This window comes from Pseudomonas sp. AN3A02 (genome assembly GCF_011765255.1).
Taxonomy (GTDB): Bacteria; Pseudomonadota; Gammaproteobacteria; order Pseudomonadales; family Pseudomonadaceae; genus Aquipseudomonas.
Map to the genome: position 1 here is coordinate 503,858 of NZ_JAARNI010000003.1, position 81,751 is coordinate 585,608.

Annotated in this window: 73 protein-coding genes and 1 tRNA gene (1 of these 74 only partly in view); 33 read left to right on the forward strand and 41 right to left on the reverse strand. The window is 60.4% G+C overall.

The window, feature by feature from the left end; genetic code table 11:
- The 3 genes from HBJ59_RS16840 to HBJ59_RS16850 all read left to right on the forward strand — a co-directional run.
- On the forward strand, positions 1–769 hold the 3' portion of the coding sequence (locus HBJ59_RS16840) for a diguanylate cyclase (RefSeq protein ID WP_167664163.1). 521 nt of this gene lie to the left of the window's left edge; 769 of the gene's 1,290 nt are visible here — the last part of the coding sequence; its start codon lies off the left edge, out of view; it ends in the stop codon at positions 767–769.
- A 90-nt stretch (positions 770–859) separates the two neighbouring features.
- Positions 860–2,644 carry an acyl-CoA dehydrogenase C-terminal domain-containing protein gene (locus HBJ59_RS16845; RefSeq protein ID WP_167664164.1) on the forward strand — a complete coding sequence of 595 codons (1,785 nt, stop codon included), beginning with the start codon at positions 860–862 and terminating at the stop codon, positions 2,642–2,644.
- Positions 2,645–2,766: 122 nt separating this feature from the next.
- Positions 2,767–4,545 (forward strand): acyl-CoA dehydrogenase C-terminal domain-containing protein, encoded by a 1,779-nt coding sequence (locus HBJ59_RS16850; RefSeq protein WP_167664165.1) that lies wholly within the window; start codon positions 2,767–2,769, stop codon positions 4,543–4,545.
- Positions 4,546–4,771: 226 nt separating this feature from the next.
- Here the strand turns inward: HBJ59_RS16850 and HBJ59_RS16855 are convergent, their stop codons facing one another.
- A complete protein-coding gene (locus tag HBJ59_RS16855; protein ID WP_063026719.1) occupies positions 4,772–5,662 on the reverse strand; it encodes a LysR family transcriptional regulator in 891 nt (296 codons plus the stop codon).
- 209 nt (positions 5,663–5,871) lie between these two features.
- Here HBJ59_RS16855 and HBJ59_RS16860 point away from each other — a divergent pair, with 209 nt between their 5' ends.
- The 4 genes from HBJ59_RS16860 (at position 5,872) to HBJ59_RS16875 (ending at position 8,312) form a co-directional block, all read left to right on the forward strand.
- Positions 5,872–7,152: an aspartate aminotransferase family protein gene (locus tag HBJ59_RS16860; protein ID WP_167664166.1), complete on the forward strand. Its 1,281-nt coding sequence runs from the start codon at positions 5,872–5,874 to the stop codon at positions 7,150–7,152.
- Positions 7,153–7,387: 235 nt separating this feature from the next.
- Entirely contained in the window at positions 7,388–7,753 is a 366-nt protein-coding gene (locus HBJ59_RS16865; protein ID WP_076017873.1) for a type II toxin-antitoxin system RelE/ParE family toxin, read from the forward strand.
- Positions 7,737–8,057 carry a DNA-binding transcriptional regulator gene (locus HBJ59_RS16870; RefSeq protein ID WP_076017874.1) on the forward strand — a complete coding sequence of 107 codons (321 nt, stop codon included), beginning with the start codon at positions 7,737–7,739 and terminating at the stop codon, positions 8,055–8,057. Before HBJ59_RS16865 ends, HBJ59_RS16870 begins: the two co-directional genes overlap by 17 nt.
- 96 nt (positions 8,058–8,153) lie before the next feature.
- Complete coding sequence (locus HBJ59_RS16875) at positions 8,154–8,312, forward strand: YqaE/Pmp3 family membrane protein (protein WP_003211049.1); 159 nt, start codon at positions 8,154–8,156, stop codon at positions 8,310–8,312.
- 6 nt (positions 8,313–8,318) lie between these two features.
- On the opposite strand, the gene pqqE is transcribed toward HBJ59_RS16875, so the two are convergent.
- From pqqE to HBJ59_RS16925, 10 genes are all read right to left on the reverse strand, one after another.
- The gene (gene pqqE / locus HBJ59_RS16880; protein WP_178124274.1) at positions 8,319–9,458 is read right to left on the reverse strand and encodes a pyrroloquinoline quinone biosynthesis protein PqqE; all 1,140 of its coding nucleotides are present in this window, start codon (positions 9,456–9,458) and stop codon (positions 8,319–8,321) included.
- A complete protein-coding gene (gene pqqD / locus HBJ59_RS16885) occupies positions 9,451–9,726 on the reverse strand; it encodes a pyrroloquinoline quinone biosynthesis peptide chaperone PqqD (protein ID WP_003211043.1) in 276 nt (91 codons plus the stop codon). Before pqqD ends, pqqE begins: the two co-directional genes overlap by 8 nt.
- On the reverse strand, positions 9,723–10,475 hold the full coding sequence (gene pqqC / locus HBJ59_RS16890) for a pyrroloquinoline-quinone synthase PqqC (RefSeq protein ID WP_003211042.1): 753 nt from the start codon (positions 10,473–10,475) through the stop codon (positions 9,723–9,725). Before pqqC ends, pqqD begins: the two co-directional genes overlap by 4 nt.
- 11 nt (positions 10,476–10,486) lie before the next feature.
- Positions 10,487–11,398, reverse strand: coding sequence for a pyrroloquinoline quinone biosynthesis protein PqqB (gene pqqB, locus HBJ59_RS16895; RefSeq protein ID WP_167664168.1), 912 nt, complete (start codon positions 11,396–11,398; stop codon positions 10,487–10,489).
- Between the two features lie 77 nt (positions 11,399–11,475).
- Positions 11,476–11,550, reverse strand: a complete 75-nt coding sequence (gene pqqA / locus HBJ59_RS16900) for a pyrroloquinoline quinone precursor peptide PqqA (protein WP_003194766.1) — start codon at positions 11,548–11,550, stop codon at positions 11,476–11,478.
- Positions 11,551–11,705: 155 nt separating this feature from the next.
- Positions 11,706–14,078 carry a pyrroloquinoline quinone biosynthesis protein PqqF gene (pqqF, locus tag HBJ59_RS16905; RefSeq protein WP_167664169.1) on the reverse strand — a complete coding sequence of 791 codons (2,373 nt, stop codon included), beginning with the start codon at positions 14,076–14,078 and terminating at the stop codon, positions 11,706–11,708.
- 50 nt (positions 14,079–14,128) lie between these two features.
- The gene (locus tag HBJ59_RS16910; protein WP_076017877.1) at positions 14,129–14,923 is read right to left on the reverse strand and encodes a carbon-nitrogen hydrolase family protein; all 795 of its coding nucleotides are present in this window, start codon (positions 14,921–14,923) and stop codon (positions 14,129–14,131) included.
- A 10-nt stretch (positions 14,924–14,933) separates the two neighbouring features.
- On the reverse strand, positions 14,934–16,616 hold the full coding sequence (locus HBJ59_RS16915; protein WP_167664204.1) for an NAD(P)/FAD-dependent oxidoreductase: 1,683 nt from the start codon (positions 16,614–16,616) through the stop codon (positions 14,934–14,936).
- A 167-nt stretch (positions 16,617–16,783) separates the two neighbouring features.
- Positions 16,784–17,266, reverse strand: a complete 483-nt coding sequence (locus tag HBJ59_RS16920) for an Lrp/AsnC family transcriptional regulator (protein ID WP_063026735.1) — start codon at positions 17,264–17,266, stop codon at positions 16,784–16,786.
- Positions 17,267–17,322: 56 nt separating this feature from the next.
- Positions 17,323–18,234 (reverse strand): sugar ABC transporter substrate-binding protein, encoded by a 912-nt coding sequence (locus HBJ59_RS16925; protein WP_076017878.1) that lies wholly within the window; start codon positions 18,232–18,234, stop codon positions 17,323–17,325.
- 193 nt (positions 18,235–18,427) lie between these two features.
- Between HBJ59_RS16925 and HBJ59_RS16930 the strand changes: the two genes are divergently transcribed.
- Positions 18,428–20,788: a glucose/quinate/shikimate family membrane-bound PQQ-dependent dehydrogenase gene (locus HBJ59_RS16930; RefSeq protein WP_167664170.1), complete on the forward strand. Its 2,361-nt coding sequence runs from the start codon at positions 18,428–18,430 to the stop codon at positions 20,786–20,788.
- Positions 20,789–20,830: 42 nt separating this feature from the next.
- Here HBJ59_RS16930 and HBJ59_RS16935 read toward each other — a convergent pair whose 3' ends face one another.
- The gene (locus HBJ59_RS16935; protein ID WP_167664171.1) at positions 20,831–21,697 is read right to left on the reverse strand and encodes a LysR family transcriptional regulator; all 867 of its coding nucleotides are present in this window, start codon (positions 21,695–21,697) and stop codon (positions 20,831–20,833) included.
- 113 nt (positions 21,698–21,810) lie between these two features.
- Here HBJ59_RS16935 and HBJ59_RS16940 point away from each other — a divergent pair, with 113 nt between their 5' ends.
- Entirely contained in the window at positions 21,811–22,236 is a 426-nt protein-coding gene (locus HBJ59_RS16940) for a VOC family protein (RefSeq protein WP_010167388.1), read from the forward strand.
- Positions 22,237–22,303: 67 nt separating this feature from the next.
- On the opposite strand, the gene HBJ59_RS16945 is transcribed toward HBJ59_RS16940, so the two are convergent.
- The 6 genes from HBJ59_RS16945 to rpsU all read right to left on the reverse strand — a co-directional run bounded on the left by HBJ59_RS16945 (position 22,304) and on the right by rpsU (position 31,458).
- A complete protein-coding gene (locus HBJ59_RS16945; protein ID WP_167664172.1) occupies positions 22,304–22,816 on the reverse strand; it encodes a cupin domain-containing protein in 513 nt (170 codons plus the stop codon).
- Positions 22,817–22,961: 145 nt separating this feature from the next.
- Positions 22,962–23,038 (reverse strand) — tRNA-Ile (locus HBJ59_RS16950).
- A gap of 15 nt (positions 23,039–23,053) precedes the next feature.
- Positions 23,054–26,797: a bifunctional diguanylate cyclase/phosphodiesterase gene (locus tag HBJ59_RS16955; protein ID WP_167664173.1), complete on the reverse strand. Its 3,744-nt coding sequence runs from the start codon at positions 26,795–26,797 to the stop codon at positions 23,054–23,056.
- A 120-nt stretch (positions 26,798–26,917) separates the two neighbouring features.
- The gene (rpoD, locus tag HBJ59_RS16960; protein WP_076017888.1) at positions 26,918–28,768 is read right to left on the reverse strand and encodes an RNA polymerase sigma factor RpoD; all 1,851 of its coding nucleotides are present in this window, start codon (positions 28,766–28,768) and stop codon (positions 26,918–26,920) included.
- 67 nt (positions 28,769–28,835) lie between these two features.
- Positions 28,836–30,797: a DNA primase gene (gene dnaG / locus HBJ59_RS16965; RefSeq protein ID WP_003211012.1), complete on the reverse strand. Its 1,962-nt coding sequence runs from the start codon at positions 30,795–30,797 to the stop codon at positions 28,836–28,838.
- A gap of 445 nt (positions 30,798–31,242) precedes the next feature.
- The gene (rpsU, locus tag HBJ59_RS16970) at positions 31,243–31,458 is read right to left on the reverse strand and encodes a 30S ribosomal protein S21 (protein ID WP_002551877.1); all 216 of its coding nucleotides are present in this window, start codon (positions 31,456–31,458) and stop codon (positions 31,243–31,245) included.
- A 203-nt stretch (positions 31,459–31,661) separates the two neighbouring features.
- Between rpsU and tsaD the strand changes: the two genes are divergently transcribed.
- Positions 31,662–32,687: a tRNA (adenosine(37)-N6)-threonylcarbamoyltransferase complex transferase subunit TsaD gene (gene tsaD, locus HBJ59_RS16975; RefSeq protein WP_167664174.1), complete on the forward strand. Its 1,026-nt coding sequence runs from the start codon at positions 31,662–31,664 to the stop codon at positions 32,685–32,687.
- A gap of 33 nt (positions 32,688–32,720) precedes the next feature.
- Here tsaD and plsY read toward each other — a convergent pair whose 3' ends face one another.
- Positions 32,721–33,290, reverse strand: a complete 570-nt coding sequence (plsY, locus tag HBJ59_RS16980; RefSeq protein ID WP_088423353.1) for a glycerol-3-phosphate 1-O-acyltransferase PlsY — start codon at positions 33,288–33,290, stop codon at positions 32,721–32,723.
- Between the two features lie 74 nt (positions 33,291–33,364).
- Here plsY and folB point away from each other — a divergent pair, with 74 nt between their 5' ends.
- Together folB and folK are read left to right on the forward strand one after the other, a co-directional pair.
- Positions 33,365–33,718, forward strand: coding sequence for a dihydroneopterin aldolase (gene folB, locus HBJ59_RS16985; RefSeq protein WP_003211007.1), 354 nt, complete (start codon positions 33,365–33,367; stop codon positions 33,716–33,718).
- Positions 33,709–34,227 (forward strand): 2-amino-4-hydroxy-6-hydroxymethyldihydropteridine diphosphokinase, encoded by a 519-nt coding sequence (folK, locus tag HBJ59_RS16990; protein ID WP_167664175.1) that lies wholly within the window; start codon positions 33,709–33,711, stop codon positions 34,225–34,227. The genes folB and folK overlap by 10 nt, the downstream gene beginning before the upstream one ends.
- Here the strand turns inward: folK and HBJ59_RS16995 are convergent.
- The 11 genes from HBJ59_RS16995 to HBJ59_RS17045 form a co-directional block, all read right to left on the reverse strand.
- Positions 34,197–35,432, reverse strand: coding sequence for a multifunctional CCA addition/repair protein (locus HBJ59_RS16995; protein ID WP_167664176.1), 1,236 nt, complete (start codon positions 35,430–35,432; stop codon positions 34,197–34,199). The genes folK and HBJ59_RS16995 overlap by 31 nt on opposite strands.
- 63 nt (positions 35,433–35,495) lie before the next feature.
- On the reverse strand, positions 35,496–37,058 hold the full coding sequence (locus HBJ59_RS17000) for a SpoVR family protein (protein WP_167664177.1): 1,563 nt from the start codon (positions 37,056–37,058) through the stop codon (positions 35,496–35,498).
- Complete coding sequence (locus HBJ59_RS17005) at positions 37,055–38,326, reverse strand: YeaH/YhbH family protein (protein WP_167664178.1); 1,272 nt, start codon at positions 38,324–38,326, stop codon at positions 37,055–37,057. Before HBJ59_RS17005 ends, HBJ59_RS17000 begins: the two co-directional genes overlap by 4 nt.
- Positions 38,327–38,452: 126 nt before the next feature.
- The gene (locus HBJ59_RS17010) at positions 38,453–40,375 is read right to left on the reverse strand and encodes a PrkA family serine protein kinase (RefSeq protein ID WP_167664179.1); all 1,923 of its coding nucleotides are present in this window, start codon (positions 40,373–40,375) and stop codon (positions 38,453–38,455) included.
- Between the two features lie 285 nt (positions 40,376–40,660).
- Positions 40,661–40,990 (reverse strand): thiosulfate sulfurtransferase GlpE, encoded by a 330-nt coding sequence (glpE, locus tag HBJ59_RS17015; RefSeq protein WP_003210998.1) that lies wholly within the window; start codon positions 40,988–40,990, stop codon positions 40,661–40,663.
- Positions 40,991–41,023: 33 nt separating this feature from the next.
- Positions 41,024–41,875, reverse strand: coding sequence for a symmetrical bis(5'-nucleosyl)-tetraphosphatase (locus tag HBJ59_RS17020; protein WP_076017894.1), 852 nt, complete (start codon positions 41,873–41,875; stop codon positions 41,024–41,026).
- The gene (apaG, locus tag HBJ59_RS17025; RefSeq protein ID WP_076017895.1) at positions 41,875–42,255 is read right to left on the reverse strand and encodes a Co2+/Mg2+ efflux protein ApaG; all 381 of its coding nucleotides are present in this window, start codon (positions 42,253–42,255) and stop codon (positions 41,875–41,877) included. The genes HBJ59_RS17020 and apaG overlap by 1 nt, the downstream gene beginning before the upstream one ends.
- A 107-nt stretch (positions 42,256–42,362) precedes the next feature.
- Positions 42,363–43,175 carry a 16S rRNA (adenine(1518)-N(6)/adenine(1519)-N(6))-dimethyltransferase RsmA gene (gene rsmA / locus HBJ59_RS17030; protein WP_076017896.1) on the reverse strand — a complete coding sequence of 271 codons (813 nt, stop codon included), beginning with the start codon at positions 43,173–43,175 and terminating at the stop codon, positions 42,363–42,365.
- On the reverse strand, positions 43,172–44,161 hold the full coding sequence (pdxA, locus tag HBJ59_RS17035) for a 4-hydroxythreonine-4-phosphate dehydrogenase PdxA (RefSeq protein WP_167664180.1): 990 nt from the start codon (positions 44,159–44,161) through the stop codon (positions 43,172–43,174). Before pdxA ends, rsmA begins: the two co-directional genes overlap by 4 nt.
- The gene (locus HBJ59_RS17040; RefSeq protein WP_372241483.1) at positions 44,158–45,495 is read right to left on the reverse strand and encodes a peptidylprolyl isomerase; all 1,338 of its coding nucleotides are present in this window, start codon (positions 45,493–45,495) and stop codon (positions 44,158–44,160) included. The genes pdxA and HBJ59_RS17040 overlap by 4 nt, the downstream gene beginning before the upstream one ends.
- Entirely contained in the window at positions 45,476–48,274 is a 2,799-nt protein-coding gene (locus HBJ59_RS17045; RefSeq protein ID WP_167664182.1) for an LPS-assembly protein LptD, read from the reverse strand. Before HBJ59_RS17045 ends, HBJ59_RS17040 begins: the two co-directional genes overlap by 20 nt.
- 130 nt (positions 48,275–48,404) lie before the next feature.
- On the opposite strand from HBJ59_RS17045, the gene HBJ59_RS17050 reads away from it, so the two are divergent.
- The 3 genes from HBJ59_RS17050 to HBJ59_RS17060 are packed head-to-tail and all read left to right on the forward strand — an operon-like array spanning position 48,405 to position 50,864.
- On the forward strand, positions 48,405–49,424 hold the full coding sequence (locus tag HBJ59_RS17050) for an aminoglycoside phosphotransferase family protein (RefSeq protein ID WP_167664183.1): 1,020 nt from the start codon (positions 48,405–48,407) through the stop codon (positions 49,422–49,424).
- Positions 49,421–50,095, forward strand: coding sequence for an N-acetylmuramate alpha-1-phosphate uridylyltransferase MurU (murU, locus tag HBJ59_RS17055; protein WP_167664184.1), 675 nt, complete (start codon positions 49,421–49,423; stop codon positions 50,093–50,095). The genes HBJ59_RS17050 and murU overlap by 4 nt, the downstream gene beginning before the upstream one ends.
- A gap of 1 nt (position 50,096) precedes the next feature.
- The gene (locus HBJ59_RS17060) at positions 50,097–50,864 is read left to right on the forward strand and encodes a TerB family tellurite resistance protein (RefSeq protein WP_167664185.1); all 768 of its coding nucleotides are present in this window, start codon (positions 50,097–50,099) and stop codon (positions 50,862–50,864) included.
- 179 nt (positions 50,865–51,043) lie between these two features.
- On the opposite strand, the gene HBJ59_RS17065 is transcribed toward HBJ59_RS17060, so the two are convergent.
- Positions 51,044–52,018, reverse strand: coding sequence for an alpha/beta hydrolase family protein (locus tag HBJ59_RS17065; protein ID WP_167664186.1), 975 nt, complete (start codon positions 52,016–52,018; stop codon positions 51,044–51,046).
- Positions 52,019–52,095: 77 nt separating this feature from the next.
- On the opposite strand from HBJ59_RS17065, the gene HBJ59_RS17070 reads away from it, so the two are divergent.
- The 10 genes from HBJ59_RS17070 to trpE all read left to right on the forward strand — a co-directional run bounded on the left by HBJ59_RS17070 (position 52,096) and on the right by trpE (position 64,219).
- A complete protein-coding gene (locus HBJ59_RS17070; protein WP_167664187.1) occupies positions 52,096–54,483 on the forward strand; it encodes a PAS domain S-box protein in 2,388 nt (795 codons plus the stop codon).
- Between the two features lie 25 nt (positions 54,484–54,508).
- Positions 54,509–55,138, forward strand: coding sequence for a response regulator transcription factor (locus tag HBJ59_RS17075; RefSeq protein WP_003210977.1), 630 nt, complete (start codon positions 54,509–54,511; stop codon positions 55,136–55,138).
- A 214-nt stretch (positions 55,139–55,352) separates the two neighbouring features.
- The gene (locus HBJ59_RS17080; RefSeq protein WP_167664188.1) at positions 55,353–56,465 is read left to right on the forward strand and encodes an ABC transporter ATP-binding protein; all 1,113 of its coding nucleotides are present in this window, start codon (positions 55,353–55,355) and stop codon (positions 56,463–56,465) included.
- Positions 56,466–56,508: 43 nt separating this feature from the next.
- Entirely contained in the window at positions 56,509–57,549 is a 1,041-nt protein-coding gene (locus HBJ59_RS17085; protein WP_076017905.1) for an ABC transporter substrate-binding protein, read from the forward strand.
- 212 nt (positions 57,550–57,761) lie between these two features.
- Positions 57,762–58,994 (forward strand): ABC transporter permease, encoded by a 1,233-nt coding sequence (locus HBJ59_RS17090; protein WP_010167250.1) that lies wholly within the window; start codon positions 57,762–57,764, stop codon positions 58,992–58,994.
- 13 nt (positions 58,995–59,007) lie between these two features.
- The gene (locus HBJ59_RS17095) at positions 59,008–59,832 is read left to right on the forward strand and encodes an ABC transporter permease (RefSeq protein ID WP_010167249.1); all 825 of its coding nucleotides are present in this window, start codon (positions 59,008–59,010) and stop codon (positions 59,830–59,832) included.
- 114 nt (positions 59,833–59,946) lie between these two features.
- Entirely contained in the window at positions 59,947–61,095 is a 1,149-nt protein-coding gene (locus tag HBJ59_RS17100) for an iron-containing alcohol dehydrogenase (protein WP_167664189.1), read from the forward strand.
- Positions 61,096–61,179: 84 nt separating this feature from the next.
- Positions 61,180–61,854 (forward strand): ribulose-phosphate 3-epimerase, encoded by a 675-nt coding sequence (gene rpe, locus HBJ59_RS17105; RefSeq protein ID WP_008434441.1) that lies wholly within the window; start codon positions 61,180–61,182, stop codon positions 61,852–61,854.
- Positions 61,851–62,669 carry a phosphoglycolate phosphatase gene (locus HBJ59_RS17110; protein ID WP_076017908.1) on the forward strand — a complete coding sequence of 273 codons (819 nt, stop codon included), beginning with the start codon at positions 61,851–61,853 and terminating at the stop codon, positions 62,667–62,669. The genes rpe and HBJ59_RS17110 overlap by 4 nt, the downstream gene beginning before the upstream one ends.
- 68 nt (positions 62,670–62,737) lie before the next feature.
- The gene (gene trpE / locus HBJ59_RS17115) at positions 62,738–64,219 is read left to right on the forward strand and encodes an anthranilate synthase component I (RefSeq protein ID WP_076017909.1); all 1,482 of its coding nucleotides are present in this window, start codon (positions 62,738–62,740) and stop codon (positions 64,217–64,219) included.
- 129 nt (positions 64,220–64,348) lie between these two features.
- Here the strand turns inward: trpE and estP are convergent, their stop codons facing one another.
- On the reverse strand, positions 64,349–66,271 hold the full coding sequence (gene estP, locus HBJ59_RS17120) for an esterase EstP (RefSeq protein WP_167664190.1): 1,923 nt from the start codon (positions 66,269–66,271) through the stop codon (positions 64,349–64,351).
- A gap of 412 nt (positions 66,272–66,683) precedes the next feature.
- Here estP and HBJ59_RS17125 point away from each other — a divergent pair, with 412 nt between their 5' ends.
- From HBJ59_RS17125 to HBJ59_RS17140, 4 genes are read left to right on the forward strand one after another with little or no spacing between them, the layout of a single operon-like run.
- The gene (locus HBJ59_RS17125) at positions 66,684–67,277 is read left to right on the forward strand and encodes an aminodeoxychorismate/anthranilate synthase component II (protein WP_076017911.1); all 594 of its coding nucleotides are present in this window, start codon (positions 66,684–66,686) and stop codon (positions 67,275–67,277) included.
- Between the two features lie 9 nt (positions 67,278–67,286).
- The gene (gene trpD / locus HBJ59_RS17130) at positions 67,287–68,336 is read left to right on the forward strand and encodes an anthranilate phosphoribosyltransferase (protein WP_076017912.1); all 1,050 of its coding nucleotides are present in this window, start codon (positions 67,287–67,289) and stop codon (positions 68,334–68,336) included.
- Positions 68,333–69,169: an indole-3-glycerol phosphate synthase TrpC gene (gene trpC, locus HBJ59_RS17135; RefSeq protein ID WP_167664191.1), complete on the forward strand. Its 837-nt coding sequence runs from the start codon at positions 68,333–68,335 to the stop codon at positions 69,167–69,169. Before trpD ends, trpC begins: the two co-directional genes overlap by 4 nt.
- 2 nt (positions 69,170–69,171) lie before the next feature.
- Positions 69,172–69,867 (forward strand): lipoate--protein ligase family protein, encoded by a 696-nt coding sequence (locus HBJ59_RS17140; protein ID WP_167664192.1) that lies wholly within the window; start codon positions 69,172–69,174, stop codon positions 69,865–69,867.
- Here the strand turns inward: HBJ59_RS17140 and crp are convergent.
- Positions 69,864–70,508, reverse strand: coding sequence for a cAMP-activated global transcriptional regulator CRP (crp, locus tag HBJ59_RS17145; RefSeq protein ID WP_017476332.1), 645 nt, complete (start codon positions 70,506–70,508; stop codon positions 69,864–69,866). The two genes, HBJ59_RS17140 and crp, sit on opposite strands and share 4 nt — an antisense overlap.
- 250 nt (positions 70,509–70,758) lie before the next feature.
- Between crp and HBJ59_RS17150 the strand changes: the two genes are divergently transcribed.
- Positions 70,759–71,181: an OsmC family protein gene (locus HBJ59_RS17150; RefSeq protein WP_003194686.1), complete on the forward strand. Its 423-nt coding sequence runs from the start codon at positions 70,759–70,761 to the stop codon at positions 71,179–71,181.
- 65 nt (positions 71,182–71,246) lie between these two features.
- Here the strand turns inward: HBJ59_RS17150 and coq7 are convergent, their stop codons facing one another.
- From coq7 to hemJ, 6 genes are all read right to left on the reverse strand, one after another.
- Positions 71,247–71,894 (reverse strand): 2-polyprenyl-3-methyl-6-methoxy-1,4-benzoquinone monooxygenase, encoded by a 648-nt coding sequence (gene coq7 / locus HBJ59_RS17155; protein ID WP_076017915.1) that lies wholly within the window; start codon positions 71,892–71,894, stop codon positions 71,247–71,249.
- 180 nt (positions 71,895–72,074) lie between these two features.
- A complete protein-coding gene (locus HBJ59_RS17160) occupies positions 72,075–72,413 on the reverse strand; it encodes a histidine triad nucleotide-binding protein (protein ID WP_003210943.1) in 339 nt (112 codons plus the stop codon).
- A gap of 46 nt (positions 72,414–72,459) precedes the next feature.
- Positions 72,460–73,248 carry an SDR family oxidoreductase gene (locus HBJ59_RS17165; protein ID WP_010167219.1) on the reverse strand — a complete coding sequence of 263 codons (789 nt, stop codon included), beginning with the start codon at positions 73,246–73,248 and terminating at the stop codon, positions 72,460–72,462.
- Positions 73,249–73,310: 62 nt separating this feature from the next.
- Entirely contained in the window at positions 73,311–74,276 is a 966-nt protein-coding gene (locus HBJ59_RS17170; protein ID WP_167664193.1) for a DUF805 domain-containing protein, read from the reverse strand.
- A 63-nt stretch (positions 74,277–74,339) separates the two neighbouring features.
- Positions 74,340–75,308, reverse strand: coding sequence for a nitronate monooxygenase family protein (locus HBJ59_RS17175; protein ID WP_076017917.1), 969 nt, complete (start codon positions 75,306–75,308; stop codon positions 74,340–74,342).
- A 24-nt stretch (positions 75,309–75,332) separates the two neighbouring features.
- Positions 75,333–75,761: a protoporphyrinogen oxidase HemJ gene (gene hemJ / locus HBJ59_RS17180; RefSeq protein ID WP_017476328.1), complete on the reverse strand. Its 429-nt coding sequence runs from the start codon at positions 75,759–75,761 to the stop codon at positions 75,333–75,335.
- A 136-nt stretch (positions 75,762–75,897) separates the two neighbouring features.
- Between hemJ and argC the strand changes: the two genes are divergently transcribed.
- Positions 75,898–76,932 carry an N-acetyl-gamma-glutamyl-phosphate reductase gene (gene argC / locus HBJ59_RS17185; RefSeq protein ID WP_167664194.1) on the forward strand — a complete coding sequence of 345 codons (1,035 nt, stop codon included), beginning with the start codon at positions 75,898–75,900 and terminating at the stop codon, positions 76,930–76,932.
- Positions 76,933–77,094: 162 nt separating this feature from the next.
- Complete coding sequence (erpA, locus tag HBJ59_RS17190) at positions 77,095–77,445, forward strand: iron-sulfur cluster insertion protein ErpA (protein ID WP_003176443.1); 351 nt, start codon at positions 77,095–77,097, stop codon at positions 77,443–77,445.
- Between the two features lie 66 nt (positions 77,446–77,511).
- Here the strand turns inward: erpA and HBJ59_RS17195 are convergent, their stop codons facing one another.
- Both HBJ59_RS17195 and HBJ59_RS17200 read right to left on the reverse strand, forming a co-directional pair.
- Positions 77,512–78,603 (reverse strand): anhydro-N-acetylmuramic acid kinase, encoded by a 1,092-nt coding sequence (locus tag HBJ59_RS17195; RefSeq protein WP_167664195.1) that lies wholly within the window; start codon positions 78,601–78,603, stop codon positions 77,512–77,514.
- A 3-nt stretch (positions 78,604–78,606) separates the two neighbouring features.
- Positions 78,607–80,019, reverse strand: coding sequence for a peptidoglycan DD-metalloendopeptidase family protein (locus HBJ59_RS17200; RefSeq protein ID WP_167664196.1), 1,413 nt, complete (start codon positions 80,017–80,019; stop codon positions 78,607–78,609).
- Positions 80,020–80,230: 211 nt separating this feature from the next.
- Between HBJ59_RS17200 and tyrS the strand changes: the two genes are divergently transcribed.
- On the forward strand, positions 80,231–81,430 hold the full coding sequence (tyrS, locus tag HBJ59_RS17205) for a tyrosine--tRNA ligase (RefSeq protein WP_063026809.1): 1,200 nt from the start codon (positions 80,231–80,233) through the stop codon (positions 81,428–81,430).
- The last annotated feature ends 321 nt before the right edge of the window (positions 81,431–81,751 follow it).

Below are 81,751 nucleotides of genomic sequence, written 5' to 3' on the forward strand. Positions count from 1 at the left end.
GATGTTCCTGATTGGCTTTGTGACCTTGGCCGCGCAGTACTGGTACCAGCCAAGACCGTTGCACGCCGCGCAACTGGTGGGTTTGCTAGGTTTGTTCTGGATGTTGCCGCAGACTTTCATCCTGCCGTTCACCCTGAACATCATGTGCAGCCAGGTGATGCTGATGATTGCCGCCGGCGTGGCCCACGAGGCTTATCAAATGGCCTTCCGTGACGAACTGACCGGCCTGCCGGGCCGCCGCGCACTCAACGAACGCATGCAGCGCCTGGGGCGCAACTATGTGCTGGCCATGGGCGACGTTGATCATTTCAAGCGCTTCAACGACACCCATGGCCACGATGTTGGCGACCAGGTACTGCGCCTGGTGGCCAGCAAGCTGTCCAAGGTCAACGGCGGCGGCCGGGCTTATCGGTATGGCGGTGAAGAGTTTGCCGTGGTGTTCGCCGGCAAGACCCTGGATGAATGCCTGCCGCACCTCGAGGAAATCCGCGAAATCATCGCCAACTACGACATCAAGCTGCGTAACCCCGATCGTCCCAACGATGATCAACAGGGCCGACAACGTCGTGCAGGCAGTGGTGCGTCAAGCGTGTCGGTGACCGTCAGCATCGGCGTCGCTGAGCGCCAGGCCGAGCAGCGCAGCCCTGAAGAAGTGCTCAAATCCGCCGACCAGGCGCTGTACAACGCCAAGGGCGCGGGGCGTAACTGCGTGGTCGCTTCGGGGCAGACCCGCCGCGGCGCGGTGCGCATGGACAGCGCTGCCGGTTGAGTGATGGTGGTGTATTCAGCGGCCCTACTGTGATTGTCCGGTGGGCCGTGCGGCAGTAGGTTGGAGGCATCTGCTGCCGGAGACATTGCCATGCCTGACTATAAAGCTCCCCTGCGCGACATGCGCTTTCTGATCGATCACGTTTTTGACTTCCACGGCCACTACGCGGCGCTGGGGGCAACTGACGCGAGCCCGGACATGGTCGGCGCGATCCTCGAAGAAGGCGCGAAGTTCTGCGAAAACGTTCTCTCGCCGTTGAACCGTTCCGGCGACGAAGAGGGCTGCCATTTCGACAACGGCGTGGTGACCACGCCAAAGGGCTTCAAGGAAGCCTTCGCCCAGTACGTGGAAGGCGGCTGGCACGGTTTGGCGGCAGACCCGGCCTACGGTGGGCAGGGCTTGCCAATGTCCCTGGGCCTGGTGCTCGCGGAGATGATCTCCTCCAGCAACACGTCCTGGGGCATGTACCCTGGCCTGACCCACGGTGCGATGTCGGCGATCCGTGCCCATGGCACTGAAGAACAGAAAAACACCTACCTGAGCAAACTCACCGCCGGCCAGTGGACGGGCACCATGTGCCTGACCGAAGCCCATTGCGGCACCGACCTTGGGCTGATCAAGACCCGCGCGGTGCCTCAGGCAGACGGCAGCTACGCGGTCACCGGCAGCAAGATTTTCATCTCGGCCGGCGAGCACGACATGAGTGAAAACATCATCCACCTGGTGCTGGCCAAGCTGCCGGATGCGCCGGCCGGGACCAAGGGCATTTCGCTGTTTATCGTGCCTAAGTTCCACGCTGATTCGGGTGAACGTAATGCGATGGCGTGCGGCTCGATCGAACACAAGATGGGCATTAAGGCTTCGGCCACCTGTGTGCTGAACTTCGATGGCGCCCGGGGCTTCCTGATCGGTGAGGCGAACAAGGGCCTGAACTGCATGTTCACCATGATGAACCATGCGCGGTTGGGCACCGGCATGCAGGGCCTTTGCCTGGGTGAAGCGAGCTTCCAGGGCGCGATCAAGTACGCCAACGACCGCTTGCAGATGCGTTCGCTGACCGGTGCCAAAGCTCCGGAAAAAGCCGCCGACCCGATCATCGTCCACCCGGATGTGCGGCGCATGTTGCTGACTATGAAAGCCTTCAACGAAGGCAACCGGGCGCTAACCTACTTCTGCGCGCAGTTACTCGATACCGCGCACTTGAGCGGCGACGAAGGTCAGCGTCAGGAAGCTGAAGACCTGTTGGCCCTCCTTACGCCGATCTGCAAAGCCTTCATGACCGAAACCGGGCTGGAGGTGACCAACCATGGCATGCAAGTGTTCGGCGGCCATGGCTACATTCGTGAGTGGGGCATGGAGCAGTTGGTGCGGGACTGCCGGATTGCGCCGATCTATGAAGGCACCAATGGCATCCAGGCACTGGATTTGCTCGGGCGCAAGGTGCTCGGCAGCCAGGGCAAGCTGCTGCGGGGCTTTACGAAGATCGTCCACAAGTTCTGCGCGGCAAACGCCGAGCATCCGCAACTCAAGGCCCATGTGGCGCAGCTCAACGAGTTGAATCAGCAATGGGGCGAGCTGACGGTCAAGGTCGGCATGGCCGCCATGAAGAACCCGGATGAAGTCGGCGCGGCGGCCCTGGATTACCTCATGTACAGCGGCTACATCATCCTCGCCTATCTGTGGCTGCGCATGGCGCTGGTGGCACAGGAGCAGGTGGACAGCGGCAGCGGTGATGCTGATTACGCTCGAGGCAAGCTGGCGACATGCGAGTTCTACTTCAAGCGCCTGCTACCGCGCACGGCAGCCCACCGGGCGGCAGTGGAGGCGGGCAGCGAGTGCCTGATGAGTCTGCCCGCGGAGCTGTTCGCGCTTTAGTGACCGTAAAATACTTGTTGGTCATGATCAGACCCTATGTGTCACAAAAGTTGTTCGGTTACACTCGGGGTCTGTAAAACTGACCCCACCCGAATAACGTTTTAGTTCTCACGAGGTTTGCCATGGCTGACTACAAAGCGCCGCTGCGCGATATGCGCTTCGTCCTCAACGAAGTTTTCGAGGTCGCCAAACTCTGGGCCCAACTGCCTGCGCTGGCGGAGACCGTCGACGCCGAGACCGTTGAGGCAATCCTCGAAGAAGCCGGCAAAGTCACCTCCAAGACCGTCGCCCCGCTCAGCCGTGGCGGCGACGAAGAAGGCTGCCGCTGGGAGAACGGCGCGGTCTTCACCCCGGCCGGTTTCAAAGACGCCTACAAAACCTACGCCGAAGGCGGTTGGGTAGGTGTCGGTGGTGACCCGGCCTACGGCGGCATGGGCATGCCCAAGGCGGTGTCGGCCCAGGTTGAAGAGATGATCAACTCCTCGGGCCTCGCCTTCGGCCTGTACCCGATGCTGACCTCCGGCGCCTGTGTGTCGATCAACACCCACGCCAGCGAAGAACTCAAGGCCACCTACCTGCCGAATATGTATTCGGGCGTGTGGGCCGGCTCCATGTGCCTGACCGAGCCTCATGCGGGCACCGACCTCGGGATTATTCGGACCAAGGCCGAGCCTCAGGCAGACGGTTCCTACAAGGTCAGCGGCACCAAGATCTTCATCACCGGTGGCGAGCACGACCTCACCGACAACATCATCCACCTGGTGCTGGCCAAGCTGCCGGACGCACCCGCCGGTCCCAAGGGCATCTCGCTGTTCCTGGTGCCCAAGTTCATGGTCAATGCCGACGGCAGCCTGGGCGCGCGCAACCCGGTGACCTGTGGCTCCATCGAACACAAGATGGGCATCCAGGCTTCTGCGACGTGTGTAATGAACTTCGACGAAGCCGTGGGCTACCTGGTGGGCGAGCCGAACCGTGGCCTGGCGGCGATGTTCACCATGATGAACTACGAGCGTTTGGGCGTCGGTATTCAAGGCCTGGCTTCCGGCGAGCGCTCTTATCAGAACGCTATCGAATATGCCCGCGACCGCCTGCAAAGCCGTTCGCCAACCGGTCCGAAAGCCAAGGACAAGGTTGCCGACCCGATCATCGTCCACCCGGACGTGCGGCGTATGCTACTGACCATGAAAGCTTCGAACGAAGGTGGCCGCGCATTCTCCACCTACGTGGCGATGCAACTCGACACCGCGAAGTTCAGCGAAGACGCCACCACCCGCAAACGTGCGGACGACCTGGTTGCCTTGCTGACCCCGGTTGCCAAGGCATTTCTGACTGACCTGGGCCTGGAAACCACCGTGCATGGCCAGCAGATTTTCGGCGGCCACGGCTACATTCGCGAATGGGGCCAGGAGCAACTGGTGCGTGATGTGCGCATCACCCAGATCTACGAAGGCACCAACGGCATTCAGGCCCTGGACCTGGTGGGACGCAAGATCGTTGGCAGCGGCGGGGCGTTCTATAAGTTGTTCGCCGACGAGATCCGCCATTTCACCGCCACTGCAGGCGCTGAACTGGCCGAGTTCACCAAGCCGCTGAACGCGGCGGTGGATGATCTGGACGATCTGACCGCCTGGCTGCTGGATCGCGCCAAGTCCAACCCGAATGAAATCGGTGCGGCGTCGGTGGAATACCTGCATGCGTTCGGCTACATGGCCTATGCCTACATGTGGGCCCTGATGGCCAAGGCGGCCTTGGGCAAAGAGGCTCAGGAAGATTTCTACGCCAGCAAACTGGGCACCGCGCGTTTCTACTTTGCGCGCTTGCTGCCGAGGATCGCGTCCCTCAGTGCTTCGGTAAAAGCCGGTAGCGAATCTCTGTTTTTGCTGGATGAAGCACTGTTCTAAGGGTTTGGAGGGCGTGTAAGCATTCTCTTACATGACGTGCTGCTATTCGTCCTCTATCGCCATATTGGATCCACGGATAATCTACTTCACATGGACGTCGCGCAGGAAGCGCAAAGCAACAACACGGACACGTAGGATTCTGCCAGGAAGGCGGAGTGAAATGGATGTCAGGGAAACAGTCTGCAAAGCCCCGCTTCGGCGGGGTTTTCTTTTGCCTGCGAAAAAGTCAGACAGGCGCGTTCATCACGTCTTCCAGCAGCGTGCGCAACAATTCCAACGTTGCTTGCTGACGCTGCACATCCCGGCACACCAATCCTACTTTCAGCGGCACCCGTGGTTCGCTCAGGGGTTTCCACAGCAACGCCTTGCTGTTGTGTTCGTCCTGGGAGCGCCCGGGCAGTACTGTCGCCAGCTTGGTGTAGGGCAGGCTGTCGAGAATCCCCACCATCGTATTCAACTCTGCCTGCACTTGCGGACGACGGCCCAGGTTGGCCAGTTGGCCCTGCCAAATCTGCCGTACCTGAAACTCTTCCCCTAGCAGCAACATCGGTAACTCCGCGGCTTGCTTCAAGGAGACTTTCTTGAATTCCCGCAGCGGGTGGTCAGACGGGATGACCACCTTGAGTTCATCTTCATACAGCAGCACACCGTGCAGCCCCGGCTGGCGCGGCGGCAGGTAGCTGATGCCGATGTCGAGCGAGCCGTTGAGCAGCCGGCGTTCGATTTCCATACCGGTCAGTTCGTAGATCTGTACCACCAAGTGCGGCTGGGCCTTGCGCACCCGTTCGAGCATTTGCGGCACCAGGCTGGTGTGCACGGTTTGCAGCACGCCGATCGCCAGGGTACGCAACGCCTGGCCCTTGAAGTTGCGCAGGGCTTCCACGGCTTGCTGCATGCCGTCGAGTAAGGGCAGGGCGTGGTTGTACAAGGTGTGCGCGGCGAGGGTTGGCAGCAGGCGCTTGCTGCTGCGTTCGAATAGGCTCACATCGAGGTTCTGTTCGAGCTGGCGAATCTGCTGCGACAAGGCGGGCTGGGAGATCGACAGGCGCTCTGCAGCCCGGCCCACGTGGCCTTCTTCATACACCGCGACGAAATAACGCAGTTGCTTGAAATCCATAAGTAACGCTTATCGAAAATGCTGGAAAATCGAAATGGCCGAGTGCCCCCGAGACGCCTAGTCTAGCGCCTATTCACAGGGCTTACAGGGCCGGAAAGTGCGATGAGTAGTGTTTATGTTGACGGTGTTTGCATAGGCAGGGCAAAAAACCTCAGCCGTGGGTTGATCGGTAATACCGACCAAGGTGCGATTGCCAGCGGGGTTTATCCATGAACCTGTTCAACCTGCGTCGCCCGGTCCCCAGCCTTGATGATCTGATCCTCGATGCGAAAACTCCGACACTGCGAGACGACCTTTCCAGCAACTGCCTGATGCCCAGCGTCACGCGTCCGCCCCAGGTGTTTGTACGCGGCCAGGGTTCCTGGCTATGGGACAGCGAAGACCGCGCCTATCTCGACTTCAGCCAGGGTGGAGGTGCAAACAGCTTGGGCCATAGCCCGCAGGTACTGACCCAGGCGTTGGCCGATCAGGCCCAATCACTGATCAACCCCGGCCACGGCCTGCACAACCGCGTTCAACTGAACCTCGCCGATCGCCTGTGCCACCGCACCGGCAGCGACCAGGCCTACCTGCTCAACAGCGGCGCTGAAGCCTGCGAAGCGGCGATCAAGCTGGCGCGCAAATGGGGCCAACTGCACCGCGGTGGCGCCTATCGCATCATCACCGCCAGCAACGGTTGCCATGGCCGCAGCTTTGCGGCGATGTCGGCATCGGCCGCTGCCAGTGAAAACCGTTTTGAGCCGCAATTGCCGGGCTTCAGTCACGTGCCGTTCAACGATCTGTCTGCATTACATGCAGCCGTCGACGCACAGACGGTGGCCATCATGCTGGAGCCGATCCAGAACGATGCCGGCGTCATCCCTGCGACCGAGCATTACCTCAAGGGCGTCGAACGCCTGTGCCGCGAGCTGGGCATCCTGTTGATCCTCGACGAAGTGCAAACCGGCACTGGGCGCTGTGGCACCTTGCTCGCCGAACAGCACTATGGCGTACGCGCCGACATTATCTGCCTGGGCAAGGGCTTGGGTGGAGGTGTGCCGCTGGCGGCGTTGCTCGCGCGGGGCAAGGCATGCTGTTTCGAACTCGGTGAGTTGGAAGGCACTCACCACGGCAATGCGCTGATGGCATCTGCTGGCGTAGCGGTGCTCGATACGGTGTTGAACCACGGGTTTCTTGAACACATCTGCGAGGTCGGCGCGTACCTGGGCGATGGATTGGCCCGCCTGGCTCATCGTTATGGCCAGGGCGAGCTACGTGGCCAGGGCCTGCTATGGGGCCTGAGCCTGTCGGAAGATTCGGCAGATGCGGTGGTAAAGGCAGCGCTGAGCGAAGGACTGATCCTGAGCGCGCCGCAACCCGACTGCCTGCGCTTCACTCCGGCGCTCACCCTGAGCAAAAGCAACACCTACGAAATGCTCCTGCGCCTGGCGCGAGCGTTCTCCCGAGTGCGTACCGCACAGCTGCAATGCCGCAAGGGCATTGCCGTTTAACCCCTTATTTCCTGAACCGTCTCGCGGTATACGCGGCGCCTCCAGCCTGATTCTTTTGGCTGGGGGCGTTTTTTTTCTGCGTAATTTTTGGATTGAAAAGGGTGCTTGAGCATCGTTGGGAAAAATGGCCTTTTAGCGGACGTCGGCAAGGACTGCCGATTGGGCGTGGAGTTTTTCTTTACGTCCCATTTTTAATCTATACCACTGGGTGGTATGTTTATGGAGATGGATATCCATGAGGCTAAGGTTGTTCAAAACCCGGTATTTTGCGAATTCGGCTAGCAAGGCCTGGATTTGCGATTCGGAGCTGAAGGAGGCGTTTGGCGAGTTGCTCAGAGGGCAAGCGGATAATCTCGGAGGAGGTGTTTGGAAAAAACGCCTGAACCAAAACAGGCATCGCTCCATTGTCCTGGCCAAGGGCAGGCATTACTGGGTTTATCATTCTCTTTTTGACAAGCAGAAACAAAGCAATATCAGCCAGAAGGAACTCGTCAATTTGCGGCTGCTGGCCAAAGTCTACGAAGAATTAAACGAAGCACAGGTTCAACACCTTCTGGATGTCAGGGAGTTTGTGGAGATACATCATGACCAAAAAATATGAAACGGAAGTGCTTGAGTCCATCCACCAATCTGCTCAAGCGCTATATGCAATAGGTGCCATCAGCAAAACCACTCTACGTGAGTTCGATGAGGCATGTCTTGCTTCGGTCCCAGCGCAAATTCAGGCCGAGCAAATCAAACAACTACGCGAGCGAAGCCACGTCAGCCAACCTGTATTTGCCCGTTACTTGAACACCAGCGCCTCCACGGTGAAGCAATGGGAGTCAGGTGAGAAGCGGCCCAGCGGCATGGCGCTCAAGCTGTTGAGCATCGTGCAGAAGCATGGTTTGGAAATTCTGGCCTGAAGATGGCCCGGTGCCAGATCCCACTGAACCCTTACCAACGGCCAAGGTCGATTAGCTTGTACGGCTCACACGAGCCGATTTTCTGGAGCTGAACCCATGGATATCATTCGCATCATCATCGCCATTCTGTTGCCGCCACTGGGTGTGTTCCTGCAAGTAGGTTTCGCCGGCGCGTTCTGGCTGAACATCCTGCTAACCTTGTGCGGCTACATCCCTGGCATCGTGCACGCGGTGTATATCATCGCCAAACGTTAACGGGCCTCAGCCTTTCGCGATCAGCCGTGAATTGCGCTCATTGCGAAAGGCCAGTTGCTCGATGGTCTGGATGGCGTGCTCCGCTTCTTCACGGGCCTGAAGGATCAGCCCGTGGTGCTCCGATTTGCTGCACACAGGGTCCGCATTGCTGGCATCCCCGGTCAGCATGAACGCCTGGCAGCGGCAGCCGCCGAAGTCCTTTTCCTTCTCATCGCATGAACGGCACGGCTCGGGCATCCAGTCGTAGCCGCGGAAGCGGTTGAAGCCGAACGAGTCGTACCAGATGTGTTGCATGCTGTGGTCGCGCACGTTGGGAAATTGCACCGGCATTTGTCGGGCTCCGTGGCACGGCAGTGCAGTACCGTCCGGCGTTACCGTCAGAAAGATGCTGCCCCAGCCATTCATGCAGGCTTTCGGGCGTTCCTCGTAGTAATCCGGCGTGACGAAGATCAGCTTGCACGGGTGGCCTTCGGCTTCGAGTTTGGCGCGGTATTCGTTGGTGATGCGTTCGGCGCGCACCAGCTGTTCCTGGGTCGGCAACAGGCCGACCCGATTGAGCTGGGCCCAGCCATAGAACTGGCAGGTGGCAAGCTCGACAAAGTCCGCCTCCAGCGCAATGCACAGCTCAATGATGCGGTCGATCTTGTCGATATTGTGCCGATGGGTGACGAAGTTCAGCACCATCGGGTAGCCGTGGGCTTTCACCGCCCGGGCCATTTCCAGTTTTTGCGCGAAGGCTTTTTTCGAGCCGGCCAGCAGGTTGTTCACTTGCTCGTCGCTGGCTTGGAAGCTGATCTGGATATGGTCCAGGCCAGCCTTCTTGAAGTCGCTGATCTTCTGCTCGGTGAGGCCGATGCCGGAGGTGATCAGGTTGGTGTAGAAACCCAACTTGCGCGCCTCGGCGATCAGTTCGGCGAGGTCCTGGCGCACCAGCGGCTCGCCGCCGGAAAACCCCAGTTGCGCGGCGCCCATTTCCCGGGCTTCGCGAAATACCTTGATCCACTGTTCGGTGCTCAGCTCCTTGCCCTGCTCGGCGAAATCCAGCGGATTGGAGCAATACGGGCATTGCAGCGGGCAGCGATACGTCAGCTCGGCCAGCAACCATAGCGGCAGGCCGATCTCCGGTTTCGGTGGCAGGTCAGGCAAGTTCGATCCAGTGCTGAGCACGGGCAACCTCCATGAATTGCTCGATGTCTTCACCGAGCTCGGGCACACCAGGGAATTGCTTGTCCAGCTCGGCAATGATCGCGCTTACATCGCGCTCGCCATCGATCAAGCCACCGATCAGCGCGGCGCTGTCGTTGAGCTTGATCATGCCTTCCGGGTACAGCAACACATGGCCTTTCTGCGCCGGTTCGTACTGGAAGCGATAGCCCTGGCGCCAGGTCGGTTTTTTGCTGCGATCGAAGCTCATAGGGTGATCCCCTTATGCCATACACGCTGATCAGTCACGCTGTGATACGGCGGGCGTTTCAGTTCGTAAGCCATGCTCATGGCATCGAGCATGCTCCAAAGAATGTCCAGTTTGAACTGGAGAATTTCCAGCATGCGCTCCTGGCCTTCGCGGGTGGTGTAGTGCTGCAAGGTGATTGCCAGACCGTGCTCCACATCCCGGCGAGCCTGGCCCAGACGGGTGCGGAAATACTCGTAGCCTGCCGGGTCGATCCACGGGTAGTGCTGGGGCCAGCTGTCGAGGCGCGACTGGTGGATCTGCGGGGCGAACAATTCGGTCAGGGAACTGCTGGCAGCTTCTTGCCAGCTGGCGCGACGGGCGAAGTTGACGTAGGCGTCTACCGCAAATCGTACGCCGGGCAGTACCAATTCCTGGGAGCGCAGTTGATCCGGGTCCAGGCCGACTGCCTGGCCCAGGCGCAGCCAGGCTTCAATGCCGCCGTCTTCGCCGGGGGCCCCGTCGTGATCCAGCAGGCGCTGGATCCACTCACGACGAATCTCCCGGTCCGGGCAGTTGGCCAGGATCGCGGCGTCCTTGAGGGGAATGTTTACCTGATAATAAAAACGGTTGGCGACCCAACCCTGGATCTGCTCGCGAGTGGCCCGGCCTTCATACATCGCCACGTGATACGGGTGATGAATATGGTAGAACGCGCCCTTGGCCCTCAGGGCCTGTTCAAACTCGGCAGTGGTCAGCGGTGTGTCAGTCATTTGGCTCACTCCTACAATTCAATGCTCATGCCGTCGTACGCCACTTCCACATTGCGTCGCAGCAGCTCGGCTCGCTCGGGCGAGTCCTCATCCAGGATCGGGTTGGTGTTGTTGATGTGGATAAGCACCTTGCGCTGCTTGGGCAACTGCTCCAGCACTTCCAGCATGCCGCCGGGGCCGTTTTGCGCAAGGTGGCCCATCTCGCGACCGGTACGGGTGCCGACGCCACGGCGCTGCATTTCGTCGTCATCCCACATCGTGCCGTCCACCAGCAGGCAATCGCTGCCGGCCATGATCTCCAGCAACGGCCCGTCGACCTTGCCCAGGCCCGGCGCATAGAACAGCTTGCCGCCGGTGCGCAGGTCTTCGACGATCAGGCCGATGTTGTCGCCCGGGTGTGGGTCGAATCGGTGAGGCGAGTAGGGCGGCGCCGCGCTACGCAGGGGCAACGGCGTAAAGCGCAGGTTGGGGCAGGCCGGAATCGTGAAGCTGGCATCCAGCTCGATGCGGTTCCAGGCCAGGCCGCCATTCCAGTGGGTCAGCATGGTGAACAGCGGGAAGCCGGTGCTCAGGTCCTCATGGACCATGTCGGTGCACCACACCTGGTGCGGGCAGCCTTCGCGCAGGCTGAGCAGGCCGGTGGTGTGGTCGATCTGGCTGTCCATCAGGATGATCGCGCTGATGCCGGTGTCCCGCAGGGCGCGACCGGGTTGCATCGGGGCGAACCCTTGAAGCTGGGCGCGGATGTCTGGCGAAGCGTTGCACAGCACCCAGTTCACGCCGTCATCGGAAATCGCGATGGACGACTGGGTACGCGCCTTGGCCCGCAGGCTACCGTCGCGAAAACCTGCGCAGTTCACGCAGTTGCAGTTCCATTGCGGGAAACCACCGCCCGCGGCGGAACCTAGAATCTGGACAAACATGGCCGCTCCACTACACATAACTCAAAAATAAAAACGCCCCGGGCGGGCCGAGGCGTTGCATTGCGATACAAAGCCAATCAGCGGCTGGCAAAGTACATGGTGACTTCAAAGCCGATACGCAGATCAGTGTAAGCAGGTTTGGACCAGGTCATGTTCTTACTCCTACGGATGGATGGGACATTTACTACCAATACATATAGTCCACCTCCAAGCGGAGATGTTCAGAGGTGTGCATGTGAATGTTACGTACTTCTTGTGAAGATAGCGCTGTCCTGTGGGAAAAAGCCTTTTACCGAAGCGGCAATGATCAGCCAGATAACTGCCAGGGAGCCGGCAGGCACTCGCTGTTAGCCACGCAGCGCCAGCCGCCTGCAGCAGCATTGAGATGCTGTGCCGCTTCCATTAAATCCTGGCGGGTGCGGGTCTGGATGAAATCTCGCAGCCGTTGGATGTAATCCGACGGGTGGCCTGCCAAATGCGCGTGCCAGAGCAGTTCGGCGGCTTGGGCGGTGGGTAGGGCGTCGAGGGAAAATTGCTGGGCCAGATCGTTTGGCAGTTCGCCGGCGTTGATCAGTGCGGGCAGCTGTTTCAGGAGCGTCTGCAGGTGATCGAGGATTTTCGCGACGGAAGCGTTCGGAGATTGCACTCCGAACAGCAGGCCGGTTTGTCCGTTGAATTGTCGGATCCCGCTGAATACCGCATAGCCCAATTGCAGTTCGACCCGCAGGCGTTGGTAGAAAGGGGTCTGCAGTAGATGTGCGAGCAAACGCCAGCATGCCTCGTCGGCCAGGGATTGGGTCGGTGTAGGACAGAACAGCAGCAGCGCGCTGTCGCTGGAGTCGGTGCTTACTTCATGCCAAACCTGCTGGCCGCTGATTGATGGAAGCTTGCCGATAGCCGCTTCCGGTTGCCCCGGCAGTTTCCCTGCTGCGCTCTTTATCGCCATTTCGCAGGCGGCTGGCAGTCCGACGGCAAGTCCTTGCCAGCGAGCGGTCGACCATCGATCTTGCCCAGCCATCTGGTCTGCAGGTGTGATGCCGGCGCAATAGCCGGGCAATGTCTTGAGCAACTGCCGGATCGCCATGGTCTGTGCTGCGGCGGGATGGGTCACAGTCCTTTCATCCAGATGGGCAAGACCGCGTGCCACTTCCTCCAATATCGCGGGCATGGGTTCGTGCAGCCCGACCATCTTCAACTGCCAGTAACCGCCAATTGTCTCGAAAGACAGCTGGACGCCAGCCTGGCTGGCGTTCTCGCGCAACCGTGGGAAAAGCTCTGCATGCAGCGGCGAATCCAGATGCCAGCGCAGGTAAAGCGCGCCTTCATCTGTGTCGCCTGGCAGTGCTTGGCTGAAGGTCAACGCCGAAAGGTCCTTTCGGCCACGGGAGCGATCCTGGGCGAACGTGCGCAAACCGCGATGGGCGCTGGTTTGGCCTCGAATCAACCCCGGGCGCTCTTCCTTGACCGCCGGGCGCAGGAACGGATTGGGGGGCGGCAGTTGCCAGGCGTGCCGGGACGGCGGCAATTGCAGCGAGTCCAACAGGACTTTGAGGGACGCGGCGCCATGTTCTGACAGGATGGGCTCGTGATTCTGTCGGGCCAATGCCAGGGCACCGCTGGCCTGTAGTTTGCGAGCGAGCAGCAGCGCGTACTCTTCCCGCAACAGGGTCCAGTCACTGTGGGCGAAAAAGCTCAGCCAGTCGTGCAGCAGTTCTTCGATCAGGGTCGTCTGTGGGCCTCCGTGAGTGTCCAGAGTGAACTTGATATCCAATACAGCCTGGCCGGCGAACTGATACAGGACAGTTGCGTTAATGGCGCTGACCAGCTGTTGCGTCTGCAACTCGGCGAGCAATCCGCCTGGCGCCGAAGCGTTCAGCCACAGGCAGAGGAAGTCCAACGCGTCAGGGGATGCCTCGCTTACCACAACCTGATGCCAGTAATGCTCATCGGTGTGTTGATAAGTACGTTGATTGCCGGCCAGCAACGCGGGCGCAGGCTTCTGTTGCAGCAGCGGTGCAGTCTTCAACGCAGCGCCAAACTGTTGCGCCAATGCCTCTAGCTCCGCCAGCGACTGAGGGCCCGCAAGGCTCAAGGTCATCTGCCCGGTCTGATAGAAACCTTCATAAAAATCCCGCAACGCCTGCTGAAAATCCTCACGCTCTACCGGCAAGCTGTCACGATTGCCCGCATGAAAGGCCCGCAACGGATGATTCGCCGCAAGACCTTCCAGCAACGCTTGTTGCTGTTGCGCCGTGGCGTCTTGCGACCAGGCGATAAACTCCGCGTGCAGCACTTCTCGCTCGCGCAGTTGGTCTTCGATGGCCAGGCGCGGATGGGCGAGCATATCCCCCAGACGCGCCAATGCTGCCTCAAATGCCGAAACAGGCACCTCAAAGAAAAAGTCGGTAGTGCGTTCGCGGGTGCTGGCATTGACCTGCCCGCCCTGACGCTGCACGTAGGCCATCAGCCCTTCGTTCGCAGGAAAACGCTCGGTGCCCAGGAACAACAAATGCTCAAGAAAATGCGCCAGTCCCGGCCATGCCAAGGGCACATCGTGACTGCCCGCCGCAACGCGCAAGGCCGCCGCGCAGCGCTTCAAACGCGGTGCATGACGCAAGGAAACCCGCAGGCCGTTGGCCAGGGTCAATTGAAGGTGATGAGGGTGGGCCGGCGCAGGCATGAGCATTTCCGAAACGTAGGAAGTGCCTATGCTAGCGCAAACCTACCGGATCAGTGCTTGTGCAACGCACCATAAAGCTCGGGACGCCGGTCCAGCAGGTAGCGATTGGCCGCGCGTGAGTCGACCATCAACTGCCGATCCAGAGTGCCGACAATCAACGCCTCATCGAGACCCGCCTGGGCAATGCGCTGGCCATCCGGCGCGGCGATGCTGCTTTGCCCGCAATACTGGATCTCGCCTTCCTGCCCACAGTAATTGGCGTAGGCCACATAACACTGGTTTTCAAACGCCCGGGCCCGCACGGTCACATCGGCGACGAAATCGAAGGGCACCATATTGGCCGTCGGTACCAGGATCAACTCCGCCCCGGCCAGCGCCAGGCGACGGGTGTTCTCCGGGAACTCCAGGTCATAGCAAATCAGGAAGCCCAGCTTCCACCCGTTCAATTCCACCAGCGGGAAATCATCGTCGCCGGCGCTGAACATTGAGTTGTCGAGATCGCCAAACAGGTGCGTCTTGCGGTAGTTGCAGAGGCGTTGCCCATTGGCGTCGATCAACTGCACGGCGTTGTAGATCTGCCCATCTGCACCGCGTTCCGGATAGCCATACAGAATCGCCACGCCCGAATTTTTCGCCAGCGCGGCGATGGACTGCGCAGACGGGCCGTCCTGCGCTTCAGCCAGGGCGCCGACCGCTTCCACGCCGATGTTATAGCCGGTGAGAAACATCTCCGGCAGTACCAGCAGGTCGGCGTCGGTGGCCTCTTGCGCCAACTGATGCAGGCGCTTGAGATTGCCGGCCACGTCCAGCGGCAGAGGCGGGCATTGATACAGGGCGACACGCATGGGCAACTCCTTATTCGGGCAGAGCGATTGGCCCGATCTCGTCGAACACATCGCCCGGGCCCGGGTTCTGCGGGTGAGTGCTGCCGCCGAAGTGAGTCATGATGCCCCACACCGCATTCAGCGAGGTTTGCACGGCGCCTTCAACCCACGCAGGTGTCCACGATACGTCGTCGCCGGCGATGAAAATACCGCGTTGCTCCGCCGGCATGTCTTTCTGCATGAAGTGCGCGTACATCCGTTGGTTGTAGCGATAGTGGCCCGGCAGCGCACCCTTGAAAGCCCCGAGGAAGTGCGGGTCGGCTTCCCACGATACGGTGATCGGATCGCCGATGATCCGCGCGGCGATGTCGACTTTCGGGTAGATCTTTTTCAACGCGTCGAGGGCCAGTTTCACCCGCTTCTCGATGGGCTGCGGCAGCATTTTCAAGGCGTCGCTCATCCAGGAATAGGACAGGCAAATCACCCCTGGCTTGTCGTCGCCATTGTCGAACAGATAGGTGCCACGGGTCAGGCGGTCGGTCAGCGTCATGCTCATCAGGTCGCGGCCGGTCTCCGGATCCTTGTCCTTCCAGAATGGCCGGTCGACCATCACGAAGGTCTTCGACGACTGCATGTAGCGGGTGCGGTCGAGGGCCATCCACATCTTTTGCGAGAACAGGGTTTCGTCGCAATCGATCTGGGTGGTCAGCAGCCAGCTCTGGCAGGTGGTCAGCACGGCGGCGTATTCACGGGTGTCGCCGTAGTTGTCGGTGACCGCGAAACGGCCGTCCGGCGCGTGGGCAATGCGTTTGACCCCGGCCCGTGGCGCACCGTTGTGCAGCGAACTCAGGCTGGTGCCTTCGGGCCAGTGGGCGCAACGCTCCGGCACATGGCGCCAGATGCCCATGGGCACTTGGGCGACGCCGCCGACTACCAGGTGCTGGTGATCGTCGCAGTTGGTCATCACCACGCGGAAGATTTCCAGCATCGAGTTGGGGAAGTCCGAGTCCCAGCCACCGGTACCGAAGCCGACCTGGCCGAACACTTCACGGTGATGGAAGGACAACTTGGCGAACGCTTTGGAGGTCGCTACGAAGTCGTAGAAGGTGCGGTCGTCCCACAACGGAACCAGCGTATTCCACAGCTCTTTCAGACGCGGTACGTCACGGTCGCGGATGGCTTGCTGGATATCGCTGAACTGCGAGCCGGCTTCCAGGGCGTCGGCCCAGGCGTCAGCCACTTCCTGGAACAGTGCAGGAAGGTCGGCGAGTTTCTGTGCGTAGTGCGTCTGGCCTTCGAGATCGATGACCGTGCTGCCGGAAGCGGGCGTCAGCGGGTTGGGAAACGGTTTGGTCGCAAGGCCAAGCTTGTCTACATAGTGGTAGAACGCGGTGGAGGACACGGGGAAGCGCATGCCGCCCAGTTCCGCGATGATGCCTTCGGCGCCTTCAAACGCTTGGGAGCGCAGGCGGCCACCCATTTTCGAGGCTTCGTACACCACGGGTTTCAGGCCCAGCTTCATCAGCTCGTAGGCGGCCACCAGCCCGGCAATCCCGGCACCGACGATCGCCACTTCGGCGCCGTGGTTGGCCGCCGGAATGCTGCCCAGGCCCGCCGGGTGTTCGATCCAGTCATCGAAGGCGAACGGGAAGTCCGGGCCAAAGATGGTGATCGGCTTTTTACCGGTGGCAGGGTGGCGGTTGGGCTTGCTGATGGTGCTGGAAGGAATGCTCATGGCTGACCTTGCTGGCGACTCGGCGGGGCGCGACCCGCTGAGTATAGGAAAAGATGGCAGCCATTCTAGGGAGCGTAGCGTTCGTTAATAAGACGCAATGTGTCGTCGGAATGAATTGTTTTTAGTCAGAGTGACGAATCTTCTGGTCAGATTGGTTGGCCACGATCCAGTTTGTTACTGAGGATGATCGAGGTGGTGGTCTTCTCCACGCCATCGACGCTGCCGATCTGGTCCAGCAGTTGATCCAGCTGTTCCGGCGAATCGGTGCGCAGCCAGGCCACGTAATCGAACTCACCGCTGACCGCACACAGTTGCTGAACCTGCGCCATGGCGCTGATCCGACGCAGCACTTCCTTGCCGGAACGCGGTTGCACGGTAATCCCCACGTAGGCCTGCAAACCGCCATTTACCACGCGCTGGCTCAGGCGCACGCCATAGCCGGTAATCACTTGGGTTTTTTCCAGGCGCGCCAGGCGCGAGGTGACGGTGGTGCGGGCGATGCCCAGTTGCCGGGCGAGCATGGCCACACTTTCGCGGGCGTTGATCTGCAACGCGGCGATCAACTGGCGATCGATTTCATCGAGGACGGGAGGGTGAGAGGCGGGCAAGGTGTTCTCCGGCGCGGGCATCAATGGGCGAGCATGTTACAGGCTCGGTCCCCTTGATGCTCGCGGCGGCATTTGGCTCAGTTGCGCAGGAACTGCTGGTAGTTTTCCGGAGTGACCAGTTGCGTAGGAATCCATACATCGCCTTGCAGGGCGGCATGCTTGATCAGCATCAGCGCGGCGTCCACCGAGCCGGCCCCGATGGCCACCGGGTCGCGGAACACGGTCACTGCCAGTTGGCCCTTTTTCAGCGCCTGCAAACCATCCGGCGTACCGTCGATGCCGCCCACCAGAATGTCCTGGCGCCCGGTCTGGCGCAGGGCCATGGCGGCACCGATGCCCATCTCGTCATTGTTGGAGGCCACGGCGTTGATGGTTTGGCCCTTGGTCAGCCAATCATTCATCAGGTCCATGCCTTTTTCCCGCTGCCAGTCGCCGGACTGTTCTTCGACGACTTTGATCTCGGGGTACTTGGCCAGCACGTCCTTGACCCCATTGGTGCGTTTGCCGGTATCACTGTGGGCGAGACGGCCGAGAATGATCGCCAGGTTACCTTTGCCGCCCATCTTCTCGGCCAGGTATTCCATCTGCATCCGGCCGATGGCGCGCTCGTCGGTGCCGACGAAGACCACGCCCGGCGGGAAGGTTTCGACCTCGGGACGGCTGTTCATATACACCAGCGGGATACCGGCGGCGTTGGCTTTCTCGGTGATCTTGCGGGTAGCCGCGGTGTCGGCCGGGTTGACGATGATCGCGTCGACTTTCTGGCTGATGAAGCTTTCCACCTGGTTCAACTGGCGGACCACGTCGCTTGCGGAGTCTTCCACCTGCAACTTGACTCCATCAGGCGAGGCCTTGGCGCGGTCCTGCATGGCCTGCACCAGGTAGGAAACGTAGTTATCGAATTGTCCGACGGATACCCCGATGCGCAATTCAGCGTGGGCGGCGGTGGACAACAGCAGGGCACAGGCACAGCCAAGCAGGCGCTTCATGGGAGATTCCTTCTTATTGTTTTGGCGCGACAAAGATTCTGAAGTAAACACTATTGGAAATAAAATTCCACTTCAAGTAAGCCCCGGAATTTATTTTCGCCGCTGATCGCACACATTGATTTGTGCCAGATTGTTAAAAGTAACTGTTTGGTACATTATTTCCAGTTGGGTATACAGGAAGGACGTTTGCGCGATGAATAACTTTGGGGCTGCCACCGGCAGCAGAGTGTTGCTGGTTGGGCTGGGCCTGCTGATCGCCTTGATCGGCCTGGGTTTGGCAGGCGGTGGCGGTTACCTCGTAGCGTTGGGCGGCAGTTGGTATTTCCTGCTGATGGGCCTGGCGATGCTGGTCTCCGGCGTACTGATCGCCAAGCGCAAGCCTCAGGGCGCCTGGCTGTACGCCGCAGCGTTGGTGCTGACCGCGGTCTGGGCGGTGTGGGACACCGGGCTGGAATACTGGCCGTTGGTGTCGCGAGTCCTGACCTTTGCCGTCATCGGCTTGGTAGTCGCGCTGATTTATCCCCAGCTCGCCCGCGCCTCCGGATCGACAGCCGGGCGCGGCGCCTATGGCGTTGCCGGGCTGCTGGGCCTGGGCGTGGTCGCCACCCTGGCGTACATGTTTGTACCGACCCACGTGGTCAAGGCCAGCAGCGAGCCGGCGGTGACGCCGGTAACGCCGGGCACTGAGCAAAAAGACTGGGCCCACTGGGGCAATACCACCGCTGGCAACCGATTTGCCGCGCTGGGCCAGATCAACAAAGGCAACATCGACAAGTTGCAGGTGGCGTGGACCTTCCACACCGGCGACATCCCCGAGAGCAATGGCGCCGGCGCCGAAGACCAGAACACCCCGCTGCAGATCGGTGACAGCGTTTACGTGTGCACCGCCTACGGCAAAGTCTTCTCCCTGGACGCCGACACCGGCGCCCAACGCTGGAAATTCGACCCCCAGGGCAGCGGCCCCAACTGGCAGCGTTGCCGTGGCCTGGGCTATTTCGACAGCAGCGCGAGCGAGCAACCTGCCAGCGCTAAAGCCTGTGTGAAACGTCTGTTTCTGCCGACCGGCGATGCCCGGTTGATTGCGCTCAATGCTGAAACCGGCGCGCCCTGCGACGACTTCGGCGACCACGGCACCGTCGACCTGAAAACCGACATGGGCGAAGTAAAACCCGGTTATTACCAGCAAACCTCGACGCCACTGGTGGCGGGCAATGTGGTAATCGTTGGCGGACGCGTGGCGGACAACTTCTCCACCGGCGAACCGCCAGGCGTGGTGCGCGCCTTTGATGTGCACAGCGGCGAACTGGTGTGGGCCTGGGACCCGGGCAACCCGAACACCACCAAACGCCCGCCTGCGGGCGAGACCTACACCCGTGGCACGCCGAACGTGTGGTCGGCCATGTCCTACGACGCCAAGCTCGGCCTGGTCTACCTGCCAACCGGTAACGCCACCCCGGATTTCTTCGCCGGTGAACGTACCGCCTATGACGACAAGTGGAGCTCCTCCATCGTCGCCATCGACGTGAAGACCGGCCAGGTGCGCTGGCACTTCCAGACCACTCACCACGACCTGTGGGACTTTGACCTGCCGGCGCAACCTTTGCTCTACGACATCCCGGACGGCAACGGTGGCGTACAACCCGCACTGGCCCAAGTCACCAAGCAAGGCGAGATCTTCCTGCTCAACCGCGAAACCGGCGTGCCCATCGCCCGGGTCGAAGAGCGCCCGGTACCTCAGGGCAATGTGCCCGGCGAGCGTTATTCGCCGACTCAGCCGTTTTCGGTGGACATGCCTTCCATAGGCAATCAGCAACTGACCGAATCCGACATGTGGGGCGCCACGCCGTTTGACCAACTGATGTGCCGCATCCAGTTCAAGGGCATGCGTCACCAGGGCGTCTATACGCCGCCAGGCCTGGACCGGGCGCTGCAATTCCCGGGTTCGCTGGGGGGTATGAACTGGGGCAGCGTGTCGGTGGACCCGAACACCCACTACATGTTTGTTAACGACATGCGCCTGGGTTTGGCCAACTACATGATCCCGCGCGACAAGATCGCCGCCGGTGCCAGTGGCATCGAAATGGGCGTGGTGCCGCAAGACGGTACACCGTTCGGTGCCATGCGCGAGCGCTTCCTCTCGGCGGCGGGCATCCCGTGTCAGAAGCCGCCGTTTGGCACCCTGTCGGCCATCGACCTGAAAACCCACAAGCTGATGTGGCAAGTGCCGGTGGGCACGGTTGAAGACACCGGCCCGCTGGGTATCCGCATGCACATGCCGATTCCGATTGGCATGCCGACCCTTGGCGCGTCTCTGGCGACCCAGTCTGGTCTGTTGTTCTTCGCCGGTACCCAGGACTTCTACCTGCGCGCCTTCGATACCGGTAACGGCAATGAGATCTGGAAATCCCGGTTGCCTGTGGGTAGCCAATCGGGGCCGATGACCTACGTGTCGCCCAAGACTGGCACGCAGTACATCGTGCTCACCGCCGGTGGTGCGCGCCAGTCGCCGGACCGTGGGGACTATGTGATTGCCTACGCGTTGCCCAAGAAGTAGGGCCTGAAAAAGCCGCACGGATGTGCGGCTTTTTTTTGCGTTTCAGATCACGTCAGCCAGCAGGCAACGGGCAAAGAGTTGTGGCACCGGAAGGTTGCGCTGGCTGTAGCGGCTCAGCAGGATGATTTCCCGGTGAAAGGTCAGCTCGCCCAGCGGGATGACGCGCACCTGTGGCGTGCGATCCAGCCATAGTCCGGCATGGGGAACCAGTGACACCCCGAGGCCGCATTCGACCATTTTGACCAGCGCCTCGATCTCGTCCAGTTCCAGCGCCACTTGCACATCCAGCCGCTGCTCCCGCAGAAAACGACTGACCAGCCGGCCGCCAAACGAAGCGCGGTCGTAGCGCACATGAGGATGAGCGGCGAGCAGCTGCAGCGGGTCATCACCCTTGACCGTGTGCGGCACGATCAACACAAACGGCTCCTTGCGCAGCACCTGTACGTGCAGTTCCTTGGGCAAATCAAAGGGCGGGCGAATGATGATCGCCGAATCCAGCTCGCCTGCGTCTACCTGGCTGAGCAACTCCAGGGAAACCCCTGGCACTAATTTGCATTCGACCGTCGGCGCAGCCTGGCGCAAGCGCACGAGGGCCTGGGGCAGCAACCCGGTCTGGGCGGTGGTGATGGCGCCGACTTTTAATTCGCCACGGTATTCGTTGGCGTCCACCGGCACCGCCATGCGGTTGAACGTTTCGAGGATTTCCTTGGCCAACGGCAATGCACGGATACCCGCCGCATTCAGCGTGGCCTGGCGCCCGGTGCGGTCGAACAACTGCACGCCGAGCACCTGCTCCAACTGGCGAATCTGCGCGCTCACCGCCGACTGCGTCAGCCCGATATGCATGCCAGCCGCGGCGAACGTGCCATGGCGGGTAACGGCGATAAAGGTTTTCAGTTCCCGCAGCATGGGCGTCTCGATTGATCAAAATAATTTGAGCTCGATGCGAAAACTATCGTCTTTCCATCGATGACGGCAAGGCTAGACTCGGAAGGACTTAATACCCATAGAGGTTAGACCTGATGGCACTGGCTCCTTTTCACCTGGCAATTCCGGTATTCGACTTGGCGGCTGCGCGGCAGTTTTATGGTGAGGTGTTTGGGTTGGAGGAGGGACGTGCCAGTGATCATTGGGTCGACTTCGACTTCTTCGGGCATCAACTGGTCATCCATGAACACCCGAAAACCGCTTCTCAGGAAGCTGCGCACACCAATGCGGTAGACGGCCACGACGTGCCGGTGCCGCATTTTGGCGTGGTGCTGAGCTGGGATGATTGGCATGCGCTGGCGGAGCGATTGCAGGCGCGGAATACGCGATTTGTGCTTGAGCCGCACATTCGTTTCAAAGGTCAGGTGGGTGAGCAGGCGACGTTGTTTCTGTTTGATCCGTGCGGCAACGCGTTGGAGTTCAAGGCATTCAAGGATATTGGGCAGTTGTTTGCCAAGTGAGGGCGCGTCGATGAATGGCCTTGATGCAACGGGCATCGCCGAGCAGATGCCCGTGTGATCGGGAAGGCTAGGGTGCCTTGCACACCTTCGCAGCCGCAGCATCGTTCGGGATAAATGAATCCGGCGCGCCTGGCTTCAGCACCACGTACCCTCGCCGCCAGGGTTGATCGTCCACCAAATTCCAGCGATGCCCTGTACCGGTATTGTCTTCAGCAATCAGTACTTCACCCGGATGCAACGTGAACTTCTCACCGCCGCGAGTCACGAATGCCAAGGTACCGGAGAGCGTCATGACGTACTGGGGCTCCGGGTCGTTATGCCAGCCATACGAGGAGTGCGCCGGGGTTTGCTTGAAGTGGATGGCGGTCACGTCGTTGCGCATGCTCTGGTCGATGGTGCCTACCAGTACGTGGGAGGCGTTGTCGGCGCCGGTGCACAGCTTGAAAGCCTTGATGGTGTCAGTGGCAGCGGGGGCGGCTTGTGCGCCGCTCAAGGTGGCGAGGGTGATTGCGACGGCGGCTGCGGCACGCAGGCCCAGGCGGTGGATTGCGTTGTGCGGCGAACGTTTCTTCTGAGGCATGGAACAAGTTTCCCTCGTGCTGGAGTGGCGTTGATTGGGAATCATGGTCTTCGCCGTCGCCGTTCGGGACAACTAACTAATCTTTCATTGCTGCACGCCTCAGGCGCCAGAAACGACAAAGCCGCGCAATGCGCGGCTTTCAAGATGGTGGGCCCAGTAGGACTCGAACCTACGACCAAGGGATTATGAGTCCCCTGCTCTAACCAACTGAGCTATAGGCCCTCAGTAGGCCGCGGATTATAGCGATGGTTTCTTCGCTGTGCCATCCGAAAAGTCCGAAACGCTCATACGAAGGAAAGTCGCGGCGAAAAGGTCCGGCGGTAGTGGCAGGCTGACGATGTAGCCTTGCATCTGCTCACAGCCTTCAGCCGCCAGAAACGCTTGCTGCGCAGGCGTTTCCACACCCTCAGCGATGATAGTGAATTGCATGCTGTGCCCCAGGGCAATAATGGCGCGTACGATCGCGGCATCGTGTGGGTCATCGGGTAGGCCGCGCACGAAGGATTGGTCGATCTTCAGGAAGTCCAGCGGCAGGCGCTTCAAATAGCTGAGGGACGAATAGCCGGTGCCGAAATCATCAATGGCCAGTTGCACGCCCAGACGCTTGAGTTGATGGAGCACCTCCAGCGCTTCTTCGGCCTGGCTCATGATGAAGTTTTCGGTGATCTCCAGTTGCAGGCAGCCGGGCTCCAGCCGGTTGTCCTGCAGCAATTGTTCGATGCGCGCCAGCAGGTTGGGGTGGCGCAGTTGCGCGCCGGCGAGGTTGACGGACAGCGTGCCGAATTCGTCATAGTACTCTCTCCAATCGTGCATTTGTCGGCAAGCCTGTTCCAGTACCCAGTCACCAATCTGCAGGATCATGCCGTTCTCTTCGGCCAGGGCGATGAAGTGCTCGGGCGGCACTTCGCCGAAGGTGGGATGGCGCCAGCGAATCAGCGCTTCGGCGCCGATCAGTTGTTGGGTGTCGAGGCTCAGCTTCGGCTGGTAATAGAGAGAAAATTCGTCGCGTTCGATCGCCCGACGAAGTTCGTGCTCAAGCGCCACGCGTTCGTTGGCCTGGGCGGTGAGGTCCTGGGTGTAGCTTTCAACGCGGTTGCGGCCCTTGGCCTTGGAGCGGTACATGGCGGCGTCGGCATTTTTCACCAGGGTGGCAACATCATCTCCGTCCCGTGGATACAGGCTGGTGCCGATGCTGGCGCTGATAAAGAACTCGTGTTCGCCCGCCTGGAACGGCGGGGTGAAGCAGGCCAGCAGTTTATTGGCCAGGTGTTCGGCGTCGCTGGCTTGTTGCAGGCCGGGCAGGAGGATGATGAATTCGTCGCCACCCAGGCGCGCGACGGTGTCGACGTCCCGTAGTTGGTCCTTGAGACGCACGGCGATGTCTTTGAGCAGCAGGTCGCCAATCGGGTGGCCGAGGCTGTCGTTGATGTGTTTGAAGCGGTCGAGGTCGAGGAACAGCACGGCGCCCTGGCTGCCGTTTTCCTGTTGATTGTTGAGGGCGGCCTGCAGGCGGCTTTCGAACAGGGTGCGGTTGGGCAGGCCGGTCAGCGGGTCGTGGTGGGCCTGGTAATCGAGGCGCGCCTGGGCGTGCTTGAGGCTGGAGATGTCGGCGAACACCGCGACAAAGTGGGTGATCGATTGGTCGTGGTTGCGCACGGCGCTGATGGTCAGCCAGCTGGGGTACAGCTCGCCGTTCTTGCGCCGGTTCGAGATCTCGCCTTGCCAATGGCCGTGGGCCGTCAGTTGGTGCCACATGGCCGCGTAGAAGGCGCTGTCGTGCAGGCCGGAGGCGAGCAGGCGCGGGGTTTGACCGAGGGCCTCGGCTTCGCTGTAGCCGGTGATCTCGCTGAAGGCGCGGTTCACAGCGCTGATATTTTGCCGGGTGTCGGTGATCAGTACGCCTTCAGCCGTGCTCTCGAACACGGTGGCGGCCTGTTGCAGCTTTTCCTGCATCAGTTGGCGTTCGGTGATGTCCCGGGCGATGGTGAGCATGCAGTCGTCGTCGCCGATGGGCAGCGCGCGGCTGGAGACCTCGCAGAGGCGAATCTCGCCATCGTTGCGGCGGATATGGCAGACAAAGTCGCGGACAAATCCGTCCCGTTGCAGTAGCTCCAGCATGTGTTTGCGTTCGTTCAGGTCGACCCAGATGCCCAGGTCCAGGGTTGACTGGTCGAGTGACATCACGCTGTTGAAGCCGGTTATGCGGCTGAATCCTTCGTTGACTTCAATCAGCAAGCCGTCGCTTTGACGGCTCAATAGCAGGCCGTCAGGGGAAGCGTGGAAGGCCTTGGCGAATTTCTCTTCCGAGGTTTGCAGGCGTTGCTGGGTTTCTTTCAGCTGGGTGATGTCGCGCACCACGACCACCAAGGCTTCGGTGGTATCGAGTTGAAAGGGTTCGGCGGAGATCAGCCCGGTGAAGGCCTGGCCGTTATTGCGCCGGAAGGGCATTTCCAGGTTGCGGATGCTGGTGGTCTGTACCCGTTGCAGCAGGCCGGGGCCTACGCCCTGAATGCCCCAGATATTCAGTTCGGTGGCGGTTTTTCCCACGACGTCTTCGGCGCTCAGCCCGATCTGGTCTTCGAATGCCTTATTGACCTCCATCAGGCAGCCGTCGGACAGACGAGCGATCACCAGGATGTCGGGGCATTGCTGGAACACCGAGGCAAACTTCTGTTCCGAAAGCTGCAATGCTTCCTCGGTGCGCTTGGCTTCGCTGATGTCGATCATCAGGCCACGTAGCACCGGCTCGTGGCCGTGCTCGATCAGGCTGACGATGTCCCGCACCCATAGGCAGCGGCCATCAGCGGTGATCACGCGGTAGTCGACGCTGTGGTCACGGTTGGCTCGGGTTTCTGCGTAGCAATAGGATTCGGTGCGGGTCAGGTCGGCCGGGTGGATGATGTTGCGCCAGAAGCCCGGGATCAGCCAATGGGCGCGGGGGTAACCGAGCAGCTCCTCGGCATGGGGCGACACGTAGCTGTAGGTGAAATCGCTGATGCTGGCTTCCCAGGCAATCGCGGAAAGGCTCTCGACCAGGCCGCGATAGTGGTATTCGCTGCTGCGTAGTTCCTGTTCGAGGGCGACACGGCGGGAAATCTCCGAACTGAGCCGGCGATTGATCCGGATGACCACCGCCAGCACGATGCTCAATAACAATACGGCCGGCAGCCCGTAGAGCAGTACATCCGTCCAGAGGGTGCGGTGGTCGACGACATTGCCGACCCAGCGTTGCTGGATGGCCTCGGTTTCGGCCGGGCTGATATCCGCCAGGACCTTGTCGAGGATGCCCACTAGCATTTTGTCGGCGTTGGGTACGCCCATGGCCAATTGATAGCGATAGGGCGTTTCGCCACTGACGTACAGGCCTTCCAGTTTCAGTTGGCGCAGGCTCCACACGCTGGACGCCAGATCGCCGACCACGGCATCAACCTTGTCGGTGGCCAGGGCCTGCAGCGCCGAGCTGACGTTGGGCATGGCCACGAGGTTGAGGTCGGGATGGTGAGTGCGTAGCAGTTCGTGAGGGGCATAGTTCTCTACCACGGCGATCTTCAGCCCATAGAGGTCCTTGAGGTTGCGTGGTTGCGGACCGCCTTCATGAGCGAGGATGACGATGGGGAAGTCGAGATAGGGTCGGGTGAACGACAGGAAGCCTTGGCGTTCCGGGGTGGACATGATGCCCGGCAGCAGGTCAAGTTGGTTGTTACGGGCCTGCTCCAGCACCGCATTCCAGTTTACCGGCTCGATCAGCTTTAGCCGGATCCCAAGGCGATCCTGCATCAGCCGCACGTAATCGGCGGCCAGGCCCTGGTAGCGACCGTCTTCATCGCGGTATTCAAAGGGGGGCCAAGAGGCATCGACGCCCAGGCGCAACTCTTGGTGGTCCGCCAGCCAGCCACGCTCTTCATCGGTGAGAGTCAACGCGCCAGCCGTTGCGGTCCAGGTCAGCAGCGACAGCAGTAACACGGTCGGCAATCTGGGCATAACGGTCTCGTTATGGCACGGGGAATGTTTCGAGTGTAGACGGGCATTGCGGGGGAGGGGAGGCGGCGAGGATTTAATCTGTAGAAGCAAAAACCCCGGCCTGGGCCGGGGTTTTTGTGATCACTCGTCGAGGAAGGAGCGCAAATGCTCGCTTCTCGTCGGGTGGCGCAGCTTGCGCAACGCCTTGGCTTCGATCTGACGAATCCGCTCACGGGTAACGTCGAACTGCTTACCGACTTCCTCAAGGGTGTGGTCGGTATTCATGTCGATGCCGAAGCGCATACGCAGTACCTTGGCTTCACGGGCAGTGAGGCCGGACAGTACGTCGCGAGTCGCTTCTTTCAGGCTCTCAACGGTGGCAACATCGATTGGCGACTGCATGGTCGAGTCTTCGATGAAGTCACCCAGGTGGGAGTCTTCGTCATCACCGATTGGGGTTTCCATGGAGATCGGTTCTTTAGCGATCTTCAATACCTTGCGGATTTTATCCTCAGGCATTTCCATGCGTTCGCCCAGCTCTTCCGGGGTCGGTTCGCGACCCATTTCCTGCAACATCTGCCGGGAAATACGGTTGAGCTTGTTGATCGTCTCGATCATGTGCACCGGAATACGGATGGTGCGGGCCTGGTCGGCGATCGAGCGAGTGATCGCCTGACGGATCCACCAGGTGGCATAAGTCGAGAACTTGTAGCCGCGACGGTATTCGAACTTGTCCACCGCTTTCATCAAGCCGATGTTGCCTTCCTGGATCAGATCGAGGAATTGCAGGCCACGGTTGGTGTACTTCTTGGCGATGGAGATCACCAGACGCAAGTTCGCTTCAACCATCTCTTTCTTCGCGCGGCGGGCCTTGGCCTCACCGATCGACATGCGACGGTTGATGTCCTTGATCTCGGCAATCGTCAGACCGGTTTCGGTCTGCAATGCAGTCAGCTTCTGCTGGCAACGAACGATGTCGGCCTGGAAGCGACCAATGGCTTCAGCGTATTTGCTTTTGCCTTTGGCCAGTGCGTCGGTCCAGCTTTCGTCGACTTCGTTGCCCGGGAACTGGCGCAGGAAGTCGGCACGCGGCATGCGCGCATCACGGACACAGAGCTGCATGATCGCACGCTCTTGTGCACGCAGACGCTCAAGGGCGCTACGAACCCGCTCAACCAGGCCTTCGAATTGCTTCGGTACCAGTTTGATCGGCATGAAGAGTTCAGCCAGGGCCAGCAATTCAGCAGTTGCCTGCTTGCTGCCGCGACCGTGCTTCTTCAGGGCCTTGCGAGCCAGTTCCATCTGATCGGAGACCGCGCCAAAGCGCTGGGCTGCGATGATCGGATCCGGACCGCTTTCGACTTCTTCTTCGTCATCGGTGCTGGCTTCAGCTTCTTCTTCGTCGGTGTCGTCGTCTGCTTTGGCAGCCTTGGCATCGATCGGCGGAGGAACTTCAGCCGCAGGTGGCGCAATGCCGTCGTCCGGGTCGATATAACCGCTCAGGACGTCGGACAGGCGGCCACCTTCGGTGGTGACGCGAGTGTACTCGGAGAGAATGTGGTCAACCGTGCCTGGGAAGTGCGCGATTGCGCCCATCACTTCACGGATGCCCTCTTCGATACGCTTGGCGATTTCGATTTCGCCTTCACGTGTCAGCAGCTCTACCGTACCCATTTCGCGCATATACATGCGCACAGGGTCAGTCGTGCGACCGATGTCGGTCTCGACCGCTGCCAACGCGGCGGCTGCTTCTTCAGCGGCTGCCTCGTCGGTATCGGCGTCGGCCAACATAAGGGCGTCCGCATCCGGAGCACTCTCGTGTACGGGGATCCCCATGTCATTAATCATGCGGATGATGTCTTCCACCTGCTCTGGATCTGAAATATCCTCAGGCAGGTGGTCGTTGACCTCTGCGTAAGTCAGATACTTCTGCTCACGACCAAGGGTGATCAACTCTTTGATACGAGACTGCTGTTGCGCTTTTCCGGACATAACACCCTATCCACTGAAGGTCTTGGCGGGCAAAAAACAAGCCGAGGATTATACCCGAGCTATGACCTCACACGCCAGCTGAGGTCGGGTTTGATGCGGAAACATTGCGACTTAAAAGGTCGCGCAGTTGATTTTTCTCTTCGGCGGTCAATTCACTCTGACGCGCTTTTCGAAGAAGTTGTTCCAGGTTTCGCTCGCGTTGACGAGCTACCAAGCTAGTAATGGTGTCGAAAAACTGTTGTTCAAGGTTATCGCCATCAATCAGCCATTCCTTTTCTGCCAACGCCTTTAGCAAGCGGCCCTGTTCAGTGCCGTGCCAGCGTGCAATCAGCTGGAATGAGTTTAGCTTAGGATTCTTCTGTACGGCCTCGAGCAGGGCCACCAACAGTTGTGTATTGGTGTGGTCTTCGGCCGCAAAGTGCCCCGCGTCTTCGACTTTTTGTGCCAGCTGCGGGTGATGCAAAAGTGTGCGCAGGGCTGCCATGGTGGGCGGCTCTACTGCTGCTGGGACGCGCGGGCCGCGCGGTTCGTCACGGTCACCGCCACGTTTGCCGTTTTTGTCCCAGGGCTTCTTGTCCCATTTCTTGCCGCCGGCGCCGGGTTTCTTCGGTGTCCACTCCTGCTGGGGCGTGTAGGCCTCCTGCGGTTGGTGGAAGTCGGAATAGTCCGGCATGGCGTCGTAATCCATGCCCGGGTCGTAAGCCGGCGGCGCCTCTTGCGGCGCGCTGCGCGCCAGCTGGCTGACGGCCTCGCCACTCAATCCGGTAATTTCCAGCAGTCGCTGGCGCATCAGGGTTCGCAGGTTCGCGCCCGGAACCTTGTCGATCAGCGGTGCCGCGAGGGTGACCATATGGGCCTTGCCTTCGAGGGAGCGCGGGTCGGACTCTTCGGTCAGTTGCTGGAAAAAATAATCGGCCAGCGGTTGTGCGTGCTGGTTGATGCGCGCACGGAACGCGTCGGTGCCTTCGGAGCGGACCAGGGTGTCCGGGTCTTCGCCTTCGGGCAGGAACAGGAAGCGTGCGCGGCGTCCGTCCTGCAGGCTTGAAAGCGTTGACTCAAGGGCGCGCCAGGCGGCATTGCGGCCGGCCTGATCGCCGTCGAAGCAGAACAGCACGTTGGGCACCACGCGAAACAGACGCTTCAAGTGCTCTTCGCTGGTTGCGGTGCCCAAGGTGGCCACGGCGTTGCGCAAGCCTTGCTGGGCCAGGGCGATCACGTCCATATAGCCTTCAACCACGATGATTTCATCGAGGTTGCGATTGTTCTTGCGCGCTTCAAACAGGCCGTAGAGCTCCTGGCCTTTGTGAAACACCGGGGTTTCCGGTGAGTTCAGGTATTTGGGCTTGTCGTCCCCCAGCACCCGGCCGCCGAACGCGATGATGCGGCCACGACTGTCGCGGATCGGGAACATCACTCGATCGCGGAAACGGTCATAGCGCTTGCCGGTCTCGGCGTTTTCCACCAGCAGGCCGGCGTCGATCATGGCTTTTTGCTGCAGGGTGTCGCTGCTCAGGTGCTTGTACAGATTGTCCCAGCCGGGCGGGGCGAAACCGAGGCCGAAGTCGCGGGCGATTTCACCGGTCAGGCCGCGGCCCTTGAGGTAATCGACGGCGGCTTTGCGCTGCGGGTGGCTTTTCAGTGCCTGGCGGTAAAAATCGGCAGCAGCGGTGAGCAGCGGGTACAGCGGCGAATCGGTGGGTTGCCGCGGTTTGTGCGGGCGGCCACTTTCTTCGCGGGGGATTTCCATGCCGGCGGCTTTCGCCAGTTCCTCGACGGCCTGGGGGAAGTCCAGGTTGTCGTGGTCCATGATGAAGCCGAGGGCGTTGCCGCCGGCGCCGCAGCCGAAGCAGTAGTAGAACTGCTTGTCGGGGCTGACGCTGAACGACGGCGTCTTTTCTTTGTGGAACGGGCAGCAGGCGGTGTAGTTCTTGCCGGCCTTTTTCATTTGCAGGCGCGAGCTGACAACATCGACGATGTCGGTGCGGTTCAGAAGGTCGTCAATAAAGCTCTGGGGAATTAGCCCGGCCATGGCGTTCTCGTCATCACTGCGTGTAAAAGAGGGCCCGCAAAGTGCTCAAGGCGCGCGTATTGTGCGGCTCGATCAACTGTCGTCTGCTTGGTCTGTCAGGAAGTGTATCTGCCGAACATTCACTGACGTTAGTTCCGATCAGTGCCCGGCGTAGAAATGTTGCCCGGGAGTCCGGTCTTGGCCATGTGCGGGCCTCGGAAGCTCATCGATGGGCGCAGCCGACCTGTTGATCGTCTGTTAAAAAATAAGTGTGCTCGTCAGTAGCCTTGTTAGGCTCGTCAGAAGAGACGTGCACCGCTGGCAAAAGAGCCAGTCCTGACGTGTGAAGCAGTTCGTTTCAGTCGCGTGTGCGGCCTCAACGGTGAAGCATCAAGCGATATCCGCAAATGCCAACAGCCCGGCTGAGGGCCGGGCTTGGCAGAAGCTTGCTACGAACGTCTGTGTATTAGTACAGACGAACGGCGCGGCGCTGCTCGCGCTGAACTTTCTTGGCGTGACGCTTAACAGCGGCTGCTGCTTTACGCTTACGCTCAGAAGTTGGCTTCTCGTAAAATTCGCGGCTACGAACTTCAGCCAGAACACCGGCTTTTTCGCAGGAGCGCTTGAAACGACGCAGAGCTACGTCGAAGGGTTCGTTCTCTTTTACTTTGACGGCTGGCATCCAGAGCTACCTTCTTTCATTACCGGGAATCAACGTTCTCGTCGCAAAAAATTCGCGGCTGAGGTCGTCGGTTTTTAAGGGTTGCGGATGTTAACCCCTCATTGCCCGGAATGCAAAGCCTCTGATCGAAAACCGCTAGTCGGGAGGGGGAGCGGCGACTATTATGCGCGCCTTCGAATTCAGCCTCTACAAGGCGTAAACCCATGCTAGTTCTGGGATTAGAAACCTCGTGCGACGAAACCGGTGTCGCACTTTACGACAGTGAACGCGGGCTTTTGGCCGACGCACTGTTCAGTCAGATCGACCTGCATCGCGCCTATGGTGGCGTGGTGCCGGAGCTGGCCAGCCGTGATCATGTGAAACGCATGTTGCCATTGATTCGCCAGGTATTGGACGAGGCCGGCTGCGTGCCGACCGAGATCGACGCCATTGCCTATACCGCAGGCCCGGGGTTGGTCGGAGCCCTGCTGGTTGGGGCCTCTTGCGCCCAGGCGCTGGCATTTGCCTGGGGCATTCCGGCCCTCGGTGTGCACCACATGGAAGGCCATTTACTGGCACCGATGCTGGAAGAAAACCCGCCAGAGTTCCCGTTCGTCGCTTTGTTGGTTTCAGGTGGCCATACACAGCTGGTTCAGGTCGACGGAATCGGTCAATACACGCTTCTGGGCGAAAGCCTGGACGACGCTGCCGGTGAAGCTTTCGACAAGACCGCGAAGATGATGGGGCTCAATTATCCCGGCGGTCCGGAAATTGCGCGGCTGGCGGAAAAAGGCGTGGCAGGGCGCTACACCTTCCCGCGTCCGATGTGCGATCGCCCTGGCCTGATGTTCAGCTTCAGCGGCTTGAAAACCTCTGCCCTGAATACCTGGCAGCAGAGCGTCAGCGCCGGAGACGACAGTGAACAAGCCCGTTGCGACATCTCGCTGGCGTTCCAGCAGGCCGTGGTGGAGACTTTGACCATCAAGTGCAAGCGGGCCCTGAAGCAGGCGGGCATGAAGCGCCTGGTAATCGCAGGCGGCGTCAGCGCGAACAAGGCTTTGCGCAGCTCCCTGGAGAAAATGCTCGGCGACATGAAGGGCGACGTGTTTTACGCCCGCCCCGAATTCTGTACCGATAACGGCGCGATGATCGCTTATGCCGGTTGCCAGCGTTTGCAGGCCGGGCAGCATGAAAGCCTGGCAATCAGCGTGCAGGCACGCTGGCCGATGGAGCAACTGCCGCCGCTGTAACCGGCGAACGTGAACCCGGTTCACCGGACGTATTTAAAAATGCCGTTCGCGCCCGGCAAACAGGTCGCGTAAATTGCCCCGGTGGCGCCAGACGATCAGCAGCGTGAGCACGCTCATCGGCACCAGCGCCGCCGGCTCCTGCCAGGCCAGCAACGGTAGGGTAAGGGGCGTGGCGATCAATGCGGCCAGCGAGCTGGTACGGGTCAGGTAGAACGTCAGCAGCCAGGCCAGGATGGCCAGCAGCGCCGCCGGTGGGTAGATGCCCAGCAGCATGCCGGCCGCCGTAGCGACGCCCTTGCCGCCGCGAAAGCGGAAGTACAGCGGGAACAGGTGGCCGAGCACCGCGCAGACGCCGATCCAGGCTTGCTGTTGCAGCGAAAGCCCGGCGAGATCGGCGATCAGCACCGGCAGCAGGCCCTTGCAGACGTCGCCGAACAACGTCAGTACGGCGAGTTTCTTGCCGGCCAGGCGCAACATATTGGTGGCGCCGGCATTGCCTGAGCCACTCATTCGCGGGTCGGGGTTTCCCGTCAGGCGGCTGAGCAAAATGGCGAAGGACAGCGAGCCGAGCAGGTAGGCGAGAGTCGCCAGTAACCAAAACATGCTAACTATTCCGGGCGAGGACGCCCTGATTCTAACGGGGCATCGCGCCCTTGTCGTGCAGCGGAGAAGAGTGCTTGGACAGAGTGTTTATCGAAGGCCTGGAAGTCGACACCGTGATCGGGGCGTACGACTGGGAGCGCGGGATCCGGCAATGCCTGCGCCTGGACCTGAGCTTCGCCTGGGATAACCGCCCGGCCGCTGCCGGTGATGATCTGACCTTGGCGCTGGATTACGCCAGCGTGTCCGCGCGTATCCAGGCCTTTGCCGAGCAGGCGCAGTTCCAGCTGGTGGAAACCTTTGCCGAGCGCCTGGCCGAAGTCTTGATGAGTGAGTTCCAGATTCCCTGGCTGCACCTCAAACTGACCAAGCCCGGCGCCGTTCCGGCAGCCAAGGGCGTGGGCGTGGAGATCGAGCGCGGATGTCGCTAACTCAGGTTTACCTTGGTCTTGGCAGCAATATCGAGCGTGAGGCCCATTTACGCGCTGGCCTCGATGCGCTGGCGGCTTTCCTGACGGACCTGCGCTGTTCGGCGGTGTTTGAAAGCCAGCCGGTGGGCATCAAGAGCGGGCCGTTCTTCAATCTGGTGGTGTCGGCGTATACCGACCTGCCGCTGATGGAGCTGGACCGTCGACTGAAGTTTATCGAGGCCGACAATGGCCGCTATGCCCCGGATCGCAAGGGCCTGCCGCTGGATATCGACGTGCTGCTGTACGGCGACTTGGTCGGTAACTTCGATGGCCTGATTCTGCCCCGGGCCGAAATCCTGAAGAATGCGTTTGTGCTGTGGCCGCTGTCGCTGATGGCGCCGGAGCGTGTGCACCCTGAGGCGGCCAAGACATTTGCCGCGCTTTGGCAGGATGCACAAATCGATCAGGTACTGGCGCCGGTCGCTTTCGAGTGGCGGAATCAGCCGTTAACGCCGGATGCGCTCTTGTAGGCTTTCAGCGCCTTGAGCCGTTCGCGTTTCAGTGCTTCACCCAGCTCGGGACCTTTGAATCCTTGTTCCAGTAGCGGTGCGACCGCGACACCCCGTGCGGCGAGCGCCGCGCCGCGCAAATAATCCGCTTGTGGATAACTTCTCTGCTCGAGGCCTTTGCGGCCGCGGGCGTCCATCTCGCACGCCACCACAAACTCCTCGAAGCGCTGCGGGCGACGGTAAACGTCAAAGCTTTGCAGCAACTCCAGCAAAGTTGCAGGCCTCAGCTCCAGTGCGCGATGTCCGTGGGTGTGATATTCGCCCACCAGCAGCGCCAGTTCCTGGCAATCCCTTGGTACCTTAAAGCGCTCATTCACCGCCTTGATCAGCAGCAGGCCGCGATGCTCATGAGCAATGTGCTGCGGCAACTTATCCACAGGCGTGAGGCCTTTGCCCAAGTCGTGCAGCAGGCAGGCCCAGCGCACGGTCAGCGGTTGGGCATGGATGGCCGCCTGCTCCAGCACACTCAGGGTGTGGATGCCGGTATCGATTTCGGGGTGATGGGCTTCTGGTTGTGGCACGCCGAACAGCGCGTCGATTTCAGGCATCAGGGTTTTCAGCGCGCCGCAATCGCGTAGCACCTGGATAAATACCTGTGGCTGATTTTCCATCAGGGCGCGGGAAATTTCTTTCCAGCTGCGCTCAGGCGTCAGGGCTTCCAGCTCGCCTGAATCGCTGAGTTCGCGCATGAGCTCCAGGGTTTCTGGCGCGACGGTAAAACCCAGGCCTGCGTAGCGCGCAGCAAAACGGGCAACGCGCAGGACTCGGAGAGGATCTTCGGCGAATGCGGGGGAAACATGGCGAAGAATGCGCTCTTTCAGATCGCGCTGGCCGTGGTACGGGTCAGTTAGGTTGCCGTCGTCATCTTCTGCCATTGCATTGATGGTCAGGTCGCGGCGGATCAGGTCTTCTTCCAGGGTAACTTCGGGGCTCGCGTGAAACACAAAGCCACCATAACCCCGGCCGCTCTTGCGCTCTGTGCGGGCGAGGGCGTACTCGTCGCCGTTTTTCGGGTCAAGGAAGACGGGGAAATCCGCGCCCACGGGCTTGTAGCCCAGGGCGAGCATTTCTTCAGTGGTAGCGCCGACTACGACACGGTCGACATCGGTAACGGGGATGCCCAGCAGGCGATCACGCACCGCACCGCCGACTTTGTAGATTTGCATGAAAAAGCCTCCATTAGCGGCACAGGATAACGCCTGCGGCCCGCCAATGGAGGCTTTGCCGTTTCACAGATGCACGATGGCCAGGTCCAGGCGGCCGTAATCGTTGTCGCTGTGTTCGTTGCGGGGCGGAACATGGTGGGTTTTCATAACCTGGTCGCCTTGCAGCGTTTCCAGGTGGATATCGAACCCCCACAGCCGGTGCAGGTGCTTGAGGACCTCTTCAGTGGACTCTCCCAGCGGTTTGCGGTCGTGCTGCTGATGGCGCAGGGTCAGCGAGCGATCGCCACGTACGTCGATGCTGTAGATCTGCACGTTGGGTTCACGGTTGCCCAGGTTGTACTGCGCTGCCAGGGTTTCGCGGATGGTGCGGTAACCCGGCTCATCATGGATCGCCGGCACCAGCAGGTCGTCCTTGAGGTCGTCATCCATGATGCTGAACAGCTTGAGGTCACGAATCACCTGGGGTGACAGGTACTGCAGGATGAAGCTTTCATCCTTGAAGCTGCTCATGGCGAACTTGATGGTCGACAACCAATCGCTGCCGGCAATCTCCGGGAACCAGCGGCGGTCTTCTTCGGTGGGGTGTTCGCACATGCGCCGGATGTCGCGGTACATGGCAAAGCCCAGTGCATACGGGTTGATGCCGCTGTAGTACGGGCTGTCGAAGCCCGGTTGATAAACCACGCTGGTATGGGACGTCAGGAACTCCATCATGAAGCCGTCGGTCACCAGGCCTTCGTCGTACAGGTCGTTCATCAGGGTGTAGTGCCAGAACGTGGCCCAGCCTTCGTTCATCACCTGGGTCTGGCGTTGTGGGTAGAAGTACTGGGCAATCTTGCGCACGATCCGCACGATTTCCCGCTGCCAGGGCTCCAGCAACGGCGCGTGCTTTTCGATGAAGTACAAGATGTTTTCCTGAGGTTCGGCGGGGAAGCGCGCATTGTCCTTGTCGCTGTTCTTGCCGGCGCGTTTGGGTATGGTGCGCCACAGGTCGTTGATCTGCTTTTGCAGATGCTCTTCACGGTCCTTCTGGCGCAGCCGTTCTTCTTCGGCGGAAATCGGGTACGGGCGTTTGTAGCGATCGACACCGTAGTTCATCAGCGCATGGCAAGAATCGAGCAAGTCTTCCACTGCATCGATGCCGTGGCGCTCCTCGCACTGCATGATGTACTGCTTGGCGAACACCAGGTAATCGATGATCGAGCTGGCATCGGTCCAGGTGCGGAACAGGTAGTTGCCCTTGAAAAAGCTGTTATGCCCGTAGCACGCATGGGCTACCACCAGTGCCTGCATGCAGATGGTGTTTTCTTCCATCAGGTAGGCAATGCACGGGTCGGAGTTGATGACGATTTCGTACGCCAGGCCCATCTGGCCGCGAGTGTAGGACTTTTCGGTGCTGAGGAAGTGTTTGCCGTAGGACCAGTGGTGATAACCCAGGGGCATGCCCACGGACGCGTAGGCGTCCATCATCTGTTCGGCGGTGATCACTTCGATCTGGTTGGGGTAGGTGTCCAGGGCATAACCCGCCGCGATGCGGCTGATTTCCTTGTCATAGGCCTGGATCAGCTCGAAGGTCCATTCGGACCCCGTGGATATGGGTTGGCGCTTATGCTCTTTGGCGGTCATGTCACTAACCTGCGCTGGAAGAGTTCACGGAAGACCGGATAGATATCGCCGGCCGAGACCAATTGTTGCTGGGCGAAGGTGTCAGCGAAGGCTTCGCTGATGCGCTCGTATTCGAACCACAGCGCCTGGTGTTCGCGGGGGGTGATTTCGACGTAGGTGTAGTACTGCACGAACGGCATGATCTGGTTGATCAGGATGTCGCGGCAAATGGGTGAGTCGTCGTTCCAGTTGTCGCCGTCGGAGGCCTGGGCGGCGTAGATGTTCCACTCGTTGGCCGGATAGCGTTCAGCCATGATTTCCTGCATCAGCTTCAAGGCGCTGGAAACAATGGTGCCGCCGGTTTCCCGCGAGTAGAAGAACTCCTCTTCGTCGACTTCCCGGGCGCTGGTGTGATGGCGGATGAACACCACATCGATCTTGTCGTAGTTACGCTTGAGGAACAGGTACAGCAGGATGAAGAAGCGCTTGGCGATGTCCTTGGTCGCCTGGGTCATGGAGCCGGACACGTCCATCAGGCAGAACATCACCGCCTTGGAACTGGGATTGGGTTGCTTGACCAGGAGGTTGTACTTCAAGTCGAAGGTGTCGAGAAACGGTACGCGGTGAATTCGCGCACTGAGTTTGGCGATTTCGGCTTCGATTTCCTGAATATCGCCGAAGTTGTCCGGCTCTTCGCGTTTCAGGCGCTCCAGTTCCACCTTGGCATCCCGCAGTTTCGCGCGGCTGCTGCCAGACAAGGCGATACGTCGCGCATGGGCTGAACGCAGCGTGCGGATGATGTTGATCCGCGACGGATTGCCTTCGTTGCTGATCCCTGCGCGCACAGTCTTGAAGGTGTCGGTACCGGTCAGGTTGCGTTTGACCAGGTTGGGCAGTTCCAGATCTTCGAACATGAACTCCAGGAATTCTTCCTGGGTGATCTGGAACACGAACTCATCCATGCCTTCGCCAGAGTTGCCGGCCTTGCCTGGGCCTTTGCCGCTCGCGCCGCCTTGAGGCCGCTGGATATGTTCGCCGCTGGTGAATTCCTTGTTGCCGGGATGCACGACAGTTTGTTTGCCGCCCCGGCCGTGGTGCAGCACCGGTTCATCAATGTCGCGTCCGGGAATGCTGATCTGTTCGCCATGCTCCATGTCGGTGATGGAGCGGCGGCTGACGGCCTCTTCGACGGCCTTTTTGATGTGGTCACGGTAACGCCGCAGGAACCGCTGGCGGTTTACCGTGCTCTTGTTCTTGCCATTGAGACGTCGGTCGATCACATAGCTCATATAGGAGCCCTCCGGGCAGCTTCAAGTTACAAGCTTCAAGCGGCAAGCTGGAAGCTTAAAGACAAGCGGTCGATTGCCAGGCTGTCCGGCGTACCGGGAGCCTGGCATTGCACGCTTGTCGCTGCCTTACTGCGATTTGCGGACCCGCAAGTACCACTCGGAGAGCAGTCGTACCTGTTTGTCGGTGTAGCCACGCTCGACCATGCGAGTGACGAAGTCGTTGTGTTTTTGCTGATCCTCCTTGCTGGCCTTGGCGTTGAAGCTGATGACCGGCAGCAGATCCTCGGTGTTGGAGAACATTTTCTTCTCGATGACCACCCGCAGCTTCTCGTAGCTGAGCCAGGTAGGGTTCTTGCCGTTGTTGTTGGCCCGGGCGCGCAGCACGAAGTTGACGATTTCGTTGCGGAAATCCTTCGGATTGCTGATGCCGGCGGGTTTTTCGATCTTTTCCAGTTCCTCGTTGAGGGCTACGCGGTTGAGGATCTCGCCGGTTTCCGGGTCGCGGTATTCCTGGTCCTGAATCCAGAAGTCTGCGTACAGCACGTAGCGGTCGAAGATGTTCTGGCCGTATTCGCTGTAGGACTCCAGGTACGCGGTCTGGATTTCCTTGCCGATGAACTCGATGTAGCGCGGTGCCAGGTATTCCTTGAGGAAGCGCAGATAGCGCTCGCGGGTTTCAGCCTGGAACTGTTCCTGTTCGATCTGCTGTTCCAGCACGTAGAGCAGGTGTACCGGGTTGGCGGCGATTTCGTGCGGGTCGAAGTTGAAGACCTTGGACAGGATCTTGAACGCAAAGCGTGTCGACAGGCCGTTCATGCCCTCGTCCACACCCGCTGTATCGCGGTATTCCTGGATCGACTTGGCCTTCGGATCGGTGTCCTTGAGGTTTTCGCCGTCGTACACCCGCATCTTCGAGTAGATGTTGGAGTTCTCCGGCTCCTTGAGGCGCGACAGCACGGTGAACTGGGCGAGCATCTTCAGGGTGTCAGGCGCGCAATGGGCCTTGGCCAGGGAGCTGTTGAACAGCAGCTTGTCGTAAATCTTGATTTCATCGCTGATCCGCAGGCAGTACGGCACCTTGACGATGTAGATCCGGTCGATGAAGGCTTCGTTGTTCTTGTTGTTGCGGAAGGTGTGCCATTCCGATTCGTTGGAGTGGGCCAGCAGGATCCCGGTAAACGGAATCGCCCCCAGGCCTTCGGTACTGTTGTAGTTACCTTCCTGTGTCGCGGTGAGCAGTGGGTGAAGCACCTTGATCGGTGCCTTGAACATCTCCACGAACTCCATCAGGCCCTGGTTGGCCCGGCACAGTGCGCCCGAGTAGCTGTAGGCATCGGCATCGTTCTGCGGGAATTCTTCGAGTTTGCGGATATCGACCTTACCCACCAGCGCCGAGATGTCCTGGTTGTTCTCGTCACCGGGTTCGGTCTTGGCCACGGCGATCTGGTTGAGGATCGATGGATAGAGCTTCACCACCCGGAACTGGCTGATGTCGCCGCCGAATTCGGCCAAGCGCTTGGTCGCCCACGGCGACATGATGGTATTGAGGTAGCGCCGTGGAATACCGAAGTCTTCTTCGAGGATCGCGCCATCTTCCGTGGCGTTGAACAGCCCGAGGGGCGACTCGAACACCGGCGAGCCCTTGATGGCGTAGAACGGCACCTTCTCGATCAGTTGTTTGAGCTTCTCGGCCAGGGACGACTTACCGCCGCCGACGGGGCCGAGCAGGTAGAGGATCTGTTTCTTCTCTTCCAGGCCTTGGGCGGCATGGCGGAAATACGAGACGATCTGGTCAATGCATTCTTCCATGCCATGGAAGTCTTCAAAGGCCGGGTAGCGACGGATCACCTTGTTCGAGAAAATTCGCGACAGTCGCGAATTGGCTGCGGTGTCCACCAGCTCCGGCTCGCCGATCGCCAGCAGCAGGCGTTCAGCGGCAGACGCGTAGGCGCTGCGGTCCTTTTTGCACAGTTCGAGATACTCCTGAAGCGAGAGCTCTTCCTGGCGGGTGGACTCGAAGCGTTGTTGGAAGTGGCTAAAAATACTCATGACGTCGTCACCTCGCTCGATACGTGGAGCCGACGCCGGATCAATCAGTCGATGCTGGCAGCCATTGGTGGACACCAATGGCCGTTTTCCCCCCAGAACACCCTGAAACGCTACCGATGACCCGCACGCCGGTGTACCGGCTCTCCCCTGTTTTGGATGGCCTGCGCTTAAGGATAGTTCGGAATCAGGGAGGTCAAGGCGCGATACGAAATTAGTTTGGCCGCGCCGTTCGTCAGAAACGGCGCGAGGCCAAGCGTCACGCGGGGTAGCGGGGTTTGAAAAAAATTATTGCGCGTCGCCTGCGGCAATTTCTGCAGGATAGGTCGCACGCCATAGCTCAAAGCCACCGTCGAGGCTATACACGTCGGAGAAACCCTGGCTCACCAGATAGGCCGCCGCGCTTTGGCTGGAGTTGCCGTGGTAGCACGCCACAATCACTGGCGCGTCGAGGTCGGCGGCACGGATGAAGTCGGCGATGTTGTGGTTGTCCAGATGCTGGGCGCCACTGATGTGGCCGGCGATGTAGGTGGGCTGGTCGCGGATGTCGACAACCACCGCGCCTTGCTCGCGCAGGGCCTGTGCTTGCTCGGGAGGGATACGTTTGAATTCAGTCATGGCGGGCTCCTTTGGCCTGTATGAAAGCGCAGCTCAGCGCTTTGCCGTGGCCTGCTGTTGTTCGGGAATGGGGGCTTCGCACTGGCAGCTCACGCGCTCGCCGGTGTCGATGTTCATCAGGGTCATGGCGCCGCCCCACACACAGCCGGTGTCGAGGGCGAATACGCCTGGTTCATCACATTTGCCTTCCAGAGCTGCCCAGTGGCCGAAGATGATCTTCGTTTCACGGGTCTTGCGTTCCTTGTGGGCGAACCAGGGCTTGTAGCCGGGCAGCGCGGTGTCGGCGCCTTCCTTGCTCTTGAGGTCCAGTTTGCCTTCGGCGGTGCAGAAGCGCATGCGGGTGAAGTAGTTGGTGATCACCCGCAGGCGGGCGACGCCGGTGAGTTCGTTGTCCCACTTCACCGGATCGTTGCCGTACATGCCATCCAGGTAAGCCGTGTACAGGTTGTCGTCGGCCAGGGCGGCTTCGACTTCGCCGGCACACTTGAGGGCTTTCTTCAGCGTCCACTGCGGTGGAATGCCAGCATGCACCAAGGCCATGTCACGGCTCTCGTCGTAGTGCATGATTTTTTGCCGGCGCAGCCAGTCAAGCAGCTCGACGCGATCCGGAGCCTCGAGGATTTCCCGCAGGGTATCGCCCTTTTTCAGGCGCTCGATGTTATTGCCGGCCGCCAGCAGGTGCAGGTCATGGTTGCCCAGCACACACACCAGGGAGTCGCGCATGCCATAAAGGAAGCGCAGGGTTTCCAGGGATTGCGGGCCACGATTGACCAAGTCGCCTACCAGCCACAGGCGATCCTTGGCTGGATCGAAGGCCACGCGGTCGAGCAGGCACTTGAGCGGTTCCAGGCAGCCTTGCAGGTCACCGACGGCATACGTCGCCATCAGTGCAGGGCTCCGGGGACCGCGAGGCGGAATGGGGCGATGACGGCGTCGAAGTGTTTGCCGTCCTCGGCGAGCATCTGGTAGCTGCCTTGCATGTTGCCGACGCGGGAGGTCATGACCGTGCCGCTGCTGTAGGTGTGGCTCTTGCCGGGGGCGATCAGCGGTTGTTGGCCGACCACGCCGGCGCCGCGGACTTCCTCGACCTGGCCGTCACCGTCGGTGATGACCCAATGGCGCGACAGCAGCTTGGCAGGCAGCTCGCCATTGTTTTGCACGGTAATGGTGTAGGCGAACGCAAAGCGGTTCTGCTCGGGTTGCGATTGTTCCGCCAGAAAGCGGGTGACGACGCTGACGTCGATCTGATAACGAGGATCGGACATGCAAGAGGCCTTAAAAGCAAAAGCGGGGGAACAGCGGATGCCGATCAGTCTAGGCCAAGTGGTGGGCACTAGGCCAGACATGCTGTCTGGCCGTGCCCGACTCTACTTTATTCGGCCGCTGGCGCAGGCTGAATGGCGAGTTGGTCAGCCAGGCGCACGAAGGCGGCCAGGTCCAGCTGCTCGGGGCGCAGGCTGCCGTCGACGCCGGCGGCTTCGATTTCAGCGTTGCTGAGCAAAGCCTTCAACGTATTGCGCAAGGTCTTGCGGCGTTGGTTGAACGCTTCGCGCACCACGCGTTCCAGCAATTTATGATCTTTGGCCGGGTGCGGCAGTACCGCGTGAGGCACCAGGCGCACGATGGCCGAATCGACCTTCGGCGGTGGGTTGAACGCCCCCGGGCCGACGTTGAACAGGTGCTCTACGCGGCAATGGTACTGAACCATGATCGACAGGCGACCCCAATCACCACCGCCAGGACCCGCGGCCAGACGCTCAACCACTTCCTTTTGCAGCATGAAATGCATGTCGCGGATGATGCCGGCGTTGTTCAGCAGGTGAAAAATCAGCGGGGTGGATATGTTGTACGGCAGGTTGCCGACCACCCGCAGGCTGTTGGGCGCCGCATTGAGGCTGGTGAAGTCGAACTTCAGCGCATCGCCTTGGTGCAGGTTGAAATTGGGCATGCCGGCGAACTGCTGGTTGAGGATCGGGATCAGGTCCTTGTCCAACTCAACCACGTCCAACTGGCCGCCACTCTTCAGCAGGCCTTGGGTCAGGGCGCCCTGGCCCGGGCCGATTTCCAGCAGGCGGTCTTCGGGCTTGGCATGGATGGAGCGCAGGATGCGATCAATCACGCCAGCGTCGTGCAGGAAGTTTTGCCCGAAACGCTTGCGCGCCCGGTGTTGGTAATGCTCAGTCATATACGGGTCTCGGCCATCTGATAGGCGGTTTCCAGGGCCACGTGCAGGCTGCCGGTATCGATCTTGCCGCTGCCGGCGAGGTCCAGGGCGGTGCCATGGTCGACGGAGGTGCGGATGATCGGCAGGCCCAGTGTCACGTTGACGGCGGCGCCGAAGCCTTTGTACTTCAGCACGGGCAGCCCCTGGTCATGGTACATCGCCAGCACTGCGTCGCAGTGCTCCAGATATTTGGGGGTAAACAGAGTGTCGGCAGGCAATGGGCCACGCAGGTCCATGCCCTCAAGGCGCAGACGCTCCAGGGTTGGTTCGATGATGTCGATTTCTTCATGGCCCAGGTGGCCACCTTCACCGGCGTGGGGGTTGAGCCCGCAGACGAGGATGCGTGGTTGGGCGATGCCGAATTTCTGTTGCAGGTCGGCGTGCAGGATACGTGTGACACGCTCCAGACGCTCGGGGGTAATGGCGTCGGCAATCTCCCGCAGGGGCAGGTGAGTGGTCACCAGCGCGACCCGCAGGTCGCCCGTTGCCAGCATCATCACCACTTGTTCGGTGTGGGTCAGTTCAGCGAGGAATTCGGTATGGCCCGAAAAGGCGATCCCGGACTCGTTGATCACACCCTTGTGCACCGGGGCGGTGATCATTCCCGCGAAATCCCCGTTGATGCAGCCTTGGCCGGCCCGTGTCAGGGTTTCCAGGACAAAGGCAGCGTTGGCCTGGTTCAGTTGCCCGGCGACGACCTTGGCCTGTAGCGGGGTATCCCATACGTACAGGCTGTTGGCTGGCGCCGGCAGATCAGGCCAGTTGCCCGGGCCGACCGACAGCAGATCGACGGCCACGCCCAACTGCGCGGCCCGCTCAAGGAGCAGGTCGCGGCTGGTAATGGCAATCAGGGGATGTGGCTGGGTGTGCGAGGCGAGCAGCAGGCACAGGTCAGGACCAATGCCGGCCGGCTCGCCGGGTGTCAATGCGAAACGCTTGGGTTTCACTGGGCTGCCTGGTCGGTGCCTGTTTGGTCGGCGCCAGGAAGCTTGTTCTCTACGTAGGCTTCGTCACGGATCTGACGCAACCAGGTTTGCAGCTCTTCGTCGTATTTGCGGTTACGCAGTACGGTCAGGGCTTGTTGCTCGCGGGCCTGGGCGGTGTTGTCAGTGGCGCGACGGCCAAGGACTTCCAGCACATGCCAGCCATATTGGGTCTTGAACGGCTTGGACAGGACGCCTTGCGGAGTCTTGGCCATCACGTCCTGGAACTCTGGAACCAGTGCTTTCGGGTCGATCCAGTTCAGATCACCGCCGTTAAGCGCCGAACCCGGGTCTTCGGAATAGCTCTTCGCCAGTTCGCCGAAGTCTTCGCCCGCTTCGATGCGGTCATAGAGCTTCTGGGCCAGTTCCTTGGTTTGGGCTTCGGTACGGATCTCGCTTGGCTTGACCAGGATGTGACGAACGTGAACTTCGTCCTTCATCTGGGCTTCTTCGCCACCGCGCTTGCCGAGCAACTTGAGGATGATGAAACCGCCTGGCGTACGGGCAGGCTGGGTGATGCCACCGACTTCCATGGTGCTCAGCTCGCGGTCGAACGGTGGTGGCAGTTGAGCGGCTTTACGCCAGCCCATGTCACCGCCTTCAAGGGCGTTGTCGCTGCCGGACTGGGCAATGGCCATCTGAGCAAAGTCAGCGCCTTGCTTGAGCCGGTCATAGATAGCCTGGGTTTTCGCTGCGGCAGCATTGAGCTGTTCAGCGTTGGCGCTGTCTGGGGTAGGAACCAGGATGTTGGCCAGGTGCAGTTCTTCGGAAAGCTGCATCTTGCCAAGGTCAGAGGCCAGGAAGTTCTTCACTTCCTGCTCGGACACCTGAACCCGCTCGGCCACACGGCGCTGACGCACACGGCTGATGATCATTTCACGGCGAATCTGGTCACGGGCGTCCTCATAGGACAGGCCATCGTGAGCCAGGGCGGCGCGGAACTGATCAACACTCATGTTGTTGCGCTGGGCGATGGTGCCGACAGCCTGGTTCAATTCTTCGTCGCTGATACGGATGCCGGAGCGATCGCCGATCTGCAATTGCAGGTTTTCAACGATCAGGCGCTCAAGCACCTGCTGGTCCAGCACGCTGGTCGGCGGTACGCCGCCGCCACGCTTGGCGATGGTTTGCTGAACTTCCTTGACCCGTTGGTCCAGTTGGCTCTGCATGATCACGTCGTTATCGACGATGGCCACTACCTTATCCAGCGGTTGAACCGCAGCGTGAGCTGCGGCAGTACCCAGGAACAGCGCGCCCAGCATCAGCGGGCGCAGACAATCAGAAAGCTTGGTCTTCACGTTCACGATAACCTTCAATGCCTTTGTCGAGGAAGCTCTCTACCTTGGCGCCGGTCAGGCCGCCGAGTCCTTTAAGGACGATCTGCAGGAAGAGCCCGTGGTCACCCTTTTCGTTCAGCGGGGCGATCTGGCTGTATTCGTCGTTGGAAACCCAGTAACGGTTGATGACGCGCAGTTTCCAGCAGCAGTTGTCGTACTCGAAACCACCGAAGGCTTCCAGGGTACGGTTGCGGGCATAGTCATACTGCCAGCGGGTGATCAGGTTCCACTGAGGAATGATCGGCCACATCATCGAGAAGTCGTGTTGCTGGATTTTGTAGTAATCCTTCACGAAGTTGTCGCTGCCCGGAGTGCCGTAGTCACCACCAAACTGCCATTTGCCGGTCAACTGGTTGTAGACCACTTGGTCGTTGCGATAGCGATAACCAAGATTGACTACCTTATTTGGGTTGTCTTCCGGTTGGTAATGGAACATTGCACTGCCTGAGCGTGGGCTACGGCTTTCAGTGTCCCAGTTGTAGTTGGCAGTCGCGCGCCAATCACGGTTGAAACGGAACTCGTAGTCCAAAGCGATTGGAGAGACGTTTGAGTGAGCGTCGTCCCGCGTCGCTGGGTCGATGCCCGGCAACTGCACTTCACGGTCCTTGAAATACACAGCCTGGCCAACAGAGATACGCTGACGCTCAAAGCCGTTTTCTTCGATCCAGCGGTTGGTTACGCCGAGGGACAGCTTATTTTCGTCACCAATGCGATCAGACCCGGTGAAGCGGTTTTCACGGAACAGCGAGTCATAGTCAAATGTCGATTCGCTCGTATCGAATACCGGGATATCGGTCTGGTCTTTCTCCGGAACGTAGAGATAGAACAGGCGAGGTTCGAGCGTTTGGCGATAGCTCTTACCGAACCATTGCGTGTCGCGGTCGAAGTAGAGACCGCTGTCGATACTTGCAATCGGAATCGCGCGATCTTGCGAGCTTTTGAATTCTTCACCGAGAGACGATGCGCCAGCCCGGTTTGTCAGCAAGTCATTTTTGCCCGTGCTGTCCAAATCCAAGTCGTACTTGGTGTAGACATATTTAAGCTTTGGCTTGATATAGCCATACGTCCAGTCAAGAGGAAGCGAAACACTAGGTGCAAGGTTCAGACGATTGCCGTTGGCTCGGTTAAGGCCTAGTACATAGCTATCCAGCCGCAGAGACTGGGCGCCATTTTCATCGGTAAATATGCCCTTCTCAAGGTCTCGGTCAAATCTTACAGCTTCGGTATCGTAGGAGAAGTCCAGACCGGCCGGATGGTAAGGCAGCGTACCATTGAAGGTCACCTGTGGAAGGCGATTGTAAGGTGTGATCTGGGAAACTGTCGCCAGCTGGTAAGCCTGCAAATTCAGACGCGCCTGGTAGGTATCCCCACGATAGGTCACCGAACCCTGCTGGTTCACATAGTCTTGGGTCTTGATCCCTTCCTGATAGGACTTCAAATCCTGGAAGTAATAAGGATCGCTGATATTCGTGTAATCAACCTGGGTCAGTACACGCGAATCCAACCCGCCCTTATGCTGCCAGTTGAGCATATAACGAGTTTTTTCGTAGTCGGTCTGCAGCTTGCGCTCGTCGCTATCGTCGTTCAGGTACGCGCCGCCAAACTGCCCTTCGCTGGACTTGGTGAGGTAGCGGAATTCGCCTTCCATCAACATGCCGCGCTTGGTCATGTATTGCGGGTACAACGTGGCATCGTAGTTCGGCGCCAGGTTGAAGTAGTACGGCGTAACCAGCGTGAAGCCAGTCTCGCCACCGGTGCTGAAGCTCGGCGGCAGGAAGCCGGATTGACGACGGTTGTCGATCGGGAAATAGATATACGGGGTGTAAAGGATCGGAATGTCCTTGACCCGCAACGTCACGTTGGTCGCGGTACCGAAACCGGTGGCCGGGTTGAGCGTGATGTTGTTGCCCTTGAGCTGCCAGGCGTTGCTGTTCGGCTCGCAGGTGGTGTACGTACCGTCCTTGAGACGGATGATCGCGTTCTCGGCACGCTTGGCGTACAGGGCGTTGCCGCGGATGCGCGATTTGTGCATCACGTATTCGGCGTTGTCGACCTTGGCCGCGCCGGTGTCCAGTTGGACTTCAGCGTGGTCGCCCACCAGCAGGGCACCGTTGTCGCGCAGACGGACGTTGCCGTTCAGCTCGCCACGGTTCTCGGCCTGGTAGAGGTTGGCCTCGTCGGCCTCGACCTGCATGCTGCCCTGGCGCATGACGACGTCACCGGCCAGGGAGGCAACTTGCTGTTCCTGCTCGTAACGAGAGACCTTGGCGCCGATGAAAGTCGGTGCGTCGCTCTTGTTCGTCTTGTCGTTCATGCCAGGACGGATCGGCTCGATGTACGCGCCGGAGCAGTACGGGCCGGTTTCGGCCAGTTGCGCAGCGGTGAGCTTCTCGCGAGGGACCCAGTCCAGATGGCTGTAGTCGGCGCTGCGCGAACGCAGGCCGCGGCCCTTGGCTTCGGTGACCAATGTGGTCTGCGGCACGGCCTCGGCAGTGCCAGCAGACTCGCCTTGCGGCGTGCCATTGGCGGAGCTGACGGCACTGCCGTCATGCACCGGGCGCGGTGGCAGCGGGGCTGCGGCCGTCTTCGGCGCGCAATCCCAGGCACCCGAAGCAGAGACTGAGCAGTCATACTGTTCCGCGGCGACCACGAATGAGGTGGCGAAAGGTTGCATGGCCAGCAGACTGCCGGTTACCAGCAACGGAAATTTTCTACGAAACGCGGGGGATTTCAATGCCATCTTATTAGTCCGGGCTTCCTGCGTGCCATCTGCCCGCGGTGTGGGCCGCACGCCTCTCGATGGTCTGAAAAAGATGCGTGATAATAAAGCATGACCCGCTTGACGGCTAGCGCCGTCGGAGACCCTTGTAATGCCCGACCAAGATCTACGTTTGCAACAGCTGAAAGTCTGGCTTGATGAGCAATTGCCTCGCCTTTTTACCGCCCAAGGCTGGGGTCTCGTACCCCCGGCCACGTTGACTGCGGCCAGCAGTGACGCGAGTTTCAGGCGTTACTTCCGGTGGGACGGAGGAGGTCGCAGTTTTGTCGTAATGGACGCTCCACCCCCCCAGGAAAACTGCAAACCTTTCGTCGATATCGCGCATTTTCTCGGTCAGTCGGGAATAAATGTTCCGAAAATTTATGCGCAAGATCTGATTCGCGGCTTTCTTTTGCTTAACGACCTGGGGAAAAAAACCTATCTGGACGTGATTGACGAGCAAAATGCCGATCAATTGTTCGCCGATGCCATCGATGCGTTGCTGGCTTTCCAGCAATTGCCGATGGAGACGCCATTGCCAAGCTATGACGCTGCTCTGTTACGTCGGGAGCTGGAATTGTTTCCTGAATGGTACGTTCGCCGGGAGTTGGGCATCGAGTTCGACGCGCGGCAACTTGCGCTGTGGCAGCGCGTCAGCGATCACCTGATCGACAGCGCCCTGGCCCAGCCCAAGGTGCTGGTGCATCGCGACTACATGCCGCGCAACCTGATGATCAGCGAGCCGAACCCTGGCGTGCTGGATTTCCAGGATGCGGTCTACGGCCCGGTGACCTACGACATCACGTGCCTGTTCAAGGATGCATTCCTCAGTTGGCCGAAAGCCCGCGTACGGGAATGGCAGCGCGGTTATTGGCAGCGCGCCGGCGCGCTGGGTATCCCGGTGCAGTCGGACTTTGAAGAGTTCCTGCGGGCCAGCGACCTGATGGGCGTGCAGCGTCACCTGAAGGTGATCGGCATCTTCGCGCGCATCTGCCATCGCGATGGCAAGCCACGCTACCTGGCCGACGTGCCGCGCTTCTTTGCTTATATAGAGGCGGTGCTCGAGGACCGGGCAGAGTTGAGCGAACTGGGTGAGTTGCTGGCGACTCTGCGCGCCGAGGCGGTGGTATGAAGGCCATGATCCTGGCCGCCGGCAAAGGTGAGCGGATGCGTCCGCTCACCCTGCAAACGCCCAAGCCGCTGATTCAGGCCGGCGGCAAGCGCCTGATCGAGTATCACCTCGAGGCGCTGGCGAAAGCGGGCTTCACCGATATCGTCATCAACCATGCGTGGCTCGGCCAGCAGATCGAAGGTTACATGGGGGACGGCGCGCAGTACGGCGTACGTATCCAGTACTCGGCCGAAGGCGAGCCGCTGGAAACCGGCGGCGGGATTTTCAAGGCCTTGCCGCTGCTGGGGGACGAACCGTTCCTGGTGGTCAATGGCGACATCTGGACCGATTACGACTTTGCCAGCCTGAACCAGCCGTTGAATGGCCTGGCCCACCTGGTAATGGTCGACAACCCGCCCCATCACCCGTCCGGCGGTGACTTCTACATAAAGGACGGCGCACTTCATGATGCCGCTCCTGGTGCCGATAACCTGACCTTCAGTGGCATTTCCGTACTCCATCCCGAGCTGTTCGCGGGTTGCAGTGCGGGTGCTTTCAAACTGGCGCCGCTGTTGCGTGACGCCATGGCGAAAGGGTTGGTGACGGGGGAACACATGAACGGACGCTGGATCGATGTCGGGACGCTGGAGCGCCTGGCGCAAGTCGAAACCCTGCTGGCAGCGGGGCACTAGGATGTTGTGGCCAGGGACTCTGATTGGAGCCGGGGCAGGCTTTGCCATTGCCAGCATTCCGGGGGCCATGTTGGGCGCGTTGCTGGGCCAGGCGTTGGACCGGCGCCTGGAGCTGCAAAGCTGGGCCCAGTTACGCGAGCGCCTCGGCGGCCGGCCGGCGTTGCGCAATGACGAACTGCTGTTCGTGTTGCTCGGCCGCCTGGCCAAGAGCAACGGCCGGGTAGTGGACGGGCATATCCAGCAGGCGCGCCAGGAAATGCGCTCGCTGGACATGTCCGAGCCGGCCCAGCGCCGGGCGATTGCCGCCTTCAACCGGGGCAAGTCCGGCTCCGATCGGGTGCGCAGTTATTTGGGCGTGCTCAAGGCTCAGCCTCACGCAGCGGAAGGTGTGCTGCGTGCCTGTTGGCGCATGGCCTGGGCGGACGGCAAGGCCAGTACCGCCGAGCGCGAGTTGATTGAGCAATGGGGCAAATGGCTGGGTTGGACCGTGCAGCAGATCCGGGCATTGGCGGCTGACTACGAGCCAGAGCGCAAACCGTTGGCCAATCGTGGCGGGGCCTATCAGGAGGCGCTGCGGATTCTGGGGGTGACCTCGACCACTGAACCATCGGTGATCAAACGCGCCTACCGGCGCCTGCTCAGCCGGCACCACCCGGACAAGATTGCTGGCAGTGGCGCCAGTCCCGCCCAGGTGCGGGAGGCGACCGAACGTACCCGCGAACTGCACAACGCCTATGCGCTGATTCGCGAAAGACGAGACTTTCGCTAGCAGAAGCAGGAGCCGCTGTTTTTTATGGTGTAAACCGGATCAATTGTGGGAGCGGGCTTGCTCGCGAATGCGGTGGATCAGTAACAGATACAGTGACTGACTCACCGCATTCGCGAGCAAGTCGAATCGTCGCACCGCCACTCCCACATTTTACTCTCCAGTGTTTTTGAGATTTACGATCAGTCCCCGGGATTTTGCGGGCTCAGCCAGCCGCGAATCCGGCGGTACAGTTGTTCTTGCCCGGCCTGGCTGTTATCGGGGAAGGCCTTCAACGACACCTGCTTGTAGCTGTCATTCTTCAAACGCTTGCTGGCCTGGGAACGTTCCTGGGCCGCTTTGCGTACCAGGGCGTTGTCCTGGTAGAAAAAGTCTGCCGTGGCCACCTTCAGTTTCGGTGCCAGTTGTTGCAGGTCCGGGGCACGGCCCACCGGGGTTTGTCCGGCCACCATCACAAATTTCTGCACCTGCGCCGGTTGTTTTTCACTCAGGTAGCGTGCTGCCCACCAAGCGCCGGTGCCATGGCCCAGCAGCACAATGCTGCGGGCATTCTGGGTCTGGGCGAAGGCGAGGGCGGCGTCAATGCGCGCGAAGATTCGCGTGGCGTCGGTCTTGTCTTGTTCATCGTTGCCCGGAACCACGGCCGGGTCGGTGCCTTCAGCTTCGGCGCTGGCGGCTTGCTCCACGGGTTTGGCGACGGTGCTCGCGTCTTTGCTGCTGGTGTCCACGGCCGCCTTGGGCGATTCGATGACCCGGGGGGGCAGCGTGTCTAGGGTCAGGTCCGGCAGTGACAAGCTCAGGGTGCCCCAGGCAGCGTCCGGCAATTTTTTGCGCAACGGCCCGATTGCTTGAGGCCAGTCAGCACTTTCGCCATTGCCCGGGACGATAATCACCACGCCTTCAGGCTCGCCGGTGTTGGCCGGCTTCCACAGGGCCAGGAAAGAATCGCTTCCTGCCTGCAGCTGTTGCTGTTCCTGCTGCGGAATTTGTCGCTCCAGGGCGTTGGCTTCTTCCTGGCTGCGCTCGGGCAAGGGCTGGCGTACCACCGGTTTTTCCGGGGAGGGAGCGGGAGTGTCAGCAGCCTCGACACAAAAGGCGCTGGTAAACAGCAGCGACAGGCACAATGCTGGCAGTGCCGAGCGGTGGAAAAGTGGCATCGTTGATTTCCGGCCAGAAGTGATTCCGGCAGCCTAATGGGTTGGTCAGTATTTGTCAGTGATATGAGACGTGGATCATGGGTTTTCGCTACCTGCTGGTTATCGGCTGTATATGCTTTCCCTTGATCGCGGGCGCCGTGCCTGCGCCTGCCGCTCATCAGGCGCAGCTTGATGCCGGCCAGCGTGAATGGCTCGACCAACATCCGGACCTGCGGGTCGGCCTGGTATTGCAGGCGCCTTATGCCCAATACGATCGGCGCTTGCAGCGGCTGTCCGGAGCCAACGTCGAATTGATGCAGTGGCTGGCCAAGGCGCTGAACATCGAGCTGACCTGGCGTAACTTTCCCAATCAGGAGCAACTGGAGGCGGCGGTGCGTGACGGCGAGGTCGACCTCGCCCCCGGCCTGCTGCAAACCCCGGCCGGCCTGCGCCTGTGGTTATTCTCCGATCCGTATATGCGGGTGCCCCAGCACATCGTCGGGGTTCGCGATGGCAGCACCGCTGTCGACCTGGAAAAACTCGACGACCAATCCCGCGTCGCCGTGCGCATGCCCAGCGCCGTGGCGGATTACCTGCGCAGCACCTACCCGAGTCTCAACCTGCAAGGCGTGCCCATGGAGCGCCAGGCCCTGCAATTACTGGTAAGCCAGCAGGCGCGGTATGCGGTGGTGGATGAGGCGCAATTGAGCCGGTTGTCTGGCGAAACCGAATTCGCCGGCCTCGCCGTGGTGGGCGATATCGGCCTGCCGCAATTACTGCGGGTGGCGACGCGCCGCGACTGGCCAGAGCTGGCCGACATCATGCAAAGCGCCTTGCGTTCGATTCCCGCCCGCGATCTGGACCAGTTGCACACACGCTGGCTGCAGCCCAAATATCCTCGTGTGACCGAGTCGCCCGGGTTCTGGCAAAACCTCACGTTGCTTCTCGGCCTTCTCTTACTCGCCAGCCTGTCCGTGGTGTTCTGGCAGCGCCGCCAGCAACGCGGCCTGGAACACAGCCTGCTGGCCGCCCGTGAAGAAAGCGCCGCCCGGGCCGCCGGTGCCGAAGCCTTGCGCCTGACCCAATTCTCCATCGACCAAAGCACCGTCGGCATCCTCTGGGTCAATTGGGACAGCCATGTGCGCTACGCCAACCACGCAGCGGAAACCATGCTCGGCTACGTTCCCGGCGCCCTGATCGAGCGACCGCTGATCGAATTCGACCCGACGCTGACCATGGACCGCTGGCTCAACCTGTGGAAGCGCGCCCGGGCCAGCGAAGACGGGCCGCAGAGTTTTGCGACCAATTGCCTGCGCGCCGATGGCAGCGTATTGCCAGCCGATGTGTCCCTGAGTTTCCTGCGCTTTGCCGACGGCGAATACCTGGTGGTCTACCTCAACGACGTCACCGAGCGTCGCCGGGCCCTCGCGGCCTTGCAGGAAAGTGAAGCGCGGCTGCAAGGGATTGCCGCCAATGTGCCGGGGCTGGTGTTTCGCCTGGAACGCTTGCCGCGCAGCGAGGCGATCGAGTTCGCCTACATCAGCCAGGGCAGCGAGGGCCTGGTGGGTTACGCGCCGGAAGTGCTCAGCCATCCGGCCATGGGCATTCGCAGCCTGGTGCATCCCGATGACCGCGCCAGTTATCACCGCACCCAGGACCAGGCCATCGAGACCGAGAGCAACTGGGCCTGGCAGGGCCGCATCCTGACTCGCCTGGGCGAGCAGCGCTGGGCCGATATCAAGGCTGTGACCCGGCGCCTGGAAGACGGCGCCGTGGTCTGGGACGGAATTGTCTGGGACATCAGCGAGAGCAAACGCATCGAGTTGGAGCTGGACGCCTCCCGCGCGCAACTGCGGGAATTGTCGGCGCACCTGGAAACCGTGCGCGAGGAAGAGAAGGCCCGCATCGCCCGAGAAGTGCACGACGAACTGGGGCAGATGCTCACCGTGCTCAAGCTGGAAACCTCGATGTGCGAGCTGACCTACGCGCAACTGGATCCCGGCCTGCATGAGCGGCTGAACAGCATGAAGCGCCTGATCGCCCAACTGTTCCAACTGGTACGCGATGTGGCCACCGCCTTGCGTCCGCCGATTCTCGATGCCGGGATTGCTTCGGCGATCGAATGGCAGGCCCGGCGTTTCGAAGCCCGTACGCAGATTCCGTGCCTGGTACAGGTGCCGGATAACCTGCCAGTACTGAGCGACGCCAAGGCTATCGGCCTGTTCCGCATCCTGCAGGAGGCACTGACCAATGTGATGCGCCATGCCCAGGCGCATACTGTCGAACTGACGCTGGTGGTGGAGGGCGCGCACTTGCGGCTGACCATCAGCGACGATGGCATTGGTTTCGTCCAGGCTCCCGGTCGACCAGTGTCGTTTGGCCTGGTGGGCATGCGCGAACGGGTGTTGATCATGGGCGGGCAACTGAGCCTGGACAGTGAGTTGGGCGAAGGCACCACCCTGAGCGTGACGGTGCCGCTGGATTGATAACCAAAAGAAGAGGACATCCACAGTGATCCGTGTACTGGTAGCTGAAGACCACACCATCGTTCGCGAAGGCATCAAGCAACTGATCGGCCTGGCCAAGGACCTGCTGGTGGTGGGCGAGGCGAGCAATGGCGAGCAGTTGCTGGAGACCCTGCGCCACGTGCCCTGCGAGGTGGTCTTGCTGGACATCTCGATGCCTGGCGTCAACGGCCTGGAAGCCATCCCGCGGATTCGCGCGTTGAACAATCCTCCGGCGATCCTGGTGCTGTCGATGCACGACGAAGCGCAAATGGCCGCCCGTGCGCTGAAGGTCGGCGCCGCTGGCTACGCCACCAAGGACAGCGATCCGGCGCTGCTGCTGACGGCGATTCGCAAGGTCGCGGCGGGCGGACGGTACATCGACCCGGACCTGGCAGACCGCATGGTCTTCGAAGTCGGCCTGACCGATTCGCGCCCGTTGCATTCATTGTTGTCGGAGCGCGAGTTCTCGGTATTCGAGCGCCTGGCCCAAGGCGCCAATGTCAACGACATCGCCCAGCAGTTGGCCTTGAGCAGCAAAACCATCAGCACCCACAAGGCGCGCCTGATGCAAAAGCTCAACATCACCTCCCTGGCGGAACTGGTGAAGTACGCCATGGAGCATAAGCTTCTATAACCGCATATCTATTTGCGACCACCCTCGGGCCCCGGCAGACCCGCTCCTGCCACCTGTAGCTGTCGCACTGTCCTGTGCCCGCCATCCGTGTAGGGCAATCCCTACCCCAAACCTTCCATCCTGCTGATGCCAATCTCTCCGGCCCCCCGATTTCCGCGGGCTTGCGGCTGGACTACGCTTGCTCCATGGCAGTCCAAAACAAAAAGGTGCGGGTATGAGCGAGGTGGATTCAAATGATGTGCTGGTCAGCTTTCGTGGCGTGCAAAAGAGCTACGACGGCGAGAACCTGATCGTCAAAGACCTCAACCTGGAGATTCGCAAGGGCGAGTTCCTGACCCTGCTCGGGCCGTCCGGGTCGGGCAAGACCACCAGCCTGATGATGCTCGCCGGCTTCGAAACCCCCACCGCCGGCGAGATTCAACTGGCCGGCCGCTCGATCAACAACGTGCCGCCTCACAAGCGCGACATCGGCATGGTGTTCCAGAACTACGCGTTGTTCCCGCACATGACCGTCTCCGAGAACCTGGCATTTCCGCTCTCTGTACGCGGCCTGAGCAAGACCGACATCAGCGAGCGGGTCAAGCGTGTACTGAGCATGGTCCAGCTCGATGCCTTCGCCCAGCGCTACCCGGCGCAACTCTCCGGCGGCCAGCAACAGCGTGTGGCCCTGGCCCGTGCGCTGGTGTTCGAGCCGCAACTGGTGCTGATGGACGAACCCCTCGGCGCCCTCGACAAGCAACTGCGCGAACACATGCAGATGGAGATCAAGCACCTGCACCAGCGCCTCGGCGTGACCGTGGTGTACGTGACCCACGACCAGGGCGAAGCGCTGACCATGTCCGACCGGGTGGCGGTGTTCCACCAGGGCGAGATTCAGCAGATCGCCGCGCCGCGCACCTTGTACGAAGAGCCGAAAAACACCTTCGTCGCCAACTTCATCGGCGAGAACAATCGCCTCAATGGCCGCCTGCACAGCCACACCGGCGACCGTTGTGTGGTCGAGTTGGCGCGCGGCGAAAAGGTCGAGGCGCTGGCGGTGAACGTTGGCCATATCGGCGGTCCGGTGACCCTGTCGGTACGCCCCGAGCGTGTGAGTCTGAATGGCTCCAGCGAAAGCTGCGTCAACCGTTTCTCCGGGCGCGTGGCCGAATTCATCTACCTGGGCGACCACGTGCGGGTGCGCCTGGAAGTCTGCGGCAAGACCGATTTTTTTGTGAAACAACCGATCGCCGAGCTGGACACAGCCCTGGCGGTCGGCGACGTGGTACCGATTGGCTGGCAAGTCGAGCACGTTCGCGCACTCGACCCACTTCTAGAGGCGAATTGATCGCCCCCTTGCTTCACCAACCTCGCACGTGGAGAGCACAACAATGTTGAGATCCCTGAAGTATTCAGCCCTGGCTTTGAGCCTGATGGGCGCGACACAGGCCATGGCGGGCCCTGATTTGACCGTCGTGTCCTTCGGTGGCGCGAACAAGGCGGCGCAGGTCAAGGCCTTCTATGCACCGTGGGAAAGCGCGGGCAACGGCAAGATCGTCGCCGGCGAGTACAACGGTGAAATGGCCAAGGTCAAGGCCATGGTCGACACCAAGAGCGTGTCCTGGGACCTGGTGGAAGTAGAGTCGCCGGAACTGTCCCGTGGTTGTGATGAAGACATGTTCGAACCCCTGGACCCGAAGCTGTTCGGCAACCCGGGCGACTATGTGAAGGGCGCGATCCAGCCGTGCGGCGTGGGCTTCTTTGTGTGGTCCACCGTGCTGGCCTACAACGCCGACAAACTCAAAGCAGCACCAGGCGGCTGGGCAGATTTCTGGGACACCAAGAAATTCCCGGGCAAGCGCGGCCTGCGCAAGGGCGCGAAGTACACCCTGGAATTCGCCTTGATGGCTGACGGTGTGGCGCCGAAGGATGTGTACAAAGTGCTGGCCGGCAAAGATGGCCAGGACCGTGCGTTCAAGAAACTTGATGAACTCAAACCGTATATCCAGTGGTGGGAAGCGGGCGCCCAACCGCCGCAGTACCTCGCTTCTGGCGACGTCGTGATGAGTTCTGCCTACAACGGCCGGATCGCCGCCGTGCAGAAAGAAAGCAACCTGAAAGTGGTGTGGAACGGCGGGATCTACGACTTCGACGCCTGGGCCATTCCGAAAGGCCTGGCCAAGGACCGTGCTGAGGCGGCGAAGAAATTCATCGCCTTCTCGGTGCAGCCGCAGCAGCAGAAGACCTACTCGGAAAACATCGCCTACGGCCCGGCCAACATCCAGGCGGTGCCGTTGCTGGCGAAGGACATCCTGAAGGACATGCCGACTACCCCGGAAAACATCGCCAACCAGGTGCAGATCGACGTGAGCTTCTGGGCGGATAACGGTGAGCAACTGGAGCAGCGCTTCAATTCCTGGGCTGCCAAGTAACCACCGCACCCAGGGTGAATGGGCTTTTTGTGGCGAGGGGGCTTGTCCCCCGTTGGGCTGCGAAGCGGCCCCAAAACCAGACACCGCGGCCAGTCTGATAAACCACGGTGGCTTTACTGGGGCTGCTGCGCAGCCCAACGGGGGACAAGCCCCCTCGCCACAGGTGTGGGCCCTCACAGGTCTGCATTCTTTTTTACGATCCGGAGTTCGCCATGGCCATCGCCATTCCCAGCCCCACCCTGAAACAGCGCCTGGCGCGGGCCGAGCGGCTCAACCGCTGGAAGGCCCAGGCCTTGATCGCGCCGCTGGTGGTGTTTCTGCTGCTGGTGTTCCTGGTGCCGATTGTGGCGCTGCTCTACAAAAGCGTCGGCAACCCGGAAGTGGTGGGCGGCCTGCCGCGCACGGTGGTAGCGGTAACCGCTTGGGACGGTCGTGGCCTACCGGGCGAGCCGGTGTACCAGGCCATCAGCGAAGACCTGGGCGAAGCCCGGAAAAACTCGACCCTGGGCGACCTCTCAAAACGCTTGAACATGGAACTGGCCGGCTATCGCAGCCTGCTGACGAAAACCGCGCGGGCGCTGCCGTTCACCGAAGCGCCTGCCTCCTATAAAGAAGCGCTGGAAAACCTCGACGAACGCTGGGGCGACCCGGCGTACTGGCAGGCCATCCGGCGCAACACCAGCAGCCTGACGCCTTACTACCTGCTGGCCGCCGTCGATCACCGCATCGACGACCTCGGCGAAATCGCCCCGGCCACTCCAGACCAGGCGATCTACCTCGATATCTTCGCCCGTACGTTCTGGATGGGCCTGGTCATCACTGTGTGCTGCCTGCTGCTGGCCTATCCGCTGGCTTACCTGCTGGCCAACTTGCCGGCGCGGCAAAGCAACCTGCTGATGATCCTGGTGCTGCTGCCGTTCTGGACCTCGGTGCTGGTGCGCGTGGCAGCCTGGATCGTGCTGCTGCAGTCCGGTGGTTTGATCAATAGCGCGCTGATGGGCATGGGCCTGATCGATAAACCGGTGGAACTGGTGTTCAACCGGCTCGGCGTCTACATCTCCATGGTGCACATCCTGCTGCCGTTCATGATTCTGCCGATCTACAGCGTGATGAAAGGCATCTCGCCCACCTACATGCGGGCGGCGATTTCCCTGGGTTGTCACCCGTTCGCCAGCTTCTGGCGCGTGTACTTCCCGCAGACCTACGCCGGCGTTGGCGCCGGCTGCCTGTTGGTGTTCATTTTGGCGATCGGCTACTACATCACCCCGGCGTTGCTGGGCAGCCCGAACGACCAGATGGTCAGTTACTTCGTGGCTTTCTACACCAACACCAGCATCAACTGGGGCATGGCCACGGCCTTGGGCGGCTTGCTGCTGCTGGCCACCGTGGTGCTGTACCTGATCTACAACTGGCTGGTGGGCGCCAGCCGCCTGCGCCTGAGCTAAGGAGACCGTTGCGATGCTGAGCCCTTATATGTCGCCCGTGGAACGGGTCTGGTTCTACAGTTTGCGGATTCTCTGCGGCTTGATCCTGTTGTTCCTGATCTTGCCGGTGCTGGTGATCATCCCGCTGTCCTTCAACAGCGGAAGCTTCCTGGTTTACCCGCTGCAAGGTTTCTCGCTGCACTGGTACCAGGACTTCTTCGGCTCGGCGGAATGGATGCGCGCCTTGAAGAACAGCATCATCGTCGCCCCGGCGGCCACGGTGTTGGCGATGGTATTCGGCACGCTGGCGGCGATTGGCCTGACGCGCGGGAATTTCCCGGGCAAGGCGCTGGTGATGGCCCTGGTGATTTCGCCGATGGTGGTGCCGGTGGTGATTATCGGCGTGGCCAGTTACCTGTTCTTCGCACCGCTGGGCCTGGGCAACAGCTTCTTTTCGCTGATCGTGGTGCACGCGGTGCTGGGCGTGCCGTTTGTGATCATCACGGTGTCGGCGACCTTGCAAGGGTTCAACCATAACCTGGTGCGGGCGGCGGCCAGCCTGGGCGCATCACCGCTGACGGCGTTTCGCCGGGTGACCTTGCCGCTGATTGCGCCGGGGGTGATTTCCGGGGCGCTGTTTGCGTTTGCCACCTCGTTTGATGAAGTGGTGGTGACGCTGTTCCTCGCCGGGCCCGAGCAGGCAACCTTGCCCCGCCAGATGTTCAGCGGCATCCGCGAAAACCTCAGCCCTACCATTGCCGCAGCGGCGACCTTGCTGATCGCCTTCTCGGTGGTGCTGTTGCTGACCCTGGAATGGCTGCGCGGGCGCAGTGAAAAACTGCGCACCGCCCAAGTCTAAAGCCAGACAGAGATCAAGATGTGGGAGCTGTGTCTATTCAGTTGCTGAATGCAAGACAACCAGCCTAAGTCAGCTACTCTTGTGCCAGCCCATAACTGATAAGAGGCCGCGCACATGAGTACTTCCTCATTCAAGATCGCCCACAAACTGCTCACCGGCCCAGGTGCCATCGAGCAACTGGCCGCCGAGTTGACGCGGCTGGATATCGACAACCCGCTGATTGTCACCGATGCGGCACTGGTCAAGTCCGGCACCGTGGCGCTGGCGCTGGCGCACCTGGGCGAACGGACCTATGAAATTTTCGACCGGGTGCTGCCCGACCCGGAAATCGCCATCGTCGAGGACTGCATGCGCGTTTACCGCAAAGGCGGGCATGACGGCCTGATCGGCGTCGGCGGCGGCAGTGCCATCGACATCGCCAAGAGCGTAGCGGCCTACGCCGGTTACCACGGCGCCCTGGCCGACCTGTTCGGCGTGGACCAAGTGCCCCGCAAAGGCCCGCCGCTGATCGCGATTCCCACCACCGCCGGCACCGGTTCGGAGGTGACCAATGTGGCGATTCTGTCGGACAAGGTCGCGCAACTGAAAAAAGGCATCGTCAGCGATTACTTGCTGCCGGACGTAGCCCTGATCAGCCCGCAAATGACCCTGACCTGCCCCCGCAGCGTCACTGCCGCCAGTGGGGTGGACGCGCTGGTGCACGCCATCGAGTCCTACTTGTCGCTGAATGCCTCGCCGATCACCGATGCGCTGGCACTCGGTGCGATCAAGCTGATCGCCAAGGCGTTGCCCAAGGCTTACGCCAACCCGGCCAACCTCGAGGCCCGCGATGACATGGCCACCGCCAGCCTGATGGCCGGGATGGCGTTCGGGAATGCCGGCGTGGGCGCGGTGCATGCGTTGGCCTATCCGCTGGGCGGGCGTTTCAACATCGCCCATGGCGTGAGCAATGCCCTGCTGCTGCCCTATGTGATGCACTGGAACAAGCTGGCGTGCGTGGAGCGCATGCAGGAGATTGCCCAGGCCATGGGCGTGAATGTCACGGGACTGAGTGCCGTGGATGCGGCGGATCAGGCCGTCGAGGCGATGACGCGACTGTGTGCCGCAGTGGAGATCCCGTCCGGCCTGCGCAGCTTCGGTGTGCCCGAAGACGCGATCCCGGCCATGGCCATAGAGGCTGCGGGGATCGAACGCCTGATGCGCAACAATCCGCGCAAGCTCAGCGCCGCTGATATCGAGAAAATCTACCGGGCTGCGTTCTAACCATTGAGCGAGGTCACGGTGCGCGCGGCAAAGCATGAGGTATACAATGCGCGCCATCGTGATTTAGCTCAAAAAAGGTGCGTCATGCAGCCCTTCGTCATTGCTCCATCGATTCTCTCCGCCGACTTCGCCCGCCTGGGCGAGGAAGTGGACAACGTGTTGGCCGCCGGTGCCGACTTCGTTCACTTCGATGTCATGGACAACCACTATGTGCCGAACCTGACCATTGGTCCGATGGTCTGCGCCGCCTTGCGTAAATACGGCGTGACCGCGCCTATCGACGCGCACTTGATGGTCAGCCCGGTGGACCGCATCGTCGGTGACTTCATCGAAGCCGGTGCGACCTACATCACCTTCCACCCGGAAGCCACGCTGCACGTGGACCGCACCCTGCAACTGATCCGCGAGGGCGGTTGCAAGGCAGGCCTGGTGTTCAATCCGGCCACTCCGCTGAGCGTGCTTGAGTACGTGATGGACAAGGTCGACATGGTCCTGTTGATGAGCGTCAACCCGGGCTTCGGCGGGCAGAAGTTCATCCCCGGTACCCTCAACAAGCTGCGCGAAGCGCGGGCGCTGATCGACGCCTCGGGCCGTGATATCCGCCTGGAGATCGACGGTGGCGTCAACGTCAACAACATCCGCGAAATCGCTGCGGCCGGTGCCGACACCTTTGTGGCCGGCTCGGCGATCTTCAATGCCCCGGACTATCAGGAAGTGATCGCCAAGATGCGTGCAGAACTGGCGCTGGCGCGCCCATGAGCGGCTTTGAGCAGCTGTTCCCCGGCAAACTGCCACGGCTGGTGATGTTCGATCTGGACGGTACGTTGATCGATTCGGTGCCGGACCTGGCGGCCGCCGTGGACGACATGCTGCTCAAGCTCGGTCGCAAGCCGGCGGGCATCGAGTCGGTGCGCGAGTGGGTTGGCAACGGCGCGCAGATGCTGGTGCGCCGGGCCTTGGCCAACAACATCGAGGCCGAGGGTGTCGACGATGTGGAAGCCGAGCATGCGCTTGAGTTGTTCAACGTGGCCTATGAAAACGGCCACGAGCTGACCGTGGTTTATCCCGGCGTGCGCGACACCCTGAAATGGCTGCACAAGCAGGGAGTGGAAATGGCCCTGATCACCAACAAGCCGGAGCGCTTCGTCGCGCCGCTGTTGGACCAGATGAAGATCGGCCGGTATTTCCGCTGGATCATCGGTGGCGATACCTTGCCGCAGAAGAAACCCGACCCGGCCGCACTGTTTTTCGTGATGAAAATGGCCAATATCCCGGCGTCTCAATCGCTGTTTGTCGGCGATTCGCGCAGTGATGTGCTGGCGGCGAAAGCGGCGGGAGTCAAGTGCGTGGCCTTGAGTTACGGCTATAACCATGGCCGGCCGATTGCCGAAGAATCCCCGGCGCTGGTGATTGATGACCTGCGCCTGTTAATCCCCGGTTGCTTGGGAGCGGGCGCTGAGATAACGTTGCCCGACGCTGTTCCATCCCCTTCTGGAAATCCCATCGTGGTGGTCACTCGCAAACTCTGGATGAAAGTCATCAAGGCCCTGGCCCGCTGGCGTTGGCGCGCCTGACTGATCCTCGCCGCGCTGCGGCACGTTTGCACACCTGACCGTTAGACCCTCAAGCCACGAGGCACCTCATGATCCGCGAAGAATTCCTGCGTTTGGCCGCTGCCGGCTACAACCGTATTCCCATGGCCTGCGAAACCCTGGCCGACTTCGACACCCCGCTGTCGATCTACCTGAAGCTGGCCGACGAGCCCAACTCCTATCTGCTGGAGTCGGTGCAGGGCGGCGAGAAATGGGGCCGTTATTCGATCATTGGCCTGCCGTGCCGTACGGTGCTGCGTGTACATGACCACCATGTGAGCATCACCCTGGACAGCGTCGAGATCGAAAGCCACGACGTTGAAGACCCGCTGGCCTTCGTCGAAGCATTCAAGGCGCGCTACAACGTGCCAACCATCGCGGGGCTGCCGCGTTTCAACGGCGGCCTGGTGGGTTACTTCGGCTACGACTGCGTGCGCTACGTGGAAAAACGCCTGGGCAAATCCCCGAACCCTGATCCATTGGGCGTGCCGGACATTCTGCTGATGGTTTCCGACGCGGTGGTGGTGTTCGACAACCTCGCCGGCAAGATGCACGCGATTGTGCTGGCCGATCCTTCCCAGGCCGACGCGTTCGAGCAAGGCCAGGCCAGTCTCGAAGCGTTGCTGGAAAAGCTGCGCCAGCCGATCACTCCGCGTCGTGGCCTGGACCTCAGCCGTCCACCGGCGGCTGATCCGGTGTTCCGCTCCAGCTTTACCCAGGATGACTACGAGCGTGCTGTCGATACCATCAAGGAATACATCCTTGCCGGTGACTGCATGCAGGTGGTGCCGTCGCAACGCATGTCCATCGACTTCAAGGCCGCGCCCATCGATTTGTACCGGGCGCTGCGTTGTTTCAACCCGACGCCGTACATGTACTTCTTCAACTTTGGCGACTTCCACGTGGTGGGCAGTTCGCCGGAAGTGCTGGTGCGGGTCGAAGACAACCTGATCACCGTGCGCCCGATTGCCGGCACGCGCCCGCGTGGTGCCACCGAAGAAGCGGACTTGGCTCTTGAGCTGGACCTGCTGAGCGACGACAAGGAAATCGCCGAGCACTTGATGCTGATCGACCTGGGCCGCAACGACACCGGGCGTGTGTCGGAAATCGGTTCGGTGAAGCTCACCGAGAAGATGGTGATCGAGCGTTATTCCAACGTGATGCACATCGTGTCCAACGTCACCGGCGAGCTGAAGGCCGGATTGACCGCGATGGATGCACTGCGGGCGATCCTGCCGGCGGGCACCTTGTCGGGCGCGCCGAAGATTCGTGCGATGGAAATCATCGACGAGCTGGAGCCGGTCAAGCGGGGTGTGTATGGCGGTGCGGTGGGGTATTTCGCCTGGAACGGCAATATGGACACTGCGATCGCGATCCGTACGGCGGTGATCAAGGACGGCGAACTGCATGTGCAGGCAGGCGGCGGGATCGTGGCCGACTCGGTGCCGGCGCTGGAATGGGAAGAGACGCTGAACAAGCGCCGCGCGATGTTCCGTGCGGTGGCGTTGGCTGAGCAGACCCCGCAGGGCTAAATACCGCGAACCTTGTAGGAGCGAGCTTGCTCGCGAAGGACTCATAGGCGCCGCGCGCATTCAGGATGGGCGCGTCATCGTTAACGACCTTCGCGAGCAAGCTCGCTCCTACAGTTATTTTTTGCGTAATCAGAAATCCACGCTCACCCCGACACTCACCCCCTGCTGGGTAAAGTTGTCATCCTTCCTCACGTTATAGGCCGCATTCAGCGCCAGGTCCTTGGTCACCTTGTGGCTAATCCCCAGGTTCAAGCGATCCGAATTACTGCGTGGCGTGTAGCCGTCCAGTTTGAAATCGATCCCCGGCACGCTGTTGAGTGACATGCCCACCCGCTGCGTATCGTTTTCAAACTCGTGCTCATGGGCCACTTCGCCAAACACCAGGGTTTGCGGAGTGAAGCGGTAGTTGGCTTGTAATCCGATTCCCAGGCGCTTGGAGTCGCGCTGTTGGTCATCAAAGGTCAGCGCGGTGGAACGGGCATCTTTCTCCGAATAACCATTCACCTCGACCCGAGAGTAATCGGCGCTGATGAAGGGCGAGAAGTGCCATTCGCTATTCGGCTCGGCGATGTCATACCCCACGCGCGCGCTCAAGGCCCATAGCCAGCCGTCAGTGTCGCCTTTCTCGGTGCCTTCGCTGATTCCCAGGGCGAACTTGCGCTTGAGGTTGTCGAAGTCCAGTTTGCCGCCGGTCAACGCGGCGTCGGCCCACCAGTGATCTTCCTGATACTGGGCGAACACGGTGCCCAGGTAGCTGTTGAGCTTGTAGTCCGAATCGCTGGCGCCGGCCTCAAGGCTCTGGCGATAGAAGCCTGCTGCCACACCCACGCGCCAGGCCTCGTTGAGTCGGTAGCTGCCGCCTATGTTCAGGTTGTAGCCGCTGCCGTCACCGCTGGCTGAACTGCTTTGATCATCGAAGTCCAGGTGCTGGCCGCCGGCGGCGACGATCGCTCGCCATTGGCCCACGGCCTGCCAGTTACCCGAGTCGGCTTGCCATTGGTTACGCAATTCATCCTGATGGGCGCGCAAGGTGCCCTGGGCCATTTCCGGGAGCAGGGTTATTTCCCAAGGGGCGGCGAGCAGCGAGTAGGCGTAGTCGGCGATCAGTTGCTGGCCGGCCTCGGTCGGGTGGACGGTGTCGTTGTAAATCAGCTTGGTAGGGTCTGGGTTGGTACCGCCGACGCCATACACGGGGTTCCGGCAGGTGGTGCCGCTGAAGCAGGTCTGGTTGAGGTTCTGGTTGGTGGCAAAGCCAAAGCGCCCGGGGTCGGCGAAGGTTTCCTTGAGCAGCAACGGAATGTTCAGCGGGATGATTTGCGCATCGATTTGCGACAGACGCTGCACCAGAGTCTGGTTGAACACGCCGGCCAACGCGCTGACCGTCCCTTGGAGCGGCGTGCCATTGACGGCAGGTGTCAGGCCCAGGTCCGGCAGCATCCACACCATTACATATCGGGCGCCAGCCTGTTGCAGAGCCTCGGCGCTGTTGGCCAGGCGACCGGCTGCGGCCGAGGCTTGACCGGGGCTGAGGACCAGGCCGTCGAGGAAGTCATTGCCTCCGCCGGAGAGAAAGTACAACGCGTTGGGGTCGGCTCGGCCGCCCGTGGATGCCAGGTATCCGGGGCGCGTACGCAACACCTGCCCGGTGTCGCTATCGGTGACGGTGGAGTTGCCGGTGATGGCATCGGAGATCTGCTGGGTGGTGTATCCGCCGACGGCCCAGTTGTTACCGTCTGCCTGGCCTTGCGCGGCGCGCTGCGGCGAGGTGGATGCGTTCAGGTCGCCTGCCGCCACTCCCAGCTTGCCGCCCAATAATGTCGAGGAAATCAGCGAAGTGCTTTCGCCGCTGCCGTCGAAGTACTGCGGGCCGGTGCGGTTGGTGAAGCGATAGGTTGAGCCCGGTGCCCCAGGGTCGGCGAATGTCCCGGCATCGGCCAGGCTGTCGCCGAATACGATCATGGTCGAGTAGGGCGACGGCGCGGCGAACGCTTGGGAGCAAGCCAGGGTTAGTAGGCAGCCGACGAGTGGAGCGAAATAAGGGGTCTTGGTCATGAGTCCGTCCATGCTTTTGTTTTTTTATCAGCACTGTGACTGTAGCGACCTTCCAAGGGTTCTGAAAAAATTGACGCCAATTATCGGTCGGGCACTTACCCCCGTATTTGCGGCGCCATATTGCACCGCTGGCGAGGCTACGTTACTGTGCTTGGACGTATGAATGAGACCCTCCCCGTGTTGATCATCAGCAAACTCTTGATGCGAGTAGTCAAGGCACACGCCCGTTGGCGTTGGCGCGCCTAACTTTTCTCTACCGGCCACGCCGGACCTGTACCGATTTGCCTTCTTCACCCTTTGTTCGACGCCCCTTGCCGGCCAACCCCGGCAACCGGAAAGTGCGTCTGGCAGCGGGTCACTCCCTTGGAAGGCCGTCATTAGAAGTCAGTGAATTCAAGAGGTTTTAACCCACATGTTGCTGATGATTGATAACTACGACTCCTTTACCTACAACGTTGTGCAGTACCTGGGCGAGCTCGGCGCCGAGGTCAAGGTAGTGCGCAACGACGAATTGAGCGTGGCGCAAATAGCCGCGTTGAACCCTGAACGCATCGTCGTTTCCCCAGGCCCGTGCACGCCGACCGAAGCCGGCATCTCCCTCGAAGCCATCAAATATTTCGCCGGCAAGCTACCGATCCTGGGCGTTTGCCTGGGCCATCAGTCCATCGGCCAGGCGTTCGGCGGCGACGTAGTTCGCGCCCGCCAGGTGATGCACGGCAAGACCAGCCCGGTGTTCCACAAGGACCAGGGCGTATTCCACGGTTTGAACCTGCCGGTGACGGTAACCCGCTACCACTCGCTGGTGGTCAAGCGTGAAACCCTGCCCGAATGCCTTGAGCTGACGGCCTGGACCCAACTGGAAGACGGCTCCGTCGACGAGATCATGGGCCTGCGTCACAAAACACTGAACGTCGAAGGGGTGCAATTTCACCCGGAATCGATTTTGACCGAGCAGGGCTACGAGCTGTTCGCTAACTTTCTCAAGCAGAGCGGCGGCACGCGCTAAGGACTTTTCATGGATATCAAGACTGCCCTGAGCCGTATCGTCGGCCATCTGGACCTGAGCACCGCTGAAATGAGCGATGTGATGCGCGAGATCATGACCGGTCAATGCACCGACGCACAGATTGGCGCGTTCATGATGGCAATGCGCATGAAGAGCGAGAGCATCGACGAAATCGTCGGCGCCGTGTCGGTGATGCGTGAGCTGGCCGACAAGGTCGAACTCAAGACCCTCGATGGTGTGGTCGACGTGGTCGGCACCGGCGGCGACGGTGCGAACATTTTCAACGTGTCGACGGCGGCATCCTTTGTAGTGGCAGCTGCTGGCTGCACCGTGGCCAAACACGGTAACCGCGCGGTGTCGGGTAAAAGCGGCAGTGCCGATTTGCTGGAGGCCGCAGGTATCTACCTCAACCTGACCCCGGTACAAGTGGCGCGTTGCATCGATAACGTCGGCATCGGCTTCATGTTCGCCCAGTCTCATCACGGCGCGATGAAGCACGCCGCCGGTCCGCGCAAGGACTTGGGCCTGCGCACCCTGTTCAACATGCTCGGCCCGCTTACGAATCCGGCCGGTGTGAAGCATCAGGTGGTGGGCGTGTTCAGCCAGGCGCTGTGCCGGCCATTGGCCGAAGTCTTGCAACGCCTGGGCAGCAAGCACGTGCTGGTGGTGCACTCCAAGGACGGCCTGGACGAGTTCAGCCTGGCCGCACCGACCTTCGTGGCGGAGCTGAAGGATGACCAGGTCACCGAATATTGGGTCGAGCCTGAAGACCTCGGCATGAAAAGCCAGAGCCTGCACGGCCTGGCGGTGGAAAGCCCGGCGGCCTCCCTTGAATTGATTCGCGATGCCCTGGGGCGTCGCAAGACCGAAAACGGCCAGAAAGCCGCAGAAATGATTGTGCTCAATGCCGGTGCGGCGCTGTATGCCGCGGATCACGCCTACAGTCTTAAAGAGGGGGTTGCCCTCGCTCATGATGCATTGCATACCGGGCTGGCGCGCGAAAAGCTCGAAGAACTGGGTGCGTTTACTGCGGTGTTCAAAGTGGAGAATGAAGGATGAGTGTTCCGACCGTTCTGGAGAAAATCCTGGCTCGCAAGGCGCAAGAAGTCGCTGAGCGCCGCGCCCGGGTCAGCCTGGCTGAGCTGGAAGGCCTGGCTAAAACCGCCGATGCACCGCGTGGGTTTGCCAATGCGCTGATCAAGCAGGCCAAGGAAAAACAGCCGGCCGTTATTGCTGAAATCAAAAAGGCTTCGCCGAGCAAGGGCGTGATTCGCGAGATCTTCATCCCTGAAGACATTGCCAAAAGCTACGAGAAGGGCGGCGCGACGTGCCTCTCGGTGTTGACCGATATCGACTTCTTCCAGGGCTCCGACCTGTACCTGCAGCAAGCGCGTGCCGCGTGCTCGCTGCCGGTGATCCGCAAGGACTTCATGGTCGACCCCTACCAGATCGTCGAAGCCCGTGCGTTGGGCGCCGATTGCGTGCTGTTGATCGTCTCCGCACTGGATGACGTGAAGATGGCCGAGCTGGCGGCCGTGGCCAAAAGTGTTGGCCTCGACGTGCTGGTGGAAGTGCACGACGGTGATGAACTGGAACGCGCGTTGAAAACCCTCGACACACCGTTGGTGGGCGTCAACAACCGCAACCTGCACACGTTTGAAGTCAGCCTGGAAAACACCCTCGACCTGTTGCCGCGTATCCCGCGTGACCGGTTGGTGATTACCGAAAGTGGCATCGTCAATCGTGCCGATGTTGAACTGATGGAAATCAGCGGCGTGTACTCGTTCCTCGTCGGCGAAACCTTCATGCGTGCCGAGAACCCGGGGGCTGAATTGCAGCGCCTGTTCTTCCCGGAGCGTGGCGTCGCCGTCAGCGGTTCGACCCTGGATTGATGATGACCCAGCCGGTGGCGATGACGGTCGAGGCAGGCCTTAAGGCCGAGCAGGATTTGCTCGCCGCTGTCTGCGCGGGTGAGCAGTCGTTCGGTCTGCTGTTCTGGCAGCCCAGCGATCAAGCGTTGGTGATGCCCCGTCGTTTGAGCCGCCTTCCGGCATTCGAGACCGCCAGTCAGGTGTCGGCAGATGCCGGTTGGCCGGTGCTGCTGCGGGAAACCGGCGGTGAGCCGGTTCCGCAATCGGCAGCCACGGTCAATATCGCGCTGGTCTACGCGCCACCGCGCAGTGAAGGTGACCAGGGCCGCATCGAAACCGGCTACCAGCGTTTGTGCCAGCCGATTTGCGACCTGCTTATCGAGCTGGGTGGCAATGCATCGGTGGGCGAGATTGACGGAGCCTTTTGCGACGGTCGCTACAACGTCAACCTGGATGGCCGCAAAATGGTCGGCACTGCCCAGCGCTGGCGCCAGAGTGGCGGGCGCCCGGTGGGGTTGGTGCATGGTGCGTTGTTGCTGGATGATGATCGCGTCGAGTTGATCGCCGCGGTCAATCGCTTCAATGAAGCGTGTGGTCTGGAACAGCGGGTGCGCGCCGAAAGCCACATCGCCCTGCACGAAGCCTTTGCTGCGCCAGACGCGATTGCCCGGCTCGACACGTTATACCACCAGATGCTCGCGAGCTTCCTCCCGGGTTAACGGGTACCGAAGACCACCATGGTCTTGCCTTTGACATGCACCAGGTTGCGTTCTTCCAGGTCCTTGAGCACCCGGCCAACCATTTCCCTCGAGCAACCGACGATACGCCCGATCTCCTGACGGGTGATCTTGATCTGCATCCCGTCGGGATGGGTCATGGCATCCGGCTGCTTGCACAGTTCCAGCAGGCAGCGGGCAACCCGGCCGGTGACGTCGAAAAAAGCCAGGTCGCCGACTTTGCGCGTGGTGTCTCTCAGGCGCTGGGCAATCTGGCCGCTTAAGGCATACAGAATGTCGGGATCCTGTTGGGCCAGTTCGCGAAACTTCGCATAGCTGATCTCGGCGACTTCGCATTCGACCTTGGCCCGCACCCAGGCGCTGCGCTCCTGTTCCTTGCCCGCTTGCTCGAAAAGTCCGAGCTCGCCGAAGAAATCTCCGGTATTGAGGTAGGCGATGATCATTTCGCGGCCATCGTCATCCTCGATCAGGATGGTGACTGAGCCTTTGATAATGAAGAACAGGGTTTCCGAACGCTCGCCCGCGCAGATGATGTTGTGCTTGGCCGGATGACGCCGGCGCTGACAATGCATCAACAGTTTGTCGAGGTTTTTGATTTTGGGTGTGGGAGTAATAGCAACCATGGTTGTATCCCGAAAAGACTGCACGGTGTTGTTGAGCTTGTTTTTTTGGTCAGCGCGATCAACGGTTGAGTTATGTCACCCAATGGATGGCAATGCGCCATTGATTTGGCGCCAGCTTAACAGACACATTCTGACTCCATTAGGGAATTTACCCCGTAATCGCTGCTGATGATCGCTTTCATGGGAAACGCTGAGGTCCCAAGGCCCTGTGCTAAGCTGGCTACCCTTTTTTAGCAGTGGAGTCTGGGCGATGAAGGCACGCATCCAATGGGCGGGCGAAGCCATGTTCCTCGGTGAGTCGGGCAGTGGCCATGTTGTGGTCATGGACGGCCCGCCGGAGGCCGGTGGCCGCAACCTGGGCGTACGCCCGATGGAAATGCTCCTGCTCGGTGTAGGCGGTTGCAGCAATTTCGACGTGGTCAGCATCCTGAAGAAATCCCGCCAGGCGGTGGAAAGCTGCGAAGCGTTCCTGGAAGCTGAGCGTGCGACCGAAGACCCGAAGGTGTTTACCAAGATCCACATGCACTTTGTCGTCAAGGGCCGGGCGCTGAAAGAAGCCCAGGTCAAGCGTGCCATCGAGCTGTCGGCTGAGAAGTATTGCTCGGCCTCGATCATGCTGGGCGCTGCGGGTGTTGTCATCACTCATGACTACGAGATCATTGAGCTGGGCTGATCGTTGATGGGCAGGCAAAAAAAAGGGCGCTTAAAAAGCGCCCTTTTTTGCGTTATGCGGGACTGTCAGATGCGGTAAGTGCTCTTGGTCATGACCTTGGCCAACAGGCTCATGCCAAACTTCACCGGAGCCGGGAAGCGGAAGCCGCCCGCGTCCAGCGCGCTTTCGGCGTGATGTTCTTCATCAATGCGCATCTGCTCAAGAATCGCCCGGGACTTTTCGTCTTCAGCCGGCAGTTGCTCAAGGTGTTCATTGAGGTGCTTGCACACCTGATGCTCGGTGGCCGCTACAAAACCCAGGCTGACTTTGTCGCTGATCAGCCCGGCCACCGCGCCAATACCAAACGATAAGCCGTAGAACAGCGGGTTCAGCACGCTTGGGTGGCTGTTCAACTGGCGGATACGTTGCTCGCACCAGGCCAGGTGGTCGATTTCTTCTTCGGCGGCGTGTTCCATCGCGGCGCGCACTTGCGGCAACTTTGCGGTCAGGGCCTGGCCTTGGTACAGCGCCTGGGCACAGACTTCACCGGTATGGTTGATGCGCATCAGGCCGGCGACGTGGCGGGTGTCGGTCTCGCTCATCTGTGCTTCGGGCTGCACGATGGCGGGCGACGGACGGTGCGGTTGGCCACTGAATGGCAACAGCGTGCGCATGGCCGTGTCGGCTTGCAGCAACAGGCGATCAATCGGCGAGTAGTGACGTTGGGTAGTCATGCTGACCTCCGGGAAGAATCTCGGCGGCCAGTTTACCGCAAGAGAGGGGGAAGCGTTTGCGCTGGGTCAAATTGCTTGTGTGGCGAGGGAGCTTGCTCCCGCTGGAGCACGCAGCGCTCCCGGTTTTGTGCGGCCGCTACGCGACCGAGCGGGAGTAAGCTCCCTCGCCACAGGTAGTGCTCAGCCCGGCGGCCAGTTCATCTGGCGCTGACCCAGCACGTGCATATGGATGTGATAAACGGTTTGCCCGCCGTCTTCATTGCAGTTCATCACCACACGGAAGCCCTTTTCGCAGCCTTGCTCAACCGCCAGGCGTTGGGCGGTGAACAGGATATGCCCGGCCAGTGCCTTGTCTTCCTCGGTGAGGTCGTTAAGGGTGCGGATCGGCTTTTTCGGGATCACCAGGAAATGCACCGGAGCCATTGGCGCGATGTCGTGGAACGCCAGGACCTGGTCATCCTCGTAGATGATCTTCGCGGGTATTTCTCTGTTGATGATCTTGGTGAACAGAGTATCCACAGCTGTTTCTCCATTGTGAAAGTGCAGGGTGAGTGTACTCAGGCGATCAGCGCGGGCAATAGGCCTTGTTGATCGCGCCGGCGATTTTGCGGGTCAGCCAGCGCGGGCTCAGGCGCGGGCTGAACGCCAGCCAGCGATTACGTCGGCCGGGAATGATGATGGCTTTGTTCTTGGCCAGGGCGCGCACGGTGTAGAGCGCGACTTCTTCCGGGCTCATCAGCTGTTGGCTGCGGTCCAGCTTGGCGGTGTCCATTTGCGCGGTGCCGAAGAACGCGGTACGGGTCGGGCCCGGGCAGAGCACGGAAACCTTGATGCCGCAGGTCTTCAGTTCCTCGCGCAAACCTTCGGAGAAGTGCAGCACGTAAGCCTTGCTGGCGTAGTAGGTGCTCATCCACGGCCCCGGCTGGAAGGCCGCCACCGACGCGACGTTGAGAATCTGCCCGCCGCCGTGCAGGGCCATGGCATTGCCGAGTGCATGGCACATGCGGGTCAGGGCCAGGATGTTGACTTCCATCAGGTCCTGTTCGGTCATCCAGTCCTGTGCCAGGAACGGGCCGCTGGTGCCGATGCCGGCGCAATTGACCAGCAGGTCGATCTGCCGCTCGCCTTCCTCAAGCTCCAGCAGGAACCCCGACAGCCGCAAGGGTTCACCGAGGTCGCAGGCACGGAACAGCACTTCGACGCCGAAGCGTTGAGTCAATTCGATTGCAATGCTTTCCAACTGATCACGCTGGCGGGCCACCAGAATCAAGCTGCGGCCGCGACGGGCCAGTGCTTCGGCCAAGGCCAGGCCGATGCCGCTGGAGGCACCGGTGATCAGAGCGTAACGGGTCATGCGTTTCTCCATCGCAACGCTACCGGGCCTGTGACAGAGGCGTCACAGGCGTCGGGCGTTTTTCACTGTTGCGTAGAGTCTACAGGTTCGGCTGTGTCGTCAGCACTTTGCACGTCGACTTCATCGACGGTGGTGGCCTGGTCGCTGTCGTCATCGGAGTTGATGGAGCTGCTTTCGTAGCTGCCGCCTACGTCGCTTTCCAGTTGGTCCAGGTAGCCGCTCATGCCCACTAGCACTGCGCCGGCAAAGACCAAAGGAATGAATGCCAGCCACAGGGCGGACAGGATTTTTACCGCGGTAGAGTTGCGCGGTGGTGGCGCGCCGTACTGGTTGGCGCCGGTGTTGCCTGGGAGAACCATCAGCAGAATCGGGAAGATGCTGCCTACGAAGGGCACCAAGTGCAGGAACCACAGCCAGCCGGACCAGCCCAGGTCATGCAGGCGCTGCACGGTGATCTGCACGCTGACCCACACAGCGGCCACGAGCAGCGCAATCCCCACCAGGAAGCCAATGACCATGGCAATCGTCGGAGACACCGCGGCGATGCCCAGCCCGACAGTGAAGAACGCGCCTGAGATAAGGAGCATCACCACGCTCAACACCAGTGTCCACGCCAGGAAGCGCAGGCGTCCGATACGCCCGTTGACGGTGAACACTTTAAGGGTGGAAAACTCCGGCAGGTTCTCGCCGACGGCTGCCCGGGGCGGGGCGTAAGGCGAAGCGGCGGGGCGGGTGTAATCAGTGGAGCTGCCGGAGTCCGTTTCGTGTGTTTCGGCAAGGCTGAAGGCGACGGGCTGCTCTTCTTCTATGCGCGCATCGACCCCGGCGTTTTTCAGCGCTTGCAGATAGGTCTCTGCATCGGCGCGAGAAAGGTCACGCTTCAGGGCGACCGGGCGGCCGGTAAAGAGTTTTTCGATCGCTTCAACGTCGCTTTTGAACAGTTCGGCGAGATTCAGCTTGGCGGTGGTGCTCTCGACACCCGGGAGCAATGCGCCATCAAACACAATCTTGAAACGGTTGTCGCTCATGCGGGCATCCTTGTCACTTGAATGGGGGAAGCCTGCTTTGATCAGCAGGCGTTACATCGCGGGTCAGCGTGGCCAGCGTGCCGGCAGTTGTGCCGCGTGCTCGAGCGCCTTGCGGTATTCGGCATCCAGGCGGGCCACGAGTTCATCGACGCTGGGCAAATCATCAATCTCACCGACACCCTGGCCGGCGGACCACACGGTCTTCCAGGCTTTGGCTTCGTCGTTGAGTGGCTTGAGCTTGGAGCCGAAATTGACTTCGCCCTTGCCTTGCAGCGCGGCAAGGTCGAAACCGGCGTTTTCCAGGCTTTGGCGCATGAAGCTTGCGGGTACACCGGAGACGGCTGGAGTGTGCACGATGTCGGCGGCGCGCGATGTGAGCAGCATCTCTTTATAAGCATCCGGGGCGTGGCTTTCGGTGGTGCCGATAAAGCGGGTGCCGAAATAGGCCAGGTCGGCACCGAGCAACTGCGCCGCGAGGATCTCGTGGCCGTGGTTGAGGCAACCAGCGAGTAGCAGGGTCTTGTCGAAGAACTGACGGATTTCTGCAATCAGCGAGAACGGGCTCCAAGTGCCGGCGTGACCACCGGCGCCGGCTGCAACGGCGATCAAACCGTCGACGCCCGCCTCAGCGGCTTTCTCTGCATGGCGCCGGGTGGTGACATCGTGGAATACCAGGCCGCCGTAGCTGTGTACGGCGTCCACCAATTCTTTTACCGCGCCCAGGCTGGTGATGACGATCGGCACTTTGTGCTCGACGCAGATCGCCAGGTCAGCTTCCACGCGCGGATTGCTGTTGTGCACGATCAGGTTGACCGCATAGGGCGCCGGGTTGTCCAGCAGCGCCAGGCCCGCTTCGATCTCTTCCAGCCATGCCTTGAAACCGCTGCTTTCCCGTTGGTTGAGGGCAGGGAAGCTGCCGACGATTCCGTTACGGCAGCAGGCCAGAACCAGTTGCGGGTTGGAAATCAGAAACATCGGCGCAGCCACTACAGGCAGGCGCAGACTGTGTTCGAGCGAAGCGGGCAGCGACATTGGAAGTACCCCGAGTAATAGAGACTAGAACGGTTTAACCACGACCAAAATTACGATAGCCAGCAATATCAGAACTGGCACTTCATTGAACCAGCGATAAAAGACATGGCTGCGGGTGTTTTCGCCACGGGCAAAACGTTTTACCTGCGCGCCGCACATGTGGTGGTAGCCAATCAGCAGTACTACCAGAGTCAACTTGGCGTGAATCCACGCACCGGATTGAAAGATGGCGGGATTGAGGTAGATCAGCCAGCCGCCGAACACCAGGCTGGCAATCATCGCCGGCCCCATGATGCCGCGGTAGAGCTTACGCTCCATTACGCTGAAGCGTTCCTTGCTGACGGTGTCCTCGCTTTGGGCGTGGTAGACGAACAGGCGCGGAAGGTAGAACAGCGCGGCAAACCAGCAAACGATGCTGACGATATGGAAGGCTTTTACCCATAGATAAAGCATTTTTAGTTATTCCCAGGTTCACGGTAGCTGAAGATAGTAGTGGCTCAAGCGTATACACGTCACGTTGACGGTTGTCGCAGGACGATACGGACCCTATTATCGACGGCTTTCCAGTGGGTTCGTTGAGGGCAGGTTTATGGTCAAGGTCGGTATCGTCGGCGGCACGGGTTACACCGGTGTCGAATTGCTGCGTCTGTTGGCTCAGCATGCGCAAGCTGAGGTGGTGGTGATCACTTCCCGATCCGAGGCCGGCCTGGCTGTGGCCGACATGTATCCGAACCTGCGAGGCCACTACGACGGCCTGGCGTTCAGCGTGCCGGACATCAAGACCCTGGGTGCCTGTGATGTGGTGTTCTTCGCCACGCCCCACGGTGTTGCCCATGCCCTGGCGGGCGAGTTGCTGGCGGCGGGCACTAAGGTGATCGACTTGTCGGCCGACTTCCGCCTGCAGGACGCCGATGAGTGGGCAAAGTGGTACGGCCAGCCTCACGGTGCGCCGGAGTTGCTGGAAGAAGCGGTGTATGGCTTGCCGGAAGTCAATCGCGAGCAGATCAAGCAAGCGCGCCTGATCGCGGTACCGGGTTGCTATCCAACCGCTACGCAGTTGGGTTTCCTGCCATTGCTGGAAGCCGGGTTGGCGGACGCGTCGCGGCTGATTGCTGACTGCAAGTCGGGCGTCAGCGGTGCTGGCCGTGGGGCTGCTGTAGGCTCGCTTTACTCCGAGACGTCGGAAAGCATGAAAGCCTATGCGGTAAAAGGTCATCGTCACTTGCCGGAAATTCGCCAAGGGCTGCGTCGCGCTGCAGGTAAAGATGTCGGCCTGACGTTTGTGCCACACCTGACGCCGATGATCCGCGGGATCCACTCCACGTTGTATGCGACAGTCGTTGATCGTTCGGTGGACCTGCAGGCGCTGTTTGAAAAGCGTTATGCCAATGAGCCGTTCGTCGATGTGATGCCGGCGGGCAGCCACCCGGAAACCCGCAGTGTGCGTGGTGCCAATGTGTGCCGTATCGCGGTGCACCGTCCACAGGATGGTGACCTGGTAGTGGTGCTGTCGGTGATCGATAACCTGGTCAAGGGCGCCTCGGGCCAGGCTGTGCAGAACATGAACATCCTGTTTGGCCTGGATGAGAAGCTGGGCCTGTCCCACGCGGGCATGCTGCCGTAAGTTTTCTGCTGTCGCGCAAAGGCCCGTTGATCGGGCCTTTCGTGTTTTTAATGGCCGCTGCGCAGATTGATATACCGTAACAATAGTTGACCGCTTTTCTAGGAGAAGCGGATAATGCCCACCATCACGCATATGGCGGCGCTACGCCGGGAGATTATCAGCATGAGCGTTGAATCCTTCACCCCCACGGCTTTGCAATTCACCCACGGTGCTGCGCACAAGGTGAAGAGCCTGGTCGATGAAGAGGGTAATGATCGCTTGAAGCTGCGCGTATTTGTTACGGGCGGCGGTTGTTCAGGGTTTCAGTACGGTTTCACCTTCGATGAAGACGTGGCCGATGACGACACCATCGTTGAGCGCGAGGGCGTAAGCCTGGTCGTCGATCCGATGAGCTTCCAGTACCTGGCAGGAGCCGAGGTGGACTATCAGGAAGGTCTGGAAGGTTCGCGCTTCGTGATCAAAAACCCGAATGCCACTACTACCTGTGGTTGCGGGTCTTCGTTCTCGATCTGATCGAAAGCGGATGTAAAAACGCCGCTTGGCCTTGATAGGGTCAAGCGGCGTTTTGCTGTGTGGGATTCAGGCCGGGTAGATCGCGCCGAGTACGCGAAGGCCGCGGGCGCCGGTCACGCTGGGGCGATTGGCGGCGATGCCTTCGAGGCAGCAATGGGCCAGCCAAGCGAAGGCCATGGCCTCGACCCAGTCGGGGTCCACGCCGTAAGTGGCGGTGCTGCTGACTTGGGTGGCCGGGAGAAGTGCGCTGAGGCGGCTCATCAAGGTTGCGTTGTGGGCGCCGCCGCCGCAGACCAGCAGGGTTTCGGTCTGTGGTTGTGCGGTTTGCAGGGATTCGACGATGGTCAGGGCGGTCAGTTCAAGCAGCGTGGCTTGCACGTCTTGGGCAGCGAATGGCGGTAACCGTCCCAGGTGATGCTCGAGCCATCCCAGGTTGAAGACCTCGCGGCCAGTGCTTTTTGGCCCTTTGGTCACGAAGAACGGATCGCTGAGTAACGCCTTGAGGAGTTGGGGTTCAACTTTCCCGCTGGCAGCCCACTGGCCATCGCGGTCAAAGTTCTCGCCGCGCTGCTGGTGAATCCAGGCATCAAGCAGGACGTTGCCCGGGCCGCAGTCAAAGCCAGAGACCGGCTTGCCAGCCTCGATCAAGCTGAGATTGCTGAAACCGCCAACGTTCAGCACGGCGCGGTTGCCCGCCCGCTCACCAAACAATGCCTCATGAAAGGCGGGGACCAGCGGCGCGCCTTGGCCACCTGCGGCGACATCACGGCTGCGGAAATCACTGATGACGGTGATTCCGGTCAACTCGGTGAGCAGCGCCGGGTTGCCGATCTGCACGGTAAAGCCACGGGCCGGTTCGTGGCGAATGGTTTGGCCGTGGCTGCCAATCGCTCGAATGTCTTGGGCTTTGAGTTTCTGCTGATCCAGCAGGGCGTGAATGCCTTGGGCGGCAAGTGTCACCCAGTTGTGCTGGGCGATCGCCGAGCGGGCAATCTCGTCCGGGCCGCTGGCGCAAAGGCCGAGCAGCTCGGAACGCAGGGACTCAGGCATGGGGATGTAGTGAGTGGCGATCAGCTTGATCGCCGGCTTCAACTCGATCAGCGCGATGTCCAGGCCGTCAAGGCTGGTCCCGGACATCACACCTATATAGAGCGACATGGCTTAGCGTTTCGCCGAGGCCAGGAGGGTGGAGCGCTCCTGGTCCATGCGGGCCATGAGTGGCTGGCTCTGCTGCAGGAAGCGGGCGCGCTCGGCCTTGGCGATTGGATCAGCCATCGGCAGCTTTTGACCCAGTGGGTCGACGTGCACACCGTTGACCTGGAACTCGTAGTGCAGGTGCGGGCCGGTGGACAGGCCGGTGGTGCCGATATAGCCAATCACCTGGCCTTGCTTGACGTTGCCGCCAGTCTGGATGCCTTTGGCAAAACCTTGCATGTGGCCATACAGCGTTCGGTAGGTGTTGCCGTGCTGGATGATCACGGTGTTGCCGTAGCCGCCACGGCGACCTGCCAGCAATACCTTGCCGTCACCAGCAGCCTTGATCGGCGTGCCGCGTGGAGCTGCGTAGTCGACGCCTTTGTGAGCGCGAATTTTGTTCAGAATTGGATGCTTGCGACCCATCGAGAAACGCGAGCTAATACGGGCGAAGTCAACCGGAGTACGGATGAAAGCCTTGCGCATGCTGTTGCCGTCGGCGGTGTAGTAGCTGCTGTTGCCTTGTTTGTTGGTGTAGCGCACGGCGGTGTAGGTCTTGCCACGGTTAGTGAACCGCGCAGAAAGGATATTGCCGGTGCCGACGATCTTGCCGTTGGCGACCTTTTGCTCGTAGATCACGTCGAATTCGTCGCCCTGGCGAATGTCCTGAGCGAAGTCGATGTCGTAGCCAAACACGCTGGCCATGTCCATGGTCATGCTGTGGGACAAACCGGCGCGGGCGGCGGATTGCGACAGCGAGCTGTTGATCACACCGTGCACATAGGCGGAGCGCATCACTGGCTTGGTGGTGATGCGATTGAACGCAAAACCCTTGGCGCCCTTGGTCAGCGTGATGCTTTCCAGGTCGCTGACATTGCTGTGCAGGTTGTTCAGCTGGCCGTCGGGCGCCAGTTCAAATTCGAGTTTCTGCCCGTGCTTGAGCTGGGTGAACTGCTTGGCCTGCTTGTCGCTTGCCAGCACATCGTTGACCGTCGCGGCTGGGAGGCCGACCTTTTCGAACAGGGTCGAAAGGGTGTCGCCCTTGGCAACAATGACTTCCCGGTGTAGCGGATTCTTGGGGGCTTCTACCGCAGGCTTAGCCTGTGCGGTCTCTTTAGTGTCTTCAGCGCTGTCTTCGATCTGGGCAAACGGCGATTCTGCTGCGCCATTTGTGGCTTGCAGTGCGTCGGAAGCGTCTTGATCTTGTGTCAGTTGCTCAACCGGACTTTCCAGGTCAAGGCTCAGTGTCGTTCGTTTGGCTTCTACATCGCTGGAAGGAAATACCAGGAGTGCCAGGCTCAGAAGGGCGGCGATCCCACTTGCGGCGAGCAGGTGGGTCTTCGGGTAAAGCGGCGGCGCTTTAGACGGTTCTGTGGTCATAAGTAATTTTGACTTTGAAAAGATGAATTGGAAAAGATGAATGACATGATGAAGATGAAATAACTGTATAAAATATAACCAAATCATCTGTGGCGCAAGCTTGCGAACGCTGGGCTTGCTGAACGGTGTCCGTGCGCAGGGCAAAACTTGTAATTAGTCCCTGATCTTGTATGGTTGGTTCCCTTTTGAATCTGAGCCTTGCGGGTCTGTTATGAAGTCGGTTGAAGAGCAGCTAGCGCTGATCAAACGTGGTGCGGAAGAACTGTTGGTCGAAGCTGAGCTGATCGAAAAGCTCAAGCGTGGCCAGCCCCTGCGTATTAAGGCCGGCTTTGATCCGACAGCGCCGGATCTGCACCTTGGGCATACGGTGCTTATTAATAAGCTGCGCCAGTTCCAAGAGCTGGGGCATCAGGTGATCTTCCTTATAGGTGACTTCACCGGGATGATCGGCGATCCGAGCGGCAAGAGCGCTACGCGTCCGCCGCTGACCCGTGAGCAGGTTCTCGATAATGCCGAGACCTACAAAACCCAAGTCTTCAAGATTCTCGATCCGGCCAAGACCGAGGTGGCGTTCAACTCCACCTGGATGGATCAGATGGGGCCGGCGGACTTCATTCGTCTGACGTCCCAATACACCGTTGCTCGCATGCTCGAGCGCGATGACTTCGATAAGCGCTACTCCACCAATCAGCCGATCGCGATCCACGAGTTCCTGTACCCGTTGGTCCAAGGGTATGACTCGGTGGCATTGCGTGCCGATGTCGAGTTGGGCGGTACCGATCAGAAGTTCAACCTGCTGATGGGGCGCGAGCTGCAGCGTGCGTATGGGCAAGAGGCTCAGTGCATTCTGACCATGCCTTTGCTGGAGGGGTTGGATGGCGTCAAGAAGATGTCCAAGTCCTTGGGTAACTACGTTGGTATCCAGGAGGCGCCGGGTGTGATGTACGGCAAGCTGGTTTCGATTCCGGATGCGCTGATGTGGCGTTACTTCGAGCTGCTGAGCTTCCGCTCGATGGATGAGATCAATGCATTGCGTGCCGAAGTGGAAGCTGGCGCGAATCCGCGGGACGTGAAGATCAAGCTGGCGGAAGAGATTGTTGCGCGCTTCCATGGTGAAGAGGCTGCTGCCAGCGCTCACCGTGCCGCGGGTAACCGCATGAAGGATGGCGAGCTGCCGGATGATCTGCCTGAGGTTGAATTGACTGCTGCCGAGGCGATGCCGATTGCTGCTGTCCTTAATAAGGCAGGCCTGGTGAAGAACTCGGCAGTGGCGCGCGACCTTCTGGGTTCCGGCGGTGTACGTATAGATGGTGAGGTTGTTGATCGCACCTTTATATACGAGCTGGGCGCGACGCACGTATGCCAGGCCGGCAAGAAGGCATTTGCGCGTATTACGCTTAAATCCGAATAAACCTGAAATTAACTGTTGACGGCGATTTATATCTGTCTATAATTCGCCCCACTTCCGGCGCAGTCGAAACGGAAAACTCCTTGGTAAACAAAGAGTTATGCAGGTTTCGACAGCGAGCTGCTTCAGATCATCGAAGCCCAGAAGGAGTTAGTAAGGCGGTGTTGTTTGGCCCTATTAACGGTTCGATCTTCTCGGTCGAAAGCGGAGAAAAAGAGGTGTTGACAGCAGCGTGTAACGCTGTAGAATTCGCCTCCCGCTAACGAGAGATCGGAAGCGCAAGTGGTTGAAGTTGCAAAGGAAACTTTGAAAGCTTCTTAAAAA

Bases quoted from the DNA above. Each gene is read 5' to 3' on its own strand.
- HBJ59_RS16845 (WP_167664164.1), top strand. From the start codon at position 860: ATGCCTGACTATAAAGCTCCCCTGCGCGACATGCGCTTTCTGATCGAT.
- HBJ59_RS16850 (WP_167664165.1), top strand. From the start codon at position 2,767: ATGGCTGACTACAAAGCGCCGCTGCGCGATATGCGCTTCGTCCTCAAC.
- HBJ59_RS16855 (WP_063026719.1), bottom strand. From the start codon at position 5,662: ATGGATTTCAAGCAACTGCGTTATTTCGTCGCGGTGTATGAAGAAGGC.
- HBJ59_RS16860 (WP_167664166.1), top strand. From the start codon at position 5,872: ATGAACCTGTTCAACCTGCGTCGCCCGGTCCCCAGCCTTGATGATCTG.
- HBJ59_RS16865 (WP_076017873.1), top strand. From the start codon at position 7,388: ATGAGGCTAAGGTTGTTCAAAACCCGGTATTTTGCGAATTCGGCTAGC.
- HBJ59_RS16870 (WP_076017874.1), top strand. From the start codon at position 7,737: ATGACCAAAAAATATGAAACGGAAGTGCTTGAGTCCATCCACCAATCT.
- HBJ59_RS16875 (WP_003211049.1), top strand. From the start codon at position 8,154: ATGGATATCATTCGCATCATCATCGCCATTCTGTTGCCGCCACTGGGT.
- pqqD (WP_003211043.1), bottom strand. From the start codon at position 9,726: ATGAGCTTCGATCGCAGCAAAAAACCGACCTGGCGCCAGGGCTATCGC.
- pqqC (WP_003211042.1), bottom strand. From the start codon at position 10,475: ATGACTGACACACCGCTGACCACTGCCGAGTTTGAACAGGCCCTGAGG.
- pqqB (WP_167664168.1), bottom strand. From the start codon at position 11,398: ATGTTTGTCCAGATTCTAGGTTCCGCCGCGGGCGGTGGTTTCCCGCAA.
- pqqF (WP_167664169.1), bottom strand. From the start codon at position 14,078: ATGCCTGCGCCGGCCCACCCTCATCACCTTCAATTGACCCTGGCCAAC.
- HBJ59_RS16910 (WP_076017877.1), bottom strand. From the start codon at position 14,923: ATGCGTGTCGCCCTGTATCAATGCCCGCCTCTGCCGCTGGACGTGGCC.
- HBJ59_RS16920 (WP_063026735.1), bottom strand. From the start codon at position 17,266: ATGCCCGCGCCGGAGAACACCTTGCCCGCCTCTCACCCTCCCGTCCTC.
- HBJ59_RS16925 (WP_076017878.1), bottom strand. From the start codon at position 18,234: ATGAAGCGCCTGCTTGGCTGTGCCTGTGCCCTGCTGTTGTCCACCGCC.
- HBJ59_RS16930 (WP_167664170.1), top strand. From the start codon at position 18,428: ATGAATAACTTTGGGGCTGCCACCGGCAGCAGAGTGTTGCTGGTTGGG.
- HBJ59_RS16935 (WP_167664171.1), bottom strand. From the start codon at position 21,697: ATGCTGCGGGAACTGAAAACCTTTATCGCCGTTACCCGCCATGGCACG.
- HBJ59_RS16940 (WP_010167388.1), top strand. From the start codon at position 21,811: ATGGCACTGGCTCCTTTTCACCTGGCAATTCCGGTATTCGACTTGGCG.
- HBJ59_RS16945 (WP_167664172.1), bottom strand. From the start codon at position 22,816: ATGCCTCAGAAGAAACGTTCGCCGCACAACGCAATCCACCGCCTGGGC.
- HBJ59_RS16955 (WP_167664173.1), bottom strand. From the start codon at position 26,797: ATGCCCAGATTGCCGACCGTGTTACTGCTGTCGCTGCTGACCTGGACC.
- rpoD (WP_076017888.1), bottom strand. From the start codon at position 28,768: ATGTCCGGAAAAGCGCAACAGCAGTCTCGTATCAAAGAGTTGATCACC.
- dnaG (WP_003211012.1), bottom strand. From the start codon at position 30,797: ATGGCCGGGCTAATTCCCCAGAGCTTTATTGACGACCTTCTGAACCGC.
- rpsU (WP_002551877.1), bottom strand. From the start codon at position 31,458: ATGCCAGCCGTCAAAGTAAAAGAGAACGAACCCTTCGACGTAGCTCTG.
- tsaD (WP_167664174.1), top strand. From the start codon at position 31,662: ATGCTAGTTCTGGGATTAGAAACCTCGTGCGACGAAACCGGTGTCGCA.
- plsY (WP_088423353.1), bottom strand. From the start codon at position 33,290: ATGTTTTGGTTACTGGCGACTCTCGCCTACCTGCTCGGCTCGCTGTCC.
- folK (WP_167664175.1), top strand. From the start codon at position 33,709: ATGTCGCTAACTCAGGTTTACCTTGGTCTTGGCAGCAATATCGAGCGT.
- HBJ59_RS16995 (WP_167664176.1), bottom strand. From the start codon at position 35,432: ATGCAAATCTACAAAGTCGGCGGTGCGGTGCGTGATCGCCTGCTGGGC.
- HBJ59_RS17000 (WP_167664177.1), bottom strand. From the start codon at position 37,058: ATGACCGCCAAAGAGCATAAGCGCCAACCCATATCCACGGGGTCCGAA.
- HBJ59_RS17005 (WP_167664178.1), bottom strand. From the start codon at position 38,326: ATGAGCTATGTGATCGACCGACGTCTCAATGGCAAGAACAAGAGCACG.
- HBJ59_RS17010 (WP_167664179.1), bottom strand. From the start codon at position 40,375: ATGAGTATTTTTAGCCACTTCCAACAACGCTTCGAGTCCACCCGCCAG.
- glpE (WP_003210998.1), bottom strand. From the start codon at position 40,990: ATGACTGAATTCAAACGTATCCCTCCCGAGCAAGCACAGGCCCTGCGC.
- HBJ59_RS17020 (WP_076017894.1), bottom strand. From the start codon at position 41,875: ATGGCGACGTATGCCGTCGGTGACCTGCAAGGCTGCCTGGAACCGCTC.
- apaG (WP_076017895.1), bottom strand. From the start codon at position 42,255: ATGTCCGATCCTCGTTATCAGATCGACGTCAGCGTCGTCACCCGCTTT.
- rsmA (WP_076017896.1), bottom strand. From the start codon at position 43,175: ATGACTGAGCATTACCAACACCGGGCGCGCAAGCGTTTCGGGCAAAAC.
- HBJ59_RS17045 (WP_167664182.1), bottom strand. From the start codon at position 48,274: ATGGCATTGAAATCCCCCGCGTTTCGTAGAAAATTTCCGTTGCTGGTA.
- HBJ59_RS17050 (WP_167664183.1), top strand. From the start codon at position 48,405: ATGCCCGACCAAGATCTACGTTTGCAACAGCTGAAAGTCTGGCTTGAT.
- murU (WP_167664184.1), top strand. From the start codon at position 49,421: ATGAAGGCCATGATCCTGGCCGCCGGCAAAGGTGAGCGGATGCGTCCG.
- HBJ59_RS17060 (WP_167664185.1), top strand. From the start codon at position 50,097: ATGTTGTGGCCAGGGACTCTGATTGGAGCCGGGGCAGGCTTTGCCATT.
- HBJ59_RS17065 (WP_167664186.1), bottom strand. From the start codon at position 52,018: ATGCCACTTTTCCACCGCTCGGCACTGCCAGCATTGTGCCTGTCGCTG.
- HBJ59_RS17070 (WP_167664187.1), top strand. From the start codon at position 52,096: ATGGGTTTTCGCTACCTGCTGGTTATCGGCTGTATATGCTTTCCCTTG.
- HBJ59_RS17080 (WP_167664188.1), top strand. From the start codon at position 55,353: ATGAGCGAGGTGGATTCAAATGATGTGCTGGTCAGCTTTCGTGGCGTG.
- HBJ59_RS17085 (WP_076017905.1), top strand. From the start codon at position 56,509: ATGTTGAGATCCCTGAAGTATTCAGCCCTGGCTTTGAGCCTGATGGGC.
- HBJ59_RS17090 (WP_010167250.1), top strand. From the start codon at position 57,762: ATGGCCATCGCCATTCCCAGCCCCACCCTGAAACAGCGCCTGGCGCGG.
- HBJ59_RS17095 (WP_010167249.1), top strand. From the start codon at position 59,008: ATGCTGAGCCCTTATATGTCGCCCGTGGAACGGGTCTGGTTCTACAGT.
- HBJ59_RS17100 (WP_167664189.1), top strand. From the start codon at position 59,947: ATGAGTACTTCCTCATTCAAGATCGCCCACAAACTGCTCACCGGCCCA.
- rpe (WP_008434441.1), top strand. From the start codon at position 61,180: ATGCAGCCCTTCGTCATTGCTCCATCGATTCTCTCCGCCGACTTCGCC.
- HBJ59_RS17110 (WP_076017908.1), top strand. From the start codon at position 61,851: ATGAGCGGCTTTGAGCAGCTGTTCCCCGGCAAACTGCCACGGCTGGTG.
- trpE (WP_076017909.1), top strand. From the start codon at position 62,738: ATGATCCGCGAAGAATTCCTGCGTTTGGCCGCTGCCGGCTACAACCGT.
- estP (WP_167664190.1), bottom strand. From the start codon at position 66,271: ATGACCAAGACCCCTTATTTCGCTCCACTCGTCGGCTGCCTACTAACC.
- HBJ59_RS17125 (WP_076017911.1), top strand. From the start codon at position 66,684: ATGTTGCTGATGATTGATAACTACGACTCCTTTACCTACAACGTTGTG.
- trpD (WP_076017912.1), top strand. From the start codon at position 67,287: ATGGATATCAAGACTGCCCTGAGCCGTATCGTCGGCCATCTGGACCTG.
- trpC (WP_167664191.1), top strand. From the start codon at position 68,333: ATGAGTGTTCCGACCGTTCTGGAGAAAATCCTGGCTCGCAAGGCGCAA.
- HBJ59_RS17140 (WP_167664192.1), top strand. From the start codon at position 69,172: ATGACCCAGCCGGTGGCGATGACGGTCGAGGCAGGCCTTAAGGCCGAG.
- crp (WP_017476332.1), bottom strand. From the start codon at position 70,508: ATGGTTGCTATTACTCCCACACCCAAAATCAAAAACCTCGACAAACTG.
- HBJ59_RS17150 (WP_003194686.1), top strand. From the start codon at position 70,759: ATGAAGGCACGCATCCAATGGGCGGGCGAAGCCATGTTCCTCGGTGAG.
- coq7 (WP_076017915.1), bottom strand. From the start codon at position 71,894: ATGACTACCCAACGTCACTACTCGCCGATTGATCGCCTGTTGCTGCAA.
- HBJ59_RS17165 (WP_010167219.1), bottom strand. From the start codon at position 73,248: ATGACCCGTTACGCTCTGATCACCGGTGCCTCCAGCGGCATCGGCCTG.
- HBJ59_RS17170 (WP_167664193.1), bottom strand. From the start codon at position 74,276: ATGAGCGACAACCGTTTCAAGATTGTGTTTGATGGCGCATTGCTCCCG.
- HBJ59_RS17175 (WP_076017917.1), bottom strand. From the start codon at position 75,308: ATGTCGCTGCCCGCTTCGCTCGAACACAGTCTGCGCCTGCCTGTAGTG.
- hemJ (WP_017476328.1), bottom strand. From the start codon at position 75,761: ATGCTTTATCTATGGGTAAAAGCCTTCCATATCGTCAGCATCGTTTGC.
- argC (WP_167664194.1), top strand. From the start codon at position 75,898: ATGGTCAAGGTCGGTATCGTCGGCGGCACGGGTTACACCGGTGTCGAA.
- erpA (WP_003176443.1), top strand. From the start codon at position 77,095: ATGAGCGTTGAATCCTTCACCCCCACGGCTTTGCAATTCACCCACGGT.
- HBJ59_RS17195 (WP_167664195.1), bottom strand. From the start codon at position 78,603: ATGTCGCTCTATATAGGTGTGATGTCCGGGACCAGCCTTGACGGCCTG.
- HBJ59_RS17200 (WP_167664196.1), bottom strand. From the start codon at position 80,019: ATGACCACAGAACCGTCTAAAGCGCCGCCGCTTTACCCGAAGACCCAC.
- tyrS (WP_063026809.1), top strand. From the start codon at position 80,231: ATGAAGTCGGTTGAAGAGCAGCTAGCGCTGATCAAACGTGGTGCGGAA.